Here is a 111,576-nt window from a genome sequence, read left to right as displayed (position 1 = left end):
CTCCGGGTCCTCGGCCTCCACCTGCGGGTCGGCCATGATCACGCGCCCGAGGACGTGCAGGCTCTGGACGGAGCCGTAACCGGTCAGGCCGATGATGCGAGGCCGCCAGCCCTTGTCCCGGAGGTAGGCGACGCTGCGGCGGTTGATGGCGTCCTCGACGGCGGAGGCGAAGCGGGACAGTCCCATGGGTCCCACGCTAGCCGGAGGCCCCGGCGGCGGCGAGGCGACCCCGGCGCCCGGCGGTCGCCGGACAGGGCCCGGGGACGCCGGCAGCCGGTGACCCGAGGGTCACCGGCTGCGGTCTGGTCCGAGGCGGACGAGCGTCTGCGTCAGACGCCGTCGCCGTGGATGTGACGGTCGTCGCGGCGCTCGACGCGCTCGGTGTGGGTGGTGTTCGTGCGCTGGCTGTGCATGATCAGCGCGATGACGAGTGCGATCACGCCGGCGCCCATGCAGATGTAGCCGATCATCGACAGGTCGACGCCCTCGATGACGTCGGACACCGCGAAGGCCAGGATCGCCCCGATCACGATGAGGAAGATGCCTCCACCGATCCCCATGCCCGCTCCTCTCGTCGCGACCCGACGGCGCGGGTCTGTTACGGCCAGTGTGGCGGGTGTCGTCGCAGGTCGCACGTGGAGCGATGCGCAGACGAGGGCATCAGACGGTGTCGTGAGAGGCCCGCACACCAGAGGCCCGCACACCGGGCGGAGTCGCAGAGGCCCGCACACCGGGGGGAGTCGCAGAGGCCCGCACACCGGGCGAAGTCGTGAGGTCTGACGATGGCGGTCAGGTTGACAAGTACCGCCGAACGTCAGACCTCGGCGGGCCCGTGGCGCCGCCGGAGCGGCTGAACGTCCGCCGGGCCACGGGCCCGTGGCGCTGCGGTAGCGGCTGGACGTCGGCCGGGCCGGCCACGAGCGGAGAGCAGCGGTGGGTATGCAGACCAGCCGGACCGATCCCCGAGACATCGGGCCGGTCCCTGGAGGAGCTCGAGGCGCACTCCGCCTGCCGTGCATGCCCTGGTCGCACTCCGTTCAGTCACGCGTGGTGGTGGGCGCCCGCCTCCCCACGACCCGCCCGCTGACGAGCCGCCGGGCGAGCGGCACCTGCAGGAGCCGCAGGCCGGCCCGCCGCAGGAGCAGCGCCCGCCGGGAGCGGGGCAGGAACGAGCCGGCGGCCCTCCTGCCGGCGGCCTGCCTGTCGGCGACGACGGGCGCCCACCGCCGTTCGTAGTGGGCGAAGGCCTCCGGGACGGACGACGCCGTGCTCAGCTCATGGACCAGCAGGCGGCCGCCGGCCACGGCGAGCGACGCCCCCTGCCCGGCGAGCAGGGACACCGCTTGGCACGCGTCGCCGGCCAGCACGACGCGCCCGGCGCTCCACGGTGCGAGCTCGACCTGCGCCACCTGGTCGTAGTACAGGTCCGGAGACTCGGGGCAGTGCGTGAGCGCCTCCTCGACGAGGCGGCCGAGCCCGGCGTAGGCCCGCACGACGGCGGCGCGCGGGTCGGCGGGCAGGGCGACGTCGTCGACCCGGTGCGCCCCGAACATGGCGACGCGGCCGCCGCGGACGGCGTACAGGCCGGCCACCCGGTCCAAGGTGTCGGTCAGGTAGAACGTGGCACCGAGCCGCTGGTGCAGCTCCGCCGCGCCGAAGAGGAAGGCGCAGGTGTGGAACCCGAGCTGACGGACGAAGCGCTCCTCGGGCCCGAAGACCTGGCTGCGCACCGTCGAGTGGATGCCGTCGGCCCCGACGAGGACGTCGGCGGACTCGGTCGTGCCGTCGGCGCACGTGGCGGTGACCCGGCCCGGGCCGTTGTCGATCGTGGTGACCGTGGTGCCGAGGCGGACCTCGACGTGCGGGGGGAGCCGCTCGAGGAGAGCGAGCTCGAGGTCCGGGCGCATGAGGCTCAGCAGCCGGCCGCCCTGGTCGCGGGCAACCTGGTCGTACCGCAGGTGCCGCGCCCGTCCGGCCTCGTCGACGAAGCTCACCCGGTCGATCGGGTAGGCCAGCTCGCGCAGCCGGGGGAGCAGGCCCATCGCCTCAGCGGCCGCGAACCCCGGGCCGAGGAAGTCGATCATGTAGCCGTGCTCACGCCGCGCCGGCGAGCGCTCGACCACGGTGACGTCCCAGCCGGCCCGGCCGAGCTCCCCGGCGACGGTGAGGCCGGCGATCCCCGCGCCGCACACCAGCGCCCTCATCCCGTGCCGCCCTCCGGGGCGTCGAGCGCGGCGAGCAGCTCCGCCCGGACCGAGTCGATCCACGCCCGGCGCCGGTCCAGACGCCCCTGCCCGCCGCTGCGCTCCCACATCTCGACGAACGCCTGCTCGCCGCGGGCGACGCGGGCGAGGACGAAGGCGCCGCCGCGGTGGATGCCGGCCACCAGGAGGTCCAGGAACTCCTGCCGCTGCCGGCCGTGGGGCACGCCGTACGCGTCCGCGACGATCCGCAGCCGCGCGGCGACGTCGAAGCCCGAGCGCCCGTCGATCCGCGCGTCCCGCTCGGTCTCCATCGGCACCCAGTGCCGGGCCAGCACCGCCAGGTCGTGCAGCGGGTGGGTCGGCGCGGCGAACTCGAAGTCGATCAGCGCGACGGCCCGGCCGTCGCGCACGACGACGTTCTCCACGCACACGTCGTTGTGCCCCACCAGGGGCCCGCCGCCCGGGTGGGCGAGCTCCGTGCTCCAGTCGGCGTCGGCGGGCGGGACGAAGTCGCGCACGGCGTCGTGGAACTCGCGCAGCAGCCGCGCCGTGGAGGCGAGGAGCCCGGGAGCGAGCGACCAGCCCGGGAAGGGCGGGACGGCGACGTCCCCGGGGATGAACCGCAGGCGCTCCCGGCCCTGGTTGTCGAACCCGAGCGGCTCGGGGACACCGAGGAACCCGTTGGCCCGGACGTGGCGGAGCAGCGTGAAGATCAGCTCCGAGCGGCCGGTCGCCGGCCGCCTGACCTCGTCGCCGACCCGGACGACGGACCCGGCGTTGGCGACGCCCCCCGCCAGCACCTCGACGTCGGCCCCTGACGCCCCCGGCTCGCCGGGGAACGTCCCGGTGCCCACGGTCATGGCGGCCAACCTAGAACCGCCCCGCGGGCCGGGCAATCGGGCCGGGCAATCGGACCGGGCAGTCGGACCGGCCGGCTCGTCAGCCCGCCAGGAGGAAGTCCACAAGGTCCCGGGCGACCTCCTCGGGACGTTCCCAGTGCAGCGCGTGGCCGGTCTCGGGGTAGGCGACGAGCCGGGCGTCGGGGAGGGCCGCGACGAGCGACTCCTGATCCTCCCGGGTGAACAGCCCGTCCTTGTCGCCCCAGAGCACGAGCGTCGGGGCGCCGACCCGCGCGAGCTCGGCGGAGTCGTCGTGGCCCAGCAGCCCGTCGAGCGCGGCCGTCCACACGCGGGCCGGCAGCTTCAGGCTCTCGGCGACGACGCGCTCAAGGAACTCCGCCGGCACAGGGCGGTAGATGGTGGAGGCCTGGAACTCGCGGGCGAACTCGTCGGGGACGGGATCGGTGAGCGAGAGGACAGCATCCCGCAGCTCCCGTGTGCCGTCGGTCAGCGCGGTGGGTGCCGAGCCGAGCAGGGCCAGCCGGGTGACCCGCCCGGGCGCCAGCTGGGCGACGCGGCGGGCGGTGAAGCTGCCGCCGGAATGGCCGACGATCGTCGCCCGCTCGAGGCCGACCGCGTCGAGGAGGGACAGCACGTCGCCCGCGAAGTCGTCCGTCGTGTAGCCGTCGTCAGGTCTGGAGGAGTCGCCGTGGCCGCGCTGGGACGGCGCGAGGACGTGCAGCTCCGGCGGGAGCAGCGGGAGCAGCCGGCTGAAGGAGAACCACGAGTCGGTGTAGCCGTGCAGCAGCACCACGGGCTCGCCGTCGGGACGGCCCTGCTCGGCGTACTGGAGCGTCAGATCGTCCGTGATCCGCACGGTCCTCAGCTCGGGGGCACCGGCTTCCTGCGGCATGACGGCTCCTGTCTCGCGGGGTTACAGCACCTTGGACAGGAACGCCTGCGTGCGTTCGTGACGAGGGTTCGCCAGGACCTCGGTGGGGTCGCCCTCCTCCACGATGACGCCGTCGTCCATGAAGATCAGCCGGTCGCCGACCTCGCGGGCGAACCCCATCTCGTGAGTGACCACCATCATCGTCATCCCCGACGAGGCCAGCGCCTGCATGACCTCGAGGACCTCCCCGACGAGCTCGGGGTCGAGCGCGGAGGTGGGCTCGTCGAAGAGCATCATGTCCGGGTTCATGCACAGCGCCCGGGCGATGGCGACGCGCTGCTGCTGGCCGCCGGAGAGGTGGCCGGGGTGCTCGGTGGCCTTCTCCGACAGACCCACCCGGTCGAGCATGTCGCGGGCGACCCGCTGCGCCTCGCCGCGCGAGCGCCGCAGGACGCGCTCCTGGGCGACGGTGAGGTTGCGGAGCACCGTCATGTGCGGGAACAGGTTGAACTGCTGGAAGACCATGCCGATGCGGGTGCGGATCCGGTCGATGTCGACGTCCGGGTCGAGGATGTCGACGCCCTCGATGAGGATCTCCCCGCCCGTGGGCGGCTCGAGCAGGTTCACCGAGCGCAGCAGGGTCGACTTGCCGGAGCCGGACGGCCCGACCACGCAGACCACCTCGCCCGTCCGGACGGTGAGGTCGATGCCCTTGAGCACCTCGACGTCGCCGAAGCTCTTGCGCAGCCCGCGGATGTCGATCGCAGGCGCACCCGGCACCGGTCTGGTGGTGTCCCTCATCGGCTCTTCGCCATCTTTCGCTCGAGCCACGCGACCAGCCGGGTCAGCGGGATGGTGACCAGCAGGTACAGCATCGCCGCCATGACGAGCGGGGTGCCGTTCGCGTAGGTGGTCAGGCCGTCGCGGGCGAAGGTGGTCAGCTCCTTGGTGAAGACGGTCGAGCCGGCGATGAACAGCAGCGAGGTGTCCTTGAGGAGCAGGACGAACTCGTTGGTCATCGGCGGGATGACGATCCGGAAGCCCTGCGGGAGGACCACCCAGAACATCGTGCGCGAGGGGGACATGCCCAGCGAGCGCGCGGCCTCCGTCTGCCCCTTGGGGACGGCCTGGATGCCCGAGCGGATCACCTCGGCCATGTAGGCGGAGGCCACGAGGATCAGGCCGACCAGCCCCGCCCCCACCTGGCCGCCGGGCACGCGCACCCCCAGCGCGATGGGGAGCATGTAGGCCATCGCGAAGATCGTCAGCAGCGCGGGCACCCCGCGGAAGAGCTCGATGTAGGCGGTGGCGAACCACCGGTACGGGCCCACCGAGGACAGCTTGAGCAGCGCCATGAGCACGCCGAGGACGAGGCCGCCCGCGAAGGAGATGAGCGTGAACAGGATCGTGTTCTTGAGCGCGATCGTGACGATCTCGGGCAGCTGCTCGCGCGCGATGTCCCACCGGAAGAACTGGTTGAGGATGCGCTCCCAGTCCGTGGCCAGCGCGACGAAGAGCACCACCGCGGCGAAGATCGCGTAGTTGACGCCCCGGTACAGGCGCTGGCGGGTGGTCCTGCGCATGGGGGTCAGGAGCCGTCGGCGGCGAAGTAGGAGTCGTAGATCTCCTGGTAGGTGCCGTCGTCGCGCAGGTTCTGCAGCTCGGTGTTGATCGCCTCGAGCAGCTCGGGCTTCTCGCCCTTGGCCAGGGCGAAGCCGTACTGCTCGCCGGTCTCGAACTCCTCGACGATGACGTAGTTCTCGTCCGCCTTGGCGTGCTCGACGTTGACCGGCAGGTCCTGCAGGATCGCGTCGACCTGCCCGGCCTGCAGGGCCGGCCACATCTCGCCGTCGCCGGGGAAGGCAGAGAGTTTCGCCTCCGGGGCGTTCTCCTCGGCGTAGGCCTGCCCGGTGGTGCCCTGCTGGACCGCGACGCTCTTGCCGGCGAGGTCCTCGATGCCCTCGATGTCGGAGTCGGCGGGGACCAGCAGGGACTGGAGCGAGTCGTAGTACGGGTCGGTGAAGTCCAGGTTCGCCTTGCGTTCCTCGGTGATGGTGATGGCCGAGGCGCCGACGTCGCACTGCCCGGCCACCAGCGTGGTGCCGGACTGCAGGGCGTCGAAGCTGACGTCGGCGACGGCGAGCTCGAGCCCCAGGTTGTCGGCGATCGCCTGGAGGAGGTCGATGTCGAACCCGCTGTAGCCGCTGGGGGCGCCGCTGTCCTCGACCTCGAACGGCGGGTACGGCACCTCCGAGCAGGCGGTCAGCGTGCCGGGCTCGACCAGGTCGAACTCGGCCGCGGCGTCTCCGCCGGCTCCGGTGTCACCCGCCGGGGTCTCGCCGCCGTCGCCGCCCCCGCCGCACGCGGCGAGGAGCAGGGCGGCACCGGCCGCCAGGGCTGCGGTGCGGATGGAACGAGCACTCATCGTCGGCCTCCGGGTCTCGCGGGGGTGGTAACAGTGTGGGGCATACCACCATGACTTCGTTACCGGATGGTAAACCGTCCACTGCATGGGCGGCCGTGCGCGGCAGGTTCTCCGCGCCCGGCGACCGGCTCAGGCCCTGACGTGCGACCCGTGGCCGGAGCGGTGGTCGGCGGGCGAGCCGAGCACCCACGCCGCGAGCGAGTGACCCATCGCGAGGCGTTCCTCGGCGTCGTCGCCGCGCAGCAGGGCCGCCAGGTACCCGCCGCCGAACGCGTCCCCGGCGCCCACGGACTCCACGACCTCCACGCGCCGCGCCGGCACGCGGGTGACCACCTCGGCCCCGCCGGTGCGGTCCACCTCCACGGCCTCGACCGCCCCGTCCTTGACCACCACCCGGCCCGTGTGCGGGAACAGCGCGGCGATCTCCTCGGCGGTGGGGGTGCCCCACAGCGCCTCGGCCTCGTCGCGGCCCACCAGGACCACGTCGGCGCGGTCGGCGAGCGGCCGGAGCGTCGCGGCCGCCTCGGCCGTGGGCCAGAGAGCCGGGCGGTAGTTCACGTCGAACGAGATCCCGGCACCCGCCGCCCGGGCGGCGTCCAGCACCGCCGGGAGCAGGGCGCGGCAGGAGTCCGACAGCGCCGGGGTGATGCCCGAGACGTGGACCCAGCGCGCGGTCGCCACCGGCCAGCCGGGCACGTGCGCCGGCCCGAGCCGCGACGCCGCCGAGCCCTTGCGGTAGTAGTAGACCTTCGCACCGGGGTCCTTGACGTAGACGGCGGTGTTCGCGCCCGGGTCCCGGCTGACCCACCGGGTGTCGACGCCGGACGCCGCGATCGCGGCGAGCACCCGGTCGCCCAGCGGGTCGTCGCCGAGCGCGGAGACCCATGCCGTCCGCACGCCCAGCTCGGCCAGGTACTGGGCCAGGTTCGACTCGGCCCCGCCCGGCGAGATGGTGAACGTCCGGGCGGTGGCGACCGGGCTCGCGTCCGTCGAGGTCACCATCGCCATGGTCTCGCCGATGCAGAGCACCTCCGGAGCGGGCGCGGCGTCGGGCGGACCCGGCTGCGTCGTCGTCACGGGCGCGGCCTCCGGGTGGCGGCGACCGCACCCTCGGTGAGCCGCCGGACCTCGTCGAAGTCACCGGCGGCGACGGCGGAGGCCGGCACCATCCACGACCCGCCGGCCGCCAGCACGGCGGGCAGCGCCAGGTACTCGGCGACGTCGCCCTCGGTGATCCCGCCGGTGGGGACGAACCGCATCTGCGGGAACGGCGCCGAGAGGGCCCGGACGGCCGCGGGCCCGCCGGAGGTGGCGGCGGGGAAGAACTTCACCGTGCGCAGCCCCATGGTGAGGGCGGTCTGCACCTCGGTGGCCGTCGCCGTGCCAGGCACCACGAGCACGCCATGCTCTCGGCACCGCTCGACGACGGCGGGGCTCAGCCCGGGGGAGACGACGAAGCTCGCCCCGGCGGCGACGGCGGCGTCCACCTGCGCCGGGGTCACGACCGTGCCGGCCCCGACGAGGAGCTCGTGGCCGTCGGGACCGCTCAGGCGGGCGTCGGTCAGCGCACGGACGGCGTCCGCGGCGGCCGCGGTCCGAAACGTCACCTCGGCGACCGGCAGCCCGCCTCCGGCCAGCGCGCGGCCGAGCGGGACGGCGTCGGCCGCGTTCTCGAGGACGACGACCGGTAGCAGGCGCAGCTCGCCGAGGCGCTCCAGCACGGCGGCATGGCCGTCGGGAAGGACGCCGGCGCCGAGCACGTCGTCGCTCATCGGACGGCCCCGAGCACGGACGGGTTGAGGATGTTGCGCGGCCGGCGCCCCGCGACGACGTCCACCACGTTCTGGATCGTGCGCCGCTTGAGCTCGGCGTAGGACTCCTCGGTGTAGAAGCCCGCGTGCGGGGTGAGCACCACGCGGTCGAACCGGGTGAGGGGGTGGTCGGCCGGCAGCGGCTCGGTCTCGAAGACGTCCAGGCCCGCCCCGAGCAGGCGGCCCGAGTCCAGCGCCGCCACGAGCGCGTCGGTGTCGACCACGCCGCCGCGGGAGGTGTTCACGACGATCGCGTGCTCGGGGAGCAGGCCGAGCGTGGTGGCGTTGATCAGGTGGTGCGTCGCCGGGACCAGCGGCACATGGATCGAGAGCACCTGGGAGCGGCGCAGGAGGTCCTCGAGCGACACGATCTCGTGGCCCTCGTCGGTGAGCGTGCCGGGCACCAGGGCGGTGTCGTGGACGACCACCTCGTACCCGACCCCCGCCGCCTTCCGGGCGGTGGCCCGCCCGATGGCGCCGTGGCCGAGCACGCCGAAGGTGCGGCCCGGGACCTGGAAGATCGGGCCGACCTCGGGCAGGTTCGGCCGGCCGGCGCGCGTGCCCCGGTCGAGCGCGACCAGCCCGCGGCCGACGGCGAGCGCGAGGGCGATCGCGTGGTCCGAGACCGCCTCGGTGCCGTAGTCGGGGACGTTGCACACCGCGATCCCGCGGGCGGTGGCCGCCTCGACGTCGACCGTGTCGACCCCGACGCCGTAGCGGCCGACCGCGCGCAGGTTCGGCAGCGCGTCCATCACCTCGGCGGTGATCTGCCCGTACTGGACGACCAGGCCGTCGGCGTCCGCCGCGCGGGCGATGATCTCCGCCGGGGTGACGGCCTGCACGAGCGCCAGCTCGGCGCCGGCCTCGTGGGCCACGGACTCCTCGATGTCGATCGAGGCGTGGTCGCAGTCGGTGATGACGATCTTCATGGGTGCTCCGGCTTCGTCGGGTCGGGCTTCGTCGGGTCGCTGCTCAGGCGTCGACGCCGTCCGGCCAGAGGGCGACGACGACCTTGCCCGAGGCCTGGGAGTCCTTCGCCGCGGCGAAGGCCTCGAGGGCCCGGTCCGCCGGCAGCTCGTGAGTGATGACGTCCTCGATGCCGGGCGTGGCGTCCAGCAGGGCGATCGCGGCGTCGATCTCGTCGTTGAACCGGAAGGACCCGTGCATCGTGACCTCCTTGGAGATCAGCGGAGCGAGGTTGATGCCCTTCGGCTCGTTGGGGACCATCCCGACCTGGACGTAGGTGCCGGCGCGCCGGGCCGCGACAAGGGCGGCGTTGATGGCGGCCGGGACGCCCGAGCACTCGAGGACGACGTCGAAGCTCGCCTCCGGGATCTCCTCCTCGGTGACCTGGATGGTGCGGTGGGCGCCCAGGGCGCGGGCCCGCTCGAGCGGGCCGGGCAGGACGTCGGTGGAGACCACCTCGGTGGCGCCCCCGGCCACGGCAGCCGCGGCGGTCAGCAGCCCGATGGGGCCCGAGCCGGAGACGAGGACCTTCTTGCCCTCGACCCCGCCGGCCAGGTTGATGCCGTGCAGCCCGACCGCGAGGGGCTCGGCAAGCGCGGCCCTCCGCAGCGGGAGGGTGCCCGGCAGGACGCGGACCATGTCCCTGGTGACCAGCAGGTACTCGCTCATCCCGCCCTGGGTGTGCGGCCAGGTGGAGGCGCTGCCGAGGTAGGCGCCGTCTGGCCACAGGTGGCGGTGGTCCTCCAGCCCGGGCTGCGGCGTGCCGAACGTGGCCGGGTGCACGGTGACCGGGGTGCCCGGGGCGAGCTCGCCCGAGGGGTCGAGGTCGACGGTGCCGGAGACCTCGTGTCCCGGCACGAGGGGCTCGCGCACCACGAAGGCGCCGTTGGCGCCCTCGTAGTAGTAGTGCAGGTCGGACCCGCAGATGCCGCCGAAGGCCATGCGCAGGCGGACCTGTCCCTCGCCGGGCTCGGGGGTGGGGACCTCCTCCTCGCGCAGGTCCTGCTTGCCGTGGATGACGATCGCTCTCATGACGCTTCTTTCGGGACGGGGGGACGGTTGCTTGACTGCGAGGTCCGGTGGGGTCGGTCAGACGACGGAGGTCATGCCGCCGTCGACGAAGATGTTCTGGCCGGAGACGAAGCTCGAGGCGTCCGAGGCGAGGTAGACGAGCGTTCCGACGAGCTCCTCGAACTTGCCCCACCGCTGGGCCGGGGTCCGGTTGATCACCCAGGTGTTGAACGCCTCGTCCTCGACGAGCGCCTTGTTCATCTCGGTGGCGAAGTAGCCGGGGGAGATGGCGTTGACCTGGATGTTGAACCGGGCGAGGTCGGCGGCCATGCCCTTGGTGAGCATGACGACCCCGCCCTTGGTGGCCGAGTAAGGCGCGATGGTCTGGCGGGCCAGCATCGACTGCACCGAGCCGATGTTGACGACCTTCCCTGAGCCGCGTTCGGCCATGCCGCGCGTGACCTGCTGGGAGACGTAGAAGGCGCTGGAGAGGTTCGCGGCGACGATGTCGTCCCAGTCGGCCGGGTCGAACTCGTTGAACGGTGCTCGTCGCTGGATGCCGGCGTTGTTGACCAGGACGTCCGGCACGCCGTGCTCGGCGACGAGTGCGGCCACCCCGTCGCGGACCGCGGCCTGGTCGGTGACGTCGAAGGAGACGGCTGGGGTGTCGGTGCCGGTGATCGCCGTGAGCTGCTCCTCGGCCGTGGCCAGCGCGGCGGCGTCGCGACCGTGGAGGACGACGCGCGCGCCGGCCTGGGCGAGCCCCACGGCGAGGGCGTTGCCGAGCCCGCGGGAGGAGCCGGTGACGAACGCCAGCTTGCCGGTGATGTCGAAGAGAGAGTTGACCATCGTGACTTCCTTGCCGATCCGGAGGGTGTCGGGCTCCGCCGGGCCGGACGTCGTCGGTCCTGGACCGGGCCGGCGGTGCCTCGTGGGCGCCGTCGTCCCTGACGTCGTGCCTGCCTCGTGGTGCCTCGCCCCCGACCCTCGCACAAAGGTCATACCTTTCGCAAGGTCGGCGGGGCGGGACGGCGCGACCGGTCGGCGCTCGCGGCGCGGGCACGGACAGGAACGGTCGCCGGGCGGGTGCCCGGCGACCGTTTCCGCCGGCCACCGACGAGCGTGTCGGTGACGGACGGGTTCTCTGGAGGGTGCGCGTCTAGAAGATCGCGAACACCAGCAGCGCCAGGAGGAAGCCCAGCACCGACTCGATGGTCTGCTGCACGGTCCAGGTCTTCAGGGTGGTCTTGACGTCCATGCCCATGAGGCGGCCGACGAGCCAGAAGCCCGAGTCGTTGACGTGGCCCGCGAAGACCGAGCCGGCAGCCGTGGCCAGGGTGATGGCCACGACGTCCATGACGCCGAAGTTCCCGGCGGCGACGGCCGGGGCCATCAGGCCGGCGGCGGTGACCAGGGCGACGGTCGCCGAGCCCTGCGCCACGCGCATGATCACGGCGATGACGTAGGCGGCCACGATGACGGGCAGGCCGATCCCGTCGAGGGTGTCGGCGAGCGCGTCGCCGATGCCGGAGGCGCGCAGGACGCCGCCGAACATCCCGCCGGCGCCGGTGATGAGGATGACCGAGCAGATGGGACCGAGGGAGGAGTCGAGGACCTTCTCCAGGGCCGTGCCGTGCTCGCCGCGGCGGGTGCCGAGCACCCAGGTGGCCACGAGCACGGAGATCAGCAGCGCGACCGGGGACTCGCCCAGGGCGGAGAGCACCTGGAACCAGGTGGCGTCGGCGGAGACGGTCCCGGCCGCGCGGAGGAAGTCCAGACCGGTGTTCATGAAGATCAGCACCAGCGGGAGGAGCAGCATCGCGATGACCGTGCCGACCTTGGGCGGGTTCGCCGGCTGGTCCTTGTCGATCTCGCCGAAGAGCGCCGGAACGGGGAGCACGTACTTCTTCCCCACGCGCAGGCCCCAGAGGTAACCGGAGACGTACCAGAGGGGGAAGGCCATGAGGAGGCCGACGAGCAGCACGAGGCCGAGGTTGGCGCCGTAGAGCTCGGTGGCGGTGACCGGGCCGGGGTGCGGGGGCACGAAGACGTGCATCACCGAGAAGGCGGCCGCCGTCGGGATGCCGAACAGCAGCACGTTGTTGCCCAGGCGGCGGGCGACGGCGAAGACGATCGGCAGCATGACGATGAGGCCGGCGTCGAAGAAGATGGGGAAGCCCATCAGCAGCGAGGCGACGCCGAGCGCGAAGGGGGCGCGCCTCTCGCCGAAGACGTCGACCATCTTGTCCGCGAGGACCTTGGCGCCGCCGCTGTGCTCGACGAGCTTGCCCAGCATGGCGCCGAGACCGACGAGCAGCGCCACCGAGCCCAGCGTGCCGCCGAAGCTGCTCACCATCGTGTCGACGATGGCGTTGGCGGGGATGCCGGTGGCGAACGCGGTGAGCAGGCTGACGAGGATGAGCGTGAGGAACGCGTGCATCTTGAACCTGATGACCAGGATCAGGATCAGCGCGATCGCGCCGGCCGCTATCCCCAGGAGCGGGCCCGCTCCCAGGGTCTGGGTCCAATCTTCCATGAGTGTCTCCATCGATTGTGGTGCCGCCGAGGCGGAGCGTGTGAGAAGTCGGGGGCGGGTGCGCGGACCGGCGTCGGCCCCTCGACCCGCCCTGACCCGGTGCGGGCAGCGGCTTCTGTCCGATACCCTTACAGAAAGATCATATCTTTGACAAAACCGTGCGGAGGCGGCATGGCGGCACCGGTGCTGCACAGCGATGTGCTCGACACGCTCGGCCGGGAGATCGCCGCCGGGGTCCACCCGGCCGGCGGCGTGCTCACGCTGGCTCGGCTCGAGCAACGGTTCGGCGTCTCCCGCACCGTCGTCCGGGAGGCCGTGCGCGTGCTCGAGTCCCTGGGCATGGTCGTGCCCAAGCGCCGGGTGGGCGTGGTCGTCCAGGAGGTGGGCGGGTGGTCGGTGCTCGATCCTCGGGTCATCGGCTGGCGCCTGGCCGGTCCGGGCCGGGACGCCCAGCTACGCAGCCTGACCCAGCTGCGTCACGCGGTGGAGCCGACCGCCGCGCGGCTCGCCGCCCAGGATCGTGGCCGCGGGCACGGCGCAGAGCTGGTGCGGCTGGCGCGACGGCTGCGCGAGCTGGGTGAGCAGGGCCTCGGCGACACGGCCGAGTACCTCGAGGCGGACGTCGCCTTCCACACCCTGCTGATCCACGCGAGCGGGAACGAGATGTTCCTCGGCCTGCAGCGCACCATCGCCGAGGTCCTCGCCGGGCGGACGCGGCTGGGGCTGACGCCGGCGTGGCCGGCCCCGAAGTCCCTCGACGACCACGAGGCGGTCGCGCGGGCGGTTGCGGACGGGCAGCAGGAGGCGGCGGAGGCGGCCTCGCGGGCGGTCGTGGCGGAGGTGTGGCTCGAGATCGACGACCCCACCCGCCGCGGTGGTGCGCCGCCGGCGGCGGGCGGGGTCGGCGGACCGGGAGACGACGGCCGCTGAGGCCCCCGGCAGGTGCTCCGGGCTACCCGATCCAGAAGATGATCAGGCACAGCGCGAAGCCGACCACGGACTCCAGCGCCTGCTGGACCGTCCAGGTCTTCAGCGTCGTCTTGACGTCCATGCCCATCAGCCGGCCGACCAGCCAGAAGCCGGAGTCGTTGACGTGGCTGGCGAAGACCGACCCGGCCGCGGTGGCCAGGGTGATCGCCACGATCTGCAGCACGGAGAAGTCGCCGGCGGCGACGGCGGGGGCCATCAGGCCCGCGGCGGTGACGAGCGCGACCGTGGCCGAGCCCTGCGCGACACGGAGGATGAGGGCGATGACGTAGGCGGCCACGATGATCGGCAGGCCGACGTCCGCGAGGGAGTCGGAGAGCGCGTCGCCGATGCCGGAGGTGCGCAGGACGCCGCCGAACATGCCGCCGGCGCCCGTGATGAGGATGACGGAGCAGACGGGGCCCAGGGCGGAGTCGAGGACCTTCTCGAGGGCGGTGCCGTGCTCGCCGCGGCGGTTGCCGAGCACGAACGTGGCGACCAGCACCGAGATCAGCAGGGCGACCGGGGCCGACCCGATCGTGGAGAGCACCTGCACCCAGGTCTCGTTCTCCGCGTCGACGACGCCCGCGCCGTCGAGGAAGTCCAGGCCGGTGTTCATGAAGATCAGCAGCAGCGGCAGCAGGAGGATCGCGATGACCGTGCCCACGCTCGGGGGGTTCTTCTGGACGTCGTCGTCCACGGTGCCGAAGAGCGCCGGCACGGGAAGGATGTAGCGCCGCCCGACGTAGGTGCCCCAGAGGTAACCGGTGAGGTACCAGAGCGGGAAGGCGATGATGACGCCGACCAGCAGCACGAGGCCGAGGTTGGCGCCGTAGAGCTCGGTCGCCGCCACCGGGCCCGGGTGGGGCGGCACGAAGACGTGCATGACGGAGAACGCCGCGGCGGCCGGCATGCCGAAGAGCAGCACGTTGTTCCCGAGCCGGCGGGCCACGGCGAAGATGATCGGCAGCATGACCACGAGGCCGGCGTCGAAGAAGATCGGGAAGCCCATGATGAGAGAGGCGAGCCCCAGCCCGAACGGGGCCCGTTTCTCGCCGAAGACGGAGACCATCTTCTCGGCGAGGATCCTCGCCCCGCCGCTGTGCTCCACCATCTTGCCGAGCATCGCCCCGAGGCCGATCAGCAGGGCGACGTTGCCCAGCGTGCCGCCGAAGCTGCTGACGAGCGTCTCGACGATCCCGCTCGCTGGGATGCCCGTGGCGAAGGCCGTGATCAGGGAGACGAGCACCAGCGTGAGGAACGCGTGCAGCTTGAACACGATGACCAGCACGAGGATGAGCGCGATGGCCGCTGCGGCGATGCCCAGGAGCGGTCCCGCTCCGAGGGTCTGCGTCCAACCTTCCATGACTTCTCCGTCCTGTCGGGCCGCCCCCCGCCAGCGGGGAGCCGGCCGTCCTACCGGTTGGTCGACGGACCGCGCCGAGGGGCCGTGCGAGCACGGCGAGGCGGCCCTGACCCTGTGGTCAGGACCTTAGGGCAGGGCGGTGCGGAGGGCTCGGGGAAACGCCGGGGCGCCGACGGCGGGCGCCGGTGACGGAGAAGGGGCGCCGCCCGCCGGCTGTCGCGACGGGCGGGCGGGGTCAGGCGGTGAGCTGCAGCCGGGCGATGATGTCGCCCGTGATCTGGTCCGGGGTGCCCGAGATGTCCACGGAGATGCCGGGCTCGTCCTCGCCCAGCGGCTCGAGGGTGTCGAACTGGGAGTCCAGCAGCGAGGTGGGCATGAAGTGGCCCTTGCGCTGCGCCATCCGGCCGGCGATCAGGTCCTTCGAGCCGCCCAGGTGGACGAAGCAGACGTCGTCGCCCTCGCCGCGGAGGACGTCGCGGTAGACCCGCTTGAGCGCGGAGCAGGTGACGACGGCTTTGCGCCCGGCCGCGGTCTGCTCGTCCAGCCAGCTGCGGATCGAGGCGAGCCACGGCCAGCGGTCCTCGTCCGTCAGCGGCGTGCCGGAGGCCATCTTGTCGATGTTGGCCTGGGAGTGGAACTCGTCGGCCTCGGCGCTGACCCAGCCCAGGCGCTCGACGAGCTCCTCGGCGATCGTCGTCTTGCCGGACCCGGCGACGCCCATGAGCACCAGGTGGTTGCGCTTGTCAGTCGTCACGATCTCTCCGTCGTCGGGGCCGGGCCAGGGAATGCCTCCAACGGTGCCACCGTGCGGGCGGAGGGATCAGGCATTGCCGTCAGTTGCCTGAGTGAGACGGCCCACGCCCCCGGAGCGCCGGGTTCGGGCCGGCCCGCACCCCTCGCGCTTCTGCCCCAGGCTCCGGCTCCGGCGCGATGTTGAAGTTGTCCCGGAAGACGTTGCCGGGGTCGTAGCGGCGCTTGAGCGCCCGCAGCCGCGCCAGCGTGCGGGGCGGGTAGGCGTCCAGCAGCCGCTCGGGCCGCGGGTCGGTCTCGAAGCTGGGGTAGATGCCGGTGAAGTGGTGCTGCATCGGGTCCCACGCCCGGTCGAGCCGGGCCCGGGAGGCGCCGAAGGCCACCACGGAGAAGTTCGCCGAGCGGTGCGCGAACGCGGTGGCGTCGGGCTCGACGTCGGAGATGGCCCCGCCCATCGCGCGGATCTGGAAGAAGAAGGTCTCCCCGCTCTTGACCAGGCGCTCGGCGTCGGCGGCGAAGGCGGGCGTGACGTGCTCGAGCAGCCCGGACCGGGTGACCGGCTCGCCCTGGCCCTGCTGGGCGGCGTCGGGCAGGCCGACCACCGCCGGGTAGGGCACGATCTGCGCGGACTGGCCGAGCAGCGGCCCGAGGTCGGCCAGGGGGCGCAGGCGCTCCAGGATCGTGGCGGCGTCGTCGGAGTCGACGGCGGTCATGAGCTGGGCGAGGACCTGGCCGTCGCGGGGGCGGCCCATGATGAGAAAGCTCGTCAGGTCGCGCGGCGCGGCCTCGACGGCGGCGCCCCAGCGGCGGAGGACGGCGGCCGTGTCCGTGGCGTCCAGGACGAGCTGGGCGAAGCCGATGTCACCGACCTCGTCGACCTCGAACTCGAACGCCGTGACGACGCCGAAGTTGAAGCCCGCGCCCCGCACGGCCCAGAAGAGGTCGGGGTTCTCCGCCTCGTCGGCGCGGACGAGCGAGCCGTCCGCCAGCACCACCTCCACCGCGCGCAGGTGGTCGATGGTCAGCCCGTGGCTGCGGCCGAGGTAGCCGATCCCGCCGGTCGTGGCGAGGCCGCCCACGCCGACGCCGCCGTAGTCGCCGGAGCTGAGGGCCCAGCCGTAGGGGTGCAGGGCCGCGGCGACCTCGCCCCAGCGGGCGCCGGGGCCGATGCGGACCCGGCGGGCCTGGTGGTCGAGCACCTCGATCGAGCTGAGCGCGGAGATGTCGACGACGATGCCGCCGTCGTTCGTGGAGCGCCCGCTGATGCCGTGGCCGGCGCTGCGCACGGAGAGCGGCACGGGCTGGGTGCGGGCGAACGTGACGGCGTCGGCCACCTCGCTCGCGTCGCGCGGCCGCAGCACCAGCCCCGGAGACCCGCCGCGCAGGTACGTCGAGCGGACCGTGGGGTAGCGGGCGTCGCCGGGCTCGACGGCGCGCTCGGCGAGCGGGGCGGGGACGGCGTCGTAGGAGATGCGCTCCCGGCGGCGGGCCCGGACGCGGGCCGGGCGCACGACGCCCTCGGCCACCCCGCGGCGGGCCCGCTCCAGGGCGACGGCCTCCCGCAGGGCCGGGGCGACGTCACCGGCGAAGCGGCGCAGCGTCTCGGGGTCGTCGGAGGCCAGGACCAGGGTGGCGGCGCCGTCGTCGACGACGAGCGGCAGCAGGTCGTCGACCCACTGCTCGGCCGGGCCGGCGAGGAAGCCGCCGGGCGTGCGGGCGAAGGTGCCGGCGAGGTTGACGATGCGGCGGATCTCGCGCGGGCCCCGCCCGGCCGCGGCCGCCGCCGCGTCCACGGCGGCGTTCCCGGCGCGCAGCGCCTCGAGCCCGCGGACGCCGCCGGGCACGACCCACCCGTCCGCGGCGGCGCCGACCAGGGCGAGCATGCGCGGCCTCCCGCCGCCGACCCAGACGGGGATGTCGTGCGCCGGCGCCGGACCTCCCTGCGCGCCGTCGAGCCGGTGATGCGCGCCCGGCACGTGGAGCGGGGCGGGGTCGGCCGACCAGATCGACCGGACGACGTCGATCGCCTCGGCGAGCGCGTCGACCGACTCGCCGGGGCCCAGGCGCTCCGCGCCCATGGAGGCCATGGCGTCCCAGAAGAAACCGGCGCCCACGCCCAGGGTGACGCGGCCGTGGGACAGCAGGTCCAGGCTCGCCGCGGCTCGCGCCACGACGGCGGGCGGGCGCATGGGCACGTTGAGGACGTTCGGCGCCAGCCGGATCCGTTGGGTGCGGGCTGCCACGCAGCTGAGCAGGGTCCAGGTGTCGTGGAAGCGGGGCTGGTACGGGTGGTCCTGGAAGGTGACGAGGTCGTAGCCGAGCTCCTCGCTCAGGCGGGCGAGCTCGACGGGGGTCTGGGGATCGTCGTCGCCCGGCGTGAGGAACGTGCCGAGCTGTAGCGGGTGACCGTAGTCCAACGGGTCTGTCTTTCGATCGAGGTGGTGGCGGAGCCGGCGCGGGGCGTCAGCCGCGGGGGCGCAGCGACACCGGGGCGGGGGCGGCGGCCGTCCCCCGCCCGGCAGTCCCGTGCCCGGCAGTCCCGCGCTCGGCCGCCACGAGCTCGCGCACCGCGGGCGCGACCTCCTGGCCGAGCACGGCGAGGGTGCCGGGGTCGTCGCCCATGAGGATGTAGCCGGAGACCCCGTGCTCCAGGGTGAGGGCGGCGAGCTGCTCCACCCACTGCTCCGGCGGTCCGACGAGGAGCCGGTCGGACGCCCGGGGCGTGAGCTGGCCGCCGATGTTCAGCAGCCGGCGCACGGCGCGCGGGTCGCGGCCGGCCGCGGTGGCCGCCTCGTCGATGTGGCGTTGCCCTCGGCGAGGGCGGTCAGCGACTTCAGGTAGGGGAGCGAGGGCAGCCAGCCGTCGGCCTTGCGGCCGATCAGCCGCAGCATCCGGGGCTTGAGCGCCCCCAGCCAGATCGGGATGTCGTGGGCGGGGGCGGGGCCGCGCTTGGCGCCGTCGAGCCGGTGGTACGTGCCGTCCACCACGAGGCGCTCGCGGGTGCTGGTGTCCCAGAGGCCGCGGATGACGTCGATGGCCTCGCCGGTGGCCTCCACGGCCTGGCCGGGGCTCAGCCGCCGTCCGCCCATGGCCTCGATGGCGTCCCAGAAGCCGCCGGCCCCCAGGGCGAGGTCGAGGCGGCCGCCGCTGAGGAGGTCGAGGCTGGCCGCGGCGCGGGCGAGGACGGCCGGCGGGCGCAGCGGCAGGTTGATGACGTTGGCCGCGACGTGGATCCGCTCGGTGCTCGCCGCGACGTAGGAGAGCAGCGTCCAGGTGTCGAGGAAGGCCGGCTGGTACGGGTGGTCCTGGAACGTGGCGAGGTCGAGCCCCGCAGCCTCGGACGCCTGCGCCAGCGCGACCACCCGCTCGGGCGCGGTGCTGGTCGGGGTGATGAACGACCCGAAGAGGAGGTCGTGCCCGTAGTCCGTCATGTCAGGGTAAAGCCCGACGCCCCGGCCGATATTCCGCCCTCCAGCAGGAGGCGGAGTGTCAGGGGCGGGGGACGTTACGCAGGTTCGAGCGGGCCATCGCCATGACCTCGCCCATGCCGCCGCCGAGGATCTCCTTGGTCATCGCCGTCGCGAAGCCGCGGATCTGCCCCGAGGTGATCGAGGGCGGGATGGACAGGGCGTTGGCGTCGGTGACCACCTCGATCAGCGCCGGCCCCGGCCGGGCCAGCCCGTCGGTCAGCGCCTTGCGCAGGTCCTTCGGCTCCTCCACCCGCACGGCGGGGATGTCCAGGGCCAGCGCGACGTTGCGGTAGTCCACCGGCGGGGAGTCGGTGGCGTGCGCGGGCAGGCCCTCGACGAGCATCTCGAGCTTGACCATGCCGAGCGAGGCGTTGTTGAGGACGACGACCTTGACGGGCAGGTCGTAGGCCCGCACCGTGATCAGCTCGCCGAGCAGCATGGACAGCCCGCCGTCCCCGGCCAGGGCCACCACCTGGCGGGACGGGTCGGCCATCGCGGCGCCGATCGCGTGCGGCAGCGCGTTGGCCATGGAGCCGTGCAGGAAGGAGCCGATCACGCGCCGCCGCCCGTTGGGGGTGAGGTAGCGGGCCGCCCAGACGTTGTTCATGCCCGTGTCGACCGTGAAGACGGCGTCCTCCGCGGCGGCCTCGTCCAGCAGCACCGCGGCGTACTCGGGGTGGATCGGCGTCGTCCGCTCCACGTTCCTCGTGTACGCGCCGACCACCCGGGTCATCAGGCTCGCGTGCTTCCTCGTCATGGCGCGCACGAACTTGCGGTCCGTCTTGCGGGTGAGCATCGGGTTGAGCAGGCGCAGCGTCTCGCCGACGTCGCCGTGGACGGGCAGGTCCAGCCGGGTGCGCCGGCCCAGGTGCGAGGCGTCGATGTCGATCTGAGCCGTCGGCACGTCCGCGGGCAGGAAGGCGTCGTACGGGAAGTCCGTCCCGACGAGGACCAGGAGGTCGGCGTCGTCCATGGCGCTCTGGCAGGCGCCGTAGCCCAGCAGGCCCGACATGCCGACGTCGAAGCGGTTGTCGTACTGGATGATCTCCTTGCCGCGCAGCGAGTGCCCGACCGGCGCGGCGGCGAGGTCGGCGAGCTTGAGGACCTCCTCGCGGGCGCCCCGGGCGCCCGCGCCGACGAACAGGGTGACCTTCTTGGCGCGGTTGACAGCGTCGGCGAGCGCGGTGACGTCCTCGAGGTTCGGGACCACCCGGGCCGGGCAGGCGCCGGGGACGAGGATGGGGGCGTCGTCGCCGGGCACCTGCTCGTCCGCGACGTCGCCCGGCAGGGTGAGCACGGCGACGCCGGGGGCGGTGAGGGCGTGCTGGATCGCGGTGCGCGTCACGCGCGGGACCTGCTTGGCCGTGGAGATCATCTCCGAGTACACCGACGCCTCGTTGAAGAGCCGGTCCGGGTGGGTCTCCTGGAAGAAGGTCGTGCCGATCTGCGCGCTCGGGATGTGCGAGGCGATCGCCAGCACGGGCACGCGGGAGCGGTTCGCGTCGTACAGGCCGTTGATGAGGTGCAGGTTGCCGGGCCCGCAGGAGCCGGCGCACGCGGTGAGCTTCCCGGTGACCTCGGCCTCGGCGGCGGCGGCGAAGGCCGCGGCCTCCTCGTGCCGGACGTGGACCCAGTCGATCCCGGGCGTGCGCCGGACGGCGTCGACGACGGGGTTCAGCGAGTCGCCGACGATGCCGTAGAGGCGTTCGACGCCGGCGGCGACAAGCTGGTTGACGAGAAACTCGGCGACGGAGCGGGCCACGGCAGCCTCCAGGTGTGATCGCGGTCCCGTCCGATCCTGCCCGCGGAGCGGCCGGGCCGCAGGTCGGGCCGGTCGCCGCGCGCGCACCCCGGTGCCGCCGGGCCTCGTGATCCGGCGGGCCGGCTCAGCTCTCGGGCAGGTGGACCGGGTCGCCGTGGTCCCGGCGGCGCAGCAGCGGCGCGACGACGAGGGCGGTCACCACGGCGACGCCGCCGCTCGCGGCCACCATCGTGAACCCGCCGACGGACCCGTAGCCGTCGATGAACACCCCGGCCACCGACGAACCGACCGAGACGCCGACGTTGATGCCGGTGCTCAGCCAGGTCAGGCCCTCGGTGAGGCGGCGCCGGTCTACGAGGTGCTGGACCATCGAGTTGCCGTTGATGATCGTGGGAGAGATCGCGAAGCCGGTCACGAACATCACCGCGGCCATGACCGTGAGGCTCTCGACCAGCAGGAACAGGGCGGTGCCGCCCGCCAGGACGGCGACCCCGACGACGAAGCGCCGCCACGCCGGCCCGGTCCAGGTGCGCGCGCCGTAGAGCAGGCCCGCGAGGACCGAGCCGAGGGAGAAGATGCCGAGCAGCACCCCCGCCGCCGCGGGACGGCCGTGCTCGGCGGTGAACGCGACCACCGCGACGTCGGTGGCGCCGAAGACCCCGCCGACGAAGAGGAAGACGACGACGATCCCCACCAGCGCCCCCGACCGCATCACCGAGCCGCGGTGCGCGCCGGCCTCGTGGCGCGGCTGCGCCGGCGGCTCCGAGCCGCGCTGCCCCAGGAAGGCGTACCCGCCCACCACGATGAGGACGGCGGCCGTGGCGACGCCCGCCCACGGCGTCACCGAGGTGGCCAGGATCGTGGCGATCACCGGGCCGAGCACGTAGGTGGACTCGTCGAGCGCCGACTCCCAGGAGTAGGCCCGGTGCAGATCCCTCGGGGTGCGCACGGCCTGCGTCCAGCGGGCCCGGACCAGGGCGCCGACGGACCCGACGCTGGCCCCGGAGACGACGGCGCACGCGTAGACCGTCCACAGCGGCGCTCCGGCGACGGCCGCCACGACGAGCCCGGCGAGGGCCAGACCCGAGACGGTGACGGCCGGCGTCATCACGCGCGCCTGCCCGTGCCGGTCCACGAGCCGGGCCAGCTGCGGGGCGCAGATGGCCTGCGAGACGACGAACGTCGCGGAGACGGTCCCCGCGGTGGCGTAGGAGCCGGTGATGCTGGAGAGCATCAGGACGACGGCGATCGCCACCATCGAGACGGGGAAGCGGGCGAGCAGGCCGGCCGCCGAGAACGCCAGGGTCCCGGGCAGGCCGAGGATCTGGCGGTACGGGTTGGGCACCCGGCGATTGTTCCACCGACGTCGGCGGTCCGGAGGGCCCGGGGCGGTGAGGTCGGACACCGCCCCGGGCGTGGGCCGCGCCGGCGCACCGCTAGCCTCCCGTCCATGCCCGGCGCCTCGTTCACCCAGCCGCCCTCGTTCACCACCCGGCCCACGCTCAGCGGCACGTTCGGGATGTCGGCCACGACCCACTGGATCGCGACGGCGTGCGCCCAGTCGGTCCTCGAACGCGGCGGCAACGCGTTCGACGCCGCCGTCGCCGCCGGCTTCGTGCTCCACGTGGTCGAGCCGCACCTGAACGGCCCGGGCGGGGACCTGACGGCGGTGTTCGCGACGGCGGAGGACCCGACGCCGACCGTCCTGATGGGCCAGGGCCCGGCCCCGGCGGGCGCCACCCGGGAGCACCTCCTCGCCGAGGGGCTGGAGCTGGTGCCGGGGTCGGGCGCGCTCGCGGCCGCCGTCCCGGGCGCCGTCGACGCCTGGTTCGTCCTGCTGCGCGACCACGGCACCTGGGAGCTGGCGGACGCGCTGGCGCAGGCGATCGGCTACGCGCGCGACGGGCATCCGGTGCTCGGGCGGGTGGGCGACACCGTCGCGCGGGTCGCGGACCTCTTCACCGGGCACTGGCCCACCTCGGCCGAGCTGTGGATGCCGGACGGACGCCCGCCGCGCGAGGGCGAGATCGTCCGCAACGAGGCCTACGCCCGCACCCTCGAACGCCTCGTCGCGGCGGGCCGGGGCCCCGGCGTCGCCGACGACCGGGTCGCGCGGATCGAGGCCGCCCGCCGCGCCTGGCGCGAGGGCTTCGTGGCCGAGGCCGTGACCGCCCTCGCGGCCCGCCCGCACCGCCACTCCGACGGCGCCGACCACGCCGGCGTCATCGCCGCCGAGGACTTCGCGGCCTTCGGGGCGGGCTACGAGCCCGCCGTCACCGTGGACTTCCGCGGGCACACGATCGCCAAGACCGGCGCCTGGGGGCAGGGCCCGGTCCTGCTCCAGATGCTGGCGATCCTCGACGGCTTCGACGACGACCGGCTCGACCCCTCCACCGCGCTCGGCGCCCACACGATCCTCGAGGCCGAGAAGCTCGCGATGGCCGACCGCGAGGCCTACTACGGCGACGGCGACGTCCCGCTCGACGTGCTGCTCTCCGCCGAGTACGCGGCGCAGCGGCACGCGCTGATCACCGAGCGCGCCTCGACGGAGCTCCGGCCCGGCCGGGTCCCGGGCGTCGAGCCGTTCGTGCCGCCGCTGCGGGAGGACTACGCCCCGCCCACGGGCGGCTCCGCGGGCGGGGTGGGGGAGCCCACCGTCGCGCCCACGGGGGAGACGTGCGGCGACACCTGCCACCTCGACGTCGTCGACCGTTGGGGCAACATCGTCTCCGCGACCCCCTCCGGCGGGTGGCTGCAGTCCTCGCCGGCCGTCCCCGAGCTCGGCTTCTGCCTCGGCACCCGGCTCCAGATGACGTGGCTCGAGGACGGGTCGCCCGCCACGCTCGCCCCCGGCCGGCGGCCGCGCACCACCCTGACCCCCACGCTCGTCCTCCGGGACGGCCGGCCCGTCACCGCGCTCGGCTCGCCCGGCGGGGACCAGCAGGACCAGTGGCAGCTGCTCTACCTGCTGCGCACCATCGTCGGCGGCTACACGCCGCAGCAGGCGATCGACGCCCCGGCGCTGCACACCACCTCCGTCCCCGGCTCGTTCTGGCCGCGCACCTGGACCCCGGGCGGCGCCGTCGTCGAGGACCGCCTCGGCGACGACGTCGTCGCCGAGCTCGAGCGCAGGGGCCACCGCGTGACCCGGGCCGGCGACTGGTCGCTCGGCCGGCTCTCCGCCGTCACCGTCGACCCCGCCACCGGACTCCTCGGCGCGGCGGCGAACCCCCGCGGCGCGCAGGGCTACGCCGCGGGGCGCTGAGCGGCGGCGCCCGCTGGCAGGATGGCGGCCATGACCCCCGACGTGAGGCGGAGCGTGAGGTCCGACGCCGAGGCACTCGCCGTCGCCCTGGACGAGGCACGGGCGGGGCGGGCGGAGGGCGGCATCCCGATCGGGGCCGCGCTCGTGGTCGACGGCGAGGTGCTCGCCGTCGGGCGCAACCGCCGGGTGCAGGACGGCAGCCCGATCCTGCACGGCGAGACGGACTGCCTGGCCAACGCGGGGCGGCTGCCGGCCCGCGTCTACGCCCGCGCGACCATGGTCACCACCCTCTCGCCGTGCGACATGTGCACCGGCGCGATCCTGCTCTACGGGATCCCGCGCGTCGTCGTCGGGGAGAACCGCACGTTCGTCGGCGGGGAGGACCTCCTGCGCTCGAGGGGCGTGGAGGTGGTGGTGCTGGACGACCCGGACTGCGCCGCACTCATGCGGGACTTCATCGCGGCCGAGCCGACGCTCTGGCACGAGGACATCGGCGAGGACTGAGGCTCAGTCCCACCAGGGTCCGAGGCCGCCGACCCGCGTCACGGCGATGTGCATGACGAAGCCGGGCGGCGGGTCGGGCATCGGCGGGAACGTCGTGCCCAGGCCGACGTAGACCTGCGCGAGGCGGTGCAGGAACTCCGGGGCGCCACCCGCCGTGAGCCGGGCGAGCCCGTGGACGACGAGGTGGTCCTGCATGCCGACGGCGTTCGCGCCCGTCCCGTCGAACGAGATGGCCACCCGCGGGTCGCGGCGGACGTTCGCCAGCTTCCGCTGGGTCGCCATGAGATGGGCGGTGACGAGCTCGTCGCCCGCGAGACCGACCCACACCGCGCTGACCTGGGGCGCGCCGTCGGGTTCGATCGTGACCAGGTGACCCAGCGCGCCGGACTCGATCAGCGCCCGCGCCGCCTCGTTGAGCCGTGCCATGCGCCACTGTCCCACCGGCCGGACGGGGCGGCCAGCGCTTCGCGGCGCCCGCCCCGGGAGCTCAGGTCAGGACGCCCCTGACCACCTGGTCGAGCACCGGTCGCGGGTCGGTGTCGTCGTGCCGGGCGACGCGGTGCAGGAGCAGGCCCTCGAAGCAGGCGACGACGGCGGCCGCGGCGACCTCTGGATCCCTCGCGCCGAGCGTGGCCATCGTGGCGACGACGGAGCGTGCCATGCCCGTCCGCGCCCGGGAGAGCACCTCCCGCAGCTCGGCGTCGTGGCTGGCCTCCATGAACAGCACGAGCCGGGCGGTGGTCTGCGTGCGATTCCGGCGGGTGAGGTGGTCGAACAGGGCGCAGACGCCGTCGACGAGCTCCGCCGCGGAGCCGGGCGGGGCGAAGGTGGCGCCGATCTCCGCCTCCTCGAGCTCGACGATCCGGGCGACGACGCCGGAGACGAGCGCCTGGCGGGTGCGGAAGTAGTTCGACGTCGAGCCCTTGGGCAGGTCGGCCCGCTCGTCGACGCGGGCGTGGGTCAGTGACCGCAGCCCCTCGGTGCCCAGGAGCTCGATCGCCGCGTCGAGGGCGCGCGCTTTCGTCGGCGTCATGTCGGTAACTATAGAAGTAGTGACGGCGTACGACAAAAGTAGTAGCGTCTGGCCATGGAGCGCCACGAGCGCGCACTGCGCGCAGAGGCCACGACCACGACGTCGCAACGGCGTCCCTTGCCGAAGATCGAGGGGGTGCGCCACCGCTTCGTCGAGCTCCCCGGGCTGCGGATGCACGTCGCGGAGGCGGGTTCGGGCGATCCGGTGCTGCTGCTGCACGGCTTCCCGCAGCACTGGTGGGCGTGGCGCAAGGTCCTGCCGGCCCTCGCCGCCCACCACCGCGTCATTTGCCCCGATCTGCGAGGTGCCGGGTGGACGGACGCCCCGCCCCACGGGTACGAACGGGACCAGCTGGTGGCCGACGTCGTCGCGCTGCTCGACGAGCTCGGGCTGGACTCGGTTCGTATGGTGGGGCACGACGTGGGCGGCATCCTGGGCTTCCGCGTGTGCCTGGCACACCCCGAGCGCGTGCGGCAGTACGTGGCCGTCGCGGCCCCCCACCCCTATCCCCGGGTGTCTGCTCGGATGCTCCCGCACATGTGGAAGCTGTGGCCGATGTTCGCCACCGCCACGCCCGGGCTGGGGCCCGTCCTGCTGTCTCGAGGCCGACAGCGTTTCCCTCGCTACCTGATGACTGCCGAGACCTCCGATCGCGACGTCTGGTCCGAGCAGGACATCGAGCTGTACCTCAGCAGGCTGCGAGACCCGGCTCGGGCTCGAGCGGCCGTGGCGCTGTACAAGAGCCTGGCGCTGAGCGAGGCGCGCCGAAGCGTGGCCGGTGAGTACCGCAGCACCAGGCTGCGCACCCCGACTCTCGGCCTCTACGGGGTGGTGCTATACGGCGGCGACGAGGGGGGCGGGATCCCGAAGGGCCTCGGTGGGTACGAGGAGTACGCCGACGCGTTCACCATGGCGCACATCTCCGGCGCCGGCTACTACCTCCCCGAGGAGCAGCCGGAGTCCTTCGTCTCCCACGTGCTCGAGTTCTTCGACGCCGCCTGACCCGGTGCCGGGTGTGCGGCCCAGGGCGGCCGTGGTGGCGGCCGCCAGGTACGTTGCTGGCCATGACGGACGACGACCCCCGGACCATGCGCGAGCGGATGCTCGCCGGGGACCTCTACATCGCCGACGACCCCGAGCTGGCCGAGCAGAGCCGGGCCGCCCTGGACCTGATGGACGCCTACAACGCGACGACCGTGCGCCAGGGGCCGCTGCGCCGCCGGCTCCTCGAGGAGCTGCTGGGCGCGGTCGGCGAGGACACCGAGATCCGGCCGCCGTTCTACGTCGACTACGGCTCGCACATCACCGTCGGGGCCCGCACCTTCGCCAACTTCGGGCTGGTCGCGCTCGACGTCGCCCCCATCACCATCGGCGACGACGTCCAGATCGGCCCGAACGTCCAGCTGCTCACCCCCACCCACCCCGTCGAGGCCGAGCCCCGGCGGCAGAAGTGGGAGGCCGCGGAGCCGATCACCATCGGGGACAACGTCTGGCTCGGCGGCGGCGCCATCGTCTGCCCGGGCGTGACGATCGGTGAGAACACCGTGGTCGGCGCGGGGGCCGTCGTCGTCAAGGACCTCCCGGCGAACGTCGTCGCGGTGGGCAACCCGGCCCGCGTCGTGCGGCAGACGGCGGACTGAGTCCGCCGTCCCGGGAGGGGCAAGGGTCCTCGTACCCAGGAGACCGGACGGCCCGGACTTCCATACTGGGAACCAGGGGCCGGGGCCACGGCCCGCTGTCGTCCGGACGGAGCGCGCCCATGGAGCTCGGCGTCTTCTCGCTCACCGACATCCACGCGGCCGCCGACGGCGGCACGCCCCCGACCCCCGGCCAGCGCCTGGACGACGTCGTGGCCTACGGGATCCTCGCCGACCGGCTGGGGCTCGACGTCTTCGGCGTCGGGGAGCACCACAGCCACGACTTCGCCGTGTCGTCCCCCGTGGTGGCGCTCGCGGCGGTGGCCCAGGCCACGGACCGCGTCCGCCTCGTGTCGACGGCCACGGTGCTGACCACGCTCGACCCCGTCCGCGTCTACCAGGACCACGCGACGCTGGACCTCCTCAGCCACGGCCGCGCGGAGATCGTCGCGGGGCGCAGCGCGTTCGCGGAGCCGTTCGCCCTGTTCGGGGTGGATCCGGACCGGCTCGACGAGGTCTACGAGGAGAAGCTCGACCTGCTGCTGCAGTGCCGGGACCACGAGCGGGTCACCTGGGCCGGCTCGTCCCGCCCCGCGCTGCTGGACGAGGAGATCACCCCCCGCGCCTACGCCGGCCGGCTGCCGGTGTGGGTGGGCGTGGGCGGCACGCCGACCAGCGCCCTGCGCGCCGGGGACCTCGGCCTGCCGATGATGCTCGGGTTCGTCGGGGGCAACCTCGACAACGCCCGGCGCCTGGTGGAGACCTACCGCCTCGCCGGCGAGCAGGCCGGGCACGACCCGGCGACGCTCCAGATCGGACTCGCCGCGCACCTCTACGTCGGTGAGGGCACGGCGTCGGCCCGCGACGACGCCTACCCGCACTACCGCCGGTACCTCGCCTCGGCGACGGGCCGCTCGAGCGGCTGGGACGTCACCCGCGACCAGATGAACGACCTCTCCGAGCGCGGCGCGGGCCTCCTCATCGGCGGACCGGAGCACGTGGCCGCGAAGATCCTCGACCTCCGTGAGATCTGCGGCATCGACCGGTTCCTCGGCCAGGTCGACTTCGGCGGCCTGCCGCGACCGGTGGTCGAGGCCTCGGTCGAGCGGTTCGCCCGGGAGGTGGCCCCCGCCGTCCGTGCCGCCGTCGGCTGACGGTAGGTCAGGGGCGGTGCAGGGGTTCTCCCCGATGCGCCGCCGGCCGTCGGAGTGCAACGTTGGCGGTGGCACGTCCCCACCATCGAAGGAGAACCATGAAGGTGCACGACTCGCTCCGGGCCCAGGGCCTCGTCCGCCCGCGGAACGACCGGATCATCGCCGGCGTCTGCGCCGGGCTCGGCCGACGCTTCGGCCTCGACCCGTGGGTGGCGCGGGTGCTGTTCCTGGTGCTGCTCTTCGTGCTGCCCGGCAGCCCGCTCCTCGTCTACCCGATCCTGTGGATCGTCATGCCCGAGGAGTGACGCGCGAGACCCGCCGCGTCAGGTGTTCACGGTGTCGGCGTCGTGGCTGAGCGAGTCGCCGCCGACGACCCGGAGCACCTCGAGCCCGGGCGTGCCGAGCAGCGCGCCGACCGCCTCCCGGCTCCCGCCCACCAGGGTCGAGTCGAGGTCGATCTCGGTGGCGACGCACCACGCCCGGTCGGCCGGCCAGAAGAGGCTCGGTGACTGCGTCCACCACACGCCCGGCCCGTCGTACCGGACGAGCTCGGTCATCGCCTCGAGCGGACCCCGCAGCAGGTGGTACTCGCGGCCCGGCAGCCGCACCTTGGGGCCTGCCCGTTCCCGGGGGTCGAGGAGCGGCGGCGACGGCGGCCCGTGCCCGTCCAGGGTGAGAACCGTCCGGCCGCCGCTCAGCTGCCCCCATCCCACCCACAGGGCGAAGTAGCAGTCGCCGGGCGTGCCGGTGTGCTCCATCAGGACGTCGCACAGCGTGCGGAGCGCCGGGAGCACGAGGTTGCCCTGCTCCGGCCGGCCGGCCGGCCGGCCAGAGGGCGGTGCCGTGGGTGAACGGGTCGTCGTCGCCGATGAGCCGGTGCCACTGCACCGTCGGGTGCACCCGATGCCCCGTCACCGAGCCGACGTGAGCCCAGGTCACGGGTTCGTTCTCGCCGTCGTGCATCTCGACGGGGTGCAGTACCCGCGCGTACGCCTCGTACCCGGCCGGCACCGTGCCGTGGACGGTCCCCGGCGGCCCGGTCAGCGAGTTCCCGAGCCAGTCCGCGGGCGAGACGTCCTCCAGCAGCCTCACCCGGCTCGTCCACATGCGGCGGCCTACTCCGCCAGTGCCGCGTCCACGACCTTCTTCGCCTCGGCCTGGACCTGGGCGAGGTGGTCGTCGCCGCGGAAGGACTCGGCGTAGATCTTGTACACGTCCTCCGTGCCGGAGGGGCGCGCCGCGAACCACGCGTTCTCGGTGGTGACCTTGAGCCCGCCGATGGCGGCGCCGTTGCCCGGCGCGGCCACCAGCCGGTCCACGATCGGCTCGCCGGCCAGCTCGGTCGCGGCCACGGCGGCCGGCTGCAGCTTGCCCAGCTTCGCCTTCTGCGCCTTGCTGGCGGCGGCGTCGATCCGGGCGTAGGAGCTGGCGCCGTACCGCTCGACCAGCTCGGCGTGCAGCTGGCTCGGAGACTTCCCGGTGATCGCGATGATCTCGGAGGCGAGCAGCGCGAGCAGGATGCCGTCCTTGTCGGTCGTCCACACGGTGCCGTCCTTGCGCAGGAACGACGCCCCGGCGGACTCCTCGCCGCCGAACCCGACCGAGCCGTCGATCAGACCCGGCACGAAGTACTTGAAGCCCACCGGCACCTCGATGAGCCGGCGGCCCAGCCCCGCGGCCACCCGGTCGATGAGCGCGGAGGAGACGAGGGTCTTGCCGATGGCCGCCGTCGCGGGCCAGTCGGGACGGTGCGAGAAGAGGTACTCGATGGCGACGGCGAGGTAGTGGTTGGGGTTCATCAGCCCCGCGTCGGGGGTGACGATGCCGTGCCGGTCGGCGTCGGCGTCGTTCCCGGTGGCGACGTCGAAGGGCGAGGCTCCGCCGTCGCCGCGCATCTTCTCCCGCAGGGAGGCCATCGCGGAGGGGGAGGAGCAGTCCATCCGGATCTTGCCGTCCCAGTCCAGCGTCATGAAGGACCAGCGCGGGTCGACGTCGGGGTTGACGACCGTCAGGTCGAGCCCGTGGCGCTCGCCGATGGCGGCCCAGTACTCCACGGCCGCGCCGCCGAGCGGGTCGGCGCCGATGCGCACGCCGGCCCGCCGGACGGCCTCGAGGTCGAGGACGTTGGCGAGGTCGTCGACGTAGGCGGTGATGTAGTCGTTCCGGCGCGTGGTCTCCGCGGCGACCGCGCGCTCGAACGGGGTCCGCGCGACCTTCTCCCACCCGTCGCGCAGGATCTCGTTGGCGCGGGCCGCGATGACGCTGGTGGCGTCGGAGTCGGCCGGGCCGCCGTGGGGCGGGTTGTACTTGAAGCCGCCGTCGCGCGGCGGGTTGTGCGACGGCGTGGCGACGATGCCGTCCGCGAGGCCCGGGCCCTCGGTGCGGACGCCGCCCGTGGTGCCCGCGCCGTTGTCCCGCAGGATCGCGTGCGAGACCGCCGGGGTGGGCGTCCAGGAGTCCCGGGCGTCGATGCGCGTCTCGACGCCTGCGGCGGCGAGCACCTCGATCGCGGTGCGCCACGCCGGCTCCGACAGTGCGTGCGTGTCCCGCCCGAGGTAGAGGGCGCCGTCGTAGCCCTGCGACCGGCGGTACTCCACGATCGCCGCGGTCGTGGCGACGATGTGCGCCTCGTTGAACGCGCCGTCGAGGCTCGAGCCGCGGTGCCCGGACGTGCCGAACACGACCTGCTGGGCAGGGTCGTCGAGGTCGGGCGTGCGGTCGTAGTAGGCGGAGACGACCTCGTCGACGTCGATGAGGTCTTCGGGCAGGGCTCGGGTACCGGCGCGCTCGTGCATGGCCCGATCCTGCCACCGCTCGGGGACAAGGGCATGGACACGGGGTGTCGTCCCGGTGGCCGGACGGCCGCGCCTTCGTACGGGCCCGCGGACCCGGGAGCCGGCGGGCACGCGGCGGACGGGGCGAGCGTGCGCCGTCGGCCCGTCCTACCCTTGGCCGCATGGCGATTCCCGACACCCCTGGCACCAACGTCACCGTCGAGGACCTCGACGCCTCGAACCCGATCCCAGACGGCTACGTGCTGCTCGACGTGCGTGAGCAGGACGAGTGGGACGCCGGCCACGCGCCCGGCGCCGTCCACATCCCCATGGGCGAGCTCCCGGCCCGGATGGACGACATCCCCGAGGGCGAGCTCGTCGTGGTCTGCCGCTCCGGCGGGCGGTCCGCCCGCTCCGTGGCGTGGCTGAACCAGGCCGGCTTCGACGCCTACAACCTCGCCAGCGGCATGAAGGGCTGGGAGGCCGCCGGCCTCCCGGTGACGAGGGACGACGGCGGGGCCGCCGCCGTCCTCTGACCTCGCCACCTCCCGGCCTCCGGACTTCTTGACCTCCTGACCTCCCGTACTTCCTGCCTCCTGACATCCTGGGCCCGCACCCGCACCCGCGCTCGCACCCGCCGAGAGCCCGACGTTTAAGTGCTCTTGCGCAGATGAAGTCGACCTAGGCCGACTTATCCGGCCGAAAGCCACTTTTTCGTGGCGGCCCCGGGGGCCTGCCGTCTGCCGCGGGCGGCCGGGGCTGCCGGTCCGCGGGGGGCGGCCGGGGCTGCCGGTCCGCGGAGGGCGGCCGGGGCTGCCGGTCCGCGGAGGGTGGCCGGGGCTGCCGGTCCGCGGGGGGCGGCCGGGGCTGCCGGGCTGCCGGGCTCGGTCGAGGGCTGCCGGGCTGCCGGGCTCGGTCGAGGGCTGCCGGGCTGCCCGGCGGCACCGGCGCCGGCGGTGCCCGTACTCTTGGGCGCCATGGGTAAGAAGAGCCGCAGCAAGCGCCAGGTCCGTCCCGAGGGAACCCCGAAGCCGAAGCGGCAGGAGGTCCCCTTCGTCGAGCGTCCCTTCGAGGGGCTGCCCGCCGAGACCGACCTCGTCGCGATGCGCGAGGTCGTCCCCGCCGCCTCGGTCGCGGTGCGCACCACCGCCGAGCACGGCGCCCGCGACGTCCAGCTCGTCACGCTCCTGCCGGACATGCTGCCCGCGCTGCACCGCGAGGACGGCACGCTGCTCGTCGCCCTCCAGACCACCGCCCACTCCGGGGACGCCTCCCGCGACGTCGCCGCCGCGCTCCTCGCCGCGCTCGAGCTCGAGCCCGGGACGGCGCTGACCGGGACCGGGCTGCCCGAGCCGGGCCCGCGCCTCCAGGACGTCCTCGACCTCGAGGGCCCGTTCGACCTCACCGTCCACGACAGCTTCGCCTTCTGGCTCACCGACGACGCCGCGAAGGAGAGCGAGGTGGCCGCCGCCCTCGAGCAGGCCAACAGCAGCATCGTCCCCACGGTGAAGGTCGACGGCGTGCAGTCCGCCTACTGGTGCCGCATGGGCCGGGAGTTCCTGCGCTGGGCCCGCCCCGAGGACCAGGAGCAGGTCCTGGACGCCATCGCCCGCCTGCACGCCGCCCGCGAGTCCGCCATCGACGACGGCGCCAAGTTCGTCGGCGCCTTCCGCTCGTGCGGCATCCTCATCCCGGTGTGGGAGCTGGCGCCCGGTACCGAGGCCGACGAGCTGGCCGCGCCGCTCGCCGACTTCGAGAAGAAGCTCGACGAGGCGCTGGCCAGCACCGAGCCCCTCGACGCCGACGCGCGCCGCGCCCGCGCGGGCATCGTCTCCCGCCAGGTCAGCCTGCGCTGAGGACCCGGCGAGCGGGGGCGTCGCGGCGCCCCCGCTCCGTCATGGACAGGTCAAGGTTCGTCGCGGCCTCGGTACGCGCTTGGTCCGGAACGTGGATAGGCTTTGCCACGTGAGGCAAGGAGCGAGGTCCCAGCGGGTCGCGGTCGTGATCCCCGCCAAGGACGAGGCGGACCGCATCGCTGCCACCGTCCGCGCCGCACGCGCCATCCCGCACGTGGACCTCGTGCTCGTCGTCGACGACGGCTCGGAGGACGACACCCAGCACGTCGCCCGCCGCTCGGGCGCCGTCGTGGTGCGCCACTCGGTCAACCGGGGCAAGGCTTCCGCGATGGAGACCGGCGCGTCCGTCGTCGCCATGCGCGACGTCGAGGGCGCCCCGCGCCGGCTCCTGCTCTTCCTCGACGCCGACCTGGGCGAGACCGCGGTCGCCACCGCGCCGCTGGTGCCCCCGGTCCTGGAGGGGCGCGCCGACTGCACCATCGCCGTCCTCCCCCCGCAGCCCGGCGCCGGCGGGCGCGGCATCGTCACCGGCCTGGCCCGGCGCGCGATCGTCAAGGCCACCGGCTGGTCCCCGACGCAGCCGCTGTCCGGGCAGCGGTGCCTCACCCGCGAGGCGTTCGACACCGCCACCCCGCTCTCCCGCGGCTGGGGAGTGGAGACCGGCATGACGATCGACCTCCTCGTCGCCGGGTTCACGGTCCAGGAGGTCCCCTGCGACCTGCGCCACCGACCCTCCGCGGACGACCTGTCCGGCCAGCTCCACCGCGGGGCGCAGTACCGCGACGTGGCGCTCGCGGTCAGCGCCCGCAAGGTGCGCGGCGTGCGCGTGCCGCCCACCCGCCGCGGGGAGAACCCCGCCAGGCAGCGTCCCGGCCGGCCCTACCGCGCCTGGTCCGACGCGCCTGCCCCCGAGGCGTCGACGACCGAGGCGCCCGTCGCCCGCACGGACGACGGCGCGACCGGGGCCTGAGCCGGCTCACCGCGCGCGAGCAGCCACCCGGCCAGCACGGACACCAGCAGCGGCACCGCCAACGAGATGCCGATGGCGGGGAGCACGATCCCCGAGTCGTTGACCAGGAACGCGATGGTGAACGTCGCCGCGAGGGCCAGGACGGCGGGCCGCAGCATCGGGATGTCGCCGTCGATCCGGCCGACGGAGCCGCCCCCGACGAGCCAGCCGTAGCTGTCGTTCTGGCCGCGGCGGGCGGCGTTGCGCAGCGGCCGCGTCAGCAGCACCACCACCACGACGATCCCTCCGATCGCCAGGAACGTCAGCGTCGAGCCGAAGAGGTTCGCCAGGTTCTGAGCCAGCTTCCGCCCCACCACCGACCACAGCCCGCCGTCGAGGACCGTCTCGACGAACCGGCCCAGGTGCGAGCGCTCGGCGGGCGGGCGCAGCCAGTCGACGACGGAGAAGCTCAGGGCGAGGACGAAGGTGACGCCCAGGACGAGGACGATCCGCCGCCACGTGAGCCGCACCCCGGCCGCCAGCAGGGCGAGGGCGAGGAACCCGGGGATGAGGGCGGGCGGCCCGCCGAAGTCCGCGCCGATGGTCGGTGCGCCGTCGAGCACGACCGCGACCAGCCCGATCGCCCCGACGGCGGCGGCGGCCAGGCGCCGTCGCCCGGCGCGCACGAGCGGGTCCGCCACGCACGTGGCCACCAGGATCGTCGACGCGGCGAAGAGGGAGAAGGAGGAGTTGTTGAAGCCGTAGAAGCGCCCGCCCACCTGCGGCTCGACGCCCATGAGCGAGGAGATCTGCAGGGTCGCGCCGGTGACGACGTCGACGGCGAGCACCACCGCGGTCAGCCCGGCGACCACCGCGACGGGGCCGAGCAGGCTCCGGCGCCACGGGCCCAGCAGCGCGGCGGCCGTGACCGCCACGGCGATCAGCGCCGTCGCGCTCAGCAGCACCGCCCCCGGGCTCGCGGCGCGCCACCACGGCAGCAGGTTGGCGAGGTAGGAGGCGACCGGGATCGCCCCGACCGTCACGGCGACGGCGCGGATCGCGCGCAGCGCCGTCGCGGGCCGACGGGAGCGGAGGGCGGTGGCGGCCCGGTGGGCGGTGGGGGACTCGTGCCGGTCCAGGCGCGCGGCCGCGCGGTCGAGGTTCCTGCGGTTGAGGCCGACCGTGACCGCCGCGTACAGCAGCAGGTTGACCAGCACCAGCGCGGAGTGGAAGGGCCCCTTGAGCGGGCGGACGGCGACGGCGTGGTCGCTGACGTCCGTGAGGTAGGAGACCCGGGTGGTCCCGGTGCGCCCGTCCGGGGCGACGTCCAGCGGGGACCCGACGAGGCTGGTGGGCGCGTCGACACCGAGCATGGCGAGCATCGTCGGGGTCAGGTCGGTGGACTGGATCATGCCGGGCTGGCGGGTGGATCGGCTCCCGAGGAGGGCACCGTCGGCCGGCACGTCGCCCAGCGCAGGACCGTCGGCGACGGCGAGCTGGAGCAGCGACCGGGTACCGGAGTCGGCCAGGGAGGCGACGAGGACGGTGGCGTCCGGGGCGACCTCGCGCACGGCCGCCAGCACCGCCCCGACGCGCTGGTCGATGGCCGCCACCTGCTGGCTGCGCGCGGGCGAGCGCAGCAGCCAGGCCTCACCGGTGGAGGGGCTGGGGGTCTCGGAGGGGTCCGGCTCCGGCGCCGGCTCCTGGGTGAACCTCTCCGCCCCGACCAGGGGCCGGTTCCGGTCCCGGACGGAGCCGACGTCGACGACGGCGAGCGCGTGGCCCGGGAGGGCCTCGGCCACCTGCGCGCCGAGCCGGGCGGGGCTCGCGTACGCGAAGGCGTGGTCGCCGGCCACCGAGCCGCCGGACGTCGCCAGGGCGACGGCGGCTCCCGGGCCGACCGCGACGGAGGACGTGCCCGAGGAGACCAGCAGGTCGCCGAGGAGCCCGGGGGTGGCGTCGTAGGAGGCGTCGGCGGCGGCGTCGGCGTAGGTCTCCCACGCCGGCACCGTGCCGTCCACGCTCGCGCTCTCCAGCCGGCGGCAGGTCCCGTACTCCTCCATCGGGACGTCCGCGGCGCGGCGGCCGGCGGACAGGGCGAGCCAGCCGTCGGCCGGGCAGGTGGTCGAGCGGACCGAGCGCACCACGAGGTTCGCGGCCGCGCCGCCGCCGGAGAACTCCCACAGGTTCGGCGTGGCCAGGGCGGAGAGGTCCTCCCACCGCAGCCCGGCGGTGCCGACGACGACGAGCGGGTGCTCCTCGTCGGCCGTGGCCGTGGCCGACGTCGACTCCTCGGCCGTGGCCACGCCGGCCGTGGCCACGCCGACCGCGCCGACCGAGACCGGTTCGTGGGAGGCGGCGGGCGCGGTGAACATCGGGAGCATCAGCGGCAGGAAAAGGCCGAGCACGACGAGGACGGCGAGCACGAGGACGACCCGTCGTTGCCTCCTGCTGCGCCTGGTTCCCACGCGGGCAGCCTACGTGCCCGGCCGTGGGCGGCGCCCGGCCCGCTCCGGCGGCGCGGATAGGCTGCGGGGCGTGGACGCCGAACCCAGACCGGACGACATGGCCGGGACCGCCCGGCCGGACGAGGGGCAGGAACGCCGCCCCCGCTACGCCTACCTCGGGCCGGAGGGCACCTTCACCCAGGCCGCGTTGCTGCAGGTGACCAGCGAGGAGGAGGCGGACCTCGAGCCCTGCACCGACGTCGTCACGGCGCTGGAGCGGGTGCGCTCCGGCGAGGCGGACTTCGCCGTCGTCCCGATCGAGAACTCCGTCGAGGGTGGGGTGAACGTCACGCTCGACACCCTCTCCACCGGCGCCCCGCTGGTCATCGTCGGCGAGATGCTCGTGCCGGTCACCTTCACCCTGTGCGCGCGGCCGGGCATGACCCTGGAGAAGGTGCGACGCATCTCGACCCACCCGCACGCCTGGGCACAGTGCCGGCGCTGGATCACCGAGCACCTCGACGGCGCGGTCCACGTCCCGGCCACGTCCACCGCCGCCGCGGCGGCGCTGCTGGCGTCGGGCGAGCCGGAGCCCGGCTTCGACGCCGCCCTGTGCTCGGAGCTCTCCGCCCGGCAGTACGGGCTGGAGGTCCTCGCGGCGGGCGTGGCGGACAACCCGCACGCCGTCACCCGGTTCGTCCTCGTCGCGCGCCCGGGCCGGCTGCCGGAGCCGACCGGGGCCGACAAGACGACGCTGATGGTCCACCTGGCCGACAACGAGGCCGGCGCCCTGCTGAACATGCTCGAGCAGTTCGCCACCCGCGGCGTGAACCTCTCCCGCATCGAGTCCCGCCCCATCGGGGACTCGCTCGGCCGGTACTCCTTCAGCATCGACGCCGAGGGGCACGTGGCCGAGGAGCGGCTCCAGGCCACGCTCATCGGCCTGCACCGGGTGTGCCCGACCGTGCGCTTCCTCGGCTCCTACCCGCGCGCCGACGGTCAGCGCCCGCACGTGCGACCCGGCACCTACGACGCCGACTTCCGCGCCGCCCGGGAGTGGGTGGGGAGCCTGCTGTCCGGCGCCCCGCACGTCACGGGCGACTGAGGCCGCGCACGTCGCGCACGCCGCGTCCGGCGTGCGCCCCGGCCCGCGCTACATGGTGCGGACGACCAGGCCGCCCTTCTCCACGCGGGCGTGGATCGTCGTCGCGAAGCCGACCAGGTCGCCGTCGACCTGGACGTGCTCGGGCTCCTCGGTGCGCACCATGACGGAACGGGCGCGGCGGAACTCGATCGAGCCGGTGCTGTAGGGCACGAGGTCCTTGCGGATGCCCAGCCCCTGCAGCGTGACCTTGCGCAGCAGGTCCGCCCACCCGATGAGGCCGCCGCGGGTGTCGATCGCGGCGATGTCGAGCCAGCCGTCGTCGAGCTGGGCGTCGGGGAAGAGAACGATGTTGCCCGGCAGGCGGCCACAGTTGGCGAACAGGATCGTCCGGGCGGTGAACGGCTCGCTGGCCTCGGAGTCCCCGAGCTTGGTCGAGGCGTGGATCTTCCGGCCGGTCAGGTGCTTCACGCCGGCGACGAAGTACGCCATCCAGCCCAGCTTCGCCTTGAGCTCGTCGTCCGCGGCGGAGACCATCGCCGCGTCGAACCCGAGACCGCCGATGACGAGGAAGACGTGCTCCTTGTCCGGGTCGTCGTCCGGGATGTGGCCCGTGTCCGGCGGCGTGACCCCCTTCGCGGCGGCCCCCTCCTCCGGGATCGCGGCGTCGAGCTCGGGGCCGCGGGCGGCCTCGCCGGTGTCGGTCCTCTCCGCGGACCTCGCCGTCGAGGCGTCGGCGCGGCCGCGGACCTTCTCCTCGTCGTCGGGGGAGAGCGGCTCGGTGCGCAGCCAGCCGAGGTCCATCGGCCGGTCGCGCCCGGTCAGCGCGGTCGCGACGAGCTCGCGCTGGCTGCCGAGCGGCAGGTCCAGGTTGCGGGCGAGGAGGTTGCCGGTCCCCAGCGGGATGAGCCCCATCGGCACGCCGGTGCCGGCCAGCGCCTCGGCCACCGCGCGCACCGTCCCGTCGCCCCCCGCGGCGACGACGACGGACGCGCCCTTCTCGATCGCCTCCCTGGCCTGGCCGAGGCCGGGGTCCTCCACGGTGGTCTCGAACCACAGCGGCTGCTCGATGCCCACCTCCGCGGCGGTCTGCTCGACCAGGTCGCGGAGGTACGCCAGGTCCGCGGACTTCGACGGGTTGACGATCACCGCGGGGGGCCCGGAGCGCGGCGCCGGCGGCAGCTTCTCGGCCTCGTCCTCCGCGGAGAACGACGGCGTGCGCTGCTTCACCGCCCGCCAGGCCAGCGTGCCGATGATCACCGCCGCCAGCGCGAGGACGAGCGCTGCGACCGCGGCGACGGCGACCCACTGTTCCAACGTCATGGGCGCAACCTACCGGCGTGCGGGCCCGCGCCGCCCGCCGGGCCGGCGGGGCGGGCGGCGACGCGAGGCGGGCGGGCCGACGGGCGGCCGTTAGGCTCGGACGCATGATCGACCTTCGAGCCCTGCGCGAGGACCCCGAGCTGGTCCGCGCCAGCCAGCGCGCCCGCGGCGCGGACGAGACCCTGGTGGACTCCCTGCTGGAGGCTGACGCCCGGCGCCGTTCCTCCCTGGCCCGGTTCGAGGAGCTGCGGGCCGAGCAGAAGCAGGTCTCCCGGTCGGTCGGCAAGGCGTCCCCGGAGGAGCGGCCGGCGGTGCTCGCCCGGGCCAAGGAGCTCGCCGAGGGCGTCAAGGCCGCCGAGGCGGAGGCGAACGCGGCCCAGAACGCCCTCGACGAGGTCGCCCGCGCCGTGCCGAACATCGTCCACCCCGCCGCGCCGGTCGGCGGGGAGGACGACTACGCCGTGCTCAAGCACGTCGGGACCCCGCGCGACTTCGCCGCCGAGGGGTTCGAGCCCAAGGACCACCTGGACCTCGGCGAGGGGCTGCGCGCGATCGACGTCGCCCGGGGCGCGAAGGTCTCCGGGGCCCGCTTCTACTTCCTCACCGGCATCGGGGCGCGCCTCGAGCTCGCCCTGCTCAACGCCGCGATGGACCAGGCGACCGCCGCCGGGTTCGTGCCGATGATCACGCCCACGCTCGTGCGTCCGGAGACGATGCAGGGCACCGGGTTCGACGTCGCGCACGACGCCGAGATCTACCGGCTCGAGGCCGACGACCTCTACCTCGTCGGGACCTCCGAGGTGGCGCTCGCGGGCTACCACTCCGGCGAGATCCTGGACCTCACCGAGGGTCCGCTGCGCTACGCCGGCTGGTCCTCCTGCTACCGCCGCGAGGCCGGCTCGCACGGCAAGGACACCCGCGGCATCATCCGCGTGCACCAGTTCAACAAGGTGGAGATGTTCTCCTACGTGCCGGTCGAGGAGGCCGAGGCCGAGCACGCCCGCCTGCTGGAGTGGGAGGAGCAGATGCTCGCCACGGTCGAGCTGCCGTACCGCGTGATCGACACGGCGGCCGGGGACCTGGGCACGTCCGCCGCGCGCAAGTTCGACTGCGAGGCGTGGCTGCCGACCCAGAAGCGGTTCATGGAGGTCACCTCCACCTCCAACTGCACCACCTTCCAGGCCCGCCGCCTCGGCGTGCGCGAGCGGACGGCGTCGGGGGAGACCCGCCCGGTGGCCACGCTGAACGGCACGCTCGCGACCACGCGGTGGATCGTGGCCATCCTCGAGAACCACCAGCAGCCGGACGGCTCCGTGCGCGTGCCGGCCGGCCTTCGGCCCTATCTCGGGGGGCTGGAGGTCATCGAGCCCGCATGAGGGGAACCGACCGACTCGCGCCCGTGGCCGAGCGAGCCGCCCGCTGGCGACGCCTCGTGCCCGACTCCGTGCCGGCCGCCGGCCCGGAGCTCATGGTCGCCCTGGACATCGACGGCACGCTCCTCACCCATGACGGCGGCCTGGGCGAGGAGGTCCGCGGCGCCGTCACGGACCTGCGGGCCTCCGGCGCGCACGTGGTCCTCGCGACCGGCCGCTCCGTGCAGGCGACCATCCCGGTCGCCGTCGAGCTCGGGCTCACCGACGGGATGATGGTGTGCTCCAACGGCGCCGTCTGCGTGCGCATCGACCCCGGGGAGGAGAGCGGGTACGAGATCACCGACGTCGTCACGTTCGACCCCGGCCCCGCGCTGCGGCTGCTGCGTGAGGAGCTGCCCGACGGGCTCTTCGCCGTCGAGGACCTCGGCAAGGGCTACAAGGTCACCGCGCCGTTCCCGATGGGAGAGCTGACCGGCGAGGTCCAGGTCGTCCCGTTCGAGGAGCTGCTCGACGCTCCTGCCACCCGTGTGACGCTGCGCGCCCCGCACCTCGACTCCTCGGACTTCGACGCGCTGGTCGACCGCATCGGGCTCCACGGGGTGGGGTACGCCGTCGGCTGGACGGCCTGGCTCGACATCTCGCCCGAGGGGGTCAACAAGGCCAGCGCGCTCGAGATGCTCCGCGGCCGCCTGGACGTCGACCCCGGCGCGACCGTCGCCATGGGCGACGGCGGGAACGACCTCGAGATGCTCGGGTGGGCCGCCCACGGGGTCGCCATGGGGAACGCCGGCCCGCACGTGCACGCAGTGGCGGACGCCGTCACGGGCGACGTCCTGGAGGACGGCGCCGCCGTCGTGCTCCGGGCGCTGCTGGAGCGCTAGGCCGGCGGCGTCACACCCGCGCCGCCGCGTCGACGATCACGCGCGCGAGGTCGTCGGGGCGGGTCAGCTGGGGCCAGTGCCCCGTCGGCAGGTCGACGTGGTCGACCTCGAGGCGCGTGAACTCCTGCACGGGCTCCGCCCCGGACGCGATCCAGCCCCGGAGCATCTCTGACGTGTACTCCGTCGCCACCGCTGTGACGGGGACGTCGTAGCGGCGCTCGTCGGTCAGCCGCTGACGGTCGCGGACCACGCGCGCGGGGGAGGCGACGGCTCGTTCGCGGAACCGCGCCAGCGCCGCGTCGTCCAGGTCCGTGAGGTCCTCGGCCCCGAACTCGGACCAGTCGGGCAGCGGCAGGTCGTCGCCCATGACGGGGAAGCCGTCGGCCAGGGTGCCGCCGTCGCCGGTGGGGAAGCCGCCCACGTACACCGCCCGGGCCACCCGGTCCGGGCGCGCATCCACCGCCGCGTGGCAGACGCCGCAGCCCGCGGAGTGCCCGACGAGGAGCACCGCGGCATCGCACGCGTCGATCGCCGCGACGACCGCGTCGACGTGCTCGCGCAGCCCGACGCGCGAACGGTCCGCTTCCTTGGACTCCGTGCCCGGCAGGGTGAGCGGGTGGGCACGGTGACCCGCCGCCTCGAGCGCGGGCACCACGAGCTCCCACGACGAGGCGTCCAGCCACAGCCCCGGAACCAGGATGATGTCCACCGCGTACGTCCTTCCTCGCCAGCCCGGCTACGGACGGGAGAGAACCGGTCAGGTGGACCGCACGCTAGCCCGGGACGGGCCGGACGTCGACCGATCCCCGCCATGCCGGGGCGGGTCGCGGTCGCGACCTCGGGGATGACCGGCTCAGGTGGCCGGGGCCGGGCCCACGGAGTCGCGCCGCACGATACGGGTGGGCACACGCTGGACGGCTGGGACCTCCGCGGCCGGGTCCTCGACCAGCCGCAGCAGGGTCACGGCTGCGGTCTCCCCCATGGCGTAGTGGGGGAGCGCGACGCTGCTCAGGCCCGGCCGGAGCTCCTGGGCGAGGACCGCGAGGTCGTCGAAACCCACGACCGACAGATCGGTGGGGATCCGCATCCGGCGCGCCGCGGCGGCGCGGTAGACCCCCACGGCCATCTGGTCGGTGAAGGCGAAGATCGCCGTCGGGGGGGCTGGCCGGTCCAGCAGCACCCCGGCCGCAGCCTCGCCGCCCGTGGAGTCGGACTGCGCCCGCGCCACCAGGGCGTCCTCCACGGGAAGCCCTCGCTCGGCGAGCGCGTCGCGGTAACCCGCGGTCCGGCCCTCCGAGGCCGGGCTGTCGTCACGGTCGAGGACGAACCCGATGCGCCGGTGCCCGTGGGCGGCGAGCTCGGCGACGGCAGCCCGGGCGCCGGCCTCCTCGTCGGGGACCACGGAGGGCACGACGCCCGCCTCGTCGCGCGCGTCGAGGAGGACGAGGGGGGTGCCGTTCGGGGGCATGGGGGCGGGCACCACGCGGTGGGACATCGTCGCCCAGAGCACACCGCCCACCTGCTGCTGGCGCAGGACGGCCAACGCGCGCCGCTCGATGGCAGCGTCTCCGCCGGTGTTGACGACCATGAGCACGTGCCCGGCCGCCCACGCCGCGTCCTGCGCGCCCTGGATGAGCTGCCCCGCGTAGGGGGTCGTCGCGATCACGTCGCTGATGAGCGCGAGGGTGCCCGACCGTCGGGTGCGAAGACCGCGGGCGAGCGCGTTGGGGGCGTAGCCGAGCTCGTCGGCGGCGCGGCGCACCCGCTCGCGGGTGCTGTCCTTCACCCGCGCCCCGGTGACGTCGTTGAGGACGGCCGAGACGGTGGACGGGGCCACGCCGGCGAGCCGGGCGACGTCGCTGATGCGGGCTCGAGGACTCACGCTCTCCTGCTTGTCGCGGGGCCGGCGCGCGGCCCGGTGGGGGCGGTGGGAGCCCTCATCGTGCCGCAGCCGACGGCATGACCGCCAGGCCGCCGTCGGGGACGGCCGTGACCGGCAACGGGTCGCTCAGCGCCCCGACGAAGCGGCCGTCCGCCCCGACGTTCTCCCAGGCGAAGAAGTGGTCCTCGCCGTCGTGCCGCAGGATCCGGCCGGCGTAGCGGCTCGCGACGTCGTCGCCCACCAGGAAAGGGCCGTCGGCGAGTGTGTACGGGCCGGTCGGGGTGTCCGCCCGGAGGTAGTGGGTGCCTCCCTGCGGCGTGACGCCACGCGCGGTCCGTGCGGCGCTCTGGTCCGCGGCGGTGGCGCAGAAGAGCACCTGCCAGGCGCCGCCGACGTTCACGAGCTGGGGCACCTCGAGGTGGTAGAAGTCGCCCGGCTCGGACAGCGGCGGCCCGGCCGTCCAGGACACGAGGTCGTCCGAGGTGGCGTGCCCGACGACGCCGCGCCCGTCGACCGGCCCGTGCGGCGCCCGCGCCGTGAGGAGCATGTGGAAGAGCCCCGAGGCCTCGTCCCGGAAGACCCACGGGTCGCGCCAGGCCTCCTCCCGAACGCCGGGGTGGAGCACCTCGTACCACCGCGGGTCGGCCTCGAGCACGGCCCCGTGCCGTTCCCAGTGGATCAGGTCGGTGGAGCTGGCCAGCCCGACCCGCTGGACGCGACCCTGCTCCGCGCGGGACACCCCGGTGTAGAACATCTGCCACCGGTCCCCGTGCCGAACGACGCACCCGGTCCAGGTGGCGAGGTCGTCGAACTCCCCGGCCGGCCCCGCCGCAAGGGCGTCGGGCAGCAGCGTCCACGAACGCAGGTCGGTGGAGACAGCGTGCCCCACGGTGGCGCGGTGGTGGCGCAGGTCGGGGTCGCCGAGCGAGCGGGGCGCCTGGAGGTAGAAGACGTGAACCTCCCGTCCGTCGACGGCGAACCAGAAGTCCCAAATCCACTTGTCGTCCAGCTGCAGCCCCATGCCGCATCTCCTTCCGGTCGGGTCGTACGCGCCACGGCGCGGTTTCGGGGCGCGGCGGTGCGGCTCGCACCTGGTGGTGCGGGCAGCGTCCGCGCGGTGGTGCGGGGTCTGGCCCGCGAGGTCGTCGAGGTCTGCCGCCCCCGCGCGTCAGCCTTTGAGGCCCGATGAGGCGAGCGACTGGACGAACCAGCGCTGGAAGGCGAGGAAGACCACGAGCACGGGCAGCACCATCAGCACGCCGAAGGCGAAGATCTGGCCCCAGTCGTAGGGCGGCTGCCCCTGGAACACGGCGATCGCCAGGGGGAGGGGGCGCCGCTGCGGCTGGTCGACCATCATCACGGGCCACAGGAAGGATCCCCACGTGGTGAGGAACGTCAGGATCGTCACCGTCGCGAAGACCGGCTTCGACATCGGCACGATGATCCGGAAGAACGTCCGCCACGTCCCCGCCCCGTCGATGCGGGCCGCCTCCTCGAGCTCGCGCGGCAGTCCGACGAAGAACGAGTAGAAGAGGTAGATCGAGAACGCGCTGGCGACGAAGGGCAGGTACTGGATGTAGTAGGTGTTCCGGTGGTCGTTCAAGAGGTAGAACAGCGGCACCGCGATCGCCTCGAACGGCAGGATGGTCAGCGCGACCACGGCCAGCAGCGCCGCGTCCCGCCCGCGCCACCGCAGCCGGGCGAGCGCGTAGGCGGCCATGGAGTTGACCAGCAGCCCCCCGGCCACCACGACGGACGTGACCAGCAGCGACGTGAGGTAGAAGTCGCGGAAGTAGCCCGTCGCCGGGCTGTCGAACCGGCCCAGCATGCCCGAGTAGTTCTGCAGCGAGGCGTTCGTGGGGACGAAACCCCCGATTCCGTCGATGACCTCGGCGGAGGGCTTGAGGCTGCCGATGACGAGGTAGGCGACCGGGGCGACGAAGACGATCGCCAGGGCGGTCAGCGTCAGGTACGTCAGGGTGGTGCGGATCCGGCTCATGAGACCTCCCGGTCCTCGCGCAGCACACGGCGCTGGACCAGCGTGACGGCCAGCACGATGATGAAGAACAGGACGGTGATCGCGGACGCCCGGCCCACGTTGTTCGCGTCGAACGCGGTGGTGACCGCCTGGTACATCACCGTGGTGGTCGCCTGCTGCGGACCGCCCTGGGTCATGATGTAGACCTGGTCGAACAGCCGGAACGCGAGGATCGTCGTGACCATCACGACGAAGATCAGCGTGTTACGCAGGCCAGGCAGGGTGACGTGCCGGAACTGCAGCCAGCGGCCGGCGCGGTCGAGCGACGCCGCCTCGTAGAGGTCGGCCGGGATGCCCTGCAGCCCGGCGAGGAGGATCACCATCTGCAGGCCAGCCCCCTGCCAGATCGACATGATGATGACGGCGGGCAGCGCCGTACCTGGGTCGCCCAGCCAGTCGTACGGGCCGAGGTGCCCGAACGAGACGGTGTCGATGACGGCGTTGAGCATGCCGAGCTCTCCGCGGGCGTAGATGACCTTCCAGACCACGGCCACGAGCGCCATGGGGAAGACCACCGGCATGAAGAAGAACGTGCGGAACACCGGCATGCCGCGCAGCGGCCGGTTGAGCAGCGTCGCGAGCGTGAGGGCGAGCGCAGTCTGGACGGGCACGACAACAGCCGCGAACAGGACGTTGTTGAGCAGTCCGCGGTAGAACTCGCCCCGGAAGTCCGGGTCCAGCAGGATCCGGCGGTACTGCTCGAGCCCCATCCAGCTAGGCGGCGTCGGGGCGTCGAGCCTGACGTTGTGCAGCGACAGCCATCCGGCCATGACGAACGGGACGACGACGAAGAGCACGAGGCCGGCGGCGGCCGGCAGGAACATCGCCCAGGCGGCGCGGTCGTCCCTGCGTAGGACCGAGCGGCGGTCCTGCGGCGGTGCCGGCTGCGGCGTCGTCCGCGGTGTCTGTGTGGTGGTGCTCATGACCGATCTCCCTGGAGAGGATCCCCCCGGGGCGGCGACGGTGAGGAATCGCCGCCCCGTGGGTTGTGGCGGTAGCGTCAGCCCTGCCCGTAGCCGTCGTTGTCCTGGAAGTCCAGGTCGATCGTGCGGGCGGCCTGGTCGAGGAGCTCCTGGGCGTCCCCGCCCTCGTAGGCCCCGAAGAACGCCTCGGAGAACTGCTGGCTGATGACCGGGTAGGCCGGGGTGATCGGCCGTGGCGCGGCCACGCAGTCCGCGGTCGGGGCGGCGTCGCCGCAGGTGCGGGCGAGCGACTCGGCGAAGATCGCGAGCGGTCCGTCCGGGCCGTAGAGCGTCGAGGACTCCGTGACGGTCGTGGTGGCCGGCGGGGCGGCGTTGGCCTCCGTCATCGCGGCCACGGCCTCGTCCGCGGTGAGGAAGTCGAGGAAGCGGCCGGCCAGCTCGGGGTTGTCGCTCTCGGGACTGACTCCCCATGCCCAAGAACCCTGCCCGCTCTTGGGTCCGGACCCGAAGTCCGGGAGCGGAAGCACGACGAGGTCCTCGCCCAGCACCTCCGCGTAGGTGTTGTAGACCCAGTGCCCGACCCAGCTGAGCGCGACCCGGCCGTCGACGAAGGCGGCGTCGTCGGTGTTGGGGTCCGTGTACTGCCGCCAGCCGGCGAAGCGCTCGACCGCCTCGACCACCGCAGGGCTGTTGAGGTGCCCGTCCGCGGCGCCGTCCACCACGATCCGCTCCCCGGCCGACCAGGCGACGGGCAGGAAGCCGTAGGTGGGCCACTCGGCGCCGTAGTTCTCCTTGATGTCGAGGACCTTCCCGTCGTCGTCCTGTGCGGCGAGCGTCTCGAGCGCCGCCTCGAACTCCTCGGCGGTCCAGGCGTCGTCCAGGCCGGCGGGGTACTCCACCCCGGCCGCCTCGAGCAGGGCCCGGTTGCCGTAGACACCGAGCGAGGCGTCGAACTGGGAGACGCCGTAGAGCTCGCCGTCGGCGGGGCTGGTGTTCTGCGCGAGCACGGACTCGGTCTGGTTCTCCACGGTGTCGGCCGAGACGACGTCGCCGAGCGGGGCGAGCTTCCCGGCGTAGGCGAGCGATGCCATCATCGGACCGTCGAACTCCAGGACGTCCGGCAGGTCATCGGGGGAGGTCGTCGTGACCGTGGAGGTGTAGTCGGCCTCGGGGACGAACTGGAGACTCACGGCGCCCTCGCCGAGGGCGTTGAACTCGTCGATCGCCTGCTGCAGCGCGTCGACCTCCGCCTCCTGTCCCTGGTGCGCCCAGACGGTGATCTCGTCCGCGGTCGCGCCACCGTCACCGTTGCTGTCCCCGCCGGCGCCGCTGCACGCCGCGAGCACGAGAAGAGGTGCGGCAAGGGCCGCCGCGACGAGTTTGCTGCGCATGTCTGGTTCCTCCACGTCGAGTTGCCGAATCGATTCGGCAAACTGTGGCACCTGATCTGCCGCGTGTCAAAGGAGTCGCCCGGGGCCTCGGCCTGGCGAGCTCGCTCGGGGTGGGGCCGTGGCCGATCGTGGCGGCGTGGTGCTCGGTCGGAGGTCACGCTGCTGCAACGGGGTGCAAACGTTGCAAGATCGTTACCGCCTGTGACCCCGGATATGTTGAATCTCACGGTCCGGACGGCTTGAGTTGGCCCTGGGAGCGCTCTTGCGCTCGTGACGATGAGGTGACGAGGAGTACTTCAGTGACGATGACGAACCGACGCCGGACGACGGCGAGCCTGGCTGGCGCTGCCGCGCTCGCCCTGACCCTGGCCGCCTGCGGCGGCGCGGACGACCTTGGCGGCGGCGGCGGGGGCGGCGGCGACAGCACCGCCGGCGAGACCGACTGCTCCGCGTTCGAGGAGTACGGCACCTTCGAGGGGGAGAGCGTCGACATCTTCTCCTCCATCCGCGAGGTCGAGGCCGACCAGCTCCAGGACTCCTTCGCCGAGTTCAGCGAGTGCACGGGCATCGAGGTCGTGCACAACGGCTCCGGCGAGTTCGAGCAGCAGCTCGTGGTGCAGGCCGAGGGCGGCAACGCCCCGGACCTCGCGATCATCCCGCAGCCTGGCCTGCTCCAGCGCATGGTGCGCGACGGCTACGTCAAGGCCCCGGCGGAGTCCGTCGTCGCCAACGTGGACGAGGGCTGGTCCGAGGACTGGAAGGGCTACGGCACCGTGGACGGCGAGTTCTACGCCGCCCCGCTCATGGCGTCGGTGAAGTCCTTCGTCTGGTACTCCCCGACGGCGTTCGAGGAGAACGGCTACGAGGTCCCCACCACGTGGGACGAGCTGATGACCCTCACGCAGACCATCGCCGACGAGCAGGGCTCCGAGACCGTCAAGCCCTGGTGCGCCGGCATCGAGTCCGGCGGTGCGACCGGCTGGCCGGCCACCGACTTCATCGAGGACGTGGTCCTGCGCACCGGCGGCGGCGACGTCTACGACCAGTGGGTCAACCACGAGATCCCGTTCAACGACCCGCAGATCGTCGAGGCCGTGGACATGGCCGGCGCCATCCTCAAGAACGAGGACTACGTCAACGGCGGCATCGGCGACTCCCGCTCGATCGCCACCACGTCGTTCAACGACGGCGGCCTGCCCATCCTCGACGGCGAGTGCTTCATGTACCGCATGGCCTCCTTCTACGAGGCGCAGTGGCCCGAGGGCACCGAGGTCGGCCCCGACGGTGACGTCTTCGCGTTCTACCTGCCCGGCGAGACGGCGGACGAGACCCCGCTGCTCGTGGCCGGCGAGTTCGTCGCCAAGTTCAACGAGAGCGAGGCCATCGACGCCGTCCAGACGTTCATGGCGTCCTCGGAGTGGGCCAACACCCGCGTCGAGATCGGCGGCGTGACCTCGGCGAACAAGGGCGTCGACCCCGAGCTGGCCTCGTCCGACGTGCTGCGGCTGGCCATCGAGCTGCTGCAGCAGGAGGACGCCGTGGCCCGCTTCGACGGCTCGGACCTCATGCCCTCCGAGGTCGGCGCCGGTGCCTTCTGGACCGGCATGGTCGACTGGATCAACGGTGCGGAGACCTCCGCGGTGCTCGACCAGATCGAGGCCGCCTGGCCGGCCAGCTGATCTGACCGTCCGACGGGGGCACGGCTCACGCCGTGCCCCCGTCTTGGCATCAAAGGGAGGTACCAAGGGTGGACTTCTTCCTCTACTCCAAGTTCGGGCAGATGATCTTCGCCGTCATCGTGCTCGCGGTGGTCGTCGGGATCATCCTGTTCCTCGCGAGCCTGGCCGACCGCTTCGCCGGCCGCTCGCGCACGTGGTGGATGGTCCTCTGCTTCGGCGGCCCGGCGGCGTTCCTGCTGACGCTCGGGCTCATCTACCCCGCGATCCGGACGACGGTCATGTCGTTCATGGACCGCACCAGCCAGAACTGGGTCGGCTGGGCCAACTACGAGTGGGTCTTCACCAACCCCGACTCGCTGCAGTCCTTCATCAACACGTTCTGGTGGGTCGTGCTCGTGCCGACCGTCTCGACCACCGTCGGGCTGCTCTACGCGATCCTCGTGGACAAGGCGCGCTTCGAGAAGGTCGCCAAGACACTGCTGTTCGTCCCGATGGCCATCTCGTTCGTCGGCGCCGGCATCATCTGGAAGTTCGTCTACGAGTACCGCGGCGCCGCGCAGGACCAGATCGGCCTGCTCAACGCCATCATCGTCGGCCTCGGGTTCGAGCCGCTGCGCTTCCTCCAGGACGCGCCGTGGAACACGTTCTTCCTCATCGTCGTGATGATCTGGATCCAGGCCGGCTTCGCCATGGTGCTGCTCTCGGCCGCGATCAAGGCCATCCCGGACGACATCGTCGAGGCCGCCCGCCTCGACGGCGTCAACGCGTGGCAGATGTTCCGCAACATCACGGTGCCGAGCATCCGTCCCACGCTCGTCGTGGTGGTCACCACCATCACCATCGCCACGCTGAAGATCTTCGACATCCCGCGGGCCATGACCGGCGCCCGGTTCGACACGCAGGTGCTGGCCAACATGATGTACGACCAGTCGTTCACCTTCGGCAACACCGGCACGGGCTCGGCGCTCGCCGTGGTCATCTTCCTGCTGGTGATCCCGATCGTGGTGTTCAACGTGCGTCAGATGATCAAGAACCGTGAGGTGCGAGGAGCATGAGCGGAACCACCCCGGCCAACCCGGCCGTCGCCGTCGAGGGCCGTTCCCGCACCCTGCCCGACCCGATGGGTTCGGCCGAGCCGCGGCTCGGTGCCCCGGCCCGGGCCAGGCGGATGCTCACCTCCCGCGTGGGCTCCGCCGTCGCCATCGTCATCGCCCTGCTGTGGACGGTGCCGATCGTCGGCATGCTGGTCAGCTCCGTGCGGCCCGAGGGGGACATCCGCACCTCGGGCTGGTGGACGTTCTTCTCGAACCCCGCCTTCACGCTGGAGAACTACCAGGAGGTGCTGTTCGGGCGCGCCTCCTCCGGGCAGCTGTCGACGTTCTTCGTCAACTCGCTCGTGATCACCGTCCCGGGCACCCTCATCCCGCTGGTCGCGGCGACCATGGCGGCGTACGCGTTCTCGGTGCTGAAGTGGCGCGGGCGGGACACGATCTTCGTCGTCGTCTTCGCCCTGCAGATCGTGCCGCTGCAGATGGCCCTGATCCCGCTGCTGCGCATCTTCGCCGGCTCGGCGGCGCTCGACGCGTTCCCGTACCTCGCCGTGTGGGTGGCGCACGCGTGCTTCGCCATGCCGCTGGCCACGTTCCTCCTGCACAACTTCATGGCGGAGGTGCCGCGCGAGCTGATCGAGGCCGCCCGGGTGGACGGCGCCGGGCACGTGACCGTGTTCCTCAAGGTCATGCTCCCGCTGCTCGTCCCGGCGATCGCGAGCTTCGCGATCTTCCAGTTCCTGTGGGTGTGGAACGACCTGCTGGTCGGCCTGACCTTCACCGGCGGGAACAACGCGGTCCAGCCGCTGACCGCACGCCTGGCGGAGATGGCCGGCTCGCGCGGTCAGGACTGGCACCTGCTGACCTCCGGCGCGTTCGTGTCGATCATCGTGCCGCTGATCGTGTTCCTGGCCCTGCAGAAGTACTTCGTGCGCGGCCTGCTCGCCGGGTCCGTCAAGGGCTGAACCCAGGAAGGCTCGGGGCCCGTCCGACCGTCGTGGTCGGGCGGGCCCTCGGCCTCCCTGCGGTGGCGGCCTCTTCCCGGCGGCTGCCGCCTCTTCCCGACGGCGGTGCCGGCGCTCGCCGTCGTCCGTCAGCCGGCCTCGGGCCGGGCGACCTCCACGCGCACGTCCGCGCCCACGGTCAGGAAGGCGCCGAGCGCCGTCGCCTCGGCGAGGACCTCGTCCTTCTCTGCGCGCCTGAGCGACGCTCTCGGGTGGACCGTCAGGGCGTAGCCGTCCCCGCGCCGCCGGAGCGCCCACGTCCCGCGCACCGCCGCGTCGACCAGCACCGTACCGACCGCCCCGCCCGGGCCGCCCCGCGGCAGGTCGAGCAGCGACCCCGCCGCGGTGCGCGAGCGGTCCGCGTACCCGATCAGGGCGTTGTCGTACTCGCCGAGGAACCGCACGGGCGCGGGCGCCTCCTCGTCGGGCACGGCGGCGTCCGGCAGGTCGAGGAGCTCGGCCCCGCCGGTGCTGCGGTAACGGCGCAGGTCCATGCCGTCGGTGACCTCGCGCAGCCGGGTCAGCCCGCACCAGGCCTGCACGTCGTTCACGCTCGCCGGCCCGAACGCCACGAGATAGCGGCGCACCAGGGTCTGCAGGCTCATGCCCGCGCCGGGCGCCTCGCCGAGCCAGGCCTCGATCGTCGTCAGAGCAGAGGGACCGGACCGGCGCCACAGCCCCCGGGGGGTCGCCTGCAGCACCGGCGCGAGGTAGCTGAACGCCCACGCCAGCGATGTCGCGTCCAGCTCGGGGAAGCGGAGGTCGAGCTCCTGTGCCAGCGCGGCCCGGGTCAGGGGCCGCTCGGCGACGAGCCGCCCGGCCGCGTCGAGCGCCGGGCCGAGATCCTGCCCGCGGAGGCGCCGCGCCCAGGCGGTCGAGGCGAACGTCCGGGCGAGCACCGGCGCGGTCAGCGGCTGGAGCGCGAGGCAGTCACGCGCCGTCACGGTGTGCAGCGTCGTGCGCATCAGCGGGGCGCGCACCACGGTCCGCCCGGCCATCGCCGAGGAGAGCTCCTCCGGGTCGAACGCGGCCACCCGCGACCACAGCGCCGTGTAGGGCACCCCGGGCACCTGCCCCTGCAGCCCGACGAGGTGCTCGAGCATCTCCGGCACGGGGAGCCCGGCCCGGGCGAGGAGGTGCTGGCGCTGCAGGGTGGAACGGCCCAGCACGCGGTCGCTGAGGGTCGCGGAGGCGCCGGCTCGCACCCGGACAGTGTGTCAAAGGGACCGGCGGTCCTTGTCCGTCCCGCTCCCGCGCGGGATGCTCGGCGTGGGCGCACGCGACGCGGCGGGCGCGGCGCGCGCGGACGGGAGCGACCATGGAGCTCGTCGAGGGCACCCTGACCGGGGGCCTGCCGTACCTCGCGTTCGGCGGCGGACCGGCGCTCGTCGTGCTGGCCGGTCTCGAGGCCGAGAACGTCAACCCGACCGGGGCGGCCCGCGCCCGGGAGCTGCGCGGCCTGCGCGCGTACGCGCGGCGGCACCGGGTGCACGTGGTGAGGCGCCCGGCCGGCCTGCCCGCCGGCGTGACCATGGCCGACCTGGCGGACCTGCACGCCCGGGCGCTCGCGGACCGCTTCGGCGAGCCCGTCGACGTCCTCGGCTCCTCCACCGGCGGGTCCGTGGCGCTGCAGCTGGCGGTCGACCACCCGGAGGCGGTGCGCCGGCTGGTCCTGCTGTCGGCGGCGTGCCGTCTCTCCGACCCCGGGCGTGCCGCCCAGCGGCGTCTCGCGGAGCGCACCGCGGCGGGCGACTACGGGCGGGGCATCGTCGAGCTGGCCCCCGTCATGGCGGCGACGGCGGCCGGCACCCTGGTCATGCGCGCCGGCCTCCGGCTCGCCGGCCCGGCGATGACGCCGGCGGATCCCACCGACCTGCTCCGGACCATCGAGGCCGAGGACGCCTTCGACGTCTGCGACCGGCTCGGTGCCGTGCAGGCCCCGACGCTCGTGGTCGCCGGGGCGCGCGACGGCTACTACAGCCCCGAGCTCTTCCGCCGTACGGCGGCCGGCGTCCCGGGAGGGCGGCTGCGGCTGTACCCGCGCATGGGGCACGTCGGCCCGTTCATGAGCCGGCGCGTCCGCGCCGACATCCTGCGGTTCCTCGCGGGCGAGCACGTCGGGGTCGTGGCGCCCACGGCGCGCGGGCCCGGGGCGGACTGACGCTCCCGAACGGCGGAGCCGCCCCGTGGGGGAACGGGGCGGCTCCTGCTCGTCACCGCCGCCCGCGGGCGGCGGCAGTACTCACTGCCCGGCGGGGCCGCCCGGGCGGAGCTGGGCGACGGCCTCGGCCGGGTCCAGCGAGGCGCCACGGTTGTACGGCAGCTTGGACAGCGCCGAGCCCATGGCGCACGTGTTGGTCAGCGCGGCCGCGGTGAGCCCGCCGCCGAGCGCCGCGGCGAGCCACTTGGCCCCCGGCACGCGGGTGCTGGCCAGGATGCTGGTGAGCACGACCGAGCCGGCGACGAGGCGCACCTGCCGCTCGAGGTCCCACCTGCTCCGGCCGCGGTTGACCTCGCCGCCGGCGGACTGCCAGGCCTGCATGCCTCCGTCCAGGAGGTGGAGGTTCGGCAGCCCGGCCGCGGCCAGTGCCTCGCGGGCCTGGCTCGCACGCTGCCCGGAGCGGCAGATCAGCACGACGTCCTCGTCGAGGCGCCGGGCGATCTCCTCCCGGTGCTCCTTGAGGGTGTCCAGCGGCACGTTGTACGCGCCGGGGATGTGGACCGTCTCGAACTCGGCAGGGGTGCGGACGTCGATCAGCCGGGGCGGCGTCGCCGAGCCCAGCCGCTCGATCAGGGAGTGCGGGTCGAGCACGGCGGAGCCGGTGGCGGGTGTGGTCATGGCGGTGTTGAGCGCTGTCACGAATCCGTTTCCTGAGGTGGGGGACAGGGTGGCGCCCTGGCGGCGCCGACCCTGACACGATACCCAAGGGGGTATGAGGCGCAACGTGAGGTCCCGCACGGCGGACCTGCGGCTCCCGGCGGTTCAGGGGACCAGCAGCACCTTGCCGAACACAGCGCCGGAGTCGAGCAGCTCGTGCGCCCGGGCCGCCTCCGCGAGCGGCAGCCGCTCGGCGACCACGGGGCGCAGGCGCCCGTCCTCGAGCAGGGGCCAGGCTCGCTCGCGCACGTCGGCGACGATCGCCGCCTTCTCCTCCAGCGGTCGGGCGCGCAGCGTGGTGGCGTGGACGCTGGCCCGCTTCGTCATCAGCCGGCCGAGATCGATCTCGCCCTTGCGGCCCTTCTGGGTGCCGATGACCACGAGGCGGCCGCCGGTGGCGAGGCTACGCACGTTCTGGTCCAGCCCGCCGGCGCCCAGCACGTCGAGGATCACGTCGACGCCGCGGCCGTCCGTCGCCGCCGCCACGGCGGCGGCGACGTCCTGCGCGCGGTGGTCGATGGCGACGTCGGCGCCCAGCTCGCGGCACCTGGCCGCCCGCTCCGGCCCCCCGGCCGTCGTCAGCACCCGCGCCCCGACGGAGGCGGCGAGCTGGATCGCCGCCGAGCCCACCCCGCCGGAGCCGCCGTGGACCAGCACCGTCTCGCCCGCCCGCAGCCCCCCGGTGCCGACAAGGTTCGACCAGGCGGTGCACACGGCCTCCGGGAGCGCGGCGGCGTCGATGAGATCCAGCCCGGCCGGGGCGGGGAGCAGCTGGCCGGCGGGCACCGCGACCAGCTCGGCGTAGCCGCCGCCGGCGAGAAGGGCGCACACCTCGTCTCCCTCGGCCCAGCCGGTGACGCCGTCGCCGACGGCGACGACAGTGCCGGAGACCTCCAGGCCGAGGATCTCGCTGGCCCCCGGCGGGGGCGGGTAGTGGCCGGCGCGCTGGAGGAGGTCGGCCCGGTTCACGCCCGCGGCGGCCACCCGCACGAGCACCTCGGCGGGGCCGGGCCGCGGGTCGGGGACGTCGGTGAGCAGCAAGTCGGAGTCGTCGGTGATGGTGATGGCGCGCATGGGCCCATCGTGCCCGAGGTGGCCTTGCCGGCCGAGCCGCGCCCGTGGGCGGGAGGACGTGCCGCGCCGCCGTCCCGGCCGCGTCTGTGCGGCCACGGCGCGGGACCGGAGGTTCCGCTCACCTACACTGGTGCGCGCCTCGGCCGACCACCTCGGCCCGCCGCCCTGACAGAAGGGCTTGTACCGCATCCCGGTACGGAGTCTTCTGGCAACGCTGGGCCGGGCGGTCGACGCCGGGGCAGGGAGGGCTGACAGAGCGGCCGAATGTGACGGTCTTGAAAACCGTTGTGCGGTAACCCCGCACCAAGGGTTCGAATCCCTTGCCCTCCGCCAGCGGCCGCGACCCGGCAGCCGATCGAGGAAGCCCGGCCGCTGGGCAGCCGGTGCGGTGAGCACCTCGACGACGTCGTCGGGGTGTCCCACGCGTGGAGCTTCGCCACGCAGCGGAGCGGCTAACGTTTCCGCCGGGCGGAGGAGGAGCACGGTGGACGAGCGACAGTTCTGGCGGATCGTCAGCGCGAGCCGGTGGGCGTCCGTGGGGAGCGTGGAGCGGCAGGCCGCCGTGCTCGAGACGATCCTTGACCACTGCCGGTGGAGGGCGTGCTCGGCTTCCACACCCAGTTCGTCGCGGCCAACCACCGGCTCTACACCTGGGACCTGTGGGGCGCGGCCTTCGTGATCTTCGGCGGCTGCGGTGACGACACCTTTACCGACCTGCGCTCGTGGCTCGTCTCCCGCGGGTCACGGGTGTGTCGTCAGGTGCTCGCCGAGCCGGACCTGTTGGCACGCCTCGGGCCGAGGGACGTCGAGGAGGCCACCGACGCCGAGCTCCTCTCTTACGTCGCCGCGGATGTCTACGAGCGGCGCACAGGGCGTGACGCGCAGCAGGACGTCGGCGGCGACCTCGTGATCGAGGATCCCGACGGCGCACCTCGCGGCGAGCCGTTCGACGAGAGCAACGTCGCCGCGCTCGCTGCGAGATACCCCCGTCTGGCGCGGCGTCGCATGCCCTAGCGACCGCCCGTCCGGCAGTTTTGGCCCGTGAGCCGGTCGTTGGGTAACCTGTCCGGTGACCGGGAGACGTCGCATAGTCTGGTCTAGTGCGCATCCCTGCTAAGGATGTGACGGGGTAACCCGTCCGTGGGTTCAAATCCCACCGTCTCCGCTCGTGTGATGTCGCAGGGCATCGCGGACAGCCCGAACCCCTCGGTCCGAGGGGTTCGGGCTTTTCCGTACGCACGCCCACGACCTGTGCCAGCGCCCCCGACGTCGAGACTGCGGCGCCGCTCCCGGCGGGGCCGGCGCGCGCTCACATGAGCTCGGTGCCCAGGCTCAGGATGTTGCCGTCGGGGTCGTTGAACCAGACGGCCCTGCTGTCGCCGAACTTCGCGACGTCGCCGTCCCACTCGAGGCCTTCCATCTCGAAGGTCTGGAACTGCACACCCTTGTCGCGGAGCTTCTGGACCTCGGTGTCGAAGTCGCCGTCGGGTGCCTCGAAGGCCATGGCAGTGGCCTTGTTGGTGCCGGCGTAGGCCGACTCGTAGACGAGGAACTGCCCAGACCCGGCGGTGTAGACGATGCCGCCGGTCTCCTCCCTCCCGGGGGCGAAGCCGAGCGTGCCCTCGTAGAAGGACCGCGCGGCGGCGACGTCCTTGACGGCGAGGGTGGGGATCGGGCTGTAGGTGGAGAGCATGGCGGCCTCCCGTGCGGGTCGGGCGACCATCGACCGACCGGCGACTCGACGCTAGATCTGGTCTCGTGGCCGGTCAAGGGCTCCGGAGCCGAACGGCACGGCGTTCACCCTCGCGCTGGGCCGGGATCATCCTGGCGTCCCTCAGCTGGTCCTGGCGGTCGGCGCCGGGTGGCGACCGTGACGCGCCCTGCGCGGGCGGTGTGCCCCCCTGTCAGGGCGGCCACCGGTGACGCGGCTCACCGTCTTCGCGTTTGGAGCGCCGGGCCGGTCGCGATAGAGTCTTCTTCGGCCCACAAGGCCACGCGCCCGTAGCTCAATGGATAGAGCATCTGACTACGGATCAGAAGGTTGGGGGTTCGAGTCCCTTCGGGCGCACAGTGTGAGTCGGCATCACGGATCGGCCCGGACCTTCTGCTGAAGGTTCGGGCTTCGTCTTTTCCTGGGGCCGGTAGGCGCCCACTGCCACCGGGGTACGGGTACCTGCTTACGACGGCGACGTCGATGCCGCGAACGACAGGACGCTGGAATCGCTCAGACCGACCGGCATCTTCGTCGGCGTGCTCGCCTCGGGATGGCAGTTCTCGCGGTCTCGTCGTCCGCTACCAGCTCGGGGCAGCCCCGCCGGAGGAGCCCATCACCGGTCGTTCCGGCCATCTGCCGCTCCTCGAGGCGCTGTGATCAGGTGGTAGCGACGTCGTCCTGAGAGCAACTGCCTCCCGGACGCACCGAGGCCCTGACCCGCGGAGCTCGCAGGTCACTCGGTGCGTGCCTAGGCGGTGACCTGCAGCTCCGTCAGCGCGTCGGTGAGCAGCGCCACGAGGGCGTCAAGCTGCACGTCGGTCGAGGAGGAGATCTCCTCGTCCGACCCGTCGAGCGCCCGGGCGGCGAGCCCCGCCTTGCTGTCGATCAGCTCCGCGATCCGGGCGTCGAGGGTCTGCGCGGCGATGATCCGCCACGCGGTGACGGGCTCCGCCTGACCGATGCGGTGGATGCGGTCGATCGCCTGGGTCTGCTCCGCGTCGGTCCACGACAGCTCCGCGAGGACCATGTTGGAGGCGACCTGCAGGTTGAGCCCGACACCGGCGGCGGTCAGCGAGCAGACCGCGACGGCGACCTCGGGATCGTTGGTGAAGGCGTCGATGGCCTTCTGACGCGCCGCCGAGGACTGGTCCCCACGGATCGACACGAACCGGATGCCGCGCCCGGCGAAGACCTCCTCGGCCGCGTCCATCACGTCGACGTGCTTGGCGAAGAAGACCACCTTGCCGACGCTGCGCACGAGCTGTGCGGCGTAGTCCGCGGCGGGACCGGCCTTGGCCTGACCGATGCGCCGCATCATGCTGAAGACGTTCTCCTCCGACTTCTTCGTGGTCTTGGCGGCGAGCTCGCGTCTGGCGACCTGCCGCGCCAGGTCCAGGTCGATGCCCGCGGGAACGTCCGGGCCGCGCGCCTCGAGCGCCCTCTCGTAGTACGACACGAGGCGGCGGGCGAGCGCCTGCTCGGACGCACGGATCGAGCTGGCGGCGGCGTCGTCGAGCTCGACCGGCAGGTCGGCGACGCGGCGGGCCGGGATGTCCGCTGCCACGTCGATCTTGCGGCGTCGGACGATCCCCCGCTCGACGACGCTGGTGCGGGCCGCCGGGTAGAAGGCGTGGTCGGCAGGAGTCAGGCCGATCTCCTCGAGCGCCTCCATGAGCTCGCCGAGCGGCCTCTTGTCGTCGATCCACCCGAGGAACTGCCAGATGGCGCGGAAGTCCTCGATGTCGTTGATCAGGGGCGTGCCGGTGAGGGCCATCAGCAGCGGGTCGCCCGTGCGGAACCGGATCCGCTCGGCGATCTGCAGCACGTGCTGGGAGCGCTGCGACTTCTTGTTCTTGATGTAGTGCGCCTCGTCGACCACCATGCCGCGGAACCCGAGCTCGCCGATCCAGCCCACGTGCCGGTCGAGCACCTCGTAGTTGACGATGACGATGTCGGCGAAGGCGTCCACGGTCTCGCCGTCGCCGTGGATCACTGTCGGGCGGCGGTGGGGCGTCCACAGCCCGGCCTCGCGCGCCCAGTTCGTCTTGACGACGTTGGGCACCACGACGAGCAGGGGATAGGCGTTCGCGGCCTGCGCGGCGAGGAGCGCCTGGGCAGTCTTGCCCAGCCCGGGTTCGTCGGCGAGCAGGAAGGTCCGGTGGCCCTCGGCCGCGGCAGCGACCACCCGTGCCTGGTGGGGCATCAGCTCGAGGCCGCCCGGTGCCCGTACCGACGCCGGCTCGGGCAGGTCCATGCAGGACGACTCCCCGCCCAGCTCGAACGACCGGAACAGCGGCCCCAGCAGCTCCCAGCCGGCCAGACGGCGCGGCCGAGCCTGCCGCTTCGCGACGGACGAGAAGTCGGGTGCGAGGAAGGGGTTGGCCAGCTGTCGCGAGACGACCGACTGCGGCACCACCTGGCGCGGGGAGGGCGCGGACGCCGCGGCGGGCTCGGGCGGCTCGACCTCTTCGGGACCCACCTCGACACCGGCCTCGTGCAGCAGCTCGCGCCTGAGCGATCTGGCGGCGTCGGAGATGACCGCGTCGTCGTCCAGCAGCGCCAGCAGGGTGGTGTCGCGGGCCGCGGTCTTGGCGAGGATGACGGCGATGCCGTCGAGGCGCTTGAGCTGCTCGCCGCGCCGGGCCTCGCCGATGCTCTGGTCCGCCTTCAGCCGGGCGCGTTCCTCGCGCACCAGCAGCGCGACCACCTGGAACCTGGTGCGCACCGAGGGCACCACGCGGCCGCGCTGCACGGCCGCCTCGACCTCACGCACCACCTGGGCCAGCACGGGCATGATGCCGTCGTTGTCGCGGGGGCGCGTGCGGGCTCGCCGCTGGTCGCGCGGTGCGGAACGGCGTGCGCCGGGCTGGCGCTGGGCTCCTCGAGCCACGGGATCCTCCTCTGGCGCTCCCGGCCGGTCACCATGGCGGTGACGATCCGCACACGGCCCCGGGCCCGGGACGATGGACTCGAACGGGCGGCCTGAGCTGCCCGTCCGGGAGGTGAGCCGGCCTCACGGATCTACGGAGAGATCGACGCGTCGGACTCGAAACGGTCCGCTCACCCTGAAGCTCCGGCCCACCGTGCGAGGGCCGGTCACCGTGGTCGGAGCACGTCGTCGTCGCGAGCGGGCCCGGCTGGTAGCGGTGAGGTCCCCATGCTACCGCCTGCCACGAGGAAGGGGCCCCGCGGGACCGACCGCACAACGACGGTTCGGTCCCGGCGGGGCCCCTGCACCCGGGCGGCCGCGGACTGCCTCAGGGCATCAGCTTCTCCATGTCGACCGGCTCGTTGAGCAGGCCGTACTCGAGCGACAGGTCGGCCAGCGACTGCATGGCCTCCTCGTCCATCTCCGCGCCGAAGTCCTCGATGAGCACCTTCTGCGCGAGGGCCTCGTCCATCTCGAGGAACGTGGTCAGGGTCTCGCGGACCCGGTCGGGGTTCTCCTGCGCGAACGCAGTGATCTCGTCGACGGCGGCTACGAACTCCTCCACCATCTCCGGGTCCTGCTCGGCCAGCGTGCCGGCGGTGATGACCGACATGGTGGGGACGCCGGGCATGGTCTCCTGGTAGTTGTAGGAGACGAGCTGGTTGCCGCCGTCCTTCAGGATCGTCTGGAACGGCTCGGGCACCCAGGCGGCGTCGATGTTCCCGGCCGACAGCGCCGCTGGCATGTCCGGGAAGCCGAGCTCGACGAACTCCACGGCGTTCGGGTCCCCGCCGTCCTCGCTGACGATCTCCTTGATCGACACCTCGCCCATGGTGCGCAGGGTGTTGACCGCGACGGTCTTGCCCTCCAGGTCCTTCGGCGAGGAGATGCCCGAGTCCGCCGGCGCCCACACCGAGGTGATGTCGTCGCCCTCCTTGAGGGAGTGCGAGTAGCCGGTGATCAGCCGGACGTCGAGGCCCTCGCCCTGGGCGAGCATGATGCTCAGCGGGTTGCTGATCGCGAACTGCATCTGCCCGGAGACGACGGCGGGCAGGAGGGCCGCGCCGCCCTGGCCGGTCTCGAGGGTCACGTCGAAACCGTGCTCCTCGAAGATGCCCTCGTCGATACCGAGCTGCAGCGCAGCGCTGGGCACGATGGGGAGCACGCCCATCGTGATCGGCGTCAGCTCGCCGCCGCCACCGGTGGCGCCGCCCGTGGCCGGGGCGCCGCCGTCGTCGGACGTGCCCGAGCAGGCGGACAGGGCGAGGAGCGCCGCTGCCGTGAGGGTGACACACATCCTTGTGCGCATTGCTGGTCCCTTCGTGATGTCCCGCGTGCGGGATCGGGGGAGCCGGGCTCAGCCGGCGGGGGTCGTCGCGCCGGCCGGCGGCCGGACGATCCGTTGGAGAAGCTCGCGAAGCGTGTCGCGCTCCGCGGCGTGAAGGCCTTCGAGGACCTCGTCGAGCGAGCCGTCCACCTGCTGGCGTGCCCGCCGGTAGAGCGTGCGGCCGGCGGCCGTCACCACGACCGTACGCTGGCGCCGGTCCTGGGGGTTGGGCCGTCGCTCCACCAGACCGCGCCGCTCGAGGGAGTCGACGAGGGCGACGATCTGGCTGGGGTCGAGCCGCAGCTCGTCCGCGAGCTCACGCTGGCTGATCCCCCCGCGCAGCTCGAGGACGTCCAGCACGGAGTACGTCCGGTGGTTCAGGTCCATCGGCCGCAGCCCCGTGTTGGCGGCCAGGACGCCGCGCGCGCTCGCGAGCGAGAGCAGCAGGCCGATGTTGTCCCTCGGCTGCTCGCCGACCGGCTCCTGAGGATCGCTCACCTCGCAGACACTAGGAACAACCGTTGTGATTGTCAATGATCGATGATCTCCACGGAATTCCGGCTGGTCGCGTCGGCCGCCGGGTGCGTGGCCGGCCATGGCCGGACGCCGGGGCCGCGCCTTAAGGTCGGACGAGCGAGCAGGACGGTGTGGACCGGGAGCGGAGGCCCTCATGGTGCGCAGGCTCTTCCCCGACGACGGCGGGTCCTGCCGGGGCAGGAGTGCCGGCGGGAGCCCTGACCGGTGAGCGGCGCCCTCGTCGCGGGGGTCGACTCCTCGACGCAGTCGTGCAAGGTCGTCGTGCGCGACGCCGGGACCGGGGCGCTGCGCCGCTTCGGCCAGGCCCCCCACCCGGAGGGGACCGAGGTCGACCCCGAGGCCTGGTGGGACGCCCTCCAGGCCGCCGTCGCCGCGGCGGGCGGGCTGGACGACGTCGCCGCGGTCTCGGTCGCCGGCCAGCAGCACGGCATGGTCGTCCTCGACGCCGACGGCGAGGTGATCCGCCCCGCCCTGCTCTGGAACGACACCCGCAGCGCCCGCGCGGCCGAGGACCTGATCGCGGAGCTCGAGCCGCGCGACGCCCACCGACCCGGACCCACCGCGGTGGACCGGGGCGGGCGGCCCGGTCCGGCTCCGGGCCGGGCCGCCGGCACCGGGCGCGCCCCGGACCGCACGGTGGACCACGCGGCCGGTCGGGCCGCCTGGGCCGTGGCCACCGGCTCGGTGCCGGTGGCGTCGTTCACCGTCACGAAGCTGCGGTGGCTCGCCGACCACGAGCCCGAGAACGCCGCCCGGGTGGCGGCCGTCGCGCTGCCGCACGACTGGCTCACCTGGCGGCTCGCGGGCGCGCCGGGCCTCGACGGCCTCGTCACGGACCGGTCCGAGGCCTCGGGCACCGGATACTTCGACACGGCCCGCGGGACCTATCGCCGCGACCTGCTCGCCCTGGCGCTGCGCCGCGACGACGCTGCGGGGATCGTCCTGCCCCGGGTGCTGGGCCCGCAGCGCGCCGCCGGCACCGGCGCCCCCGACCTGGGTGAGTTCGTGCTCGGGCCCGGTGCCGGCGACAACGCGGCGGCCGCGCTGGCGCTCGGTATGGGACCGGGCGACGTCGCGATCTCCATCGGGACCTCCGGCGTCGTCTCCGCCGTCTCCCCGCACCCGGTGGCCGACGACTCCGGGCTGGTCGCCGGCTTCGCCGACGCCACCGGCGCGTTCCTGCCCGTGGCGGTCACGCTCAACGCGTCCCGGGTCCTCGACGCCGTCGGTCGGCTCCTCGGCGTCGACCACGACGGGCTGTCCGCCCTCGCGCTCGCCGCCGCACCGGGGGCCGGCGGGCTGACCCTGGTGCCGTACCTCGAGGGCGAGCGCACCCCCGACCTGCCGGACGCCACGGGCTCGCTCCTCGGCCTCACCCTCGCCTCGGCGACGCGGGAGAACCTCGCCCGCGCGGCCGTCGAGGCGGTGCTGTGCGGGCTGGCCGACGGGCTCGCGGCGCTGGAGGACGTCGGGGCGCCGGCGGAGCGGATCCGGCTCGTCGGCGGAGGTGCGCGGTCCGAGGCGGTCCGCCGCATCGCCCCGACCGTCCTCGGGCGACCCGTGCAGGTGCCGGAGGTGGGCGAGTACGTCGCCGACGGCGCGGCGCGCCAGGCGGCCTGGGTGCTCGCCGGCAGGCGGGTGCCGCCGTCGTGGACGACGGCGGCACCCGCGCGCACCTACGTCGGTGAGCCGGCGCGGCACGTGCGGGAGCGCTACGCCGAGGTGCGGCACCTCCACGTCCCGGCGTAGCGACCTCCGCCGTCAGGCGCCGGCGGGCCCGTGCGGACGACGCGGCCGGACGGCCTTCCAGATCACGTAGCCACCGGCGGCGATGAGCGCCACCGGCCAGACGAGGTTGGCCAGCTCCAGCGCCCCGGTCGCCTCGAGCGCGGTCAGCACGCCGAGCAGCGCGAACCCGGCCGCCGGGATCAGCGGCCACCGCATCCGGGTGCCCGGCAGGACCGCCAGCAGCGCGAACGTCACGGCCATCCCGAGGAAGAGAACGGCCCCGGCGGTCGCGGCGCTCACGGTCGCCTCGAGCGCGATCATCACGGCGAGCGTGACGAGCACCCCGCCGGGGATGACCGCCCACCAGTTCGCGCGCCGGCGTGCGTAGACGGCCCAGAATCCCAGGCCGCCGAGGCCCAGCAGGAGCGCGGCGCCCCGGTCGTCGTTCGCGACCAGGGCCTCCCACACCGTCACCGCGGCGGCCCCGAGGAGCCAGCCGGCGGGGATGGCCGCCCACCACTTCTCGTGCTGGGTGAGGAAGACGTAGAGGAACGCGCCCGCACCGGCGGTGAGAGCCACGGTCCAGAAGATCCACTCGCCGGGCAGCACCGCGAGGTAGTCCAGCAGGAGCATGACCCCCGCCAGCAGGAGCAGGACGCCCCACACCACGCTCGACGGCACGCGGCGCCGGTCCGTCCCGTACGTCGGTCCGACATCGTGCAGCCCCATCGCCACCACTTCCTCTCCTCAGGGCCCGGAGCTCGGGCCCGGTACGCGAGGGTGCTCTCATCGTCGGGCGCCCCGGGCACGTTCGGAAGGGCACAACGTCCCGCCCCGCCGGGCCGGGGGAGAGGTCCAGGGACGGAAGACCCACGCACCGGGCCTTTGGCCCCTGGTAGCGGGCGGGGCGGCGTGGGCACCATGGAGGCCGGGACGACGACGTCCCGTTCGGAGATGGAGACGTCATGGATGTCGTTGTGGTGTACGAGACGCACTACGGCCAGACCCGCGAGATCGCCTCGGCGATCGCCGACGGCGCACGCGAGGCCGGCGCGGACGTGACCGTCGTCGGGGTCGAGGACGCGACGGCGCAGCAGGTCGACGGCGCCGACCTCCTGGTGGTCGGCGGGCCGACCCACATGCTGGGCATGAGCCGGCCCTGGTCGCGCGGCAAGGCGCACCCCCAGGAGATCGGCACGGGCGGCGAGATCGACGACGGCGTGCGCGAGTGGCTCGAGGACCTGCCCGCGGCGGGCGGGGGCCAGCGGGCGGCCGCGTTCGACACGCGCCTGCCCTCCGCCCTGGCGGGCGGCGCCGCCCACGGGGTGGCACGGGCCCTGCGCCGGCACGGCTTCGAGCTGGTCGCCGACCCCGAGGGGTTCGTCGTCGAGGAGGCGGAGGGGCCCCTCCGTGCGGGCGAGGAGGACCGCGCCCGCGCCTGGGGTGCCGCCCTGACGGGGAAGGTCACCGCGGCGGTCCGGTGAACGGCGCCCGCCGGGAACGGGGAGGTCTCCAGGTGGCGGACCCCGACATCGCGCTGACGGCGGGGCTGAGGACCGCCGCCCAGCACGCCACGCGCAACGTCCCGGTCGCCGTCGCCTCGGACGCCGCCGGACAGGTGCTGGACGGGATGCGCGGGCGCGCCTTCGACAGCGCCGCCGTCCTCGCCGTCCTCGACGGCGACCGGCTCCGCGGCCTCGTCACCCTGGAGCGGCTGCTCGCCGCGCCGCCCACCACGCCGGTCGGCGCGATCATGGACGACGCGCCGCCCGTCGTCGCGCCGTCGACCGCCCAGGAGCGGGCGGCCTGGCTCGCCGTCCAGCACGCGGAGCCGACCCTCGCCGTCGTGGACGACGCCGGCCGCTTCGCCGGGCTGGTGGCGGCACCGACGCTCCTCGGGGTCCTCCTCGAGGAGCACGACGAGGACATGGCCCGGCTCGGCGGGTTCCTCGGGTCGGCGGCCACGGCGCGCAGCTCCACGATCGAGCCGGTGCTCCGGCGGCTCTCCCACCGCCTGCCCTGGCTGCTGCTCGGGCTGGCGGGGGCGCTGCTGGCCGCGGTCATCGTCGGGAGCTTCGAGGAGCAGCTCGCCCAGGAGGTGCTGATCGCGTACTTCGTCCCGGGCGTGGTCTACATGGCCGACGCGGTCGGTACCCAGACCGAGGCGCTGGTGATCCGGGGCCTGTCGCTCGGCATCGGGGTGCGGCGCATCGCCGTGCGCGAGGTCATCACCGGGGTGCTTCTCGGCGCGCTCCTGGGCGGGCTGGCGCTGCCGCTGGTGTGGGGGTTGTGGGGGCGGGCCGACGTCGCGGTGGCCGTCGCGCTCGCCCTGCTGGCCGCCTCGTCGATCGCCTCGCTCATCGCGCTCGCGCTGCCGTGGCTGTTCCACCGGTTCGGCAGGGACCCCGCGTTCGGGTCCGGGCCGCTGGCCACGGTGATCCAGGACGTCCTGACCGTCGCCATCTACCTGCTGGTGGCGACCGCCGTCGTCCTGTGAGGGCAGAGCCTCGCGGCTGCCCAAAGGTCCCTGGCGGAAGTGCGGCCCCCGGGTGGACGGTGGTCGCAGGCCGATCGAGAGGTGGCGTCATGACGACGGCAGGCCCCAACCCTCCACCGCCCCAGCACCCTGGGACCCCGTGGCCCGGCAGCGCCGGTCCGCCGCCGGCCGCCCGCTACGGGCCCGAGGCCTACCAGGGCCGGCCGGCCCGCCCGTCCGCCTGGAGCGGCGCGCGCATCGCCGCCGTCCTTGTCGGCATCCTGCTGGCCCTCTTCGGGCTGGGGGCGTTCGGCACCGGCCTCGCGCTGGGGTTCTTCCACGTCGTCGCGCGCGACGACGGCTACGTCACCAGCCCCGGCGAGCACGTCACGAGCGAGGGGTACGCCGTCCTGCTCGGCGACGCCGAGGTGAACACGGTCGGCATGCCGGTCGACTGGCCGCAGCGCATCGTCGGCGACGTCCGCGTGCGTGCCGAGTCGCTCGACGGCGGCGAGATCTTCGTCGGCATCGCCCCGGCGTTCGAGGCGCACCGCTACCTCGACGGCGTGCACCACCATGAGGTCGGGGACTCGCCCCGGTGGAGCGTCGAGCACGACGGCGGTGAGCCGGCCGGCCCCCCGGAGGGCGAGGACTTCTGGCGCGAGGAGGCCGCCGGGCCCGGCGTCCAGACCCTCGAGGTCGACGAACTGACCACCGGGCGGTGGGCGCTCGTGGTCATGTCTCCCGACGCCGAGCCGGGCATCGACGCCCGCGTCGACGTCGGCGCCACGCTCCCGTGGCTGCCCTGGGCGACGGTCGCGGCGCTGGTGATCGGGCTCCTGGCCCTGGCCGGGGCCGTGGCGCTGATCGTCTCCGCCGCGCGCGGAGCGCGCGGCGGGCCACCGGGCGCCGCCCCGCACGGTCCGGTCCCGTACGGCGCACCCGCCGCCCCGCCCGGAGGCCCCGCGAGGCCCAACCTCTGAGCCGGGTTTGTGTGCACAATCCCTCTGCCCCCCGGCCCGGGGCGGCCGGTCTCCCTGCTTTTGTATACAAACTCAGTCGGCCCGGGCTACGGTGAGGGCGTGCGCGCGAGCGAGCGGGTCTACGAGTCCCTCCGGGAGGACATCGTCTCGTGGCGCCTCCTGCCGGGCGCGGTCCTGTCCGAGGTCGAGCAGGCCGACCGGCTCGGCGTCTCCCGCACCCCCCTGCGCGAGGCCCTCGGCCGGCTGGCCGCCGACGGGCTCGCCGTGGTCGGGAAGGGGCGCACCCTCGTCGTCTCGGACCTGCGCGCGGCCGACGTCGAGCACCTCTTCGAGCTGCGCGAGGCCCTCGAGACGCAGGCCGCCCGGCTGGCCGCCCGCCGGCGCAGCGCCGCCCCGTTCGCCGCGCTGCGCGACCGCTTCGCCGAGGCGCCCGCGCTGCTGAGCACCGAGGACCCGGACCGGCGCGCCTACTACGCGCTCGTCACCGAGCTCGACGCCGCGATCGACGAGGCCGCCGCCAGCCCGTACCTGCTGCGCGCGCTCGCCTCGCTGCGCACCCACGTGGCCCGCGCGCGCCGGCTCTCCCGCGACAACCCCGACCGTCTCGTGCGCGCCGCCCACGAGCACCTGCTCATCGTCGAGGCGATCGCCGACGGCAACGAGACCCTCGCCGCCCAGGCCACCGCCGTCCACCTGCGCGCGAGCCTGACCACGATCCTCACGAGCCTGGCCGACGGCGGCCGGGCGACGGACCCGTCCCTTCCCACCCTCACCCTTGGAGCAGCCCGGTGAACACCCACCACCTTCGCGTCCACCCCAGCGCCGACAACCTCCCCCGCGAGGAGCAGCTCGCCTGGAAGCTGGCCGAGCTCGCCACCGACCCGGTCGAGGTCACCGACGCCGTGACCGAGATGGTGGTCAACCGGGTCATCGACAACGCGGCGGTGGCCACCGCTTCGCTGGTGCGCACGCCCCCGGCGGCGGCCCGCGCCCAGGCGCTGGCCCACCCCTACAGCCCCGGCTCGACCGTCTTCGGCGCCCCGCTCGACACCCGGGTCAGCCCCGAGTGGGCGGCGTGGGCCAACGGCGTGGCCGTGCGCGAGCTGGACTACCACGACACCTTCCTCGCCGCGGAGTACTCCCACCCCGGCGACAACATCCCGCCGATCCTCGCCGTCGCCCAGCACCTGGCCGAGCGGCGCGGCCTGACCGGGCGCGAGCTGGTGCGCGGCATCGTCACCGGCTACGAGATCCAGGTGGATCTCGTCCGGGCGATCAGCCTGCACCAGCACAAGATCGACCACGTGGCCCATCTGGGCCCCTCGGCCGCCGCGGGTATCGGCACGCTGCTCGGGCTCGACACCGAGGTGGTGTTCCACGCGATCGGGCAGGCCCTGCACACCACCACCGCCACCCGGCAGTCCCGCAAGGGGCAGATCTCCACCTGGAAGGCCTACGCCCCGGCGTTCGCCGGGAAGGTGGCGATCGAGGCCGTGGACCGGGCCATGCGGGGCCAGACGTCCCCGACGCCGATCTACGAGGGCGAGGACGGCGTCGTCGCCTGGCTGCTCGACGGCCCCGACGCCGCCTACGACGTGGTCCTGCCGGGGCCCGGCGAACCGCGCACCGCGATCCTGGACACCTACACCAAGGAGCACTCCGCGGAGTACCAGGCCCAGGCGCTCATCGACCTGGCCCGCCGGATCGGCACCCACTACCCCTTCCTGCGCGACGCCGAGAACGTCGAGTCGATCGTGCTGCACACCTCGCACCACACCCACTTCGTGATCGGCTCGGGCGCGAACGACCCGCAGAAGTACGACCCGACCGCCTCCCGGGAGACCCTGGACCACTCGATCCCGTACATCCTGGCCGTCGCCCTGCAGGACGGGGCCTGGCACCACGTCCGCTCCTACGCCCCCGAGCGGGCCGCCCGCCCGGACACCGTGGCCCTGTGGCGCAAGATCACGACGGCGGAGGACCCGGAGTGGACCCGGCGCTACCACGCGACGGACCCGGACGAGAAGGCCTTCGGCGGCCGGCTGGAGATCACCCTGGCCGACGGCGGACGGATCGTGGAGGAGATCGCCGTGGCCGACGCCCACCCGCTGGGCGCCCGTCCCTTCGGCCGCGAGCAGTACGTGGCCAAGTTCCGCACCCTCGCCGACGGCGTCCTGGAGCCTGCGGAGGTCGAGCGGTTCCTCGACGTCGCCCAGCGCCTGCCCGAGCTCGGCGCCGCCGAGCTCGCCGAGCTGACCGTGGTGGCCCCGGAGGGCTACCTCGACACCGTGACCGTTCCCGGGGGGATCTTCTGATGCTGTACTCCGCCACCACCGCCGCCGACAAGCGGGCCCGTCTCCGCGAGCGGCTCGCCTCCGGCGACACGCTGCTCTTCCCCGGCGCCTTCAACCCCCTCTCGGCGAGGCTGATCCAGGACAAGGGGTTCGACGGGGTCTACATCTCCGGCGCGGTGCTCTCCGCCGACCTGGGCCTGCCCGACATCGGGCTGACGACCCTGACCGAGGTGGCGGGCCGGTCCCAGCAGATCGCCCGGATGACCGACCTGCCGGCCCTGGTGGACGCGGACACCGGCTTCGGCGAGCCGATGAACGTCGCCCGCACCGTCCAGGCGCTCGAGGACGCCGGGGTGGCCGGCCTGCACATCGAGGACCAGGTCAACCCCAAGCGGTGCGGCCACCTGGACGGCAAGCAGGTGGTCGACACCGGCACCGCCGTCAAGCGGATCCGGGCCGCCGCCGACGCCCGCCGCGACCCGAACCTGCTGATCATGGCCCGCACGGACGTCCGCGGGGTCGACGGCTTCGACGCCGCCGCCGACCGGGCCCGGGCGCTCGTGGACGCCGGGGCGGACGCGATCTTCCCGGAGGCGATGCGCGACCTCGCCGAGTTCGAGGCCATCGCCTCCGCCGTCGACGTGCCCGTCCTGGCGAACATGACCGAGTTCGGCAAGTCCGAGCTGTTCACCACCGAGCAGCTGGCCGACGCCGGCGTCGCGATCGTGATCTTCCCGGTCTCGCTCCTGCGCCTGGCGATGGGCGCCGCCGAGCGCGGCCTGGAGACCATCCGGCGCGAGGGGTCCCTGACCTCCGAGCTGGGCAACATGCAGCACCGCGCCCGGCTCTACGAGCTCCTCGACTACGAGGCGTACAACCACTTCGACACCGGCATCTTCAACTTCACCGTCCGCACCGACTGACCAGTTCTGCCGCCACTGCCCGCGAAGGAGCGAGACATGAGCCAGACCCAGACCGAGCCCGAGATCCGCAAGGGGCTGGTCGGCGTCGTCGCCGACACGACCGCCGTCTCCAAGGTCAACCCCGACACCAACTCCCTGCTCTACCGCGGCTACCCCGTCCAGGAGCTCGCCGCGCGGTGCACCTTCGAGGAGGTCGCGTACCTGCTCTGGCACGGGGAGCTACCCACCCCCGAGCAGCTCGCTGGGCTGGAGGAGGCCGGCCGCACCCAGCGGGCCCTGGCCCCCGAGGTGCGCGCCGCGATCGACCTCGTGCCCACCACCGCGCACCCGATGGACGTGCTCCGCACGGCCGTGTCGGTCGTCGGGGCCACCGACCCGACGGCCGAGGATGCCTCCCCGGAGGCCAACTTCGCCAAGTCCGTCCGGCTGCTCGCCCAGATCCCCGCCGTCGTCGCCTACGACCAGCGGCGCCGCCGCGGGCAGGAGCTCGTCGAGCCCCGCGAGGACCTGGGGTACACCGAGAACTTCCTGCACATGACGTTCGGGGAGGTGCCCGCGGACGTCGTCGTCGACGCCTTCCGGGTCTCCCTGATCCTCTACGCGGAGCACTCCTTCAACGCCTCCACCTTCACCGCCCGGGTGATCACCTCGACGCTGTCGGACCTGTACTCCGCCGTCGTCGGGGCGATCGGCGCGCTCAAGGGCCCGCTCCACGGCGGGGCGAACGAGGCCGTCATGCACGTGCTCGAGGAGATCGGCACCGCCGAGAACGCCGAGGCCTGGCTGGATCGTGCGCTCGCCGAGAAGCGCAAGATCATGGGCTTCGGGCACCGCGTGTACAAGCACGGCGACTCGCGCGTCCCCACCATGAAGGCCGCGCTGGACACCCTCGTCGCGCACTACGACCGCCCCGACCTCGCCGCGCTGTACGACACCCTCGAGAAGGCGATGGTCGAGCGGAAGAACATCCAGCCGAACCTCGACTACCCCTCCGGCCCCGCCTACCACCTCATGGGCTTCGACACGGCGACCTTCACCCCGCTCTTCGTCGCCGCCCGCATCACCGGCTGGACCGCGCACATCATGGAGCAGCTGGCGTCCAACGCCCTGATCCGCCCGCTCAGCGCCTACCACGGGCCGGACGAGCGCCACCTCTGACCCGGCGGCGGCCCCCGGCCCGTCCCGCGCACGCGGACGGCCGGCGGGCCGCCCGTCAGCCGCACCCCGCGCGGCAGGGCAGAGTGACCCCATGCACTACATCGGCATCGACCTCGCCTGGGGCGAGGTCCGCCCCACCGGCCTCGCCGTCCTGGACGACGGCGGACGCCTGGTCCACCTCTCGGCGCACGACACCGACGAGTCGATCGTCGCCGCCCTCGCGGACCTCCGGGAGACGCCCGTCCTCGTGGCCGTCGACGCCCCGCTGGTGGTCGTCAACCCCACCGGCAACCGGCCCTGCGAGGCGGCGCTCAACCGGGACTTCGCGCGCTTCGACGCCGGGGCGCACCCTGCCAACACCGGCAAGCCCGAGTTCGCGGAGACGCCCCGGGGGGCGCGGCTGGCCAAGGCGCTGGGCCTCGACATCAACCCCGCCTCCCGCCGCCCCCGCCGGGCCATCGAGGTCTACCCCCACCCGGCGACCATCGCCCTCTTCCGCCTGGGCCGGGTGCTCAAGTACAAGCAGCGCCCGGGCCGGACCGTGCCCCAGCTCCGCGCGGCGATGCTCGAGCTGATCGCGCACCTCGAGGGTCTCGCGGACGCCGAGACCCCGATGGTGGTGAGCGGTCACGAGGGCTGGCGCCAGCTGGTGGCGCAGGTGCGGGGCGCCGCCCGCAAGAGCGAGCTGCGCCGCGCCGAGGACCAGATCGACGCCGTCGTGTGCGCGTACATCGCCCGGTTCGTCGTCGCCCACCCGGAGCGCACCACCACCTACGGCGACCTCGCCACGGGCTACATCGTCACGCCGACCCTCCCCGAGGGGCACGCGCCCGCACCGCGGGCCTCGAAGCCCGTCGCGGCTGCACCCCCGGGAGTACCGGCGGCCGCGGAACCCGCCGCCGGACCCGCGGCCCCCGCACCCGCCGTCGGACCCGCGGCCGCTGAACGCCTGGCGGATCCCGCCGTCGCCGACCCCGCCGTCGCCGACCCCGTCCGCGACGCCGTGCAGGCCTACGCCGCGCAGTACCCGAGCCTCGAGCGGGCCACCGAGAAGTACGTCGCGCTCATCACCTCGCTGCTGGACGAGGCGGGCATCAACTACCTCACGGTCACGGGGCGCGCGAAGTCCGTCGCGTCCTTCGCCGGGAAGGCCGCTCGCACGGCCGACGGCCGGCCCGTCTACACCGACCCGCTGCGCCAGGTCACCGACCAGGTCGGCGTGCGGGTGATCACCTACCTGGTCAGTGACGTCCAGGCCGTCGTGGACCTGCTCGCGGACCAGCTCACCGTCCTGCTCCACCGTGACATGGGGCTGGAGACGGCCCAGGAGGGACGGTTCGGCTACTCCAGCCAGCACGTCCTCGTCCAGCTCGACGACGCCCGCTCGCACGACCCCGAGTACGCCAGCCTCGCGGGGCGCCCGGCGTCGGTCCAGGTGCGCACGGTGCTGCAGCACGCCTGGGCCGAGTTCGAGCACGACATCCGCTACAAGGGCACCGTGCCCGAGGAGTACGCACCCGACCTCGACCGGCGCTTCACGCTCGCCGCCGGCCTGCTGGACCTCGCGGACCGGGAGTTCTCCGCGATCCGGGACCGCCTTCAGGAGAGCATGACCGGCCACCAGCTCCGCGGGGACGCCGGCGACCCGCGCATCAGCGCGCAGGATCTCGCCGCCTTCCTCGCCGGCCGGTTCCCCGGGGCGGGCTGGTCGAGGACCGACCACTACGCCTGGGTGTCGGGTCTGCTGCTCGAGCTGGGCATCGCGTCCCTGCAGGAGCTCGGTGAGGTGCTGGGCGACGTGGACAGCGCGGCGATCAGCCGACGGATGGGCTACCGGTACCCGCCCGGCGCGGTCCGTCGCCTCGACGACGCGCTGCTGGAGGTGTTCGGTGACCGGTACGTGGCGCTGCACGGCAACGCCCGGCGCGCCGAGGCGCTCCGGGCGAGGCTGGAGAAGCTGCGCGGCTGAGCGTCAGAGGCGCTCGATGCGGGGGCTGTCGATGGCGACGCGGCGCCGGTCCCCGTTGCCGAAGTCGACGATCACCGACGTCGCGCCGTCGAGCGCGATCACGCGGCCCAGACCGTGCCGGTCGTGGCACAGCTGCGCACCGACCGGGATCGGCTCGGCGTCGGGCACGATGCGTGAGGCGTTGAAGGGGCTGTTGGGTAGGTGAGGACGCGATCCGGCACGGGAGGAAGAGGCCATGTACCCATCATGCGCCCCGGTGACCGAGATGTGAACACCGGGTGAAGCGGCCCGGCGGGGCGCGGGCCTCCTCGTCGGCCCTCCCGCCGGCCTCCCGGTGTCCTCTCCGCCGCCCCCGGGCCGGCCCCGCGCCGGCCGCCGTCGTCCCTCCACGTCCATCCCTGGTCGCGGAGGGACGACGGCGGGCGGGTCAGGAGGCGGGCAGGAACTCCCACTCCTCGCGCAGGTCGACGCCGGCGTCCTTGATCAGGTTCAGCACCGGGCACCGGCGCAACACCTGGGCGCGCAGCTCGTCCAGCGCCTCCGCCGGGGCGTCGGAGGTGAGGGTGAGCGTGAGGGTGAGCTGCTGGAAGTGCGGCGAGACGTCGGCGGTCCCGAGGAACCCGCGCAGGTCGATCGAACCGGTGGCGTGGGTGGACAGGGCGCCGACGGTGATGCCGAGCTCCTTCGCCACCGTCTCGACGACGACGCTCACGCACCCGTTCAGGGAGCCGAGGAGGTACTCGATCGGGTTGGCGGACTCGTCGGTGCCGCCCAGGGACTCGGGCTCGGCGACGGTGAAGCCGAAGTGGCGTGCGGCGACGTCGGTGGAGTAGCTGCCGCGCCAGGAGCCGGTCGCCGTGAAGTCGGCGAGGCGCGGCGTCGGGTCGGTGGTGATGGTGGTCGTGGTGGTCATGGTCGGTTCCGTTCCAGGAGGTGGGGGGGCGCGAGGTCCGCGCCGGGGCCGGGGTCCCGCGCGCCGGGGTCGCCTCAGCGACGCGGCGCGCGGCCGAGCATTCGGCGCTCTGCGACCGGGCGGACGGTTCGCTCGCTCATCGGTCCGCTCCTCTCCTGGTCGTCCCGAACGTGGTGCGCGGGACGCTATCGGCGTCGGCCGGGGCACCGGAAGGGGCGGACGGTACGGCGAGACGGTGCCCGCCGCGGGTCCCACCGGTCAGAACGATCGGGCGAGCTGCTTGCGGCGCGGCGGCGGTGGCGGTATGCGGCAGCGAGTCGGCCTCCCGCCCGCACGGGTGACGCGCGCGACCGTCCGCGGCACACTCGCCCCATGGGTACCGTGCGACTCGCGCGGGTCTACGACCCGCCCGGCGACGACGACGGCTTCCGGGTCCTCGTGGACCGCGTGTGGCCGCGGGGGATCCGCAAGGCGGACGCGCGTGTCGACCTCTGGCTCAAGGAGGTGGGTCCCTCCACCGAGCTGCGCCGCTGGTTCGGGCACGACCCGGAGCGCTTCGAGGAGTTCGCCCGCCGCTACCGCGCCGAGCTGGCTGCCAACCCGGCTGTCGAGGAGCTGCGCGCGGTGGTGGGCGAGCACCCGCGGGTGACCCTGCTCTACGGGGCGCGGGACACCGAGCACAACCAGGCGGTCGTGCTGGCGGACCACCTGCGCTGACGCCCGGGCGCCCCGGCAGGTGTCAGTGGAGCCCCGCGTCAGTGGTGCAGGCAGCAGGGGTGCGTGTCAGCTGGTGCCTCGGCGGCAGGGCCACGGCGCACCGGCTCAGGGAATCTCTTCCCCCCGCTCCGGCGGGTGCGGCGTCCCGGGGCCGCCGAGCCGGTCCAGGAGGTCCTCGCGGCCGCGCACCTCCGGCCCCGCGTACAGCGAGTCGAGGACGTCACGGTTGGGCTCGGAGTGGTCCATCATCGCGACCTCGGGGTGGTGCAGGTCGAACGCCGGACGCTCGGACCGGATCCGCGGCAGCACGGTGAAGTTGTGCCGCGGGACGGGGCAGGCGGTGGCCCACTCGAGGGAGTTGCCGAAGCCCCACGGGTCGTCGACGAACACCGTGCGCGGGCCGCGCTGGGTGATGTAGACGTTCCAGAGGAACGGCAGCGTGGACAGCGCGATGAGGAAGGCGCCCACGGTGGAGAGCTGGTTGTATAGCTGGAAGCCGTCCTCCGGCATGTACTCCGCGTACCGGCGCGGCATCCCCTGGACCCCGAGCCAGTGCTGGACGAGGAACGTGGTGTGGAACCCGATGAACAGCATCCAGAAGCTGATCTTGCCCAGCGGCTCGTCCAGCATCCGCCCGGTCCACTTCGGCCACCAGAAGTGGAAGCCCGCGTACATGGCGAAGACCACGGTGCCGAAGACGACGTAGTGGAAGTGGGCGACGACGAAGTAGGTGTCGTGGACCTGGAAGTCCATCGCCGGGCTCGACAGGACGACGCCCGTCAGACCGCCGAAGAGGAAGGTCACGAGGAAGCCGAGGGTGAAGAGCATCCCGGCGTCGAACGTGATCTGCCCGCGCCACATCGTGCCGATCCAGTTGAAGAACTTCACGCCGGTGGGCACCGCGATCAGCATCGTCATCAGCGAGAAGAACGGCAGCATCACGCCACCGGTGGTGAACATGTGGTGCGCCCAGACGGTCATCGACAGCGCGGCGATGGCGATGGTGGCGAAGACCAGACCCTTGTACCCGAAGATCGGCTTGCGGGAGAAGACGGGGATGATCTCGGAGATGATGCCGAAGAACGGCAGGGCGATGACGTACACCTCGGGGTGGCCGAAGAACCAGAACAGGTGCTGCCACAGCAGCGCTCCGCCGAAGTCGGGGTTGTAGATCTGCCCGCCGAGGATCCGGTCGATCGCCAGGCCGAACAGCGCGGACGCGAGCACCGGGAACGCCATCAGCACCAGGATCGAGGTGATGAGGGTGTTCCAGGTGAAGATCGGCATCCGGAACATCGTCATGCCGGGGGCGCGCAGCGTGATGATCGTGGCGATGAAGTTGACGGCGCCGAAGATGGTCGCGAAACCGGTCATTGCGAGGCCGAGGACCCACAGGTCCCCGCCGAGACCCGGCGAGAACATGGCGTTCGACAGCGGCGTGTAGGCCGTCCAGCCGAAGCTCGCCGCCCCCTTGGGCGTGAGGAAGCCGGAGACCACCATCAGCCCGCCGAACAGGTAGAGCCAGTACGACACCATGTTCAGCCGCGGGAACGCCACGTCCGGCGCCCCGATCTGGATCGGCACCATGACGTTCGCGAACCCCGTGAACAGCGAGGTGGCGAACAGGAACATCATGATCGTGCCGTGCATGGTGAAGAGCTGGTTGTACTGCTCGTTGGACTGCACGACGTCCAGCGCGGGCGTGAACAGCTCGGTGCGGACGAGCATCGCGAGCACGCCGCCGACCAGGAAGAACACGAACGACGACGTCAGGTACATGTACCCGATGACCTTGTGGTCGGTGGAGGTGATCCACGTGACGAGGGTCTTGCCCCAGTTCTGCCGGTCCGGGCGCAGCCCGGGCAGGGGGGCGGGGCGCGTGGTGCGTGACGGCGTCGTCAGGGCCATGGTGCCCTCCAGAAGGAGCCGGAAACCCGTTCCGCCCAGGGTGCCCCTGATCGACGGCGTGTGCAACGGTTCACAGCTCCGGACTCGCCCGGTCCGGACGGTCCGAGCCTCCGGCGCCACCGGCGCTCAGGCCGGGTAGATCGCGACCTCCGCCGCCTTGACGGTGAACAGGACGCGGGAACCGGGAGCGAGGTCGAGCGCCGCGACCGAGCCGGGGGTGATGTCCGCCGACAGCCGGTGCCCCCCGGGCGCGGCCCCGCGCACCCGGACTAGCTCGCCCTGCAGCTCGAGCGCGTCGAGCGTGACCGGCACGGTGTTGCGCGGGCTCCCGCCGGGCGGGGCGCGGTGGACCGAGACCGCGCGCGGGGAGAACGCGGCGGCGACGGCGGAGCCGGCCTCGCAGGCGGGGTCCGGAAGCCCGTGCAGCTCGAGCCCGCCGCCGGCCCGCACCACCGCCTCCCCGCCGGCCCCGGCGAGCGTCCCGCCGACGAGGTTGACCCCGGCGAGCCGGGCCGCGAACGCCGAGCGCGGCCGGCTCAGCACCTCCAGCGCCCGGCCACGCTCGACGACGCGGCCCGCCTCGAGGACGACGACGGAGTCGGCCACCGCGAGGACGTCCAGGAGGTCGTGGGTCACCAGGGCGGCGGCGCGACCGGCCTCGCGCAGCACGTGGCGCAGCACCTGGCGCAGCTCGGCGGCCGCCCCGACGTCCAGCGCCGAGAGCGGCTCGTCCAGCAGCACGACGTCGGGGTCCGGCGCCAGCGCCCGGGCGAGGGCCACCCGCTGCGCCTGCCCGCCCGAGAGCTCCGCGGGCCGGCGGTCGGCCAGGTGGCCGGCCCCGACCTGGTCCAGCAGCTCCCGGGCCCGCCGGGCCGCCTCCCGGCGCGGCGTCCCCGCGGCGCGTGGGCCGAAGGCCACGTTCCCCAGCGCGTCCAGGTGCGGGAAGAGCAGGGGCTCCTGGGCCAGCAGCGCCACGCGGCGGGCGTGCGGGGGCACCCAGCGGGCGCCGTCGGCCACCGCCCGGCCGCCGACGTGGACGGTGCCCGAGCCGGGCCGGAGAGTGCCCGCCGCCAGCCCGAGCAGGGTGGACTTGCCCGCACCGTTGGGGCCCAGCACCGCGACCACCTCGCCGGGCGGCATCGCCACGTCGAGCTCGACGCCCCGCTCGGGAACGGAGGCGCGCACGGCCAGGGCGGGCGGGGGAGCGGCCGTCGCCGGGTGGCCGCTCAACGCGGGCCGCCGCCGCGCCGCCTCGCGCCGCCCTGGGTGAGCAGGACCATCACGGCGGCGACGGCGAGGAGCACCACGGCCAGCGCGACCGCGGCGTCGGGGTCGGTCTCCCGCTGGAGGTAGATCTCCAGCGGCAGGGTGCGGGTCACGCCCTGCAGCGAGCCGGCGAAGGTCAGGGTGGCGCCGAACTCGCCCAGCGAGCGTGCGAAGGCCAGCGCGGTGCCGGTGCCGAGCGCCGGCAGGAGCAGGGGCAGCGTCACGCGCCGCAGCACGGTGCCCGGCCGGGCACCCAGCGTCGCGGCCACGGCCTCGTACCGGGTGCCCGCCGTCCGGGCGGCTCCCTCGAGCGAGAGCACGAGGAAGGGCAGGGAGACGAAGGTCTGCGCCAGCACGACCGCGGTGGTGGAGAACGCGACCGAGATCCCGGCCGCCTCGAGCCGGGCGCCGAGGAGTCCCGTGCGGCCGAGCGTCGTCAGCAGCGCCAGGCCCGAGACCACCGGCGGCAGCACCAGGGGGAGCAGCACCACGGTCCGCGCCGCCCGCAGCCCGGGCAGCGACGAGCGGGCGAGCACCAGGGCGAGCGGCACGCCGAGGAGCACGCACAGCACCGTCGCCGCCGCGGAGGTGCGCAGGCTGAGCCCGAGCGCCGCGAGCGACGCCTCGGAGGTCACGAGCTCCGGGAAGCGGGACCACGGGACCCGCAGGAGCAGCCCGAGCACCGGCACGACCACCACGAGCACCGCCGCCGCCGCGACCACGAGGACGGTGCGGGGCAGCTGCCCGGTCCGGGAGGTCGCCGTCGTCACGGCCGCCCGAACCCGGCGTCGACGAGGATCTCCCGGCCGGTCTCGCCGGTCAGCACCGCCAGCCACTCGCGCGCCGCCTCGGGCGCGTCGGTCCCGGCGACGACGGCGGCCGGGTACCGGTTGGTGACCTCCTCGGTCCCGGGGACGGGGACCAGCTCGACGGCGTCCCCGGCGCGGCGGGCGTCGGTGGCGTAGACGATGCCGGCGTCGGCCTGCCCGGAGGCGACCTTGCCGAGCACGTCGGTGACGCTGAGCTCCTCGCTCGCGGGGGCCAGGGCGGCGCCGGCGCGTTCCGCCAGCTCGGTGGCCGCGGTGCCGCAGGGCACCTGCGGCGCGCATACGACCAGAACGGCGTCCTCCAGCGTGCCGTCCAGCCCGGTGACCCGTGCCGGGTTGCCCGAAGTTACGACGAGGACGGGGTGGTTGACCGCCACGACCACCGGCTCCTCCACGGCGCCGGCCTCCACCGCGCGGGCCATGGTGGCCTCGTCCGCCGTCACCAGGACGTCGGCCGGGGCGCCGGAGGCGACCTGGGAGACGAGGTCGGAGGAGCCGGCCAGCGAGAGGTTCACGGTGAGGCCCGGGTGCTCGGCCTCGACCGCGTCGGACACCCGCTCGGCGACGTCCACCAGGGAGGCGGCCGCGAACACGGTGAGCTCCGTCCTCGCGCTCCCGTCCGAACCGCTGCCGCCCGCCGTGCCGGGCCCGGGTGTCGTCACCGGGCCGGCGGTGCAGGCGGCGAGGGCCGCCGTCGCCGCGGCGACGACGACGCCAGCCTGGGCGACCCCGCCGCCACTCCGGTGCCCACGCCTGGTCCCACGCTTGGTTCCACACCTGGTCCGGGCCGCCGGCCCGCCCGTCACGACGACGCCCCGTCGGCCACGGCGTCGACCAGCGCGCGGTGCTCGTCAAGGGCACCCGTGGCGGTCACTCCACGGACCACCGTCTCGTCGAGGACCTCCGTGTACGGCGTGAGCCGGGCGCGCAGCTCCTCGGCCGTCTCGGCGAGGACGGCTGCCTCGGGCGCGGCGAACCCCAGGCGGGCGAAGTTCGCCGCGTAGGAGGCGATGCCCGCGTACCGGTCGGCCTCGCGGCGCGCGACGGCGTGCGCCCGCTCGCCGAGGGCGCCGCGGACGTAGAGCGCGACCGTGGCGTCCCTGCCGAGGTCGGCGACGTCGCGGTGCTTGTCCGCGACCGCACCCCGGGCGGCCGACGGCGTGAGCCAGTTGAGCACCATGCCCGCGCTCTCCCGCGCGGCGAGCCGCCGCATCCGCGGGCCGAGCGCGCCGACCACCACCGGCACGCCGAGCTCGTCGGTGAGCGTCCGGACGGCCTCGCGCACGGTGGCGAGCGGGCTGGGCCCCGTGCTCGCGCCGACGCCCAGGACGACCCGGTCCACCGGCAGCTCAAGCTCGCGCACCCGCCGCACGATCTCCGCCGGCGGGACGTGGTCCACCGGGAGCACGCCCGAGGCGATCCGCAGGGTGCCGGTGGCCTCGGCGGCCGCGGCCATGGTGGCGAGCGCGTCGCCGCGGGCGGGCTGGTTGACCCACAGGGTGCGCAGCCCGGCGCGCTCGACCGCCGGCGCCAGGCGTCGCACCAGGTCCGGGTCGAGGTCCCCGGTGACTCCGTAGCCGAGGCGCGCGGGCTCGTGGCTCATGCTCTGCCCCCACGCGAGCGCCTCGGGGCCGCGGGCGTCTCCACGATGACGTTCGTGGCCTTGACGACGGCGGTGGCCAGGGAGCCGGGCTCGAGCCCGAGCTCCGTGGCGGCCTCGCTGCTCATGAGCGAGACGACCCGGTACGGGCCGCACTGGAGCTCCACCTGCGCCATGACGCCGTCGGCGACCACGCGGGTGACCAGCCCGGTGAAGCGGTTCCGGGCCGACCGACCCACGCCGTCGTCGCGGCCCAGGGGCACCGTCCGCGCGGCGACCTCCTGCGCGTGACGGGCGAGGGCGGCGCCGTCGACCACCTTGCGGCCGGCAGCGTCCGGGACGGCCCTCAGGTGCCCGTCGTCGACCCAGCGGCGGACCGTGTCGTCGCTGACGCCGAGCAGGTCCGCGGCCTCGCTGATCCGATAGTGCGGCACGAGACCGATCCTAGACCCGCACCTACGGCGTTAGAGCTTCTGGTGCGTCGAACGGCGGCCCTCGGTGCCGGGCCGCGTCGGTCCGCGGCCAGCACTAGGTAGACAGACTGACTAAGTAGTGCCACTATCTACGTGTGAGCGGAGAGAACTGGCCGGGCGAGTGGCTGCGCGGCTTCCTGGAGGTGTGCGTGCTCCAGACGCTCACCCGGGGGCCCAGCTACGGGTACGCCATCGCCGCCCAGCTGGAGGAGGCCGACCTCGGGAACATCCAGGGTGGCACCCTCTACCCGCTGCTCACGCGGTTCGAGAGGGCCGGGCTCGTGGAGCCGAGCTGGCGGACCGGCGAGGGCGGCCCGGCACGGAAGTACTACCGGCTGACGGAGGCGGGCCGGGCGGAGCACGCGGCGCTCGTGACCCGCTGGTCGGCATTCAGCGAGGCCGTCGGACGCCACCTGTCGAGCGGGTCGCGTCCCAACAACCCGGAAGGGGCACGAGGATGAGGAGCGACCGGATGAGCAGGGACCGGGCGGGCACGGCGTGGGAGACCGACTTCGTCGTCGAGCTGCGGCTCCTGGACGTCCCGGGGCACCACATCGGCGACGCGCTGGAGCAGGTGCGGTCGCACTGCGCGGAGTCCGGCGAGGACGCGGGCACGGCCTTCGGAGACCCGGCGGAGTACGCCCGCAGTCTCGGGCTGCCCGCACAGGACGTCCGGTTCGCCGGGATGCTGCTCGGCACCGCGGGCGGGCTGGTGGGCATGTTCCTGGCGCTGTGGGGCTTCACGTCCTGGCTCGACGGTGAGCCGGTCGCCATCACGCTCGGCCGGCTGGTGGCCGCCGTGGCGCTCGTGCTGGCCGCACCGCTGCTCCTGCGGTACCTGCGCACGGTGCTGGAGCGCCCGTGGCTCGCGGTCGCAGCGATGGCGCTCGGGCTGTCCACCGTGGTGGCCGCACCGGTCGTGCTGACCGTGGCTCTCGCGCAGCTCCCTGCACCGGCGGTCACCGTGGCCGGCCTCGGCCTGGTGGTCGGCACGGCCCTGTGGGAGCACCTCGGCGGGGAGCCGGCAGACCCCGTCGTCAGCCCGGTGGGGGATGGTCGGCGGCCGGTCCGCGCCGCGGCGGCGACGTGGCTGCTCCCGGTCGGCACGGTCGTCCTGATGGGCCTGGCCTGGGCGCTCGAGGCGCTGAGCTGACCGACGCGGGCCTGACCAGGACGCTCCAGTCGCTGCCCTGACAACGCCCCGACCCCGCCGGCGCGCGATCCCGAGAAGTCTCGAGCAGGCGGCCCAGCCGCCCGGCTCAGCCGGCGTCCTCGCCGTAGGCGGCGGTCAGGATCGCGCGGATCTCGTTCTTGCCGACCGGGCGCGGGTTGTCGATCGGCAGCGCGGCGCTGACGCGGTCGATCGCCTCGTCGAGCTGGCGGTAGAGCAGCCCGATCTGGGCGAGGGTCCGCGGCGCGCCGATAGAGGCGGCCAGCCCGCGCAGCCCGGACACGGCCTCCTCGGCCTCGAGCGCACGCGCGATGCGGGCGGCCGCGCGCGGCACGGCCGGGGCGTTGAAGGCGAGGACCTGCGGGAGGACGACGGCGTGCAGGGCGGCGTGCGGGAGGCGGAACGCCCCGCCCAGGACGTGGCAGATCTTGTGGTGGAGGCCCGAGCCGGTCGCCGCGAAGGTCGCCCCGGCCAGGTAGGCGCCGTAGAGCAGCAGCTCGCCCGCCGCGGTGGGGGTGCCCGCCCACACCGATACGGGGTCCGTCAGGGCCTTCTCGGGGGCCTGCGCCCGGGCGAGGCTCTCCGGGCCGATCCCGCGCAGGCCCGAGGCCAGGGAGCGCATCGCCTCGTCGGCCATGGCCGAGCTGATCGGGTTGGCCCGGGGCGCCCAGTGGGCCTCCACCACATGGGCGAGCGCGTTGAGCCCCGACCCGACCGCGAGGTCCCGGGGGAGCCGGTCGGTCAGGTCCGGGTCGAGCACCACGGTCCGTGGCCGGACCGCGGGATCGGTGCCCGTCTCCTTGCGCCCCTCCCGCGTGGTGCCCCACACCGGTGTCGCCTCCGAGCCTGAGTACGTCGTCGGCACGGCGAGGATCGGCACCCGGAGCTCGCGCGCGACCATCTTGGCGGTGCCGGTGGTCGAGCCGCCGCCGATGCTCAGCAGCAGGTCCGCGCGGGCCTCCCGCGCGCGGGCCACGGCCCGCTGGGCGATCGCCACCGGGACGTGCTCCTCGACCTCGGTGAAGAACGAGACCACCGCGTCGGCGAACGGTTCCACCGAGGCGTGCGCGAGCGCCTGGTGGGACGCGCCGGTGACCACCATGACCCGGTCCGCGCCGAGCCTGGCGACCTCGTCCGGGAGCGCGGTGCGCACGGTGCCGCGGCCGAAGACCACGCGTGCGGGTGACGTCTCGTAGGTGAACTCCACCGGATACCTCCTCGTCCGTCGCAGCAGCGGGCGGCTCGGCGTCGGCCGGTGCCGCCACCTCCCATGATGACCGGTTCCCTGTGGTGGCGGGGCGGGCCGGCGGCCGAGTCGCGGCAGGCGAAGTGCTCCTGAGCAGATCCAGTGGGCCTGGGACGACTTGATCTGCGCAGGAGCACTTACCGACGGGTTCGGCGGGACGGGTTCGGCGGGGCGGGTTCGGCGGACGGGTTCGGCGGACGGGTTCGGGGGGCGGTTTCGGGGGGGCGGGTTCGGCGGGGCGGGTTCGGCGGGAGGTGGTGCCGGGCCCGGGCTCGGGTGGATGGTGAGGACTGCGACTCAGGTGTTCGTGCTGGTGCGCCGACGGCGCTCGCGCGGTGCGACGCTGGGCTCCCAGCCTCGACGCGGGTCGCGCGAACCGGTGGCGTGCGACTCCTCCCGGGAGCGGTAGACGATGTACGGCCTGGTCGAGTACTGCACCGGCGCCGAGAACGCGTGCACCAGCCGGGTGAACGGCCAGATCATGAAGAGCAGGAACGCCGCGGCGATGTGCAGCTTGAACGGCACCGGCACGTCGGTCATCAGCTCCGGCATGGGCTGGAAGTAGAACAGGGAGCGCAGCCAGGGCGAGATCGTCTCGCGGTAGTCGTACCCGTGGGCGTCGCCGAGGATCTGCGTCTGCACGGTCGCCCACATCCCGAGCAGGATCGGGATGGCGAGCATGACGTACATGAACTTGTCCACCCGCGTGGTGGCCAGGAACACCGGGCCGGTCACGCGCCGGCGGTAGATCAGCAGCGCCAGGCCGACGAGCGTCATCAGGCCCGCCACCGAGCCCATGTAGGTCGCGATGAAGTGGTACGCCGCCTCCCGGAAGCCGACCGCCTCGGTCCAGTCCTTCGGGATCAGCAGACCCATGAAGTGCCCGAGCCCGACGAAGATGATCCCGAAGTGGAAAAGCGGCGAGCCCAGGCGCAGGAGGGTCTTCTCGTAGAGCTCGGACGAGCGGGTGGTCCAGCCGAACTTGTCGTACCGGTACCGCCAGATCAGGCCGACGACGAAGACCGCCATCGACACGTAGGGGAAGACGACCCACAGCAGCGTGGCGGTCGCACTCATGCCCGCACCTCCTCGTTCCGGGCCCCGCCGGGGGCGAATGGCTCAAGCGGGCCGAGCGCGTTCAGGCCCACCATCTCGGTCGGGGGACCGGCCGTGATCAGCTGCAGGAGGCGGTCCTCGACGTCGGCGCTGGGCCGCGGCAGCACGAGGCACACCGCCTCGACCACGGCCGCCCAGGGGCTGCGCAGCGACGTCAGCGCCGAGCGCAGCACCTCCACGCCCTCGCGGTGGGCGGCGAGCAGCGCGGTGCCGAGCTCGGCGTCGCCGACCGCGGTGAACTCCAGGACGATGGGCAGGAAGTCGGGCAGCTCGTTCCGGCCGACCTCCCACCCCGCCGCCCGGTACGCCTCCACGAAGCGGACGAGCGCCGTGCCGCGGCGGCGGGTGTCGCCGGTGACGAAGTAGGACAGGTACATCGAGCACTTGCGCTTGAGGTCGAAGGTGTCGACGTAGGCCCGGGCCAGCGCCTGGGGGTCCTGCGTGAGCGCGTGGTCGACGAACCCCGCGAGCCGGGACCGCACCGGCTCGGGCAGGCCGGCGACGCCGGAGCGCACCGCCGCCAGGCGCTCGTCCCGGTCCGGGCCCGGGTCCGGGTAGTCGAGCAGCACGGACGCGGCCATGCACGCCAGCGCGCGCTCGCGGTCGGTGACCCGGACGGGTGCGAGCGGCTCGAGGCCGGGCACCCGCAGGAAGCCGCTCATCGCCGGCCCTCCTCGTCGTCGTCGCGCGCCACCCCGGGGAAGCCGCCCGGGTTGGGGTCGTCCGCGAAGGTGCCGGGGGCGGCGTCGGGGTCGGCGAGGGCGACGGCGCCCGGGGGCCTCTCCTCCTCCGCCGGCGGGAACAGCCCGGCCGCGCCGCGGCCGTCCCAGTTGAGCAGGTTCACCCGCGACGGGCCGGTGGGCACGTGCGGGTCGTCCGCCGTCTGGCGCGACTTCAGCGCGTGGAACGTCTCGACGCTGGCGGGCGCCGGGTGGCCGGAGGAGGAGCCGAACGGCCCCGCGCCGCCCATGCCGGGCCCGCCCTCGTAGTCCAGCGAGCAGGCCATCTCCTCGAGCCCGGCCGCCGTCTCCGCGTGCGCGGAGGGGATGACGTAGCGCTCCTCGTACTTGGCGATGGCCAGGAGGCGGTACATCTCCTGGACCTCCACGCCGGTCATGCCGACGGCGGCCGCGATCTCCTCCTTCGGCTCCTGGCCGAGGTTGAGGTCGCGCATGTAGGAGCGCATCGCCGCCAGGCGCCGCAGCGTCTTCTCCACGGGCCGGGTGTCGCCGGCGGAGAAGAGCTCGGCGAGGTACTCCAGCGGGATCCGCATCGTCGAGATGGCCGTGTAGAGGGTCTTGGCGTCCTCGCCGTCGTTGCCCGAGGAGGTGACGACGTCGACCACCGGGCTCAGCGGCGGGATGTACCAGACCATCGGGAGCGTGCGGTACTCGGGGTGCAGCGGCAGGGCAACCTCGTACTCGCTGATGAGCCGCCAGATGGGGCTGGCCTGCGCGGCGGCGATCCAGTCCTCGGCGATGCCGTCGCGGCGGGCCGCCTCGATCACGGCCGGGTCGTGCGGGTCCAGGAAGACCGAGCGCTGGGCCGCGAGCAGGTCGTGCTCGTCCTCGACGGCGGCGGCCTCGCCCACGCGGTCGGCGTCGTAGAGGACCAGGCCGAGGTAGCGCAGGCGCCCCACGCAGGTCTCCGAGCACACGGTGGGCAGGCCCACCTCGATGCGCGGGTAGCACAGCGTGCACTTCTCGGCCTTGCCGGTCTTGTGGTTGAAGTAGACCTTCTTGTACGGGCAGCCGGTCACGCACATGCGCCACCCGCGGCACTGGTCCTGGTCCACGAGCACGATGCCGTCCTCGACCCGCTTGTACATCGCGCCCGAGGGGCAGGAGGCCACGCAGGAGGGGTTGAGGCAGTGCTCGCAGATGCGCGGCAGGTAGAACATGAAGGTCTTCTCGAACTCCATGGCCACGTGCTCGCTCATGTGCTTCAGGAGCGGGTCCTTGACGGCGATCTCCTGCGAGCCGCCGAGGTCGTCGTCCCAGTTCGCCGACCAGGTGATCTTGGTGTCCTCGCCCGTCAGCAGCGACTTCGGCCGCGCCACCGGAGTGTGCCGGGTGTCCGCCGGGGCGGAGAGCAGCATGTCGTAGTCGTACGTCCACGGCTCGTAGTAGTCGTGGATCGTCGGCAGCTTGGGGTTGGAGAAGATCGTGGCGAGCTTCTTCAGCCGCCCGCCGGCGCGCAGCTTGAGCTTGCCGCGCTTGGTGCGCACCCACCCGCCGCCCCACGTCTCCTGGTCCTCGTAGGTGCGCGGGTAGCCGAGCCCGGGCCGGGTCTCGACGTTGTTGAACCACACGTACTCCATGCCCGTGCGGTTGGTCCACGCCTGCTTGCACGTGACCGAGCACGTGTGGCACCCGATGCACTTGTCGAGGTTCATCACCATCGACATCTGCGCCATGACCTTCATAGGGTCACGCTCCCCCTTCGCTCGTACCTCGCTGCGGAGTTCCCCTGTTCGGTCATCGGTACTGCACCTCCTGGCTGCGGCGGCGGATGACGGTGACCTCGTCACGCTGGTTGCCGGTCGGGCCGATGTAGTTGAACGCGTAGGACAGCTGTGCGTAGCCGCCCACCAGGTGGCTCGGCTTGAGCAGCACCCGGGTCAGGGAGTTGTGGATGCCCCCGCGGTTCCCGGAGGTCTCCGCGACCGGGACGTCGATGACGCGGTCGGTTGCGTGGTGCATGTACACCGTGCCCTCGGGCATGCGGTGGGAGACCACGGCGCGGGCCACCACCACGCCGTTGCGGTTGTACGCCTCGATCCACTCGTTGTCCTTCACGCCGATCTTCGCGGCGTCCCGCGGGGACATCCAGATGTTCGGGCCGCCGCGGGAGAGCGAGAGCATGAACAGGTTGTCCTGGTACTCGGAGTGGATGGACCACTTCGAGTGCGGGGTCAGGTAGCGCACCGCCACCTCCGCGTAGCCCTCCGAGCCGGGCGCACCGGTGGGGGAGGTGTCCCCGGGGATCGCGTCGCCGAAGAGGCGGTGCATGTCCAGCGGGGGCCGGAAGACCGGGAGGTTCTCGCCGAGCTCGCTCATCCAGTCGTGGTCGAGGTAGAAGTGCTGGCGCCCGGTGAGGGTGTGCCAGGGCTTGAGCCGCTCGACGTTGACCACGAAGGCCGAGTACCGCCGTCCGCCGTGCTCGGAGCCGGACCACTCCGGGGACGTGACCACCGGCTGCGGCTGGTGCTGGGTGTCGGCGAAGGTGATCCGGGTGCCGGCGTGGTCGCGGGAGAGGTCCGCGAGCTCCGTCCCGGTGCGCTTCTCGAGGAACTCGAAGCCCTGGGTGGCCAGCCGGCCGTTCGTGGTGCCCGAGAAGGCCAGGATCATCTCGCAGGCCTTGGTGTCCTTGTCCAGCAGCGGCCGACCCGCGGCGACGCCGGAGCGTGCCCGGCCGTTCCGCTCGCCGAGGGCCTGGACCTCCTCGGCGGGGTCGAACTTCACGCCCTTGGTGATCATGCCCAGCGTGTCGGGCAGCGGCCCGAGCGCGTCGAACTTGGCCGCGAGGTTCGGGTAGTCCCGCTCGATCACGATCAGCTTGGGCATCGTCACGCCGGGGGTGGGCGGCAGCTGGTCCATCGCGGCGACCGCCCCGTGCGGGGTCGCCAGCTCGTCCGGGGTGTCGTGGGCGAGCGGCGCGGCGACGACGTCCCGGTGCACGCCGAGGTGGCCGGCGCTGAGCTCGGCGACCCGCCTGGCCAGGCCCTGGAAGATCGTGAAGTCGGACCGGGTCTGCCACGGCGGGTCGATCGCCGGGGTGAAGGCGTGCACGAAGGGGTGCATGTCCGTGCTGGACAGGTCGTACTTCTCGTACCAGGTGGCCGCCGGCAGGACGACGTCGGAGAAGAGCGTCGTCGAGGTCATCCGGAAGTCGATGGTCGTCAGCAGGTCGAGCTTGCCCTGCGGGGCCTCCTCCCGCCAGACCATGTCCCGCGGCCGCCGCCCGGGCGGGGACTCCGGCGCCCGGACCGAGGCGTCCGTGCCGAGCAGGTGCTTGAGGAAGTACTCGTTGCCCTTGGCGGAGGAGCCGAGCAGGTTCGAGCGCCACACGGTCAGCACCCGGGGGAAGTTCTCGGGGGCGTCCGGGTCCTCGACGGCGTAGCGGAGGTTGCCGGCCGTGAGCTCGTCGACGATGTGCTGCGGGACCTCCTTGCCCGCCTGCGCCGCCTCCTGGGTGATGAGCAGCGGGTTGCGGTTGAAGGTCGGGAAGCTCGGGGTCCAGCCCCGCTTGACGGCCTCGACGAGGGTGTCCGCCGTGGTCCGCCCGGCGAAGTCGCCCCGGGCGAGCGGGGAGGCGAGGGTGTCGGCCGGCAGCCCGTCGTAGCGCCACTGGTCGGTGGCCAGATACCAGAACGACGTCGCCGTCATCTGCCGGGCCGGGCGCTGCCAGTCCAGGGCGAAGGCGTACTGCTGGAAGCCGGTGATGGGCCGGACCTTCTCCTGGCCCACGTAGTGCGCCCAGCCGCCGCCGTTGACGCCCTGGCACCCGGTCATGGTGGTCAGCGCGAGCATCGCCCGGTAGATGGTGTCGGCGTGGAAGTAGTGGTTGACGCCGGCGCCCATGATGATCATCGACCGGCCGTTCGAGACGACGGCGTTGTGCGCGAACTCCCGCCCGACGCGGATCGCGGCCGCGGCCGGGACGCCGGTGAGCTCCTCCTGCCAGGCCGGGGTGCCGGGGGCGGAGGCGTCCTCGTAGCCGGCCGGCCAGCTGCCGGGCAGGCCCTCACGTTCGACGCCGTACCGGGCGAGCAGCAGGTCGTAGACGGTGGTGACCAGGTGGCCGCCCACCCGCCGGGCCGGGACCCCGCGGCGCACGACGCCGGAGCCGCCGGTGTGCGCGCCGACCTCGCCGTCGGCGGTGGTCGGCGGGACGTCGAAGCGGGGCAGGTCGACCGGGACGCCCTCGGAGCCGGCCAGGTCCGCGAGGGTCAGGACGGGGTCGACGTCGCCGAGGTCGAGGTTCCACCGCCCGGCGCCCTCGGGGCCGAACCGGTCGCCCAGGGTGCCGTTCGGGACCACCGGGGTGCCGGCGTCGTCCAGGAGGACGGTGCGGAAGGCCGGGTTCTCGGCGCGGGCCAGGCGGCCGTGCTCGGGGTCGTCGGCGAGGTCCGCGGCGGTGAGGAACTTGCCGGGCACGTAGGCGCCGTCGCGCTCCTCCAGGCCCACCAGGAACGGGGAGTCGGTGTAGCGCTTCATGTACTCGAGGAAGCGCGGCGTTCGGTCGCGGACGTGGAACTCGCTGAGGATCACGTGGCCCATGGCCATCGCGAGGGCGCCGTCGGTGCCGGGGTGGACGGAGAGCCACTCGTCGGCGAACTTGGTGTTGTCGGCGTAGTCGGGGGAGATCGCGACGACCTTCTGCCCGTGGTAGCGGGCCTCGGTCATGAAGTGCGCGTCCGGGGTGCGGGTGACCGGGATGTTCGAGCCCCACATGACCAGGTAGCCGGCGTTGAACCAGTCGGCGGACTCGGGGACGTCGGTCTGGTCGCCGAAGACCTGCGGGGACGCGACCGGGAGGTCCGCGTACCAGTCGTAGAAGGACAGCATGTGGCCGCCCATGAGCGAGTAGAACCGGGACCCGGCGCCGTAGGAGACCTGCGACATCGCCGGGATCGGGGTGAAGCCCGCCAGGCGGTCCGGCCCGTACTGCTGGGTGGTGTAGACGTGCGCCGCCGCGATGAGCTCCTCGGTCTCCTCCCACGTGGTGCGCACCAGGCCGCCCTTGCCGCGGGCCGCCTTGTACTGCCGGGCCCGCTCGGGGTCCTCGACGACGTCCGCCCACGCCTCGACCGGGTCGCCCAGGCGGGACCTCGCCTCGCGGTAGAGGTTGAGCAGCGTGGCCCGCACGTAGGGGTAGCGGATCCGGGTGGGGGAGTAGGTGTACCAGGAGAACGCCGCGCCCCGCGGGCAGCCGCGGGGCTCGTACTCGGGGGAGTTCGGGCCGGTGGAGGGGTAGTCGGTCTGCTGGGTCTCCCAGGTGATGATCCCGTCCTTGACGTAGACCTTCCACGAGCAGGAGCCGGTGCAGTTGACCCCGTGGGTGGAGCGGACCACCTTGTCGTGCGACCAGCGGTCGCGGTAGAACGCGTCGCCCTCGCGCCCGCCGCTGAGGAAGAGCTGGCGCAGGTCCGGCGAGGCTTTGCCCCGGCGGAGGAAGGTGCCCAGCCTGAGCAGGGCGTCCTCGGGCGAGCTCTCGCGGGTGGCGGGCGTTCCGTCGGGCCGGGTGGCCGTCATGGTGGGTCCTTCCGTGGAGGGCGGTACGACAGGGAGGGTCGGGCGGTGGGGTCAGGCGGTCGCGGGCCGGGCCGCCTCGGCGCGGCGGACGGGCCACCAGCAGAACGCGGCGAGCGCGAGGGCGGTGATGGCGAGCAGGATCAGGCCGAAGAAGTAGCTCCCGGTCTGGGTGTAGACCGCGCCCATGACCAGCGGGGGGAAGAACCCACCGAGGCCGCCGGCCGCGCCGACGATGCCGGTGACGGAGCCGACCTTGTCGGCCGGGGCGAGCCGGGCCACGAGGGCGAAGCACGCGCCGGAGGCGGAGCCGAGCATGACCGCCATGGTCAGGAACGCCACCGTGCCGGCGGGCAGCAGCTCGAGCTCGAGCGCGGCGAGGACGGCCATCGCGGCGGTGACGACGAAGTTGACGACGAGCACCGGGATCGGGTGGAACCGGTCCGAGAGCCAGCCGCCGACCGGCCGGGCGACGACGGCGAGCACCACGAACCCGGCGGTGCGCAGCGCGGCGTCGGCGCGGTCGAGGCCGTAGGCGTTCACGAGGTAGGCGGGCAGGTAGACGCTGAAGGCGACGAAGCCGCCGAAGCCGAGCGCGTAGATCAGGGCGAGCTGCAAGGTGGCGCGCACCTTCAGCGTCGCCACGGTGCGTGCGAGCAGGGAGCCCGCGGGGGCGGTGAGGCCCGGCGCGTCCCGCACGAGGGCGCGGGCCACGACGGCGTAGATCGCGAGCAGCACCGCGACGAGGACGAACGGTGCGGGACGGCCGAAGGCCTCCGCGATCCCGACCGTGGTGAAGGAGGCGACGGCGGTGCCCGCGGTGCCCATCCCGAAGATCCCGAGCGCGGTCCCGCGGTTCTCCGGGGCGAACCAGCGGTTGACGAACGGCACCCCGATGGCGAACGCGGTCCCGCCCAGTCCCAGGAAGAACCCGCCCAGGATCAGCATGGCGAAGTTGCGCGCCACCAGGCCGGTGAACAGCACCGGCACGATCGTCAGGAGGCTCACCGCCGGGAACATCACCCGGGCGCCGAAACGGTCGGTCAGGGCGCCCACCGGGATGCGCCCGACCGAGCCGACGATGACCGGCACCGCGACGATGACGGACACCTGGAAGGGGCTCAGCGCGAAGTCCTCGCCGTAGGTGGCGCCGAGCGGGCCGATGAGCGCCCAGGCCCAGAAGTTGACGAGGAAGCCGGTGGTGGCCAGGAGGAGCATGCGGTTCTGCGGCCCACCTCGACCGGGCGCGGACGCGGTGCGGTCGTGGGGCTGTGGCGACGTCATGCGGCGACTCCCGGCTTGACTGGTGCCCTTTGCGGGGCCCGGTGCGGCCGATTATGCACGGAGTGAACCGTCGGCGACAGTGCGGAGAAAGGCGTCGGGAATGTCGGCGGAATAGGCAAGAGGAGGCTGACGTAAATCATTCCGCGCCAGCGTGCGGCTTTCCGGATTTCACGGCATTGCCACGGTGGAGACTGCGCCGTCCAGGTTCGGCTGAGATCGGCCGCGAAGCGGATCGCCGCAGATCACCGTGGTGCCGGTAGCCCGACGTGCCGTCCGATCGCCCGGTGGCGCGGGCCGTCGTGCTGCCCCCGTGGTGGTCGGCCGCGCGGTGCTGGGCCGTGCCGTGACGGATCGTTCAATCCCGGTGCTTTGCCGACGAGCGCGCGTTCTCGCCAGCGTCCGCGGCGATTTCCGGTGCTGATTGCGCGAGGTGCTGCAGGGGAGACGCGACGGCCAGGGGAATCTCGACGTCGATATATTGAATTCTGGTCTTCTTCTCCAGTTGGGTCTGTGCGCCTGTGGCCGCTTCGTGCCGGCTGGGAGTGTCACAGGACGGCTGGCGGTCGAGCGCGCTGGCGCTGGGCCGTGAGGCCGTGGGCTGTGAGGCATGGGTCGTGGTCCGGGCACGTCACCGACCAGGGTCGCTACGGTGACGTGGTGAGCCAGCCGGAACCGCACACGCCCGCCGAGGACGCCGCCCTGACCGAGCATGTGACCGGCCGCGAGGACCGCGCAGGCGGGGCGGGCCGGCCGCCCGCCACCGGCGCCGTGATCACCGTGTCGGACCGGTGCGCCCGCGGCGAGGCGGAGGACCGCTCCGGCCCGCTGGCCGCGGAGCTCCTCGCCAGGGTCGGCGTGCGCGCGGACGTGGTGGTGGTGCCCGACGGGGTCGAGTCAGTGCGCGGCGCGCTGCGGGCGGCCCTCGCGGGGGGCGCGCGCGTGGTGCTGACCACCGGCGGGACGGGCGTCTCGCCGCGCGACCTCACCCCGGAGGGCACCCGCGACCTGCTGGCGCGCGAGCTGCCCGGCCTCGCCGAGGCGATCCGCGCCCGCGGCGCCGCCACCGTGCCGGCCGCCGTCCTCTCCCGCGGCCTCGCGGGCATCGCCGCCGGCCGGGACGGGGAGGCCCTCGTGGTCAACGCGCCCGGCTCGCCGGGTGCGGTCCGCGACGCGCTGGCGGTGCTCGGCCCGCTGGTGCCCCACGTGCTCGACCAGCTCGCCGGCGGCGACCACGGGCGCGCCCTGCCGGTCTGACCGCTCGCCGTCAGCGCTCCTCGAGGGCGGCGAGGTCGTGCCAGGTGTCGACGTCCGCCGCCTCCTCGCCCGCGGCGGTGACCGAGGCGAGGTCCATCCCGGACACCAGCTCGCGCACCGACGCCCCGGCAGGTGCCAGCGCCCGCAGCCGCGCGCGCAACGTGGCGGTGCGGTAGACGGCGGTGAGCCACTGGGGGCGGCCGGTCGCGTCGGTCAGGGCCGCGCCGTCGCGCCCCGTCCCGCCCGGGCCGTCCCCGGCCGCGGCCCGCAGCAGGCGCGGCACGGCGCTGGCCGCGCGCGGGACGTCGCACGCCAGCACGAGCAGCAGTGGCGCCGGCCGGCCCGGCGCCGCGTCGAGCGCAGCCAGGCCCGCGGCCACCCCGGCCACCGGCCCGCCGAGCGGCGGGTCCTCGAGGGTGCGCACGACGCCGGGCGGCACCGCGACGTCCTCCGGGGCGACGACGACCACCCGGCCCGCGCTCTCGGTGGCGGCCAGGGCGTGGTCGAGCAGGCGGCGGCCCGCGAGCAGCACGTCCGGCTTGGACGCGCCGCCGAGCCGGCGCCCGGTGCCGCCGGCGAGCACGACGGCGTCGAACGTCGTCCCGCCGCCCCGCTCCGCCGTCGTCATGGCGTCAGTCCGGCCGGCGCCAGTCGCCGGAGCGGCCGCCGGACTTGGCGATCACCCTCACACCCGTGATCTCGGCCGAGCGGTCCACGCCCTTGACCATGTCCACCACGGCCAGGGCGGCGACCGAGACTGCCGTGAGCGCCTCCATCTCCACGCCGGTGCGGTCGGCGGTGCGCACGGTCGCGGTGATCACCACGCGGTCCTCGGCGAGCTCGAGATCCACCGTGGCGCCGTGGACGCCGATGGTGTGGGCCAGCGGCAGCAGCTCGGGCGTGCGCTTGGCGGCCGCGATCCCGGCGATGCGGGCGACGGCCAGCACGTCGCCCTTGGGGACGGTTCCCTCGCGCAGGGCGGTCATCACCGCCTCGCTGCAGCGGACCTCGCCGCGGGCGACAGCCTCGCGCACGGTCGGCTGCTTGGCGGTGACGTCGACCATCCGGGCGTGCCCGGCGTCGTCCAGGTGGGTCAGGCGGATCTCGCTCACGGCACCATCATGACGGTGACGACGTCCCCCTCCGCGACGGCCTCGACGTCGGCGTCGACGATCGCCAGGCCGTCCGCCTCCGCGAGAGAGGCCACGAGATGGGAGCCCGACCCGCCCGGGGAGGCGGGACTGGCGAGCAGGACGAGCGTGCCGTCGTCGTCGGTGCGGTCGTCGAGCACGACGGGCATGTACTGGCGCCGCCCCGCCGGGCAGCGCCAGCCCGCGGCCACCGTCGCGTCGACGAGGAGGGGCTGCAGAGTCTGCGGCTGCGCCGTCGTGCCGCGGCCGGCCATGACCCGCAGCGCGGGCTCGACGAAGACGACGAAGCTGACGAACACGCTCACCGGGTTCCCGGGCAGGCAGAAGATCGGCACGCCGCGGCCGTCGTGGTCCAGCACCCCGAAGCCCTGCGGCTTGCCGGGCTGCATCGCGACGGCGGTGAAGGCCACCTCGCCGAGCGGGGCGAGGACCTCCTTGACGACGTCGTAGGCGCCGGCGCTGACGCCGCCGGTCGTGACGATCGCGTCCACCCGGCCCAGGGCCTCCTGGAGGCGACGGCGCAGGGTGGCCGGGTCGTCGTCGACGGTCTCCAGCGGGACGGCGGTGGCGCCGAGCGTCTCCGCCAGCGCCGCGACCAGGACGGAGTTGGAGTCCGGGATCTGCCCGTGGGCGAGCGGGGTGCCGGGGGCGACCAGCTCGGAGCCCGTGGAGAGCACGCCGAGCCGCACGCGGGGGTGGACCGGGAGGGTGCCGTGCCCGGTGGACGCGGCGGTCGAGAGGTCGCGGGGACGCAGCTCGATCCCGGCCGGGACGACGACGGTGCCCGGGGTGACGTCGTCGCCCGCGCGGCGGACGTGGGCGCCGGGGGCGGCGGGGGAGCGGATCTCCACCACCTCGGGCAGGGCGCTGCCCGCGCCGGGCCCGGCCTGCTGGTCCGTCTGCTCGACGGGGACCACGGCGTCCGCGCCCGGTGGCACCGGTGCGCCGGTCATGATCCGCACCGCGGTGCCGGGGAGCACCTCGGGGCGCTCGCCCGACCCGGCGGGCAGGTCCGCGACGACGCGCAGCCGCACCGGGGCCTGCCCCGAGGCGCCGGCGACGTCCGCGGCGCGCACCGCGTACCCGTCCATCGCTGAGTTCTCGAACGGCGGGACTGCGAGCACGGCGGTGACGTCCTCGGCCAGGACGCAGCCGAGCGCCTCGGCGAGCGGGACGTCGCGCACGGGGAGGCGCGGGACGGCGGCCAGGACCGCGTCGCGGTGCTCCTCGACGGTGATCATCCGGTCTCTCCTCGGGTCGGCCGGCGGTCGCCGGGCTGGGGCGGCGGGCGGGTCAGTACGTCGGCAGCGTCGGGTCCACGTCCGCCACCCAGGCCAGGACGCCGCCCTCGACGTTCACGGCGCGCGCGCCGGCGTCGGTCAGCGCGTGGACGGCCTGGGCAGACCGCTGGCCGCTGCGGCAGTGGACCAGCAGCTCGCGGGCCACGCCGCCGGGGCGGCCGAGGTCGAGGCGGTGCACCACGCCCTCCGGGTCGGCGAGCACCTCCGCGAGCGGCAGGCTCACTGCGCCGGGGATCGCGACGATGCCGCGCTCCGGCGCCTCGCGGACGTCGAGGAGGACGAAGTCGTCGGTGCCGCGCTCGCGGGCGCCCAGCCGCTCGGCCAGGGCCCGCACCGAGATCGCCGGCAGAGCCGCGGCTTCGTCGCCCTGGCCCGCCGGGGCGACGCCCGGCGCCGGGTCGTACCCGAGCTCCGCGGGGGTGCTGGGCGCGGCTGGCGTGCCCGGGCGCGGGCGCACCGGCAGCTCGCTCCAGCGGGCGCCCAGCACGTCGAGCACGAGCACCCGGCCGAGCAGCGGCTCGCCGGCGCCGGTGATCAGCTTGACGGCCTCCGCGGCCATGATCGAGCCGACCTGGCCGCACATGGCGCCGAGCACGCCGGCCTGGCCGCACGACGGCGTCGTGCCCTCCGGGGGCGGCGTGGGGAAGAGGTCGCGGAGCGTCACGCCGGGGGAGTCGCCGCCGGGCCGGGACCAGAACACGGAGACCTGGGCGTCGAAGCGCAGGATCGACCCCCAGACCAGGGGGATCCCGAGCTCGGCGCAGACGTCGTTGACGAGGTAGCGGGTGGGGAAGTTGTCGGTGCCGTCGATGACGAGGTCGTGCCCGCCGAGGAGGTCTCGCGCGTTGGCCGCGTCCAGGCGGACGTGGTGGCCGGTGACCACGACGTCCGGGTTGAGCGCCCGGACGTGCGCGGCCGCGGACTCGACCTTGGGGCGGCCCACGTCGGCCGTGGAGTGGATGACCTGGCGCTGGAGGTTCGAGGCGTCCACGACGTCGTCGTCGACGACGGTCAGGTGCCCGACCCCGGCGGCGGCGAGGTACTGCAGCACCGGCGAGCCGAGACCACCGGCGCCCATGACGAGCACCCGGGCGGCGAGCAGCCGGCGCTGACCGGCGTCTCCGAGCTGACCGAGCAGCAGGTGCCGCGAGTACCGCTGGACCTGCTCCCGGGTCAGCGGCGGCCCGGGCTCCACGATGGCGGACGTGTGCATGGCCCCACTGTAGGGTCCGTGCCGGGGCCAAGGGTCCCAGGCTGGCGCAGCGGGGAGGCGACATGGCGATCGAACCGGACACCAAGGACTGGACCTGGGTGCTGCAGCGGCGCTGCGAGCAGTGCGGCGCGGAGGTCGCGGGGGAGACGCCCGCCACCGTGGCTGCCCGGGTGCGGGAGGCGATCCCGCGCTGGGAGGCGGTGCTCCGCCGTCGCGACGTCGCGGAGCGGCCCGACGAGGGCACGTGGTCACCGCTGGAGTACGCCGCCCACGTGCGCGACGTCTTCGGGGTCTTCCGGGGCCGCCTGGTTCTCATGCTCGCGGAGGACGGGCCGACCTTCGCCGACTGGGACCAGGACGTCGCCGCCGTCGCCGGCCGGTACCGCGACCAGGACCCCGCGGTGGTGGCGGGCGAGCTCGCGGGTGCGGGCGCCGCCGTCGCGGACGCGTTCGAGGCGGTCCCCGAGAGCGCGTGGGAGCGTCCCGGGCTGCGGTCCAACGGGTCGGTGTTCACGGTGCGCACGCTGAGCCAGTACTTCGTCCACGACGTGCTGCACCACCTGCACGACGTGCGCGGCTGACCCCGGGCCGTCACGAACGGTGACCGAGAGCACCGCCTCCCATTTAGATGCATGGTGCATGTAGATGTACGGTGGAGCAATGTCCGATTCCTCCCCGTCGCGGCCGGAGGCTTCCGAGCGTGTCCTCGATGCACTCAGCTCGCTGGTCCGCCGGAGCCGCACCTCCGCCGTGCTCGTGTCCCAGGCCTGCGGGATGCAGGGCGCGCAGGTGCAGCTCCTCTTCGCCCTCCACCGTGAGCAGGAGTGCCGCGTGGCCGGCCTCGCCACGCACCAGCTGGTCGATCCCTCGGTGATCAGCCGTCAGGTGGCGGCCCTGGAGAAGCTGGGCCTGGTCACCCGCCGGTCCGACCCCGACGACGGGCGCGCCTCGCTCGTCTCCCTCACCGACGCCGGGCGCGAGAAGCTCCGCGAGGTGCGCCGCCTGCACCTGCAGGCGGTCGTCGAGTCCATGCAGGACTGGCCGGTCGAGCGGATCAGCCGCCTCGCCGACGACCTCGCGGACCTGACCGACGCCTCCGCCGTCGTCTACGCCAAGCTCTCCGGCCCCACGCCGGCCGACACCGAAGCCAAGGATCACGCGTGAAGAAGAAGGACCTGACCTCGCGCCGGGCCTACGCCGGCATGACGCCGGAGCAGGCCGCGCTCGCCCACGAGGACCACCGGCAGATCCTCAAGGTGCTCACCGGACTGCTGCTCGGGATGTTCGTCGCCAACCTCTCCGGCACCATCGTGGGCAACGCGCTGCCGGTGATCGTGGGGGAGATCGGCGGGACGCAGCAGCAGTACACCTGGATCGTCACCTCGACGATCCTGGCCTCGACGGCGGTGACCCCGATCGCCGGGAAGCTCGCCGACCTCTTCGACAAGAAGAAGCTGCTGCTCGCCTCGCTCGCGCTCTTCGCGCTCGGCTCGCTGGTCGCCGGCATGTCGACCTCGGCCGGCATGCTCATCGCGGTCCGGGTGATCCAGGGCATCGGCATGGGCGCCAACATGGTGCTCACGCAGATCATCATCGCCACGATCATCCCGCCGCGGCAGCGCGGCCGGTACAACGGCTACATGGGCGCCGTCATCGCCCTGGCGACGGTGTCCGGCCCCCTCGTGGGCGGCCTCATCGTGGACATCCCGTGGCTCGGCTGGCGCTGGTGCTTCTGGGTGGCCATCCCCTTCGTGGCGGCCGCGTTCGCCGTGCTCGCGAAGAACCTCCAGGTGCCCGGCAAGGGCCGTCCGGGGGCGAAGGTCGACTGGTCCGGCGCCGCCCTCATCTCGCTGTCCGCCACGCTGCTGCTCATCTGGGTCTCGTTCGCCAACCACGCCTTCGCATGGATGTCCTGGCAGACGGCGGCCATGCTCGCCGGCGCCGTCGTCGCCGCTCTGGCGTTCGTCCTGGTCGAGCGCCGCGTCAGCGAGCCGGTGGTGCCGCTGCACATCCTCACCGAGCGGACCACGGCGCTGGCGGTCGTGGCGAGCCTCGCCGTCGGCACCGCGATGTTCGGGACGATGATCTTCCTGGGCCAGTACTTCCAGATCGGCCGCGCGTACAGCCCGACGATCGCCGGCTGGCTGGGTCTGCCGCTCATGGGCGGCCTGCTGATCTCCTCCACGGTGTCGGGGAACCTGGTCACGCGGAGCGGGCGGTGGAAGCCGTACGTCGTCGGCGGCATCGCCCTGCTCGCCGCGGGCATGGGCCTGATGGCCACCGTCGGCGGGACGACCCCGCTGTGGGCGGTGAGTCTCTACCTGCTCATCGCGGGCCTGGGCCTCGGCGCGTCCATGCAGAACCTGGTGCTGGCGGTGCAGAACACCGTGGAGATCGGCAACGTCGGCGCCGCCACCTCGACCGTGACGTTCTTCCGCAGCCTCGGCGGCGCGGTCGGCATCCAGGTGCTCGGCGCGGTCTACGCGGCCCGGGTCACCTCGCTGACCCTCGCCGGGTACGCGGAGCGCGGCATCGACGTGACCGAGCTCGACTCCTCGACCGCCTCGCTCGACCTCTCGGCGCTGCCGGCGGAGATGGCCCAGGTGGTGCGCGAGGCATACGGCGACGGCATCGGCCTGGTCTTCGCCGGGGCCGCGCTGATCGCGGTGGCCGGGCTGGTCGCCGTGGCGTTCATGCGCGGCACCGAGCTCCGCAGCACCTGGGAGGTCCCGGCGAGCGCCCGCGAGGTCATCGAGGCCGACGCCGGTCCCGGGACGACGGCGGCACCCGGGGACGCCACGCCGGCCACGACGGCGATGGTGGACCGGAGCGGCAAGCGCGCACGCACCGTGGGCGACGACGGAGCCGGGCCTTCGTCGGACCTGGCGCGGGTCGGTCGCTGAGGTCTGCCGGGACCTGCTCAGGGTCCTGAGCGTCAGACCTCGCCGGCACGGTCGGACGTCGGCGGTGAGAGCCAGACCTGGGCCTGGTCAGACCTGAGCAGCCGCCCGCTCAGGCTCCGCCGTCGACGCCGAGGCGGGCGTCCGCCCACTCGATCGCGCTGCGCGTGTAGTACTCCCGGCCCGGCTGGGGCGAGAGCGCGAGGTCGTGGACGCCGCCGGGCACCTGGAGGATGGTGACGTCCTCCCCGATCATCGGCGCCCGGCTGATCATCTGGCGCACGTCGAGGACGACGTCGGAGGTCGACAGGTCCGCCGGCCCGGGGTGCTTGCGGTGCCCGGACCGCGTCGAGCAGCACAGCAGCACCGGCACGGAGACCTCGAGCCCGCGGCCGATCTCCGCCTGCGCGCGGCGCACCGTCCGGATGAACCCGGCGCGCGCGGGGAAGCCCTCGTGGGGCTTCAGCGCGAGCTCGTACTCCCAGTCGCCGCCGGAGCCGTTGTGCAGGTACCGGCCGTAGGCCTGGTTGAGCGAGCCGACCGGGAGGCTGGGGAGCCAGGCCCCGAGCTTGTCGACGAGCTCGGTGACCGGGACGCGGGTGAACCAGCCGGAGTTGAGGTCCAGCCAGGGGGAGTTGAGGACGACGGCGTCCACGCTGCCAGGGTGGTCGGCCGCCCAGAGCACCGCCTGCAGGCCGCCGGTCGAGTGACCGAGGAGGACCACCGGGCGCGGGCCACCCTCCTGGATGATCGCGAGCGCCTTGCCGATCTCCTCGTCCTGGACGCGGAGGTCACGGACGTCGTCCGGGCGCGGGTGCCCGTTGGTCGAGCGGCCGGAGCGGCGCAGGTCGAGGCCGTAGAAGTCGTAGCCGGCGTCGATCCACGCCTGGGCGTGCTCGGCCTGGAAGAAGTAGTCGACGAACCCGGGCAGGTAGAGCACGGCGCGGGGCGCGGAGCCGGCGTCCCTCTGGTGCACGAGCGTCGCGACGTCCGGGGCGCCGGGCTCCTCCCCGCCGTCGAGACGGTCGCCGAGCGGGATCGTGCGCGTCACCCACGGTGGCCCCAGCAGGTCGTCCTCGACGACGGGCGGGGGCGCGGCTGCGTGCCGAGCGGTCAGAGCGGGCTGGGCGTCGTGGCTCATGCCCCGATCATGTCAGTCCGACCTCCCGCGCGGTCGGCCGCCGCCGCGGGCAGCGGTCCGGCAGCCGGACGCGTCGGTGCCCCGGTCTCAGCATGCGGCCATGAGCCGGGCGCGGGCCCGGCGTGCCCGCGCGGCGCCCTACGATCGCCGCACACCATCCAGAGCAGCCGAGAGATCTGGCTCGACGACGCTGCAGCAACCTCCCACTCCGTGTGGGGAGGGTGCTTCCGCCAGGCCCGATGGAGGAGCGCGACATGTCCGACCTGCCTGCCTGTCCGTCCGAGCCCTTCTGTCCGCCGGACCTGCCGCGGCCCGCGGTCGACCCGGCGGGTCTGCGCCCCGGCACCCTCGCGGTGCGCGGCGGGCAGTACCGCAGCGCGTTCCAGGAGACCTCCGAGGCGCTCTACCTCACCCAGGGTTTCGTCTACGACCGTGCCGCCGAGGCGGAGGCGGCGTTCGCGGAGGAGATCGAGCGCTACACCTACTCGCGCTACACCAACCCCACCGTCACCACCTTCGAGGAGCGCCTCGCCCTGATCGAGGGCGCCGAGGACTGCTACGCGACGTCGACCGGCATGTCCGCCGTCTTCACCGCGCTCGCGGCGCTGGTGAGCAGCGGCTCGCGCGTCGTGGCGGCCCGGGAGCTGTTCGGCTCCACGCTGTGCGTCTTCGACGACATCCTGGCGCGGTGGGGAGTGCGGACCGACTACGTCACCGGCACCGACCTCGACCAGTGGGCCGCGGCGCTCGCCACCCCCGCCGACGTCGTCTTCCTCGAGTCACCGTCGAACCCGATGCAGGACGTCCTCGACCTGCCCGCGATCGCCCGCCTCGCGCACGCCGCCGGCGCGACGGTCATCGTGGACAACGTCTTCGCCACCCCGGTGCTGCAGCGGCCGCTCGAGCTCGGCGCCGACGTCGTCGTCTACTCCGCGACGAAGCACATCGACGGCCAGGGCCGGGTCATGGGCGGGGCGATCCTGGGCACGCGCGAGCTCGTGCGCGGGCCCGTGCAGTCGCTGATCCGCAGCACCGGTCCCAACCTCGCGCCGTTCAACGCCTGGGTGCTGGCCAAGGGGCTGGAGACGCTGCCCCTGCGGGTCCGCGCCCAGACGGCCACGGCGCTTGAGCTGGCGCGGTGGCTGGAGCAGCAGCCGGGCGTGGCCTCGGTGCGCTACCCGTTCCTGGCCTCCCACCCGCAGCACGACCTCGCGCGGGCACAGATGAGCGGGGGCGGGACGGTCGTCACCTTCACCCTCGACGGCTCCGGGCTCGCCAGCGCGGACCCGGCCGCCCGGGCCGACGTCGAGCGCACCTTCGCGTTCCTCGACGCCCTGCGCGTGGTGGACATCTCCAACAACCTGGGGGACGCGAAGTCGATGGTCACGCACCCGGCGACGACGACGCACCGCCGGGTCGACCCGGTCACGCGCGACGCGCTCGGGATCGTGCCGACGACCGTGCGGTTCTCCGTGGGGCTCGAGGACGTCGAGGACCTCCGGGAGGACCTGGACGCCGCGCTCGCCGTCTTCCGCGGCGTGCGGGGCGCGCGGGCGCCCGTGCCGGCCGCCGCCGGCTGAGACGCGCGCGGCGCGCCCCCGTTGCCCGCCCGCCAGGGCGGGCGCGAGGATCGGGTGTGGCCGCGGACGTGACAGGGCAGCTGGGGGACCTCCTCCCGGACGTGTTCCGGGCGATCGACCTCACCGGCGTGCTCCTCAACGGCGTGCTGGGCGGCACGATCGCGCGCCAGCGCCGGTTCGACCTGGTGGGGTTCGCGATCCTGGCGATCGTCTCCGGGCTGGGCGGCGGCATGCTGCGCGACACCCTGCTGCAGGCGGGCCCGCCCGTGGCCCTGACGGATCCGGCTTACCTCGGCACCGCCCTGGTGGGCGCCGTCGTCGCCTTCTTCGTCCCGCTGGGCGGGCGGTGGTGGAACCGGACCTTCCTGGTGGCGGACGGCATCGCGCTCGGGTGCTGGGCGGCCACCGGGGCGGCCAAGGCGCTCGCCGCGGGCCTGGGCGTGCTCCCGGCGGTGCTGCTCGGGGTGACGACGGCGGTGGGCGGGGGCATGATCCGCGACGTCGTCGTCGGGCAGGTGCCCACCATCTTCGGCGGCAACACGCTCTACGCGACGTCCGCGGTGTTCGCCAGCCTGGCGATGATCGCGCTGTACTCCGAGGGCCAGGAGACGGCGGGGATGGTGACCGGCATCGTGGTGGGCGCCGGGCTGAGCATCCTCGCGCACTGGCGGCGCTGGACCCTTCCCGACGCGGAGGCGGTGCGGCTTCCCGTCCCGCGGCTGCGGTGGCGGCGGCGCCCGCCCGGTGACCGGGGGTGAGCCGTCAGTCGACGACGCCGTAGAGGCGGTCGCCCGCGTCGCCCAGCCCCGGGACGATGTACTTGTGCTCGTTGAGCCGCTCGTCGACGGCGGCCGTGACGATGGTGACGTCGCCGCGCTCGCCGATGGCCTCGTCCAGCGTGCGCAGGCCCTCCGGCGCGGCGAGCAGGCAGATGGCGGTGACGTCCCGCGCGCCCTTCTCCAGGAGGTAGTCGATCGCCGCGACGAGGGTGTGGCCGGTGGCGAGCATCGGGTCGAGCACGAAGCACTGGCGGCCCGAGAGGTCGTCCGGCAGCCGGTTGGCGTAGGTGATCGCCTCGTAGGTCTTCTCGTCGCGCTGCAGCCCGAGGAAGCCCACCTCCGCGGTCGGGAGCAGCCGGGTCATGCCCTCGAGCATGCCCAGGCCGGCCCGCAGGATCGGGACGACGATCGGGCGGGGCGCGGCGAGGTGGGTGCCGGTCGTGGTCGCCACCGGGGTGGTCACCTGGATCTGGGTCACCCGCACGTCGCGCGTGGCCTCGTAGGCCAGCAGGGTGACGAGCTCGTCGACGAGGAGCCGGAACGTCGGGGACTCGGTGTTCTCGTCGCGCATGACGGTCAGCTTGTGGGCGATCAGCGGGTGGTCCGCGACGTGCAGGCGCATGCGCCCAACGTACCGCCCGCCGCCCGGACCGCCGCACGGCGTGCGCCATCATGGCTCCCATGACCGCCACGGGCCCGGGTGCCGCGCCGCCGACGGACGCGGCCCTCGACGCCGCTATGCGGCTCGCCCTGGAGCTGGCCCGCGAGGCGGTCGGCGACGGCGACGTCCCGGTCGGCGCCGTCGTCCTCGGACCCGGCGATTCCGTCGTCGGGCGGGGCCGGAACCGCCGCGAGGCCGACGGCGACCCCACCGCGCACGCCGAGATCCTCGCCCTGCGGGAGGCGGCCGCCGCGCTGGGGACGTGGCGGCTGGAGGGGTGCACCCTGGTCGTCACGCTCGAGCCGTGCACGATGTGCGCGGGCGCGATCGTGCTGGCGCGCCTGGACCGGGTGGTCCTCGGCGCCTGGGACCCCAAGGCGGGCGCGACGGGATCGGTGCGCGACGTCGTGCGTGACTCCCGCCTGAACCACCGGGTCGAGGTGGTCGCCGGGCCGCGCGGCGAGGAGAGCGCCGCGCTGCTGCGGGAGTTCTTCGGCGAGCTCCGCTGACGAGGGCCCGGCGCGGCCGCCGAGCTGCGCCGCGCGATCCCCACGGTGGCCGCGGCGGGGTGCCCGCGCCAGACTGGCCCCATGATCCGCCGTCGCATCGTCGTCCACGGCCGGGTGCAGGGCGTGGGGTACCGGTACTCCTGCGAGATGGTCGCGGAGCGCCTCGGCGTCAGCGGCTGGGTCCGCAACAGGGACGACGGCACGGTCGAGGCCGTCGCGGAGGGGGCCGAGTCCGCCGTCGAGTCCCTGATCGAGTGGGCCCGCCAGGGGCCCCGGCACGCCGACGTCGCCCGGGTCGAGGTGCACGAGGAGGAGCCCGAGGGGCTGGGCGGCTTCACGAGCTACTGACGTCGACCGGCGGGGCCCGGGCGTAATATCGGACCGCCCCGTGAAAATTGATCGACGTGTGCCGAACGCGCCGGGTGAGGAAGTGCCGTGGACGAGACGCAGCGCATCGACTGGGACCCGCGGTCCCCGGAGGTGCTGTCCGACCAGATCGCCGCGTACGACAAGATGCGGGCGAGGTGCCCTGTGGCCCGCAGCCCGTACGGGAACTGGACCGTCTTCCGCCACGAGGACGTCGTGGGGATCCTCGAGGACCACGAGACCTACTCCAACGCGGTGTCCCACCACGTCTCGGTGCCTAACGGGATGGACCCGCCCGAGCACACGAGGTACCGGCAGATCGTCGACCGGTACTACACGCCGGAGCGCATGGCGGCGTTCGAGCCCACCTGCCGGCGGATCACCCGTGAGCTGGTCGAGGCGCTGCCGCGCGGCGTCGACGTCGAGGTCATGGCGGAGCTCGCCGAGCCCTTCGCGAACCGCGTCCAGTGCGCCTTCATGGGCTGGCCCGAGCGGCTCCACGAGCCGCTGCGGCTGTGGACGAGGAAGAACCACGAGGCCACCCTCGCCATGGACCGGGAGGCGATGTCCGCCGTCGCCGTGGAGTTCGACGGCTACATCCGAAAGCAGCTCGACGAGCGCCGGGCCGCCGGGGCGGACGCCCCCGACGACGCCACCACCGCGCTGCTGCGGGAGACGGTCGACGGTCGGCGGCTCACCGACGAGGAGATCGTCTCGATCGTGCGCAACTGGACGGTCGGCGAGCTGGGCACCATCGCCGCCAGCGTCGGCATCATGGCCGAGTTCCTCGCCACCCACCCGCGCGTCCAGCAGCAGCTCCGTGAGCAGCCGGCGGACCTGGAGCGCGCGAGCGACGAGATCCTGCGCATCAACGCCCCGCTGATCGCCAACCGGCGCCGCACCACGCGCGCCGTGACGATCGCCGGCCAGGAGATCCCCGCCGGGGAGCGCGTCATGGTGCTGTGGGCGTCGGCCAACCGCGACGAGAGGGTCTTCGGGAACCCCGACGAGTTCCGCCTCGACCGCGACCCGGCGCAGAACCTGCTGTACGGCGCCGGGATCCACTACTGCCCCGGTGCCCCGCTCGCCCGTCTGGAGCTGCGCCTGGTGCTGGAGGAGCTGTTGGCCGGGGCGGCGGCGATCGAGCCGGCCGAGGACGCCCGCCCGGTGCGCGCGCAGTACCCGGGCAGCGGTTTCTCGCGCCTGCCGCTGCGGATCCGCTGAGCTGAGCTAGGCGCCCAGCTCGCGCGCCAGCACGGGCAGCGCCTCGCTGGTGCCCACGTGCACGCGCACCGTGGCCAGCTCGTCCCCGCGCGTCGGCCCCCGGTTGACGACGGCGACCGGCTTGCCGGCCTTGTGCGCGCGGCGGACGAAGCGCAGGCCGCTCATCACGGCGAGGGAGGAGCCCGCGACGAGGAGCGCCTCGGCGTCGTCCACGATCGCGTAAGCCTCCTCGACCCGTGCGCGCGGCGTGTTGTCGCCGAAGAACACGACGTCCGGCTTGAGGATGCCGCCGCAACGGGGGCAGTCCGCGACCCGGAAGTCGGCGGTGGAGTCGAGGATGACGTCGGCGTCCGGGGCGATCTCGAGGTCGGCCACGTGCTGGAAGCGCTCGCGCCAGTGCGGGTTCAGGGCCACCAGCGCGGCGTCGTGCTCGGACCGGGGCACCACCGCCGCGCAGCTCAGGCACACCACGCGGTCGTACCGGCCGTGCAGGTGGACGAGGCGGCGTGAGCCCGCACGCAGGTGGAGCAGGTCGATGTTCTGCGTGACCAGCCCGGTGACGACACCGGCGTGCTCCAGGCGTGCGAGCGCGGCGTGGCCGGCGTTCGGGCGCGCGGCGAGGAGGTGGCGCCAGCCGAGGTGGTTCCGGGCCCAGTAGTGCCGGCGGAAGGCGGGGGACGAGACGAACTGCTGGTGCGTCATCGGGTGGCGCGGCGGCGACCCGGGGGAGCGGTAGTCGGGGATGCCGGAGTCGGTGGACAGGCCGGCGCCGGTCAGCGCCGCGACCCGGCGCCCGGCGAGAACGTCGACCAGCGGCGCCAGGGCGGCTCCGACGTCGTCCGGGTCGGGGACCCGGACGGCCGCGGGCGGTGCGACGGGGGCGGGCTTGATGACGAGGCGCGGCGTCGTCTCCGTATGGCTCTGCGGGAACAGCTCGGCCACGCTGTGGTGGCCGTGCCGCGGCAGGCGCACGTGCTCGTCGGGCTCGTTCACCACCCCAGGCTACGTCGGCGCGCGAACCCGCGCGGCCCGTGTCGGCGCGCGCGCTGGTGCGCCACCGCGCGGCGTTTTACCGTCCTGTCATGGACACGGAGCGCAAGGCGCCGGAGGACCTTTACGCACGCGGACGTGACGTCGTGACCTCCTACCTCGCCGGTGTGGACGTGACCTGGATGGCCGAGGACGAGGACCTCATCGAGATCCTCAACCAGGCGGGGGAGCACCGGCGGATCCGGGTGACGGTCACCGACTCGGCCGGCTGGCTGGTGCCGTGGGCGTACGCGCGCCGTCCCCCGACCGTCTTCCCCGACGGCTGGTGGGCGTTCGTCCGGTTCGGCGGCGACCCGGCGAAGCAGCCGCAGGTCTACCTCGCTCGCGAGAACCAGGTGCGCGAGCTGGTGCACTCGATCGTCACCGCCGACGACTTCGACGAGGACGACGCCGAGCGCGTCGAGGGCGAGGCCGTCCGCCTGTTCGACGAGGATCTTCGCCCCCTGCTGCGGTCCTGGCGCGAGCTGACCCAGGGCTTCTGAACCGGCACCGACTACTCTCGCCCGCATGCGGTGCATCGTGGTGGGAGCCGGGGCGTGGGGGCTGCCGGCGGCGGCTGAGCTGGCCGGCCGCGGGCACGACGTGGTGCTGCTGGACCGGTACGGGATCGCGAACCCGCTCGCCTCGTCCTCCGGTCCGACGCGCATCTGGCGGCTGACCCACCCGGACCGGGTCCGCGTGCGCCTCGCGCGGCGCAGCGTCGAGGCGATGGAGCGGCTGGCGAGCCGCTCGGGAGCCGAGGTGTTCCTGCGCCGCGGCCTGCTCTGGCGCGACGACTCAAGCATTCCCGGAGTGGTCTCGGCGCTCGGGGCCGAGGACGTCCCGCACGAGGTGGTGGCCGCGGACGACGTCGCACGGTACTTCCCCGGACTGCGTCCGGACGGTCGCGGGGCGGTCTGGCAGGAGGACGCCGGGCCCGTCCTGGCCGCAGCGTCGATGCGCGCCCAGGCCGGGCTGCTCGAGGCGGGCGGGGGTGCGGTCGAGACCGGGGTCGAGGTGCGGGAGGTGCGCACGACCACGCACGGCGCGGAGGTGGTCTGTGCCGACGGGAGAACGTTCGCGGGCGACGTCGTGGTCCTCGCGCCGGGGCCCGGCGCGCAGCCGCTGCTGGCCACGCTCGGCGTCGAGCTGCCGCTACGCCCACGGCTGGAGCAGGTGGTGCACGTGGGCGACCCGGCGGACCCGGGCGCGGCGGACGCGCTGCCGTGCCTGTTCGACGGTCCTCGGCCGGGTGCGGGCGACGAGGGCGGCGGAGACGGCGGCGCGGACGAGCCGGGGATCTACGCGATGCCCACGCCCGGTGTGGGCTACAAGCTCGGGCTGGACAGGCCGGTGCGCGAGCTGCTGCCCGGGGACGAGGACCGGACGCCCGACCAGACCCTGACCGAGCTGGTCGTCGAGCGCGTGCGACGCGACCTGCGGGCGCTGACGCCCCGCGCGCTGGACGCCCAGGTGTGCTCGTGGACGATGTCGCCCGACGGCCGGTTCGTGATCGACCGGCTCCCGGGCGGCGTCGTCGTGGCGTGCGGGGACTCCGGCGAGGGCTTCAAGTTCTCCGCACTCATGGGGATCGTCCTCGCCGACCTCGCGGAGGGCGCCACCCCGGACGACGACGTCGCGACCTTCTCCCTGGCGCGCTTCGCCGGCGGGGCGGAGCTGCGGGAGCACGTGCTCGGGCGGTGAGCGGCGGGGCGCGGCGGCCCTGCCGCTCCCTACCTCACCAGGGGCCGGGCGCGTACGGCCGCGACCAGAGCGCCACCTGGAGGATGACGGCCTTGCGCCAGGCGTCGTGCATCGCGTCGATCTCCTCCGGAGGGCGCCCGGAGTTCTCCAGGAACGGCCGCACCGTCGCCGTGATCGGATAGATGAGCGCGATGAGGTAGCGCAGCGGCACGTGGGTCGTCGACTCGACGCGGTCGGTGCGGTTCTTCTTGTACGGGGTGTGCCGCAGCCCGATCTCGTGCTGGTAGGCGAGCCACTGCTCGTCCCACGGCCGCTCGCAGGTGTCGCGGATCCACTGCCCGAACCGGCCCCTCACCGCGCTGAGGTACCTGCTGATCGGCTCGCCGTCGGGCCCGGAGAACTGCGCGAGCAGGTGGTGATGGGCGCCGACGAAGCCGTACCAGACGTCGAGCACGTCCTCCACCTGGTCGGCGAGCACCTCCCCGGCCGTGCGGAGCGCGGCCTCGTCCGCCGGGCCGAACAGCACGCTCGCCTTGAGCAGGTCGAGCTCCTCGACGGACACGGGTGACGCGGTGGCGGTCTCGTAGTCGTAACCCGAGATGGTCGTCATGTCTCCTCCTTGAGCAGGACGTCCTTGGGTCGGACGGTACGCCCGGTGCGCGGGCGACGGAAGACCGGCGGCCGGGGGAGCAGTGGGTGGGTCGACCGGTGCGCCGCCAGTAGCGGGGTGACGGGTCACACTCCGGCCGGTTTGGGCCGTGACGACGCCGACCGGTAGCATCGTCCGGCGAGGTAGCGTGTCCGAGCGGCCTAAGGAGCACGCCTCGAAAGCGTGTGAGGTTAACAGCCTCCGTGGGTTCAAATCCCACCGCTACCGCCAGCCGAGGGGCCCCGGGATCCGGGGCCCTTCGTCGTCTGCGGGGCCCTTCGTCGTCTGCGGGGCCCTTCGTCGACTGCGGACACTTCGTCGTCTCCGGTGCCCGCCAGGGCAGGTCGGGGCTCGGGCGCCGGGCTCCTCCCGGGCTCCTCCGGGACCTTCCGCTCTTGCCGCTAGGGAGTCGGCGGCCGACCGTGAAGGCATGAGCGGCGGGCACACGACCCTCACCTTCCTCGGCGGTACCGAGACGGTCACCGGTAGCAAGTTCCTCCTCGAGCACGAGGGCACTCGGGCGATGGTCGACTGCGGGCTCTTCCAGAGGGAGCGCCGGTGGCGCCGCCAGAACTGGGAGCCCCCGTCTCTCGAGGCCGCCGGCCTCGCCCACGTGATGCTCACTCACTGCCACCTGGACCACAGCGGTTACCTGCCGGCGCTCGTGCGCCAGGGGTACGACGGTCCGATCTGGATGAGCGCGGGCACCCAGGCGCTCACCGAGATCGTCCTCCGCGACAGCGCGCAGCTCCAGGAGCGCGACGCGGAGGACGCCCGTAAGGGTGAGTACTCGCGGCACGACCCGCCGCTGCCGCTCTACACGGTGGCCGACGCCGAGGAGGCCATCCGGCAGTTCCGCACCCTCCGCTTCGACGACGACGCCGAGCTGGCCGGCGGGGTGGGTGTGCGACTGACCCGGGCCGGTCACGTGCTCGGTTCAGCGAGCGTGACCGTCCGCCTGGGCGGCGCGGAGGTGCTCTTCTCGGGCGACCTCGGGCGGCCGTCGCACCCATTGCTCCGGGCTCGTGCGGTCCCGCCGGCCGCGGCGACCGTCGTGATGGAGTCCACCTATGGCGACCGCACCCATCCTGCTCCCGAGGGGGAGCCGCATGAGGCGCTCGCCGACGTCATCCGCCGGACGGTGGGACGCGGGGGGTCGGTGCTGATCCCGGCGTTCGCGGTGGACCGCACGGAGCTGGTACTCCTCGTGCTCTCCGACCTGATGCGCGACCGGCGAATCCCCGAGGTCCCGGTGTTCGTCGACAGTCCGATGGCGCTCGCCGCCCTCGACGTCTACCGGAGGCCGGAGCTGCGGCCCGAGCTGCGCGATGACGTGGCACCCGAGCTTGTTCACCTTTCGCACCTCGAGGCGGCCCGTACCTCCGAGGAGTCCATGCGCCTCAACAACCCACGGATGCCCTGCATCATCATCCGGCATCCGGCATGGCGACCGGCGGACGAGTGGTGCACCACCTGCGGCACCTTCTCCCCGACCGTCGTAACGCCGTGGTCCTCACGGGATACCAGGCGGCAGGCACCCGGGGGCGAGCGCTGATCGACGGTGCGCACGAGATCAAGATGCACGGGCGGTACGTGCCGGTGCGGGCGGAGATAGTGCAGGACGAGGAGTTCTCCGTCCATGCGGACGCCGACGAGCTGATGCAGTGGCTCCGGGCTCTGCCGGCGGCGCCGGAGGCGTTGTACGTCGTGCATGGTGAGCCCGAGGCCTCGGAAGCGTTGGCCCAGCGGGTGCGCGACGAGCTTGACTGGACGGTCGTGGTCCCGCGCCTCGGTGAGCGGGTTCGGGTCGGCTGATGGGCCTTGTGCAGGTGTCTCACCTCGAGGGGGCTTTCCTGCCGCAGGCGTTCGACGATGCCGATCGGACCATCCTCGGCGTTCGTCAGAAGGGTGGTGGGTCGTCGCGTTCGTCGTGGAGGGGTTCGGGTCGGCCGTGGTGGGGTGGGCGGACGGCGAGGAGGGTGACGGTGCCGTTGCGTTCGCGGCGGTAGGTGTGGCCGGAGGGGGTGAGCCAGACGAAGATGCCGGGCTCGGGCTGGGTGACGGCGAAGGCGCCGACGGTCTTGGTGA

At 73.7% G+C, this 111,576-nt stretch carries 107 protein-coding genes, 4 tRNA genes and 1 riboswitch (1 of these 112 only partly in view); of the genes, 47 read left to right on the top strand and 64 right to left on the bottom strand.

Annotation, left to right across the window (positions count from 1 at the left end):
* The 14 genes from KZX45_RS15435 to KZX45_RS15370 all read right to left on the bottom strand — a co-directional run.
* Window positions 1-186: the beginning of an App1 family protein gene (locus KZX45_RS15435; RefSeq protein ID WP_248258634.1), read on the bottom strand. The gene continues 918 nt to the left of window position 1, outside the view; 186 of the gene's 1,104 nt are visible here — the first part of the coding sequence; the start codon lies at window positions 184-186; its stop codon lies off the left edge, out of view.
* Between the two features lie 143 nt (window positions 187-329).
* On the bottom strand, window positions 330-560 hold the full coding sequence (locus tag KZX45_RS15430) for a DUF6458 family protein (protein ID WP_248258633.1): 231 nt from the start codon (window positions 558-560) through the stop codon (window positions 330-332).
* Between the two features lie 477 nt (window positions 561-1,037).
* The gene (locus KZX45_RS15425) at window positions 1,038-2,204 is read right to left on the bottom strand and encodes an FAD-dependent monooxygenase (protein WP_248258632.1); all 1,167 of its coding nucleotides are present in this window, start codon (window positions 2,202-2,204) and stop codon (window positions 1,038-1,040) included.
* Window positions 2,201-3,064 (bottom strand): phosphotransferase, encoded by an 864-nt coding sequence (locus KZX45_RS15420; RefSeq protein ID WP_248258631.1) that lies wholly within the window; start codon window positions 3,062-3,064, stop codon window positions 2,201-2,203. Before KZX45_RS15420 ends, KZX45_RS15425 begins: the two co-directional genes overlap by 4 nt.
* A 79-nt stretch (window positions 3,065-3,143) precedes the next feature.
* Window positions 3,144-3,956, bottom strand: a complete 813-nt coding sequence (locus tag KZX45_RS15415; protein WP_248258630.1) for an alpha/beta fold hydrolase — start codon at window positions 3,954-3,956, stop codon at window positions 3,144-3,146.
* Window positions 3,957-3,977: 21 nt separating this feature from the next.
* Complete coding sequence (locus tag KZX45_RS15410) at window positions 3,978-4,736, bottom strand: amino acid ABC transporter ATP-binding protein (RefSeq protein WP_248258629.1); 759 nt, start codon at window positions 4,734-4,736, stop codon at window positions 3,978-3,980.
* Entirely contained in the window at window positions 4,733-5,518 is a 786-nt protein-coding gene (locus KZX45_RS15405) for an amino acid ABC transporter permease (RefSeq protein ID WP_248258628.1), read from the bottom strand. The genes KZX45_RS15410 and KZX45_RS15405 overlap by 4 nt, the downstream gene beginning before the upstream one ends.
* Before the next feature lie 5 nt (window positions 5,519-5,523).
* Window positions 5,524-6,360 (bottom strand): transporter substrate-binding domain-containing protein, encoded by an 837-nt coding sequence (locus KZX45_RS15400; protein WP_248258627.1) that lies wholly within the window; start codon window positions 6,358-6,360, stop codon window positions 5,524-5,526.
* A 129-nt stretch (window positions 6,361-6,489) separates the two neighbouring features.
* Window positions 6,490-7,437 (bottom strand): sugar kinase, encoded by a 948-nt coding sequence (locus KZX45_RS15395; RefSeq protein WP_248258626.1) that lies wholly within the window; start codon window positions 7,435-7,437, stop codon window positions 6,490-6,492.
* A complete protein-coding gene (gene eda / locus KZX45_RS15390; protein WP_248258625.1) occupies window positions 7,434-8,132 on the bottom strand; it encodes a bifunctional 4-hydroxy-2-oxoglutarate aldolase/2-dehydro-3-deoxy-phosphogluconate aldolase in 699 nt (232 codons plus the stop codon). The genes KZX45_RS15395 and eda overlap by 4 nt, the downstream gene beginning before the upstream one ends.
* Complete coding sequence (locus KZX45_RS15385) at window positions 8,129-9,100, bottom strand: C-terminal binding protein (protein WP_248258624.1); 972 nt, start codon at window positions 9,098-9,100, stop codon at window positions 8,129-8,131. Before KZX45_RS15385 ends, eda begins: the two co-directional genes overlap by 4 nt.
* A gap of 43 nt (window positions 9,101-9,143) precedes the next feature.
* Window positions 9,144-10,169 (bottom strand): L-idonate 5-dehydrogenase, encoded by a 1,026-nt coding sequence (locus KZX45_RS15380; protein WP_248258623.1) that lies wholly within the window; start codon window positions 10,167-10,169, stop codon window positions 9,144-9,146.
* Between the two features lie 57 nt (window positions 10,170-10,226).
* Complete coding sequence (locus KZX45_RS15375; RefSeq protein ID WP_248258622.1) at window positions 10,227-10,997, bottom strand: SDR family oxidoreductase; 771 nt, start codon at window positions 10,995-10,997, stop codon at window positions 10,227-10,229.
* Between the two features lie 310 nt (window positions 10,998-11,307).
* The gene (locus KZX45_RS15370; RefSeq protein ID WP_248258621.1) at window positions 11,308-12,684 is read right to left on the bottom strand and encodes a GntP family permease; all 1,377 of its coding nucleotides are present in this window, start codon (window positions 12,682-12,684) and stop codon (window positions 11,308-11,310) included.
* Window positions 12,685-12,855: 171 nt separating this feature from the next.
* Here KZX45_RS15370 and KZX45_RS15365 point away from each other — a divergent pair, with 171 nt between their 5' ends.
* Window positions 12,856-13,614, top strand: coding sequence for a FadR/GntR family transcriptional regulator (locus KZX45_RS15365; RefSeq protein ID WP_248258620.1), 759 nt, complete (start codon window positions 12,856-12,858; stop codon window positions 13,612-13,614).
* 22 nt (window positions 13,615-13,636) lie between these two features.
* Here KZX45_RS15365 and KZX45_RS15360 read toward each other — a convergent pair whose 3' ends face one another.
* The 7 genes from KZX45_RS15360 to KZX45_RS15330 form a co-directional block, all read right to left on the bottom strand.
* A complete protein-coding gene (locus tag KZX45_RS15360; protein ID WP_248258619.1) occupies window positions 13,637-15,016 on the bottom strand; it encodes a GntP family permease in 1,380 nt (459 codons plus the stop codon).
* Window positions 15,017-15,251: 235 nt separating this feature from the next.
* Window positions 15,252-15,770: a gluconokinase gene (locus tag KZX45_RS15355; RefSeq protein WP_374112600.1), complete on the bottom strand. Its 519-nt coding sequence runs from the start codon at window positions 15,768-15,770 to the stop codon at window positions 15,252-15,254.
* A 79-nt stretch (window positions 15,771-15,849) separates the two neighbouring features.
* Window positions 15,850-18,183, bottom strand: coding sequence for an LLM class flavin-dependent oxidoreductase (locus tag KZX45_RS15350; RefSeq protein WP_248258618.1), 2,334 nt, complete (start codon window positions 18,181-18,183; stop codon window positions 15,850-15,852).
* Window positions 18,184-18,229: 46 nt separating this feature from the next.
* Window positions 18,230-18,523: a hypothetical protein gene (locus tag KZX45_RS15345; protein WP_248258617.1), complete on the bottom strand. Its 294-nt coding sequence runs from the start codon at window positions 18,521-18,523 to the stop codon at window positions 18,230-18,232.
* Window positions 18,508-19,197, bottom strand: a complete 690-nt coding sequence (locus KZX45_RS15340; RefSeq protein ID WP_248258616.1) for an LLM class flavin-dependent oxidoreductase — start codon at window positions 19,195-19,197, stop codon at window positions 18,508-18,510. The genes KZX45_RS15345 and KZX45_RS15340 overlap by 16 nt, the downstream gene beginning before the upstream one ends.
* Window positions 19,198-19,255: 58 nt before the next feature.
* Entirely contained in the window at window positions 19,256-20,998 is a 1,743-nt protein-coding gene (locus KZX45_RS15335; RefSeq protein ID WP_248258615.1) for a pyruvate dehydrogenase, read from the bottom strand.
* A 124-nt stretch (window positions 20,999-21,122) separates the two neighbouring features.
* Complete coding sequence (locus KZX45_RS15330; protein WP_248258614.1) at window positions 21,123-22,343, bottom strand: MFS transporter; 1,221 nt, start codon at window positions 22,341-22,343, stop codon at window positions 21,123-21,125.
* A gap of 105 nt (window positions 22,344-22,448) precedes the next feature.
* On the opposite strand from KZX45_RS15330, the gene KZX45_RS15325 reads away from it, so the two are divergent.
* A complete protein-coding gene (locus KZX45_RS15325; RefSeq protein WP_248258613.1) occupies window positions 22,449-24,263 on the top strand; it encodes a gamma-glutamyltransferase family protein in 1,815 nt (604 codons plus the stop codon).
* 30 nt (window positions 24,264-24,293) lie between these two features.
* The gene (locus KZX45_RS15320) at window positions 24,294-24,767 is read left to right on the top strand and encodes a nucleoside deaminase (protein ID WP_248258612.1); all 474 of its coding nucleotides are present in this window, start codon (window positions 24,294-24,296) and stop codon (window positions 24,765-24,767) included.
* Window positions 24,768-24,770: 3 nt separating this feature from the next.
* On the opposite strand, the gene KZX45_RS15315 is transcribed toward KZX45_RS15320, so the two are convergent.
* Together KZX45_RS15315 and KZX45_RS15310 are read right to left on the bottom strand one after the other, a co-directional pair.
* Window positions 24,771-25,193 carry a TIGR03618 family F420-dependent PPOX class oxidoreductase gene (locus KZX45_RS15315; protein ID WP_248258611.1) on the bottom strand — a complete coding sequence of 141 codons (423 nt, stop codon included), beginning with the start codon at window positions 25,191-25,193 and terminating at the stop codon, window positions 24,771-24,773.
* 61 nt (window positions 25,194-25,254) lie between these two features.
* A complete protein-coding gene (locus tag KZX45_RS15310; protein WP_248258610.1) occupies window positions 25,255-25,800 on the bottom strand; it encodes a TetR/AcrR family transcriptional regulator in 546 nt (181 codons plus the stop codon).
* A 54-nt stretch (window positions 25,801-25,854) separates the two neighbouring features.
* Between KZX45_RS15310 and KZX45_RS15305 the strand changes: the two genes are divergently transcribed.
* The 4 genes from KZX45_RS15305 to KZX45_RS15290 all read left to right on the top strand — a co-directional run bounded on the left by KZX45_RS15305 (window position 25,855) and on the right by KZX45_RS15290 (window position 28,896).
* Window positions 25,855-26,802, top strand: a complete 948-nt coding sequence (locus KZX45_RS15305; RefSeq protein ID WP_248258609.1) for an alpha/beta fold hydrolase — start codon at window positions 25,855-25,857, stop codon at window positions 26,800-26,802.
* Between the two features lie 62 nt (window positions 26,803-26,864).
* A complete protein-coding gene (locus tag KZX45_RS15300; RefSeq protein WP_248258608.1) occupies window positions 26,865-27,440 on the top strand; it encodes a sugar O-acetyltransferase in 576 nt (191 codons plus the stop codon).
* A 119-nt stretch (window positions 27,441-27,559) separates the two neighbouring features.
* Window positions 27,560-28,591 (top strand): LLM class flavin-dependent oxidoreductase, encoded by a 1,032-nt coding sequence (locus KZX45_RS15295; protein ID WP_248258607.1) that lies wholly within the window; start codon window positions 27,560-27,562, stop codon window positions 28,589-28,591.
* A gap of 98 nt (window positions 28,592-28,689) precedes the next feature.
* Window positions 28,690-28,896 carry a PspC domain-containing protein gene (locus KZX45_RS15290; protein ID WP_248258606.1) on the top strand — a complete coding sequence of 69 codons (207 nt, stop codon included), beginning with the start codon at window positions 28,690-28,692 and terminating at the stop codon, window positions 28,894-28,896.
* An 18-nt stretch (window positions 28,897-28,914) separates the two neighbouring features.
* Here the strand turns inward: KZX45_RS15290 and KZX45_RS15285 are convergent, their stop codons facing one another.
* Window positions 28,915-29,385 (bottom strand): hypothetical protein, encoded by a 471-nt coding sequence (locus KZX45_RS15285; RefSeq protein ID WP_248258605.1) that lies wholly within the window; start codon window positions 29,383-29,385, stop codon window positions 28,915-28,917.
* A 321-nt stretch (window positions 29,386-29,706) separates the two neighbouring features.
* On the bottom strand, window positions 29,707-31,386 hold the full coding sequence (gene pgm / locus KZX45_RS15280) for a phosphoglucomutase (alpha-D-glucose-1,6-bisphosphate-dependent) (protein WP_248258604.1): 1,680 nt from the start codon (window positions 31,384-31,386) through the stop codon (window positions 29,707-29,709).
* A gap of 161 nt (window positions 31,387-31,547) precedes the next feature.
* Between pgm and KZX45_RS15275 the strand changes: the two genes are divergently transcribed.
* The 3 genes from KZX45_RS15275 to KZX45_RS15265 all read left to right on the top strand — a co-directional run bounded on the left by KZX45_RS15275 (window position 31,548) and on the right by KZX45_RS15265 (window position 34,191).
* Complete coding sequence (locus KZX45_RS15275) at window positions 31,548-31,901, top strand: rhodanese-like domain-containing protein (protein WP_248258603.1); 354 nt, start codon at window positions 31,548-31,550, stop codon at window positions 31,899-31,901.
* A gap of 441 nt (window positions 31,902-32,342) precedes the next feature.
* A complete protein-coding gene (locus KZX45_RS15270) occupies window positions 32,343-33,221 on the top strand; it encodes a DUF5926 family protein (protein ID WP_248258602.1) in 879 nt (292 codons plus the stop codon).
* A gap of 109 nt (window positions 33,222-33,330) precedes the next feature.
* Window positions 33,331-34,191, top strand: coding sequence for a glycosyltransferase family 2 protein (locus KZX45_RS15265; protein ID WP_248258601.1), 861 nt, complete (start codon window positions 33,331-33,333; stop codon window positions 34,189-34,191).
* Here KZX45_RS15265 and KZX45_RS15260 read toward each other — a convergent pair.
* Window positions 34,101-36,638: a hypothetical protein gene (locus KZX45_RS15260; RefSeq protein ID WP_248258600.1), complete on the bottom strand. Its 2,538-nt coding sequence runs from the start codon at window positions 36,636-36,638 to the stop codon at window positions 34,101-34,103. The genes KZX45_RS15265 and KZX45_RS15260 overlap by 91 nt on opposite strands.
* Window positions 36,639-36,735: 97 nt before the next feature.
* Between KZX45_RS15260 and pheA the strand changes: the two genes are divergently transcribed.
* Window positions 36,736-37,722, top strand: a complete 987-nt coding sequence (pheA, locus tag KZX45_RS15255) for a prephenate dehydratase (RefSeq protein ID WP_248258651.1) — start codon at window positions 36,736-36,738, stop codon at window positions 37,720-37,722.
* A 48-nt stretch (window positions 37,723-37,770) separates the two neighbouring features.
* Here pheA and KZX45_RS15250 read toward each other — a convergent pair whose 3' ends face one another.
* Window positions 37,771-39,042, bottom strand: a complete 1,272-nt coding sequence (locus tag KZX45_RS15250) for a diacylglycerol kinase family protein (RefSeq protein ID WP_248258599.1) — start codon at window positions 39,040-39,042, stop codon at window positions 37,771-37,773.
* Between the two features lie 104 nt (window positions 39,043-39,146).
* On the opposite strand from KZX45_RS15250, the gene serS reads away from it, so the two are divergent.
* Both serS and KZX45_RS15240 read left to right on the top strand, forming a co-directional pair.
* On the top strand, window positions 39,147-40,418 hold the full coding sequence (gene serS, locus KZX45_RS15245; RefSeq protein ID WP_248258598.1) for a serine--tRNA ligase: 1,272 nt from the start codon (window positions 39,147-39,149) through the stop codon (window positions 40,416-40,418).
* Complete coding sequence (locus KZX45_RS15240; RefSeq protein ID WP_308221752.1) at window positions 40,415-41,296, top strand: HAD family hydrolase; 882 nt, start codon at window positions 40,415-40,417, stop codon at window positions 41,294-41,296. The genes serS and KZX45_RS15240 overlap by 4 nt, the downstream gene beginning before the upstream one ends.
* Before the next feature lie 10 nt (window positions 41,297-41,306).
* Here the strand turns inward: KZX45_RS15240 and KZX45_RS15235 are convergent, their stop codons facing one another.
* The 6 genes from KZX45_RS15235 to KZX45_RS15210 form a co-directional block, all read right to left on the bottom strand.
* Window positions 41,307-42,005, bottom strand: coding sequence for an alpha/beta fold hydrolase (locus KZX45_RS15235; RefSeq protein WP_248258597.1), 699 nt, complete (start codon window positions 42,003-42,005; stop codon window positions 41,307-41,309).
* A 144-nt stretch (window positions 42,006-42,149) separates the two neighbouring features.
* Complete coding sequence (locus tag KZX45_RS15230; RefSeq protein ID WP_248258596.1) at window positions 42,150-43,178, bottom strand: LacI family DNA-binding transcriptional regulator; 1,029 nt, start codon at window positions 43,176-43,178, stop codon at window positions 42,150-42,152.
* Window positions 43,179-43,233: 55 nt separating this feature from the next.
* A complete protein-coding gene (locus tag KZX45_RS15225) occupies window positions 43,234-44,199 on the bottom strand; it encodes a glycosyl hydrolase family 32 (RefSeq protein ID WP_248258595.1) in 966 nt (321 codons plus the stop codon).
* Between the two features lie 147 nt (window positions 44,200-44,346).
* Entirely contained in the window at window positions 44,347-45,177 is an 831-nt protein-coding gene (locus tag KZX45_RS15220) for a carbohydrate ABC transporter permease (protein ID WP_248258594.1), read from the bottom strand.
* Window positions 45,174-46,139 carry a carbohydrate ABC transporter permease gene (locus KZX45_RS15215; protein WP_248258593.1) on the bottom strand — a complete coding sequence of 322 codons (966 nt, stop codon included), beginning with the start codon at window positions 46,137-46,139 and terminating at the stop codon, window positions 45,174-45,176. The genes KZX45_RS15220 and KZX45_RS15215 overlap by 4 nt, the downstream gene beginning before the upstream one ends.
* A gap of 77 nt (window positions 46,140-46,216) precedes the next feature.
* Window positions 46,217-47,530 carry an extracellular solute-binding protein gene (locus KZX45_RS15210; RefSeq protein WP_248258592.1) on the bottom strand — a complete coding sequence of 438 codons (1,314 nt, stop codon included), beginning with the start codon at window positions 47,528-47,530 and terminating at the stop codon, window positions 46,217-46,219.
* Between the two features lie 305 nt (window positions 47,531-47,835).
* Here KZX45_RS15210 and KZX45_RS15205 point away from each other — a divergent pair, with 305 nt between their 5' ends.
* From KZX45_RS15205 to KZX45_RS15195, 3 genes are all read left to right on the top strand, one after another.
* On the top strand, window positions 47,836-49,209 hold the full coding sequence (locus KZX45_RS15205) for an ABC transporter substrate-binding protein (protein ID WP_248258649.1): 1,374 nt from the start codon (window positions 47,836-47,838) through the stop codon (window positions 49,207-49,209).
* 68 nt (window positions 49,210-49,277) lie between these two features.
* Window positions 49,278-50,264, top strand: coding sequence for a carbohydrate ABC transporter permease (locus tag KZX45_RS15200; RefSeq protein WP_374112599.1), 987 nt, complete (start codon window positions 49,278-49,280; stop codon window positions 50,262-50,264).
* Window positions 50,261-51,223 (top strand): carbohydrate ABC transporter permease, encoded by a 963-nt coding sequence (locus KZX45_RS15195; protein ID WP_374112598.1) that lies wholly within the window; start codon window positions 50,261-50,263, stop codon window positions 51,221-51,223. The genes KZX45_RS15200 and KZX45_RS15195 overlap by 4 nt, the downstream gene beginning before the upstream one ends.
* Before the next feature lie 128 nt (window positions 51,224-51,351).
* Here KZX45_RS15195 and KZX45_RS15190 read toward each other — a convergent pair whose 3' ends face one another.
* Window positions 51,352-52,467 (bottom strand): winged helix DNA-binding domain-containing protein, encoded by a 1,116-nt coding sequence (locus KZX45_RS15190; RefSeq protein WP_248258591.1) that lies wholly within the window; start codon window positions 52,465-52,467, stop codon window positions 51,352-51,354.
* Between the two features lie 113 nt (window positions 52,468-52,580).
* Between KZX45_RS15190 and KZX45_RS15185 the strand changes: the two genes are divergently transcribed.
* Window positions 52,581-53,423, top strand: coding sequence for an alpha/beta fold hydrolase (locus KZX45_RS15185; RefSeq protein WP_248258590.1), 843 nt, complete (start codon window positions 52,581-52,583; stop codon window positions 53,421-53,423).
* A gap of 81 nt (window positions 53,424-53,504) precedes the next feature.
* Here the strand turns inward: KZX45_RS15185 and KZX45_RS15180 are convergent, their stop codons facing one another.
* Together KZX45_RS15180 and KZX45_RS15175 are read right to left on the bottom strand one after the other, a co-directional pair.
* On the bottom strand, window positions 53,505-54,122 hold the full coding sequence (locus tag KZX45_RS15180; protein WP_248258589.1) for a rhodanese-like domain-containing protein: 618 nt from the start codon (window positions 54,120-54,122) through the stop codon (window positions 53,505-53,507).
* A 123-nt stretch (window positions 54,123-54,245) separates the two neighbouring features.
* A complete protein-coding gene (locus tag KZX45_RS15175) occupies window positions 54,246-55,214 on the bottom strand; it encodes an NAD(P)H-quinone oxidoreductase (protein ID WP_248258588.1) in 969 nt (322 codons plus the stop codon).
* A 242-nt stretch (window positions 55,215-55,456) separates the two neighbouring features.
* On the opposite strand from KZX45_RS15175, the gene KZX45_RS15170 reads away from it, so the two are divergent.
* From KZX45_RS15170 to KZX45_RS15160, 3 genes are all read left to right on the top strand, one after another.
* A tRNA-Ser gene (locus tag KZX45_RS15170) sits at window positions 55,457-55,547 on the top strand.
* Between the two features lie 258 nt (window positions 55,548-55,805).
* Window positions 55,806-56,228 carry a DUF4240 domain-containing protein gene (locus KZX45_RS15165; protein WP_308221751.1) on the top strand — a complete coding sequence of 141 codons (423 nt, stop codon included), beginning with the start codon at window positions 55,806-55,808 and terminating at the stop codon, window positions 56,226-56,228.
* A gap of 62 nt (window positions 56,229-56,290) precedes the next feature.
* A tRNA-Ser gene (locus KZX45_RS15160) sits at window positions 56,291-56,379 on the top strand.
* Window positions 56,380-56,523: 144 nt separating this feature from the next.
* On the opposite strand, the gene KZX45_RS15155 is transcribed toward KZX45_RS15160, so the two are convergent.
* Entirely contained in the window at window positions 56,524-56,907 is a 384-nt protein-coding gene (locus KZX45_RS15155; RefSeq protein WP_248258586.1) for a VOC family protein, read from the bottom strand.
* 302 nt (window positions 56,908-57,209) lie between these two features.
* Between KZX45_RS15155 and KZX45_RS15150 the strand changes: the two genes are divergently transcribed.
* Window positions 57,210-57,282 (top strand) — tRNA-Arg (locus KZX45_RS15150).
* A 394-nt stretch (window positions 57,283-57,676) separates the two neighbouring features.
* On the opposite strand, the gene KZX45_RS15145 is transcribed toward KZX45_RS15150, so the two are convergent.
* The 3 genes from KZX45_RS15145 to KZX45_RS15135 all read right to left on the bottom strand — a co-directional run bounded on the left by KZX45_RS15145 (window position 57,677) and on the right by KZX45_RS15135 (window position 61,682).
* The gene (locus KZX45_RS15145; RefSeq protein ID WP_374112597.1) at window positions 57,677-59,818 is read right to left on the bottom strand and encodes a DEAD/DEAH box helicase; all 2,142 of its coding nucleotides are present in this window, start codon (window positions 59,816-59,818) and stop codon (window positions 57,677-57,679) included.
* Window positions 59,819-60,185: 367 nt separating this feature from the next.
* Entirely contained in the window at window positions 60,186-61,154 is a 969-nt protein-coding gene (locus tag KZX45_RS15140) for an ABC transporter substrate-binding protein (protein ID WP_248258585.1), read from the bottom strand.
* Between the two features lie 60 nt (window positions 61,155-61,214).
* The gene (locus KZX45_RS15135; RefSeq protein WP_248258584.1) at window positions 61,215-61,682 is read right to left on the bottom strand and encodes a MarR family transcriptional regulator; all 468 of its coding nucleotides are present in this window, start codon (window positions 61,680-61,682) and stop codon (window positions 61,215-61,217) included.
* Between the two features lie 243 nt (window positions 61,683-61,925).
* On the opposite strand from KZX45_RS15135, the gene KZX45_RS15130 reads away from it, so the two are divergent.
* Window positions 61,926-63,470, top strand: coding sequence for an FGGY family carbohydrate kinase (locus tag KZX45_RS15130; RefSeq protein ID WP_248258583.1), 1,545 nt, complete (start codon window positions 61,926-61,928; stop codon window positions 63,468-63,470).
* A gap of 12 nt (window positions 63,471-63,482) precedes the next feature.
* Here KZX45_RS15130 and KZX45_RS15125 read toward each other — a convergent pair whose 3' ends face one another.
* Window positions 63,483-64,178, bottom strand: coding sequence for a hypothetical protein (locus KZX45_RS15125; RefSeq protein WP_248258582.1), 696 nt, complete (start codon window positions 64,176-64,178; stop codon window positions 63,483-63,485).
* A gap of 236 nt (window positions 64,179-64,414) precedes the next feature.
* Here KZX45_RS15125 and KZX45_RS15120 point away from each other — a divergent pair, with 236 nt between their 5' ends.
* The 8 genes from KZX45_RS15120 (at window position 64,415) to KZX45_RS15085 (ending at window position 73,252) form a co-directional block, all read left to right on the top strand.
* Window positions 64,415-64,933: a flavodoxin domain-containing protein gene (locus KZX45_RS15120; RefSeq protein WP_248258581.1), complete on the top strand. Its 519-nt coding sequence runs from the start codon at window positions 64,415-64,417 to the stop codon at window positions 64,931-64,933.
* 32 nt (window positions 64,934-64,965) lie between these two features.
* Window positions 64,966-65,946, top strand: a complete 981-nt coding sequence (locus KZX45_RS20385; RefSeq protein ID WP_248258580.1) for a magnesium transporter — start codon at window positions 64,966-64,968, stop codon at window positions 65,944-65,946.
* Between the two features lie 89 nt (window positions 65,947-66,035).
* Entirely contained in the window at window positions 66,036-66,908 is an 873-nt protein-coding gene (locus KZX45_RS15110; RefSeq protein WP_248258579.1) for a hypothetical protein, read from the top strand.
* A gap of 99 nt (window positions 66,909-67,007) precedes the next feature.
* A complete protein-coding gene (locus tag KZX45_RS15105; protein WP_248258578.1) occupies window positions 67,008-67,700 on the top strand; it encodes a GntR family transcriptional regulator in 693 nt (230 codons plus the stop codon).
* The gene (locus KZX45_RS15100; protein WP_248258577.1) at window positions 67,697-69,223 is read left to right on the top strand and encodes an MmgE/PrpD family protein; all 1,527 of its coding nucleotides are present in this window, start codon (window positions 67,697-67,699) and stop codon (window positions 69,221-69,223) included. The genes KZX45_RS15105 and KZX45_RS15100 overlap by 4 nt, the downstream gene beginning before the upstream one ends.
* Window positions 69,223-70,125, top strand: a complete 903-nt coding sequence (prpB, locus tag KZX45_RS15095) for a methylisocitrate lyase (RefSeq protein ID WP_248258576.1) — start codon at window positions 69,223-69,225, stop codon at window positions 70,123-70,125. The genes KZX45_RS15100 and prpB overlap by 1 nt, the downstream gene beginning before the upstream one ends.
* Before the next feature lie 36 nt (window positions 70,126-70,161).
* On the top strand, window positions 70,162-71,283 hold the full coding sequence (locus KZX45_RS15090; RefSeq protein ID WP_248258575.1) for a bifunctional 2-methylcitrate synthase/citrate synthase: 1,122 nt from the start codon (window positions 70,162-70,164) through the stop codon (window positions 71,281-71,283).
* A gap of 91 nt (window positions 71,284-71,374) precedes the next feature.
* Window positions 71,375-73,252: a DUF429 domain-containing protein gene (locus KZX45_RS15085; RefSeq protein ID WP_248258574.1), complete on the top strand. Its 1,878-nt coding sequence runs from the start codon at window positions 71,375-71,377 to the stop codon at window positions 73,250-73,252.
* Window positions 73,253-73,255: 3 nt separating this feature from the next.
* Here the strand turns inward: KZX45_RS15085 and KZX45_RS15080 are convergent, their stop codons facing one another.
* Together KZX45_RS15080 and KZX45_RS15075 are read right to left on the bottom strand one after the other, a co-directional pair.
* Window positions 73,256-73,489: a hypothetical protein gene (locus tag KZX45_RS15080; RefSeq protein WP_248258573.1), complete on the bottom strand. Its 234-nt coding sequence runs from the start codon at window positions 73,487-73,489 to the stop codon at window positions 73,256-73,258.
* A gap of 190 nt (window positions 73,490-73,679) precedes the next feature.
* Complete coding sequence (locus tag KZX45_RS15075; protein ID WP_248258572.1) at window positions 73,680-74,165, bottom strand: OsmC family protein; 486 nt, start codon at window positions 74,163-74,165, stop codon at window positions 73,680-73,682.
* 372 nt (window positions 74,166-74,537) lie between these two features.
* Between KZX45_RS15075 and KZX45_RS15070 the strand changes: the two genes are divergently transcribed.
* A complete protein-coding gene (locus tag KZX45_RS15070) occupies window positions 74,538-74,882 on the top strand; it encodes a DUF488 domain-containing protein (protein WP_248258571.1) in 345 nt (114 codons plus the stop codon).
* A 105-nt stretch (window positions 74,883-74,987) separates the two neighbouring features.
* On the opposite strand, the gene ctaD is transcribed toward KZX45_RS15070, so the two are convergent.
* From ctaD to KZX45_RS15040, 6 genes are all read right to left on the bottom strand, one after another.
* A complete protein-coding gene (gene ctaD, locus KZX45_RS15065) occupies window positions 74,988-76,790 on the bottom strand; it encodes a cytochrome c oxidase subunit I (protein ID WP_248258570.1) in 1,803 nt (600 codons plus the stop codon).
* Between the two features lie 126 nt (window positions 76,791-76,916).
* Window positions 76,917-77,930, bottom strand: a complete 1,014-nt coding sequence (locus tag KZX45_RS15060; RefSeq protein ID WP_248258645.1) for a sulfate/molybdate ABC transporter ATP-binding protein — start codon at window positions 77,928-77,930, stop codon at window positions 76,917-76,919.
* Between the two features lie 86 nt (window positions 77,931-78,016).
* Complete coding sequence (locus KZX45_RS15055; protein ID WP_248258569.1) at window positions 78,017-78,826, bottom strand: ABC transporter permease; 810 nt, start codon at window positions 78,824-78,826, stop codon at window positions 78,017-78,019.
* Window positions 78,823-79,476, bottom strand: coding sequence for a molybdate ABC transporter substrate-binding protein (gene modA, locus KZX45_RS15050; RefSeq protein ID WP_248258568.1), 654 nt, complete (start codon window positions 79,474-79,476; stop codon window positions 78,823-78,825). The genes KZX45_RS15055 and modA overlap by 4 nt, the downstream gene beginning before the upstream one ends.
* A 209-nt stretch (window positions 79,477-79,685) precedes the next feature.
* On the bottom strand, window positions 79,686-80,486 hold the full coding sequence (locus tag KZX45_RS15045) for an LLM class flavin-dependent oxidoreductase (RefSeq protein WP_248258567.1): 801 nt from the start codon (window positions 80,484-80,486) through the stop codon (window positions 79,686-79,688).
* A complete protein-coding gene (locus KZX45_RS15040) occupies window positions 80,483-80,917 on the bottom strand; it encodes a helix-turn-helix transcriptional regulator (protein ID WP_248258566.1) in 435 nt (144 codons plus the stop codon). The genes KZX45_RS15045 and KZX45_RS15040 overlap by 4 nt, the downstream gene beginning before the upstream one ends.
* Window positions 80,918-81,051: 134 nt before the next feature.
* On the opposite strand from KZX45_RS15040, the gene KZX45_RS15035 reads away from it, so the two are divergent.
* Both KZX45_RS15035 and KZX45_RS15030 read left to right on the top strand, forming a co-directional pair.
* On the top strand, window positions 81,052-81,417 hold the full coding sequence (locus tag KZX45_RS15035) for a PadR family transcriptional regulator (protein ID WP_248258565.1): 366 nt from the start codon (window positions 81,052-81,054) through the stop codon (window positions 81,415-81,417).
* Between the two features lie 11 nt (window positions 81,418-81,428).
* On the top strand, window positions 81,429-82,109 hold the full coding sequence (locus KZX45_RS15030; protein WP_248258564.1) for a hypothetical protein: 681 nt from the start codon (window positions 81,429-81,431) through the stop codon (window positions 82,107-82,109).
* A gap of 106 nt (window positions 82,110-82,215) precedes the next feature.
* On the opposite strand, the gene KZX45_RS15025 is transcribed toward KZX45_RS15030, so the two are convergent.
* The 6 genes from KZX45_RS15025 to KZX45_RS15000 all read right to left on the bottom strand — a co-directional run bounded on the left by KZX45_RS15025 (window position 82,216) and on the right by KZX45_RS15000 (window position 92,027).
* On the bottom strand, window positions 82,216-83,334 hold the full coding sequence (locus KZX45_RS15025; protein WP_248258563.1) for a maleylacetate reductase: 1,119 nt from the start codon (window positions 83,332-83,334) through the stop codon (window positions 82,216-82,218).
* 336 nt (window positions 83,335-83,670) lie between these two features.
* Window positions 83,671-84,450 (bottom strand): respiratory nitrate reductase subunit gamma, encoded by a 780-nt coding sequence (gene narI / locus KZX45_RS15020; protein ID WP_248258562.1) that lies wholly within the window; start codon window positions 84,448-84,450, stop codon window positions 83,671-83,673.
* A complete protein-coding gene (gene narJ / locus KZX45_RS15015) occupies window positions 84,447-85,151 on the bottom strand; it encodes a nitrate reductase molybdenum cofactor assembly chaperone (RefSeq protein ID WP_248258561.1) in 705 nt (234 codons plus the stop codon). The genes narI and narJ overlap by 4 nt, the downstream gene beginning before the upstream one ends.
* Entirely contained in the window at window positions 85,148-86,914 is a 1,767-nt protein-coding gene (narH, locus tag KZX45_RS15010) for a nitrate reductase subunit beta (RefSeq protein WP_282453762.1), read from the bottom strand. Before narH ends, narJ begins: the two co-directional genes overlap by 4 nt.
* 52 nt (window positions 86,915-86,966) lie before the next feature.
* Window positions 86,967-90,746 (bottom strand): nitrate reductase subunit alpha, encoded by a 3,780-nt coding sequence (locus KZX45_RS15005; RefSeq protein ID WP_248258560.1) that lies wholly within the window; start codon window positions 90,744-90,746, stop codon window positions 86,967-86,969.
* A 51-nt stretch (window positions 90,747-90,797) separates the two neighbouring features.
* Complete coding sequence (locus tag KZX45_RS15000) at window positions 90,798-92,027, bottom strand: nitrate/nitrite transporter (RefSeq protein WP_248258559.1); 1,230 nt, start codon at window positions 92,025-92,027, stop codon at window positions 90,798-90,800.
* A gap of 771 nt (window positions 92,028-92,798) precedes the next feature.
* On the opposite strand from KZX45_RS15000, the gene KZX45_RS14995 reads away from it, so the two are divergent.
* The gene (locus KZX45_RS14995; RefSeq protein ID WP_248258643.1) at window positions 92,799-93,281 is read left to right on the top strand and encodes a MogA/MoaB family molybdenum cofactor biosynthesis protein; all 483 of its coding nucleotides are present in this window, start codon (window positions 92,799-92,801) and stop codon (window positions 93,279-93,281) included.
* 10 nt (window positions 93,282-93,291) lie between these two features.
* Here KZX45_RS14995 and KZX45_RS14990 read toward each other — a convergent pair whose 3' ends face one another.
* The 4 genes from KZX45_RS14990 to moeB are packed head-to-tail and all read right to left on the bottom strand — an operon-like array spanning window position 93,292 to window position 96,946.
* On the bottom strand, window positions 93,292-93,909 hold the full coding sequence (locus KZX45_RS14990) for a molybdenum cofactor guanylyltransferase (RefSeq protein ID WP_248258558.1): 618 nt from the start codon (window positions 93,907-93,909) through the stop codon (window positions 93,292-93,294).
* 4 nt (window positions 93,910-93,913) lie between these two features.
* A complete protein-coding gene (moaC, locus tag KZX45_RS14985; RefSeq protein ID WP_248258642.1) occupies window positions 93,914-94,384 on the bottom strand; it encodes a cyclic pyranopterin monophosphate synthase MoaC in 471 nt (156 codons plus the stop codon).
* Between the two features lie 5 nt (window positions 94,385-94,389).
* The gene (gene glp / locus KZX45_RS14980) at window positions 94,390-95,673 is read right to left on the bottom strand and encodes a gephyrin-like molybdotransferase Glp (protein WP_248258557.1); all 1,284 of its coding nucleotides are present in this window, start codon (window positions 95,671-95,673) and stop codon (window positions 94,390-94,392) included.
* A gap of 52 nt (window positions 95,674-95,725) precedes the next feature.
* Complete coding sequence (moeB, locus tag KZX45_RS14975) at window positions 95,726-96,946, bottom strand: molybdopterin-synthase adenylyltransferase MoeB (protein ID WP_248258556.1); 1,221 nt, start codon at window positions 96,944-96,946, stop codon at window positions 95,726-95,728.
* Between the two features lie 62 nt (window positions 96,947-97,008).
* On the opposite strand from moeB, the gene KZX45_RS14970 reads away from it, so the two are divergent.
* The 3 genes from KZX45_RS14970 (at window position 97,009) to KZX45_RS14960 (ending at window position 99,849) form a co-directional block, all read left to right on the top strand.
* The gene (locus KZX45_RS14970) at window positions 97,009-97,527 is read left to right on the top strand and encodes a DinB family protein (RefSeq protein ID WP_248258555.1); all 519 of its coding nucleotides are present in this window, start codon (window positions 97,009-97,011) and stop codon (window positions 97,525-97,527) included.
* A gap of 79 nt (window positions 97,528-97,606) precedes the next feature.
* Window positions 97,607-98,110 (top strand): MarR family winged helix-turn-helix transcriptional regulator, encoded by a 504-nt coding sequence (locus KZX45_RS14965; RefSeq protein WP_248258554.1) that lies wholly within the window; start codon window positions 97,607-97,609, stop codon window positions 98,108-98,110.
* A complete protein-coding gene (locus KZX45_RS14960; protein WP_248258553.1) occupies window positions 98,107-99,849 on the top strand; it encodes an MFS transporter in 1,743 nt (580 codons plus the stop codon). The genes KZX45_RS14965 and KZX45_RS14960 overlap by 4 nt, the downstream gene beginning before the upstream one ends.
* 109 nt (window positions 99,850-99,958) lie before the next feature.
* Here KZX45_RS14960 and KZX45_RS14955 read toward each other — a convergent pair whose 3' ends face one another.
* Window positions 99,959-100,987 carry an alpha/beta hydrolase gene (locus KZX45_RS14955; protein WP_248258552.1) on the bottom strand — a complete coding sequence of 343 codons (1,029 nt, stop codon included), beginning with the start codon at window positions 100,985-100,987 and terminating at the stop codon, window positions 99,959-99,961.
* Window positions 100,988-101,138: 151 nt separating this feature from the next.
* Window positions 101,139-101,233: riboswitch (SAM riboswitch) on the top strand.
* Window positions 101,234-101,241: 8 nt separating this feature from the next.
* Here KZX45_RS14955 and KZX45_RS14950 point away from each other — a divergent pair.
* Window positions 101,242-102,567: an O-succinylhomoserine sulfhydrylase gene (locus tag KZX45_RS14950; RefSeq protein ID WP_248258551.1), complete on the top strand. Its 1,326-nt coding sequence runs from the start codon at window positions 101,242-101,244 to the stop codon at window positions 102,565-102,567.
* Between the two features lie 56 nt (window positions 102,568-102,623).
* On the top strand, window positions 102,624-103,325 hold the full coding sequence (locus KZX45_RS14945) for a TRIC cation channel family protein (RefSeq protein ID WP_248258550.1): 702 nt from the start codon (window positions 102,624-102,626) through the stop codon (window positions 103,323-103,325).
* A 4-nt stretch (window positions 103,326-103,329) separates the two neighbouring features.
* Here the strand turns inward: KZX45_RS14945 and upp are convergent, their stop codons facing one another.
* Window positions 103,330-103,968 (bottom strand): uracil phosphoribosyltransferase, encoded by a 639-nt coding sequence (upp, locus tag KZX45_RS14940; RefSeq protein WP_248258549.1) that lies wholly within the window; start codon window positions 103,966-103,968, stop codon window positions 103,330-103,332.
* A 59-nt stretch (window positions 103,969-104,027) separates the two neighbouring features.
* Between upp and KZX45_RS14935 the strand changes: the two genes are divergently transcribed.
* The 3 genes from KZX45_RS14935 (at window position 104,028) to KZX45_RS14925 (ending at window position 106,106) form a co-directional block, all read left to right on the top strand.
* Window positions 104,028-104,516, top strand: coding sequence for a nucleoside deaminase (locus KZX45_RS14935; RefSeq protein WP_248258548.1), 489 nt, complete (start codon window positions 104,028-104,030; stop codon window positions 104,514-104,516).
* Window positions 104,517-104,597: 81 nt separating this feature from the next.
* Window positions 104,598-104,864: an acylphosphatase gene (locus tag KZX45_RS14930; RefSeq protein ID WP_248258547.1), complete on the top strand. Its 267-nt coding sequence runs from the start codon at window positions 104,598-104,600 to the stop codon at window positions 104,862-104,864.
* Between the two features lie 87 nt (window positions 104,865-104,951).
* The gene (locus KZX45_RS14925; RefSeq protein ID WP_248258546.1) at window positions 104,952-106,106 is read left to right on the top strand and encodes a cytochrome P450; all 1,155 of its coding nucleotides are present in this window, start codon (window positions 104,952-104,954) and stop codon (window positions 106,104-106,106) included.
* A 6-nt stretch (window positions 106,107-106,112) separates the two neighbouring features.
* Here the strand turns inward: KZX45_RS14925 and KZX45_RS14920 are convergent, their stop codons facing one another.
* Window positions 106,113-106,928 carry a Sir2 family NAD-dependent protein deacetylase gene (locus tag KZX45_RS14920; protein WP_248258641.1) on the bottom strand — a complete coding sequence of 272 codons (816 nt, stop codon included), beginning with the start codon at window positions 106,926-106,928 and terminating at the stop codon, window positions 106,113-106,115.
* Between the two features lie 260 nt (window positions 106,929-107,188).
* Between KZX45_RS14920 and KZX45_RS14915 the strand changes: the two genes are divergently transcribed.
* Both KZX45_RS14915 and KZX45_RS14910 read left to right on the top strand, forming a co-directional pair.
* Entirely contained in the window at window positions 107,189-107,638 is a 450-nt protein-coding gene (locus KZX45_RS14915; protein ID WP_248258545.1) for a hypothetical protein, read from the top strand.
* A gap of 25 nt (window positions 107,639-107,663) precedes the next feature.
* Entirely contained in the window at window positions 107,664-108,839 is a 1,176-nt protein-coding gene (locus KZX45_RS14910; RefSeq protein WP_248258544.1) for an FAD-dependent oxidoreductase, read from the top strand.
* A gap of 34 nt (window positions 108,840-108,873) precedes the next feature.
* Here the strand turns inward: KZX45_RS14910 and KZX45_RS14905 are convergent, their stop codons facing one another.
* Window positions 108,874-109,449, bottom strand: a complete 576-nt coding sequence (locus tag KZX45_RS14905) for a protoglobin domain-containing protein (protein WP_248258543.1) — start codon at window positions 109,447-109,449, stop codon at window positions 108,874-108,876.
* A gap of 181 nt (window positions 109,450-109,630) precedes the next feature.
* Between KZX45_RS14905 and KZX45_RS14900 the strand changes: the two genes are divergently transcribed.
* The 3 genes from KZX45_RS14900 (at window position 109,631) to KZX45_RS14890 (ending at window position 111,303) form a co-directional block, all read left to right on the top strand.
* Window positions 109,631-109,719, top strand: a tRNA-Ser gene (locus KZX45_RS14900).
* Between the two features lie 199 nt (window positions 109,720-109,918).
* Window positions 109,919-111,043, top strand: a complete 1,125-nt coding sequence (locus tag KZX45_RS14895; protein ID WP_248258542.1) for an MBL fold metallo-hydrolase — start codon at window positions 109,919-109,921, stop codon at window positions 111,041-111,043.
* The gene (locus KZX45_RS14890; protein WP_374112596.1) at window positions 110,932-111,303 is read left to right on the top strand and encodes an MBL fold metallo-hydrolase RNA specificity domain-containing protein; all 372 of its coding nucleotides are present in this window, start codon (window positions 110,932-110,934) and stop codon (window positions 111,301-111,303) included. Before KZX45_RS14895 ends, KZX45_RS14890 begins: the two co-directional genes overlap by 112 nt.
* 85 nt (window positions 111,304-111,388) lie before the next feature.
* Here KZX45_RS14890 and KZX45_RS14885 read toward each other — a convergent pair.
* Window positions 111,389-111,576, bottom strand: a 188-nt coding sequence (locus KZX45_RS14885; RefSeq protein WP_248257835.1) for a hypothetical protein, incomplete at its 5' end; no start/stop codon positions are given.

The organism is Georgenia sp. EYE_87 (genome assembly GCF_023148685.1).
Taxonomy (GTDB): Bacteria; Actinomycetota; Actinomycetes; order Actinomycetales; family Actinomycetaceae; genus Georgenia.
Note: the sequence above shows the minus strand (reverse complement) of the source record. Positions and strands in the feature narration are given on the sequence as shown.

Excerpts from the sequence above, each read along its gene's own strand:
- KZX45_RS15430 (WP_248258633.1), bottom strand. The coding sequence starts at position 560 with ATGGGGATCGGTGGAGGCATCTTCCTCATCGTGATCGGGGCGATCCTG.
- KZX45_RS15425 (WP_248258632.1), bottom strand. The coding sequence starts at position 2,204 with ATGAGGGCGCTGGTGTGCGGCGCGGGGATCGCCGGCCTCACCGTCGCC.
- KZX45_RS15420 (WP_248258631.1), bottom strand. The coding sequence starts at position 3,064 with ATGACCGTGGGCACCGGGACGTTCCCCGGCGAGCCGGGGGCGTCAGGG.
- KZX45_RS15415 (WP_248258630.1), bottom strand. The coding sequence starts at position 3,956 with ATGCCGCAGGAAGCCGGTGCCCCCGAGCTGAGGACCGTGCGGATCACG.
- KZX45_RS15410 (WP_248258629.1), bottom strand. The coding sequence starts at position 4,736 with ATGAGGGACACCACCAGACCGGTGCCGGGTGCGCCTGCGATCGACATC.
- KZX45_RS15405 (WP_248258628.1), bottom strand. The coding sequence starts at position 5,518 with ATGCGCAGGACCACCCGCCAGCGCCTGTACCGGGGCGTCAACTACGCG.
- KZX45_RS15400 (WP_248258627.1), bottom strand. The coding sequence starts at position 6,360 with ATGAGTGCTCGTTCCATCCGCACCGCAGCCCTGGCGGCCGGTGCCGCC.
- eda (WP_248258625.1), bottom strand. The coding sequence starts at position 8,132 with ATGAGCGACGACGTGCTCGGCGCCGGCGTCCTTCCCGACGGCCATGCC.
- KZX45_RS15385 (WP_248258624.1), bottom strand. The coding sequence starts at position 9,100 with ATGAAGATCGTCATCACCGACTGCGACCACGCCTCGATCGACATCGAG.
- KZX45_RS15380 (WP_248258623.1), bottom strand. The coding sequence starts at position 10,169 with ATGAGAGCGATCGTCATCCACGGCAAGCAGGACCTGCGCGAGGAGGAG.
- KZX45_RS15375 (WP_248258622.1), bottom strand. The coding sequence starts at position 10,997 with ATGGTCAACTCTCTCTTCGACATCACCGGCAAGCTGGCGTTCGTCACC.
- KZX45_RS15370 (WP_248258621.1), bottom strand. The coding sequence starts at position 12,684 with ATGGAAGATTGGACCCAGACCCTGGGAGCGGGCCCGCTCCTGGGGATA.
- KZX45_RS15365 (WP_248258620.1), top strand. The coding sequence starts at position 12,856 with ATGGCGGCACCGGTGCTGCACAGCGATGTGCTCGACACGCTCGGCCGG.
- KZX45_RS15360 (WP_248258619.1), bottom strand. The coding sequence starts at position 15,016 with ATGGAAGGTTGGACGCAGACCCTCGGAGCGGGACCGCTCCTGGGCATC.
- KZX45_RS15340 (WP_248258616.1), bottom strand. The coding sequence starts at position 19,197 with ATGACGGACTACGGGCACGACCTCCTCTTCGGGTCGTTCATCACCCCG.
- KZX45_RS15325 (WP_248258613.1), top strand. The coding sequence starts at position 22,449 with ATGCCCGGCGCCTCGTTCACCCAGCCGCCCTCGTTCACCACCCGGCCC.
- KZX45_RS15320 (WP_248258612.1), top strand. The coding sequence starts at position 24,294 with ATGACCCCCGACGTGAGGCGGAGCGTGAGGTCCGACGCCGAGGCACTC.
- KZX45_RS15315 (WP_248258611.1), bottom strand. The coding sequence starts at position 25,193 with ATGGCACGGCTCAACGAGGCGGCGCGGGCGCTGATCGAGTCCGGCGCG.
- KZX45_RS15310 (WP_248258610.1), bottom strand. The coding sequence starts at position 25,800 with ATGACGCCGACGAAAGCGCGCGCCCTCGACGCGGCGATCGAGCTCCTG.
- KZX45_RS15305 (WP_248258609.1), top strand. The coding sequence starts at position 25,855 with ATGGAGCGCCACGAGCGCGCACTGCGCGCAGAGGCCACGACCACGACG.
- KZX45_RS15300 (WP_248258608.1), top strand. The coding sequence starts at position 26,865 with ATGACGGACGACGACCCCCGGACCATGCGCGAGCGGATGCTCGCCGGG.
- KZX45_RS15295 (WP_248258607.1), top strand. The coding sequence starts at position 27,560 with ATGGAGCTCGGCGTCTTCTCGCTCACCGACATCCACGCGGCCGCCGAC.
- KZX45_RS15290 (WP_248258606.1), top strand. The coding sequence starts at position 28,690 with ATGAAGGTGCACGACTCGCTCCGGGCCCAGGGCCTCGTCCGCCCGCGG.
- pgm (WP_248258604.1), bottom strand. The coding sequence starts at position 31,386 with ATGCACGAGCGCGCCGGTACCCGAGCCCTGCCCGAAGACCTCATCGAC.
- KZX45_RS15275 (WP_248258603.1), top strand. The coding sequence starts at position 31,548 with ATGGCGATTCCCGACACCCCTGGCACCAACGTCACCGTCGAGGACCTC.
- KZX45_RS15270 (WP_248258602.1), top strand. The coding sequence starts at position 32,343 with ATGGGTAAGAAGAGCCGCAGCAAGCGCCAGGTCCGTCCCGAGGGAACC.
- pheA (WP_248258651.1), top strand. The coding sequence starts at position 36,736 with ATGGCCGGGACCGCCCGGCCGGACGAGGGGCAGGAACGCCGCCCCCGC.
- KZX45_RS15250 (WP_248258599.1), bottom strand. The coding sequence starts at position 39,042 with ATGACGTTGGAACAGTGGGTCGCCGTCGCCGCGGTCGCAGCGCTCGTC.
- serS (WP_248258598.1), top strand. The coding sequence starts at position 39,147 with ATGATCGACCTTCGAGCCCTGCGCGAGGACCCCGAGCTGGTCCGCGCC.
- KZX45_RS15240 (WP_308221752.1), top strand. The coding sequence starts at position 40,415 with ATGAGGGGAACCGACCGACTCGCGCCCGTGGCCGAGCGAGCCGCCCGC.
- KZX45_RS15225 (WP_248258595.1), bottom strand. The coding sequence starts at position 44,199 with ATGGGGCTGCAGCTGGACGACAAGTGGATTTGGGACTTCTGGTTCGCC.
- KZX45_RS15220 (WP_248258594.1), bottom strand. The coding sequence starts at position 45,177 with ATGAGCCGGATCCGCACCACCCTGACGTACCTGACGCTGACCGCCCTG.
- KZX45_RS15215 (WP_248258593.1), bottom strand. The coding sequence starts at position 46,139 with ATGAGCACCACCACACAGACACCGCGGACGACGCCGCAGCCGGCACCG.
- KZX45_RS15210 (WP_248258592.1), bottom strand. The coding sequence starts at position 47,530 with ATGCGCAGCAAACTCGTCGCGGCGGCCCTTGCCGCACCTCTTCTCGTG.
- KZX45_RS15205 (WP_248258649.1), top strand. The coding sequence starts at position 47,836 with ATGACGAACCGACGCCGGACGACGGCGAGCCTGGCTGGCGCTGCCGCG.
- KZX45_RS15195 (WP_374112598.1), top strand. The coding sequence starts at position 50,261 with ATGAGCGGAACCACCCCGGCCAACCCGGCCGTCGCCGTCGAGGGCCGT.
- KZX45_RS15185 (WP_248258590.1), top strand. The coding sequence starts at position 52,581 with ATGGAGCTCGTCGAGGGCACCCTGACCGGGGGCCTGCCGTACCTCGCG.
- KZX45_RS15175 (WP_248258588.1), bottom strand. The coding sequence starts at position 55,214 with ATGCGCGCCATCACCATCACCGACGACTCCGACTTGCTGCTCACCGAC.
- KZX45_RS15155 (WP_248258586.1), bottom strand. The coding sequence starts at position 56,907 with ATGCTCTCCACCTACAGCCCGATCCCCACCCTCGCCGTCAAGGACGTC.
- KZX45_RS15140 (WP_248258585.1), bottom strand. The coding sequence starts at position 61,154 with ATGTGTGTCACCCTCACGGCAGCGGCGCTCCTCGCCCTGTCCGCCTGC.
- KZX45_RS15125 (WP_248258582.1), bottom strand. The coding sequence starts at position 64,178 with ATGGGGCTGCACGATGTCGGACCGACGTACGGGACGGACCGGCGCCGC.
- KZX45_RS15120 (WP_248258581.1), top strand. The coding sequence starts at position 64,415 with ATGGATGTCGTTGTGGTGTACGAGACGCACTACGGCCAGACCCGCGAG.
- KZX45_RS15110 (WP_248258579.1), top strand. The coding sequence starts at position 66,036 with ATGACGACGGCAGGCCCCAACCCTCCACCGCCCCAGCACCCTGGGACC.
- prpB (WP_248258576.1), top strand. The coding sequence starts at position 69,223 with ATGCTGTACTCCGCCACCACCGCCGCCGACAAGCGGGCCCGTCTCCGC.
- KZX45_RS15090 (WP_248258575.1), top strand. The coding sequence starts at position 70,162 with ATGAGCCAGACCCAGACCGAGCCCGAGATCCGCAAGGGGCTGGTCGGC.
- KZX45_RS15085 (WP_248258574.1), top strand. The coding sequence starts at position 71,375 with ATGCACTACATCGGCATCGACCTCGCCTGGGGCGAGGTCCGCCCCACC.
- KZX45_RS15080 (WP_248258573.1), bottom strand. The coding sequence starts at position 73,489 with ATGGCCTCTTCCTCCCGTGCCGGATCGCGTCCTCACCTACCCAACAGC.
- KZX45_RS15075 (WP_248258572.1), bottom strand. The coding sequence starts at position 74,165 with ATGACCACCACGACCACCATCACCACCGACCCGACGCCGCGCCTCGCC.
- KZX45_RS15070 (WP_248258571.1), top strand. The coding sequence starts at position 74,538 with ATGGGTACCGTGCGACTCGCGCGGGTCTACGACCCGCCCGGCGACGAC.
- ctaD (WP_248258570.1), bottom strand. The coding sequence starts at position 76,790 with ATGGCCCTGACGACGCCGTCACGCACCACGCGCCCCGCCCCCCTGCCC.
- KZX45_RS15060 (WP_248258645.1), bottom strand. The coding sequence starts at position 77,930 with ATGCCGCCCGGCGAGGTGGTCGCGGTGCTGGGCCCCAACGGTGCGGGC.
- KZX45_RS15045 (WP_248258567.1), bottom strand. The coding sequence starts at position 80,486 with ATGAGCCACGAGCCCGCGCGCCTCGGCTACGGAGTCACCGGGGACCTC.
- KZX45_RS15030 (WP_248258564.1), top strand. The coding sequence starts at position 81,429 with ATGAGCAGGGACCGGGCGGGCACGGCGTGGGAGACCGACTTCGTCGTC.
- narI (WP_248258562.1), bottom strand. The coding sequence starts at position 84,450 with ATGAGTGCGACCGCCACGCTGCTGTGGGTCGTCTTCCCCTACGTGTCG.
- narJ (WP_248258561.1), bottom strand. The coding sequence starts at position 85,151 with ATGAGCGGCTTCCTGCGGGTGCCCGGCCTCGAGCCGCTCGCACCCGTC.
- narH (WP_282453762.1), bottom strand. The coding sequence starts at position 86,914 with ATGAAGGTCATGGCGCAGATGTCGATGGTGATGAACCTCGACAAGTGC.
- KZX45_RS15005 (WP_248258560.1), bottom strand. The coding sequence starts at position 90,746 with ATGACGGCCACCCGGCCCGACGGAACGCCCGCCACCCGCGAGAGCTCG.
- KZX45_RS15000 (WP_248258559.1), bottom strand. The coding sequence starts at position 92,027 with ATGACGTCGCCACAGCCCCACGACCGCACCGCGTCCGCGCCCGGTCGA.
- KZX45_RS14990 (WP_248258558.1), bottom strand. The coding sequence starts at position 93,909 with ATGACGACGGCGGAGCGGGGCGGCGGGACGACGTTCGACGCCGTCGTG.
- glp (WP_248258557.1), bottom strand. The coding sequence starts at position 95,673 with ATGATCACCGTCGAGGAGCACCGCGACGCGGTCCTGGCCGCCGTCCCG.
- moeB (WP_248258556.1), bottom strand. The coding sequence starts at position 96,946 with ATGCACACGTCCGCCATCGTGGAGCCCGGGCCGCCGCTGACCCGGGAG.
- KZX45_RS14970 (WP_248258555.1), top strand. The coding sequence starts at position 97,009 with ATGGCGATCGAACCGGACACCAAGGACTGGACCTGGGTGCTGCAGCGG.
- KZX45_RS14965 (WP_248258554.1), top strand. The coding sequence starts at position 97,607 with ATGTCCGATTCCTCCCCGTCGCGGCCGGAGGCTTCCGAGCGTGTCCTC.
- KZX45_RS14955 (WP_248258552.1), bottom strand. The coding sequence starts at position 100,987 with ATGAGCCACGACGCCCAGCCCGCTCTGACCGCTCGGCACGCAGCCGCG.
- KZX45_RS14950 (WP_248258551.1), top strand. The coding sequence starts at position 101,242 with ATGTCCGACCTGCCTGCCTGTCCGTCCGAGCCCTTCTGTCCGCCGGAC.
- upp (WP_248258549.1), bottom strand. The coding sequence starts at position 103,968 with ATGCGCCTGCACGTCGCGGACCACCCGCTGATCGCCCACAAGCTGACC.
- KZX45_RS14935 (WP_248258548.1), top strand. The coding sequence starts at position 104,028 with ATGACCGCCACGGGCCCGGGTGCCGCGCCGCCGACGGACGCGGCCCTC.
- KZX45_RS14930 (WP_248258547.1), top strand. The coding sequence starts at position 104,598 with ATGATCCGCCGTCGCATCGTCGTCCACGGCCGGGTGCAGGGCGTGGGG.
- KZX45_RS14915 (WP_248258545.1), top strand. The coding sequence starts at position 107,189 with ATGGACACGGAGCGCAAGGCGCCGGAGGACCTTTACGCACGCGGACGT.
- KZX45_RS14910 (WP_248258544.1), top strand. The coding sequence starts at position 107,664 with ATGCGGTGCATCGTGGTGGGAGCCGGGGCGTGGGGGCTGCCGGCGGCG.
- KZX45_RS14905 (WP_248258543.1), bottom strand. The coding sequence starts at position 109,449 with ATGACGACCATCTCGGGTTACGACTACGAGACCGCCACCGCGTCACCC.
- KZX45_RS14895 (WP_248258542.1), top strand. The coding sequence starts at position 109,919 with ATGAGCGGCGGGCACACGACCCTCACCTTCCTCGGCGGTACCGAGACG.
- KZX45_RS14890 (WP_374112596.1), top strand. The coding sequence starts at position 110,932 with ATGGCGACCGGCGGACGAGTGGTGCACCACCTGCGGCACCTTCTCCCC.